Origin of the sequence: Streptomyces sp. NPDC005435, from assembly GCF_040703155.1 — a bacterium.
GTDB lineage: Bacteria > Actinomycetota > Actinomycetes > Streptomycetales > Streptomycetaceae > Streptomyces.
Genome location: NZ_JBEXEQ010000020.1, coordinates 1 through 111,617 on the forward strand (window position 1 = coordinate 1; position 111,617 = coordinate 111,617).

Consider the following 111,617-nt stretch of genomic DNA (forward strand, 5'->3'; position numbering starts at 1 on the left):
ATCAACTCCTTACCCCCCCCCCCCCCTCTCCCTCTCGGGGCGGTTGGGCGGCGCTGTGTGGCTGTCGGGGTTCTGGCCGGGGGGCCCCCCCCCGGCGGGGCCCCCCCCCACTGTCGTGTCAGATGCCGTGCCGGGTCAGAGCGCGACGCCGAGCAGCGCGTCGACCGTACGGCTGACCAGGCCGGGGGCGCCGATGTCGGTGCCGCCCTCGGCCTCCTGACGGGCCGCCCAGCGGTCCACGGCCTCCAGGGCGGCGGGCGCGTCGAGGTCGTTCGCCAGGGCCGCGCGGACCTCGTCCACCAGCGCGTCGGCGGAGGGGCCGTCGGGCCGGGAGACGGCGGCGCGCCAGCGGCCGAGCCGGTCCACCGCGTCCTGGAGCACCTGGTCGGTCCACTCCCAGTCGGAACGGTAATGGTGGGAGTGCAGGGCGAGCCGGATCGCGGCCGGGTCCACGCCGTCGCGGCGCAGCTGGGAGACGAAGACGAGATTGCCCTTCGACTTCGACATCTTCTCGCCGTCCAGGCCGACCATTCCCGCGTGGACGTACGCCTTGGCCATGGGGAACTCGCCGGTGAGCACCTGGGCGTGCGAGGCGCCCATCTCGTGGTGCGGGAAGGCGAGGTCGGAGCCGCCGCCCTGGACGTCGAAGCCCATGCCGAGGTGGTCGAGCGCGATGGCGACGCACTCGATGTGCCAGCCGGGGCGGCCCCGGCCGAGCGAGCCGCCGTCCCAGCTGGGCTCGCCCTCACGGGCGGCCATCCACAGCATCGGGTCGAGCGGGTTCTTCTTGCCCTGCCGGTCGGGGTCGCCGCCGCGCTCGGCGGACAGCAGCCGCATGGCGGCCGCGTCGAGGTGGGAGACACCGCCGAAGTGCGGGTCGGACTCGACGGAGAAGTAGATGTCGCCGTCCAGCTCGTAGGCGGCGCCGAGGTCACGCAGGCGCTCCACGAGGGGGACGATGCCGGGTATGGCCTCGACGGCGCCTATGTAGTGCTGCGGGGGCAGCATCCTGAGGGCGGTCATGTCCTCGCGGAAGAGGGCGGTCTCCTTCTCGGCGAGGGCGACCCAGTCGACGCCGTCCCGGTCGGCCCGCTCAAGCAGCGGGTCGTCGACGTCGGTGACGTTCTGGACGTAGTGGACCTGCCGCTTGGTGTCGAGCCACACGCGCTGGACGAGGTCGAACGCGTTGTAGGTCGCCGCGTGACCCATGTGGGTCGCGTCGTACGGCGTGATGCCGCAGACGTAGATCCGGGCGACAGGACCGGGGTCCAGGGTGACCGGACCGCCGGTCGCGGTGTCGTGAATCCTCAGGTCGCGGCCCTGACCGGGCAGGGCGGGGACCTCGGAAGCGGGCCAGGCATGCATGTACATGAGACTAACCGCCCACGAGCGGCGCATACGAACCGGATCGGGCCGGATGGCCTGACAGGCGCTCTTGCGCGGGGGCGGATTCCGTGCAGGGAGGCCCTGTTCGTCAGACCGGGGGCCAGGGGATCGCGGGCCAGTCGCCCGCCGGTTCGGGGTGGCGGCCCGAGGCGCGCAGGGCGGCGACGCGGGCGCGGGTGGCCTCGATCTCGGCGGGGGTGAGCAGGGGCGCGAGGCGGGCGGCCAGGGCCGCGCCCTCGGCCAGCTCCGCCTGGAGCCGGTCGAGGACGGTGACGGCCTCCTCGGCCAGCGGCTCGCCCGCCCAGCCCCACAGCAAGGTGCGCAGCTTGTTCTCGGTGTTGAAGGTGACGCCGTGATCGATGCCGTAGAGCGCGCCGGACGCGGTGGGCAGCAGGTGGCCGCCCTTGCGGTCGGCGTTGTTGATCACGGCGTCCAGGACGGCGAGGCGGCGCAGCCGTACGTCGTCGGCGTGCACGAGCAGCGCGGTGCGGCCCTCGCCGACCTCGGCGAAGCCGACCGCCTTCCAGCCGGGGCCCGGCTCGTCGCCGTCGACCAGGGCGAGGAGTTCGGCCTCGGAGCCGACGTCGATCCACAGCTGGCACATGCCCTCGCCGTAGGGGCCCTCGCGCAGCACGGTCGGCGGGACGAGACCCCAGCCGGTGGCCTCGGAGACCTCGTAGGCGGCGACCTCGCGGCCCGCCAGGGTGCCGTCGGGGAAGTCCCACAGCGGGCGCTCCCCGGCGACGGGCTTGTACACGCAGGACGCTTCGCGGCCGTCCAGGGCGACCGTGCAGAACAGGGCCGCGTTGGAGGCGTCGCGAATGCGGCCGCGTACGCTCAGCTCGCCCCGCGCGATCAGTTCCGCGAGGTCCGCGTCGGTGGCGGTCACGCTCCCCGGCGGTATCCGTTCTGGCGCGGACATACGTGTCCTTCCGGGTCGAGCGGGAGGCTGCACAGCGGGCACGGCGGCCGCCCGGCGTTGACGACGTCGAGGGCGCGCTTGGCGAAGGCCCTGGCCTGCGCGCCGGTGAGCCGGACCCGCAGCATCGGGGGCCCGTTCTCCTCGTCCTGGAGGAGGCGTTCCTCGGCCTGGGCGAGGTCCTCCTCGGTCTCGGCGTCCAGTTCGACGAGGGCCTGCGCCTCGACGATCATGCGCTGTTCCTCGCCGTCCCAGGCGAGCGCCATGGTGCCGACGCGGAACTCCTCCTCGATGGGGGTGTCCAGCGGGCCGGTGTCGGCGATCTCGGTGGGGGCGACGGCGGGCACGGCCGCGTTGCCGCCACTGCGCCGCACGACCTCGTCGAGCAGTTCGTCCATCCGTTCGGCCAGGGCGGCGACCTGCGTCTTCTCCAGGGCGACGCTGGTCACCCGGGGGCCCGCGATGGCCTGGAGGAAGAACGTACGGCGTCCGGGCAGTCCGACCGTGCCGGCCACGAAGCGGTCCGGCGGGTCGTAGAGGAACACCTGACGGGACACGTCCTGTCTCCATGGGATCGAGTGGGTTCGGGTGGCCTCACCCTACTGCGGGCGGCGATCACGGTGCGCCCGCACCGCCCCCGACCGGTGCGTCGCCCTCCGGGGGTGTTTCGCGCGGGGCCAGCGACGAAAGGTCGCCGGTGTCGCCGAGGCGCACCAGGTAGGGCCGCAGGCGGGTGTAGCGGATCGCGGTGACGGAGCAGGGTTCGACGGCGACCCGCTGGAACAGGTCGAGGTGGAGGCCGAGCGCGTCGGCCACCAAGGCCTTGATGATGTCGCCGTGGGAGCACATGAGGTAGACGGCGTCGGCGCCGTGCTCGCGCTCCACGCGCGCGTTCCAGTCGCGTACGGCCTCGGCGGCGCGGTGCTGCATGGCCCGCATGGACTCGCCGCCCGGGAAGGCGGCGGCGGAGGGGTGGGCCTGGACGACCTCCATGAGGGGTTCGTCCTTCAGCTCGGCGAGTTTGCGCCCAGACCAGTCGCCGTAGTGGCACTCGCCGATCCGCTCGTCGGTGTGGACGGGCAGGTCCGGGCGGGCGTCCAGGAGCGGCCGCATGGTCTCCTGGCAGCGCTGGAGCGGGCTGACGACCACCTCGCTCAGGGGCAGCGCGGCGAGCCGTGCGGGCAGGGCCGCGGCCTGCTCGGTGCCGCGCTCGTCGAGGGCGACGCCGGGGGTCCAGCCGGCGAGCAGTCCCGCGGTGTTGGCCGTGGAGCGTCCGTGCCGGACGAGGATCAGGGTCGGCATGGGCCCCAGCGTAGACCGGCGTGCGCGCGGGGCGGCCGGGGAGGCCGATTCGGCCGCCCCGCGTGCGTAAGCCGCCCGCGGGCGGGAAAATGCTCCCCGTGATCTTCGACTGTGCCATCTACCGCGACGGACGCCGCGCCAAGACGTTCAAGGACCCGGCCGAAGCGCTGAAGGAGGCGCGGGCGCAGGACGACGCGTTCGTCTGGATCGCGCTGCACGACTCCACGGCGGAGGAGTTCGACCTCGTCCGCAAGGTGTTCGGGCTGCATCCGCTGGCGGTGGAGGACGCCCTGAAGGCCCACCAGCGGCCCAAGATGGAGGTCTACGACGACTCGCTGTTCCTCGTGATCAAGCCGGTGTTCTACGAGCCGCAGCGCGACACGGTCACCACCGGCGAGGTCATGGTGTTCATCGGCGACTCGTTCGTGGTGACGGTGCGGCACGGCAAGGCGGCGCCGCTGGAGGAGGTGCGGCGCCGGGTGGAGTCGGACCCGGCGAAGCTGCGGCACGGCCCGACCGGGGTGCTCTACGCGATCGCGGACGCGACGGTGGACGCCTATCTGGAGGTCGCGACCGAGCTGGGCACGGACCTGGACGAGCTGGAGGCGGAGGTCTTCTCGCCCTCGGACGCGGGGTCGCGGAACACCGCGTCGCGGATCTACATGTTCAAGCGGCAGGTCCTGGAGTTCCGGCGGGCGACGGTGCCGCTGGCGGTGCCGCTCACCCGGCTCTCCGGCACGGGGACGACCAGTGCGCCGGTGCCGTTCGTGGACGAGGGGGCGCGGCCGTTCTTCCGGGACGTCAACGACCATCTGACCCGGGTGAACGAGTCCGTGGAGGGCCTGGACCGGCTGGTCTCCGACATCCTCTCGGCGCATCTGGCGCAGATGAGCGTGCGGCAGAACGACGACATGCGGAAGATCTCGTCCTGGGCGGCGATGGCGGCGGTGCCGACGCTGATCGCGGGCATCTACGGCATGAACTTCGAGAACATGCCGGAGCTGCACTGGATGTGGGGCTATCCGGCGGTGGTGGCCGTGATGGTGGTGCTGGAGGTCCTGCTGTACCGCACCTTCCGGCGGCGGGGCTGGCTGTAGGGCCCGGGGATGCTCAGGCGAACTCGGCGGCCTTCGGGGCGGGGCCGCCGAGCGCGTCGCGCCGCTCCGGCATCTCCAGGGTGACCATCCGGCGCCAGCCGAGGGCCCGCTCCCAGGCGTAGAGGGCGTGGATGCCGGCGGCGAGCAGCGCGTTCCTGATCGGGGACCAGCGCAGGACGCGGCCCATGTGGGCCATGACGGCGAGGCTGACGTCCCGGTAGATCCGGATCTCGGCGAGCGCGCACTCGCGCAGGACGCGCTGGATGGCGCGGCCGTGTCCGGCGTAGGCCAGGCGCAGCAGTTCCTCGTGGCAGTAGGCGAGGTGGTTGTCCTCGTCGTGGGAGATCATGCGGACGGCGCGGCCGATGTCCGGGTGGTCGCCGAAGAGTCCGAGCAGCAGCCGCATCTGTTCGGAGGCCCGCTGTTCGGTGACGCGGCTGTGGGCGAGGTAGGTGACGATGTCGTCCACGGTGAGCGGGCGGTCGGCCCTGAGCTTGTCGTGGGCGAGGCCGATGCCGTGCCGTTCCAGGAGCATCGTGTAGTCGGTGTCGGGCGGGACCGGCACGGGTTCGAGGCCGCGTTTGCGCAGCAGGGCGTGGAAGATCCGCCCGTGTTTGTCCTCGTCGGCGCCATGGCGGGCGATCTTGGGGGCGAGGGCGCGTTCGCCCTGCGGTACGAGGGCGGCGATGCGGCCGTTCTCCCAGCCGCCCTGGGCCTCCCCGCTTGCGGCGATGGAGCAGAAGAGCCGGAAGGACGCGTCGTTGTCGAGGATCTCCTGGAACAGGCTCTTGGCCGAAAGCATCGTGGGCACCTCTCTGCAGGTCTCCGCAGTGAAAAAGTCAAATGCGGATAAAGAGGACCCGCAACCGCGGTGTGTGCGCGCTGGGCCGAAAGAGGGAGTGCCGGGAGCCGTAACCGGGCCGGGGACCGGCGCGTTGTTCCCGGTGCCGGCCGTGGCGGGGAAGACCCCCGAGCCCCCACCACGGCCGCGAAAACTTCTCGTCGTGCCGTGTTACGCGAGTCCGGCGCGCTCCAGGGCCTCGGCGCCGCCGCGCAGGGAGGCGATCCGCTCCTCCAGGGTGAAGCCGGCCGGGGCGAGGGTCAGGGTGGTGACCCCGGCGGCCGCGTAGGCCTTCATCCGGTCGGCGATCCGGTCGACCGAGCCGAGCAGGGTGGTCTTGTCGATGAGGTCGTGCGGGATGGCGGCCGCGGCGCCCTGCTTGTCGCCGGAGAGGTACTTGTCCTGGATCTCGGCGGCCTCCTTCTCGTACCCCATGCGCTGGGCGAGCCGGTTGTAGAAGTTCTGCTGTCGGCTGCCCATGCCGCCCACGTAGAGCGCGGTGTAGGGGCGGAAGGTGTCCGCGAGGCGGGTCACGTCCACGTCGGCGCCGACCGCGACGGGCACGGTCGGACAGACGTCGAAGCCCTCCATGGTCTTGCCCGCCTTCTCGCGGCCCGCGCGCAGCGAGGAGATGGCGGTCTCCTCCAGGTGCTCGGCGGCCGGGAAGATCAGCAGGGCGCCGTCGGCGATCTCGCCCGTCTGCTCCAGGTTCTTCGGGCCGATCGCGGCGATGTAGAGCGGGATGTGCTCGCGCTCGGGGTGCACGGTCAGCTTCAGCGGCTTGCCGGGGCCGCCGGGCAGCGGCAGCGTCCAGTGCTCGCCCTCGTACGACAGGCGGTCGCGGGTCATCGCCTTGCGGACGATCTCGACGTACTCGCGGGTGCGGGCGAGCGGCTTGTCGAACTTGACGCCGTACCAGCCCTCGGAGACCTGCGGTCCGGAGACGCCGAGGCCGAGGCGGAAACGGCCGCCGGAGAGGGAGTCCAGCGTCGCCGCGGTCATCGCGGTCATCGCAGGCTGGCGGGCCGGAATCTGGAAGATCGCCGAGCCCACGTCGATCCGCTCCGTCTGGGCGGCGACCCAGCTGAGCACCGTGGCGGCGTCGGAGCCGTACGCCTCGGCGGCCCAGCAGACGCTGTAGCCGAGCCGGTCGGCCTCCTGCGCCACGGCGAGGTTGTCCCCGTCCATCCCGGCGCCCCAGTAGCCGAGGTTGATCCCGAGCTGCATGACCGATCCCCTTACTCGCAAGTAACGTATCTGCGGCCGACCTTAGCGACCCTTTCCCGCGCGGCCCACCCCGCCTCGGGTGTTCCGGCGGGGGCGCGGCCGGATCGCGTTGTCCACAGGCGGCCGGATCGCGTTGTCCACAGGCAACCCACGGCACCACCTCTGGCCAGTAATCTCGCGCACATGGAGCAGAGGCATCTCGGCCGTACCGGCCTGCGCGTGTCCCGGATCGGACTCGGCACCCTGACCTGGGGCCGGGACACCGAGGAGCACGACGCCGCGGACATGCTGAAGACGTTCTGGGAAGCGGGCGGCACCCTGGTCGACACGGCGGACGTGTACGGCGACGGCGCCGCCGAGTATCTGCTCGGCCGGCTCACCGACGGTCTCGTGCCCCGCGAGGACCTGGTGATCTCCACCAAGGCCGGCAGTGTGCCGGACCCCGACCGCCGGGTGGACGGCTCGCGCGGCCATCTGCTCGCCGCCCTGGACGCCTCCCTGACCCGCCTGGGCACCGAGTACGTCGACCTGTGGCACATCCACTCCTACGACCCCGACACCCCGCTGGAGGAGACGCTCCAGGCGCTGGACCTGGCCGTGAGCAGCGGCCGCGCGCGGTACGCGGGCGTGTCCAACTTCTGCGGCTGGCAGCTCGCCAAGGCCGCCACCTGGCAGCTCGCGGCCCCGGGCACGCGCACCCGGCTCGCCGGTACGCAGCTGGAGTACTCGCTGCTCCAGCGCGGTGTCGAGCGCGAGGTGCTGCCCGCCGCGCTGGATCTCGGGATCGGTCTGCTGCCCTCCTCGCCGCTCGGCCGGGGTGTGCTGACGGGCAAGTACCGGGGCGGCACTCCCCCGGACTCGCGCGGCGCCTCCGACCACATGGCGCCGTTCGTGGAGCCGTATCTGGACGACACCGCGAGCCGCATCGTGGACGCGGTGACGACGGCCGCCGACGGGCTCGCGGTCACCCCGCTCCAGGTCGCCCTGGCCTGGGTCCGGGACCGGCCCGGTGTGGCCGCCCCGGTCGTCGGCGCGCGCACCGCGCGGCAGCTCGCGGCGGCGTTGTCAGTGGAGGCGCTTAATCTTCCTGACGAGATCTGCCGGGCTCTCGACGACGTGTCGGCGCCCGTGCACCGCTATCCCGATCACGACTGGAGCACGCTGTGAGCACGGAGCCGGAGACCACGGAGGAGACCGGGGTGGAGGGCGTCCCGGAGAGTCCGTCCGTCCCGGAGGCGGACGGGGGTGCCGGTTCCGGTGCCGTACCTGCCGAGGCCGAAGCCACTCCCGCGGGTGACGACGTCGCCTCCGACGACAGCGGAACCACCCCTGAGGGTGACGACGCGCCCAAGCTGTCCGAGGCCGAGGCCGAGCTGGCCGCGCAGCGGCTGGAGCGGGAGCGGATCGAGCGGCGCAAGGCCGAGAAGCAGGGGCCCGTCGCGAGCGGCGCCAAGCTGAGCGGGACCGCTGCCGACCTGCTCGCGGCGGTCCGCGCGGTGGAGAGCGGCGAGAAGCCGGTGCGCCCCGCGTTCACCGAGCCCGCCCCGGCCCCGCGCCGCCCCGCCCCCGAGCCGGTGGCCCCACCCCGGCCCGCCCCCGTACCCACCGCGCCCGTCGCGCCGCCCGCCGAGGCGGTGGACGCCGTGCGCCGCGTCCTCACCGAGGGCGGCGCCCCGCCGGCCCTGGCCGCCCAGGCGACCTCGGTGCTCGGCGAGGGCGCCGAAGCCGCGCTCCGCGAGGACCCCTGGCAGCTGCTGCGGATCACCGGCGTACGCCCCGAGCAGGCCGACGGCTTCGCGCGCGCCCTTCTCGGCGCCGAGTGCGGTCCCGACGACGAGCGGCGCGGCCGCGCGCTCACCGTGTGGCTGCTTGAGCAGGCCGCGCTCGCCGGGCACACCGCCCTGGAACTCCCGGCGCTCACGGCGGCGCTGGCCCAGCGCGGTGTCCCGGACGCGGAGGCGGCGGTGCAGGCCGCGCTCGCGGAGGGCGACGCGCTGGCCTTCCAGGACGCCCTGGAGGAGCCCGGCACCCCGGCCCGCCCGGCCGCCCCGGCGGAGGGCGAGGAGTCCGAGGAGGAGGAGCGGCCGGTCCGTGTGCTGGCGGGCCTGGAGCGGTACGCGCTCGCGGAGGAGAGCCTGGCCGACGCGCTGGGCCGGCTGATCAACGCCCCCTCGGAGGAGACCTCGGCGGACTGGGAGAAGGCGGTGGCCTCCGGCGCGTCCGAGCTGGTCCGCGCGGTCGCCGGACACGGTCTCGTCCTGCACACCGGCGGCGAGGCGGCCCGCGCCGAACCGGCCGCGCTGCTGGACGCCGCCCGCGCGGCGGGGCTGCGCGCCTTCGCCGTCTGCCACACGCCCGACGGCGCCCGGCGCTTCGCCGCGCTGCTGTCCGACGACGCCTCGTGCGTCGGCACGGTCGCCGGTGTCCTCTCCGGCACCGAGGGCCCCGGCCGCGACCAGGAGGGCGCCCTCGACCTCGATCTGCTGATCGTGCTGGACGCGCCCCAGCTCGACGTGGAGAGCGCCGCGATGCTCGCCGAGTCGCTGCCCGACGGCGCGCGGCTGTTGCTGAGCGGTGACCCGGCGCTGCTGTGGTCGGCCGGGCCCGGCCGGGTCTTCGCCGACCTCCTCGCCGCCCGCGCCTGCCCGCAGCTCGCCTCCCGCGTCCCCGACCCGGGCCCGCTCGGCGAGCTGGTGTCCGGGATCGGCGTGGGTGAACTGGGCCAGGTGGAGGCGCCGGGCAAGGAGATCGTCATCGTCCCGGTGCGGGACGCGGGCGAGGCCGTGCACCGCACCGTGCAGCTGGTCGCGGACTCGGTCCCCCGGGCGTTCGGCGTGCGCCCCGAGCAGACGGTGGTGATCACCCCGGGCCACGGCGGCGCGGCCGGTACGCGCGCGCTGAACGCCGCGCTCAAGGAACGGCTGAACCCCGGCCCCGGCCGCTTCGGCGGCTTCGACCCCGGCGACGTGGTCGTCCACTCCCCCGCCCCGGGCCGTACGGTGCCGGGCCGGGTCGTCCGGGCCGACGCCGAGGGGCTGCACCTGGAGTGCGCGGGCGGAGCGGTGGTCGTGGCGAAGGAGCTGGTGGAGAGCCGGGTGCGGCACGGCTGGGCGGTGACCGCGCACCAGGCGGTGGGCGCCCGCTGGCCCGCCGCCGTGGTGGTGCTGCCGGGCGATGCCGCGCAGGCGCTCAGCCGGCCGTGGGTGTACACGGCGTTCGGGCGCGCCGAGCGTCATCTGTCCGTGGTGCACGGGGTGGAGCAGGCGCTGCCCCGGGCGGTGGCGGAGGTCCCGGCGAAGCCGCGTACGACGCGGCTGCGGACACTGCTCAGCGCGCAGGTGCCGGTGGCGGGCTGAGCGGGCCGCCGACGGGCGGTACGGACCTGGTCCGCTGGTTCCCGTACCGCCCCTCGGGGCTCAGCGCTCGGCGTCCAGCGGCTCCAGGTCGTCGTCGCCGTCGAGTTCGACGATGTCGTCGTCCTCCTCGTCGTCGGACTCGGTGTCCTCGTCCTGGTCGAAGACCGCGCTCACGTCGAAACGGCAGACCACGTGCTGCGGGTCGAGCTGCTCGAAGGGTGCCTCCAGCCATTCGCCCGGCTCGGGGGCCTCCTCCGCCGCGGTCACCCAGAGTGTGGAGTCGCCCTCCGTCAGCCCGAACTCCTTGTGCCGGGTGGCGATCTCGTCGGGCTCGAACTCCCCGAACAGGATGGTCAGCGCGCCGGGCACCGTGGCCGCCGCCTCGTCGTCCAGTCCGGCGCTCTCGTACTCCGCCGCCTCCACGCGCTCGGCCTGCGCCAGGAGCCGCTGGGGCTCGGACACCGCGTAGTCACGGCGGATCAGCACGCTGATCGCGTGGGGTTCCTCGGGGCCCGCGTACGGCGGCAGGGAGTCGTCCCCGCCGGGGATCTCGAAGGGGGTGACCTCGTCGTAGCGGTCGTAGAGCAGTTCGTCGTACGCCTCGGCGGCCGCTGCCAGCTGGTTGAACGCCTCGTAGACGGCCGGGTCGTCCTCACCCGACCGGCGTTCGACAGCCGCCAGGTGGCGGTCGAGCGCGGTCTTGACGGCCTCGGCGGCGGCGCGTACCTCGGCAGCGGTGGGCTGCGCAGCATCAGACATAGTGCAGACGCTATCCGTACCGGGCGCGTGCCCGCACAATAGATGCGATGCCGGAATACGAATTTGTCGACGTGTACGTACCGCGCGGGGTCACCCGCAAGGAGGCGACGCGTCTGCTGACAGACCATGCCGAGTACGGACACTGGGAACTGGACCGACTGAGCCTGCTGCGTGACGGCAGCCGCAGGGTGCGGTTGCGCCGGCGGATCATCCGCCAGGTGCGGGCCACGTGGTGAAGCAGGACGACTGAACGGAGCGGGCCCCTCTGCGGAGGGGCCCGCTCCGTTTTTCCGGTCTGGCCGTGGTGGGGTTCGCTGCGCGGCGCGGCGGGCCTTGCGGGTTCGCTGCGCGGCTTCCACGCGGCTTTCGGCTGCGCTACGCGGCGCGGCGGGCCTTGCGGTACAGCACCGCTCCCGCGAGCAGGGCGACCGCTCCCGAGGGGAGGGCGAGGCCCAGCGGCATGTCGGCGCCGGTGTGGGCGAGCTGTTCGCCGCCTGCCGGGGACTGCACGGCACCGCCGCCGGTGCTCACCTGGGAGGAGCCGTGGTGGCTCGGGGTGGTGGGCTTGGCCGGGGTGGTGGGGGTGCTCGGCGTTCCGGGGGTGGTGGGGGTGCCGGGGTTGCCGGGCGTACCGGGGTTGCCGGGCGTGCCCGGGGTTCCAGGGGTGCCGGGGTTGCCCGGGTTACCGGGGTGACCCGGGTTCCCGGGGTGGCCGGGGTGACCCGGATGGCCAGGGTGACCGGGAGTCCCGGGGTTGCCCGGGTGGCCGGGGTGACCCGGGTGTCCAGGGTGCCCGGGGTGGTGGTGTCCCGGAGGGCACGGCTCGTCCGGGTTTCCGGGGTGGCCCGGGTGTCCCGGCGTACCAGGGTTCCCCGGGTGACCGGGAGTACCGGGGTTGCCCGGATGGCCCGGATGGCCGGGGTTCCCCGGATGCCCGGGGTGGCCCGGATGTCCGGGCGGGTTTTCCTGGCCGCCCCCCGGCGGGTTCTGGTGGCCGCCCCCGCCGTTGCCGCAGTCGTTGCCGACCGCGCCGTTGCCGAGGCCGATGACGTTGACGCTGTTGCCGCACAGGTTGACCGGGACGTCGACCGGTACCTGCACGGTGTTGCCCGAGCCCACGCCGGGCGAGTTGCTGGTGTGCGCGCCGGCGTGCGCGCCCCCGGCGCTGCCGTGGCCACCGGAGTTGCCGCAGGCGTTGCCCGCGGCCGGGTTGAGCAGTCCGACCACGTTCACGGTGTTGCCGCAGGCGTTCACCGGGATGTGCACCGGGACCTGAACGCTGTTGCCGGACAGTACGCCGGGTGATCCGGCGGCGGAGCCGGCCGCGCCCGCGTCGGCGTGCGCGTAGCCGCTCGCGGCGGCGATCACACCGGTGGCGGCGGCCATGGTGAGCAGTCCTTTACGGGTGCCCTGTCGCATCATGGTGTTCCCCCCTGAAATTCCCTGCCCTCGACTACGGAAAAGGCCGGTCGGCCCCGTAGCGCATGGCGCGCACCACGGGGCCGACGGCTCGTAAAAGACGCCCCTCGGGGAGCCCGCGTCAGGCGTTGACGCAGGTGTTGCCGAAGGCGGGGTTCAGGAGCCCGATCACGTTGACCGTGTTGCCGCAGAGGTTCACGGGAACGTGCACCGGCACCTGGATGACATTGCCGGACAGCACGCCCGGCGAACCCACGGCGGCACCCTGGGCACCCGAGTCGGCGGCGGCGATACCCGCGCCGGCGAGCACCAGACCACCGGTGGCAGCCGCGGCAGCGACGACCTTCTTGATCATCATTCCTCCTAGTTGGCACTGCGGCTCCAAGGTGCGGAGTCGCATCACGTGTAACGAGGAGGGAGTAATGGAGCTACGAGCTTATGGTCGCATTCACCCTTCTCAGGAGATCTCGTACGCCTGCCTGATTAACGGGCCTCACAAGGGTCACGAGGCGTCGATGAACCGGTCGAGCACGCGCACGCCGAACTGCAGACCGTCCACCGGGACCCGCTCGTCCACGCCGTGGAACATGCCCGCGAAGTCCAGCTCCGGGGGGAGCTTGAGCGGCGCGAAGCCGAAGCCGCGGATGCCGAGGTCGTCGAAGGACTTGGCGTCGGTGCCGCCGGAGAGCATGTACGGGATCGCCTTGGCGGCGGGGTCCTCGGCGAGCAGCGCGGACTGCATGGCCTCGACGAGGGCGCCGTCGAAGGTGGTCTCGACCGCCTTGTCGGCGTGCACGTCGGTCCGGCGGACGTTCGGGCCGAGCAGCCGGTCGAGGTCGGAGAGGAACTCCTCCTCGTGGCCGGGCAGGAAGCGGCCGTCGATGTGGGCGGTGGCCTCGCCGGGGATGACGTTGACCTTGTAGCCGGCGTTCAGCTGGGTGGGGTTGGCGGTGTTGCTGAGGGTGGCGCCGATGAGCTTGGCGATGCCGCCGAGCTTGGCGAGGGTGGACTCCATGTCCTCGGGGTCCAGTTCGGTGCCGAGCGCGTCGCCGAGTTCGTCCAGGAAGGCGCGGGTGGTCTTGGTGACCCGTACCGGGAACTTGTGGCGGCCGACGCGGGCGACGGCCTCGGACAGCTCGGTGATGGCGTTGTCCCGGTGGATCATCGAGCCGTGCCCGGCGGTGCCGGCCACGGTGAGCTTCATCCAGTGCATGCCCTTCTCGGCGGTCTGGATGAGGTAGAGCCGCCGCTGCTCGCTCACGGTGAAGGAGAAGCCGCCGACCTCGCTGATGGCCTCGGTGACGCCCTCGAACAGTCCGGGGTGGTTGTCGACCAGGTAGCGGGCGCCGTACGTGCCGCCCGCCTCCTCGTCGGCCAGGAAGGCGACGACGATGTCGCGCGGGGGCCGCCGCCCGCTGCGCAGCCGGTCGCGCACGACGGCGAGCGTCATGGCGTCCATGTCCTTCATGTCGACGGCCCCGCGCCCCCACACGCACCCGTCGGCGACCTCGCCGGAGAAGGGGTCGTGGGTCCAGTCGGCGGCGTTGGCCGGTACGACGTCCAGGTGGCCGTGGATCAGCAGCGCGGGCCGGGACGGGTCCTCGCCCGCGATCCGGGCGACGGTGGAGGCGCGCCCCGGGTGCGACTCGAAGATCTCCGGTTCGAGGCCGACCTCCGCGAGCTTCTCCGCGACGTACTCGGCGGCGGCGCGTTCGCCGGGGCCCGAGTGGTCGCCGTAGTTGCTGGTGTCGAACCGGATCAGCTCGCGGCAGAGGTCCACGACCTCGTCCTCACCGGTGACGCCCCTGCCCGTGTCCGTCTCGCTCACGCTGCTTCCTCCCGCTGTCACTGCTGGTGGATGTGCTGGTGGGGTTCCGCCGAGGTGTCCGCCGGCTCCCCCTTCATCCTCTCCCCGCCCCCCGCCCGCCTCCAAGACCGGGCCCCCTCGGCAACACGGCGTTCACGGGAACGGCCCCGGCGGCCGGGGTGGCCGGGGGGTGATCGGACACCCCCGAAAGCCTGGTAATGTTTCCTCTGTCGCCGCGAGGGAAACCCCGCACGACAGACACCTTGTCCGGGTGGCGGAATGGCAGACGCGCTAGCTTGAGGTGCTAGTGCCCTTTATCGGGCGTGGGGGTTCAAGTCCCCCCTCGGACACCAGCGAGAGACCCCGCTTCGTGCGGGGTCTTCTGCTTTTCCGCTCCGCTGACTCGGCAGGCGGGGCTGGACCGATCCGTGGGGGACCGATGTCCGCTGAACAGGCCCTCGGCTTCGAGGCCGCGTGGTGCGCCACCGATCTGGGCGACTACCGCCCCTGCGAGTACACGTACGAGGACTACCCGTACGACAGCCTGCCCCCGCTCGACTCCAGCCGGTTCACGGGGGCCTTCGAGTGGCTCGGTGGCACCACCGCAGCCGCCCCCGAACGGGCCGCGATGCTCGACCGCCTGGCAGCGGACCTCGCGGCCAGGGGTTTGACGCTCCCCCAGGACTTCGCCACCTTCCACACGGACGCGGCCCTCCATCGCTCCCTGGACGAAGTCTCGGTCACCGGCTGTTGGACCCATCTCTCGGGCCCCCTTCCCAGCCCTGTCGAGTCCGGCGCGTTCCTCGTCCGCTTTCTGCGGGACCAACAGGACTGCGTCATCTGGTACCTCTACCTCCGCCCCTCGGGCGAGGCGTTCGTGGTCCACTCCTCTCTCGACCTGGACGAACCGGAGGCGCTGGACGACCAACAGCCCGCCCTCCTCTGGTGCGCCCCCTCCTTCGAGGAGTTCGCCTACCGCTTCTGGGTCGAGAACCGGCTGTGGGAGCCGGTCAACGACGGCGAACCAGGTTCGGTCGAGCCGGAGTTGCGTGACTACTTGAGCCACTACGCGCCACCCGACGGCGTTTCATCGCTTGACCCGGTTCGTACCGTGTTCCCGTGGAGCACAGGCTGATCAACGAACTCCGGACCGCGTACGACGCCCAGCTCCGCGGCGTCACACCGCCCGGCGGCAACGCCCGCGTCGAGAACGACGGTCCCCTGACCCGTGTCGTCGGCCGGCACCGGGGATTCGTCACGGGTCCGCGCGATCTCGGGGTCTACGGGGCGGAACTCGACGCACTCATCGCGCGACAGCGGGACTTCTACGCCGCGCGTGGTGAGGCGGTGGAGTGGAAGACGCGCGGCCATGATCTCCCCGCCGACCTCACCGAGCGGCTCGCGGCGGCCGGGTTCGTCGCCGAGGACAGTGAGACCGTGCTCGTCGGGCGGTCCGCGGACCTCGCCGCCGATCCCGTCCTGCCCGACGGCGTGACCCTCCGCCGGGTCACCGCCCGATCCGACCTCCAGCGCATCGCCGCCATGGAGAGCGCCGTCTGGGGCGAGGACTGGAGCTGGCTGGCCGACGACCTGGCCGCCCGGATCGAGACCGCCCCGGAGAACACCGTCGTCCTCGTCGCCGAGGCGGGCACCGAAGTCGTCTGCGCCGCCTGGCTGGTGTTCAAGGACGGCATCGACTTCGCCGGCCTCTGGGGCGGCTCGACTCTCAAGGAGTGGCGCGGGCAGGGCATCTACCGCGCCATGGTCGCCCACCGAGCCCAACTGGCCGCCGCCCGCGACGTCCCCTACCTCTACGTCGACGCCTCGTCCGACAGCGCCCCGATCCTCAGGCGCCTCGGGCTGCACGCGGTCACGACTACGACGCCGTATGTCTGGTCGCCCTGAGCCCGGCCGGCCTTCGCGGGCTGCTCGGCACGCGGCTCGACCCGGCAGAACCGCCCCTCGACGAACGGCCTCCGCCCGTGACCAACCTCCACAGCCGCCGATGACGCGCTCGGTGAGATGACCCACCAGAACACCATCTACGAAGCCGCCCCCGCACCGCCCGACCCTCGTGAGACTGCTCGACTGGCGCGGGGGACCTCGACGCGGAACGCGAACGTCGTGGCCGACCGCGCCTCCTGGGCAGGTGGCTGGGCCGATGAGCCGCCGTTCCGACCCGGGCCCCGGGGAGCGGTCCGGCACAATGGCCCCATGTCCCGTCGCACCTCCCGCCCCACCCCCGTCACCCCCACCACCCCGTGCCCCTGCGGGCTCCCGAAGAGTTACGGGGACTGCTGCGGGAGGTTTCACGCCGGTACGGCTGCCGCGCCGACCGCCGAGACGCTCATGCGGTCGCGGTACTCCGCGTTCGTCGTGGGAGATGTCGCGTACCTGCTCAAGACCTGGCACCCCCGCACCCGTCCCGCCCGGCTCGACCTCGATCCCGGCATGCGGTGGACCGGGCTGGAGATCCTCGACCGTGTCGACGGGTCGGCGTTCCACGACCGGGGGACCGTGACGTTCCGGGCGTCCTATCGGGGCGGGGAACTGTGCGAGCGGAGCGGGTTCGAGCGGGTCGGCGGGGAATGGGTGTACGTGGACGGGGAGTTCCTCGACTGACGGGGCGTCACAAAAAGAGCACCCGCTCAACTCCCTTACGGCACCAGGATGTCCAGCTCCTGAAGCGCCCCCACCGTGATCTCCCGCGTGAGTTCCTCCGCGCGGACGCTGTCGCGGGCGCGTACCGCCTCGGCGACGCGGACGTGGAGGGTGACGGCGGCCGGGTCGGGGTCTTCGAACATGACCTCGTGGTGGGTGCGGCCCGCCAGGACCTCGGCGACGACGTCGCCGAGGCGGGCGAACATCTCGTTGCCGGAGGCCGTGAGGATGATGCGGTGGAAGGCGATGTCGTGGATCAGGTACCGGTCCAGCCGGTGGCCGCGTGAGTTGGAGACCATGCCGAGCGCGCACTCGGTGAGTTCGGCGCACTGTTCGGCGGTGGCGAGGCGGGCGGTGAGGCCCGCGGCGACGGGTTCGATCGCGGAGCGCAGCACGGTGAGCGAGCGCAGCTGGTGCGGGCGGTCGGCGCCGGCCAGGCGCCAGCGGATGACCTGCGGGTCGTAGACGTTCCACTCGGCCTTCGGGCGCACCGTCACGCCCACCCGGCGGCGGGACTCGACGAGGTGCATGGACTCCAGGACGCGTACCGCCTCGCGCATCACGGAGCGGGAGACCTCGAAGTGCTGGGCCAGCTCGTCCGTGCGCAGCACGCTGCCCGGCGGATACTCGCCCGCGGTGATCGCGGGGCCGAGGGTGTCCAGTACGCGGCCGTGCAGCCCCCGGCCCGGTGTGCTCATGCACTCAGCGTACGGCCTGGATCACAGAGACAAAAAGTCAGACTTATATGTCACAGACTCTTGAATTTGTCGTACCTAATAGGTTTCAGTGTGGCGACGCCGGAGTTCGGCGTCGGATGTCGAAGAAGACAGCGAGGCAGTCATGCGCACCCCCCAGGTCGTCGTCGTGATGGGCGTCGCCGGGACGGGCAAGACCACGATCGGTCCGTTGCTCGCCGCCCGGCTGGGCGTCCCGTACGCCGAAGGCGACGACTTCCACCCGCAGGCCAACATCGACAAGATGTCGGCCGGGATTCCGCTCGAGGACGCCGACCGGTGGCCGTGGCTCGACGCCATCGGCACCTGGGCGCACGGCCGGGCGGGACTCGGCGGGGTGGTGAGCAGCTCGGCGCTGAAGCGGTCGTACCGCGACCGGCTCCGTGCCGAGGCCCCCGGGATCGTCTTCGTCCACCTCACCGGCAGCCGCGAGCTGATCGAGGGCCGGATGTCGCAGCGGCAGGGGCACTTCATGCCGACCGCGCTGCTGGACTCCCAGTTCGCCACGCTCCAGCCCCTTGAGGCGGACGAGGCCGGAGTCGCCGTGGATGTCGGCGGCGGCCCCGAAGAGATCACCGAGCGTGCCGTCCAGGCACTGGAAGCGCGTTCCGTCGCATCCCAGTAGGGCCCACCCGTGCCCTCGTAGCACCCCGTAGCACCTTCACCCACGTCCCCCGTATCTGCAAGGGAACCCCGTGACCAGACTCAGCGTCGAGATGCTGGCAGCGGACGGCGTCCAGCCGATCACCACGGCCGGCCACGCCCAGCTGGGCATAGCCGTCCTGGCGGGCATCGCCGTCATCGTTTTTCTCATCACCAAGTTCAAGCTCCACGCCTTCCTGGCGCTGACCATCGGTTCGCTGGTGCTCGGCGCGGTGGCCGGTGCGCCGCTCGACAAGGCGATCGTGAGCTTCACGACCGGCCTGGGCGGCACGGTCGCCGGTGTCGGCGTGCTGATCGCGCTGGGCGCGATCCTCGGCAAGCTGCTCGCCGACTCCGGCGGCGCCGACCAGATCGTCGACACGATCCTCGCCAAGGCGGGCGGCCGTGCGATGCCGTGGGCCATGGTGCTCATCGCGTCCGTGATCGGTCTGCCGCTCTTCTTCGAGGTCGGCATCGTCCTGCTGATCCCCGTCGTGCTCATGGTCGCCAAGCGCGGCAACTACTCCCTGATGCGCATCGGCATCCCGGCGCTGGCCGGTCTGTCCGTGATGCACGGTCTGATCCCGCCGCACCCCGGCCCGCTGGTCGCGATCGACGCGGTGAAGGCCAACCTGGGTGTCACGCTGGCGCTCGGCCTCGTCGTCGCCATCCCGTCGGTGATCATCGCCGGTCCGCTGTTCTCGAAGGTCGCCGCCCGCTGGGTGGACGTCCAGGCGCCCGAGCGGATGATCCCGGAGCGCGCCTCCGAGAGCCTCGAGAAGCGTCCGGGCTTCGGCGCGACCCTCGTCACGATGCTGCTGCCGGTCGTGCTGATGCTGGCCAAGGCGCTGGTGGACATCGTCATCGACGACCCGGCGAACATGACCCAGCGCGTCTTCGACGTCGTCGGCTCCCCGCTGGTCGCGCTGCTCGCCGCGGTGATCGTCGGCTTCTTCACGCTCGGCCGGGCCGCGGGCTTCACCAAGGGCCGGATGCAGGAGACCGTCGAGAAGGGCCTGATGCCGATCGCCGGCATCCTGCTGATCGTCGGCGCGGGCGGTGGCTTCAAGCAGACGCTGATCGACTGCGGTGTGGGCCAGATGATCCTGGACATCTCCAAGGACTGGTCGATCCCGGCGCTGCTGCTCGCCTGGCTGATCGCGGTGGCGATCCGTCTCGCGACCGGCTCCGCCACGGTGGCCACGGTCTCGGCGGCCGGCCTGGTCGCGCCGCTCGCGGCCGACATGTCCACCACGCACACCGCCCTGCTGGTCCTGGCCATCGGCGCCGGTTCGCTCTTCTTCAGCCATGTCAACGACGCCGGTTTCTGGCTGGTGAAGGAGTACTTCGGCCTGAGCGTCGGCCAGACGGTCAAGACCTGGTCGGTGATGGAGACGATCATCTCGGTGGTCGCGGGCGCCCTGGTGCTGCTCCTCTCCTTGGTGATCTAGGGACGGTACGACGATGACGGCTCACCCTCTCTTCGACATCGGCGGCCGTACGGCACTGGTCACCGGGTCCAGCCGGGGCATCGGCCTCGCGCTGGCCCGGGGGCTGGCGGAGGCCGGCTGCACCGTGGTCCTCAACGGCCGCGACGCGGACCGCCTCGCGCGGGCGGCCTCGGAACTGCCCGGCGACCGCGTGCACACGGCGGTGTTCGACGTGACCGACGGCCCCTCCGTGGCCGCGGGCATCGCCGACGTCGAGGAGCGGGTGGGCCCGCTCGACATCGTGGTCAACAACGCGGGTGTCCAACTGCGCGCGCCGCTCACGGAGTTCACCGACTCCGACTGGCGGCACGTGCTGGACACCAACCTCACGAGCGCCTTCCTGGTAGGCCGCGAGGCCGCCCGCCGCATGACCGAACGCGGTCACGGCAAGATCGTCAACATCTGCTCGCTCCAGAGCGAGGTCGTCCGCCCGGGCATCGCGCCGTACGCGGCCGCCAAGGGCGCCCTGAAGATGCTCACCAAGGGCATGTGCGCCGACTGGGCCCCGTACGGCATCCAGGTCAACGGCCTCGGCCCCGGCTACATCGAGACCGACCTGACCCGGCCGCTGGTCGAGGACCCCGACTTCAGCGCGTGGGTCCGCGGGCGGACTCCGGCGGGGCGGTGGGGTCGTACGGAGGACCTGGTGGGCGGGCTGCTGTTCCTGGCTTCGCCTGCGGCGGACTTCGTGAACGGGCAGATTCTGTATGTGGACGGCGGGATGACGAGCGTGTTGTGAGCAGGGGCCGCTATGGGCGCCACAGCGGGTGTTCCCGTTCTGCCCAGGTGCGGCTCACCGTGCCGGTGCGCAGGCCTTGGCGGGCTTCCGGGTCTGCCAGGGCCATTCCTATGTGGCCGGCCAGGACGATGCCGATCGTCAGGGCGAGCCAGTCGTGGACGAAGGTCGCCGAGGTGCGCCACATCAGGGGGGTGAGGTGGGTGAACCACATCATCAGGCCGGTGCCGAGCATGACGAGGGTGGCGCCGGCGATCCAGGCGGAGTAGAGCTTCTGGCCGGCGTTGAACTTGGCGGCGGGGCGGTGGGGGGTACGGCGCAGTACGGCTTGGAGCCAGGCTCGGTCGTGGGGGCCGAAGCGGTTCAGGCGGCCGAGGTCCGCGCGCAGCGCGCGGGACGCCAGGCCGAGGAGGACGGGGACCGGCAGGGCCAGGCCCGCGCATTCGTGGATGCGGACGATCAGGTCGCGGCGGCCGACCAGGACGGCCAGTTGCGGGATGTAGAGGCAGGCGGCGGTCGCGACGCAGACGCCCATCAGCAGGGCCGTCATGCGGTGGGTCCAGCGTTCGGCGGGGGTGAAGCGGGGGACGCGGGCGGCGCGTGTTCCGGGCGGGGCCGCGGTGTCAGTTGGTGGGGTCATCGGTCCGTCCGTTCGAGCGGCCGACCCAGGCGTCGACGTCGTAGCCGCGGTTCTCCCAGTAGCCGGGGCGGACGCGGTCGGTGACCGTGATGCCGGAGAGCCACTTGGCGGACTTGTAGAAGTACATCGGGGCGACGTAGAGGCGGACGGGGCCGCCGTGGTCGTGGCCGATGTCCTTGTCCTGCATCCGCAGGGCCACCAGGACGTCGGCGCGGCGGGCCTGGGCCAGGGTGAGGCTCTCGGTGTAGGCGCCGTCGAAGCAGGTGAAGCGGATGGCCCGCGCGGAGGACTGGACGCCCGCCGCGTCCAGCAGGTCCGCCAGGCGTACGCCCTGGAACGGGGTGCCCGGGACCCGCCAGCCGGTGACGCACTGGACGTCCTTCACCAGCCGGGTCTGCGGCAGGGCGCGCAGGTCGTCCAGGGTGTACGTGTGCGGGCGGTCGACCAGGCCGCCGACGGTGAGCCGGTAGTCGGCGGGGCCCTTGCGGGGGACGGACGCGGTGACGGAGTAGTAGCGGAAGCCGCCGCCGTTGGGCAGCAGGCCGCTCAGTCCGGTGGGGTCCTGGCCGGAGAGCGCCTCGAAGCCCCGCTGGAGCGCGGGGGCGGCGGCCACACCGAGCGCGCCGAGGGCGACGGTGCCGAGGAAGACGCGGCGGCCGATCGGTTTGCCGCGGGGTTCGGCGGCGGAAGCGGCAACCGCTTCCGCGGCGGAAGCGGCATCGGCTGCGGCGGAGGAAGCGGCGTCGGCACCGGCATCCCCTTCAGCTGCGGAAGCGGCATCGGCTGCGGCACCGGCATCCGCTTCGGCGGAGGAAGCGGCGTCGGATTCGGCACCGCCACCGGCTACGGCTGCGGAGCCGGCGCCGGCTTCGGATTCGGGGAGGTCCGCGCGGTCCTCCGGAGGTTCTTCGGGCTTCACGCCGTCATTCGAACACCGTCGGGGCGGGTGGGGCCAGTGGATCCGGGCGGATGTCAGAGTTCGGTAATCCGAGCGCCCGCGCGCGGGCCCGGCGGAAGGCCGTACGGGGGTCGCCGCCCAGGTGGCACCAGGGTTCGCGGGTGGCGTGCGGGCCGATGCGGTGGAAGAGGGCGGCGGCCTCGGCCGGGCGTCCTGCGGCGGACATGGCGAACGCCAGGTGGTTGAGGTCGAGGTGGCGGCGGGGGTGGTCGTCGTGTTCCCACTCCAGCCACCAGTCGAAGGCGGCGCGCAGGGCGCGGCGGGCCCGGCGCCCGTCCCAGTGGCCCGCGGCGGCCGGGTCGGCGGGGGCGAGTCCGGCGGCGGCGAGATGGCGGTGGCGCTCGGTGTGGGCGACGACCGGCAGGACGGCGAGCGGGGAGTCGGCCGGAGCCTGGGCGGCGGCGCGTTCGGCGAGGTCGTACGCCTCGTGGGACTCGGGGCGCGCGGCGGGCCGTTCGGCCAGGGCGGCGACGATCAGATGGTGGCCGTGGTGGTGCTCGGGGTGGCGGCGGCGCAGTTCCGCGAAGGCGCGCCACAGCTCGGTCTCGGGACCCAGCGCGCGGGCGAGCAGGAGCAGGCCGAGCCAGGGGGTGGGGTCGGCGGGGGCGAGCGTGGCGGCCGCCTGGCAGGCGGCGCGGGCGCGGTCGGGTTCCTCGCGGCCGGTGAGGGCGCGGTGGACCTGGGTGAGGGCGAGCAGGGCGGTGGCGTCGGCGGAGCCGGGTTCGGCGAGGAGCCACTCGCGGGCGCGGGCCTCGGTGCACGGCTCCTGGGCGAGCACGGTGATGCGGTGGCCCCGGCGGTCCCAGTCGTCGCCGGTGTGGGCCAGCAGGGCGCGGACGGGCTGCCAGCGGCCGCCGGCCAGGGCGGCGCGGGCGGCGAGCAGTTCCGCGTCGCCGAGGGCGGCGTCGAAACCGCGGGGGTCGTCACCGCGGGGGTCGTCGGAGCCGCGGGGGTCGTCGGGAGCGGTGTCGCCGGACGGTTGAGCGGGGGCCCGGCATGTGCCGAGCAGGGACGGGAGTGGGGGCACCGCTGGACTTCCTGTTTCTCGGGCTGCCATCGGCCGATCACGCACAGCAAACTCCCCGCCAGGGATTGCGTCAAGCGGAATCCGAGTGTTACTGGGTTCAACGAGCTTTTCTCCAGGGGCACTTGGGGCTCACGGTGCCTGGTGACGGGCCCGGCGCGGGGGTTCGGGGGCCCGATTGTGGCGTACGCCATGGCGCCCGGGGGCGGGGCGGCGGAACATGAGCCGACGGTTCCGCTCGCCGCTGCCCGGACCGGCCCCGCGACCCCTGGTCCGATGCCCCGCCCGGCCGTACGGCGGGACCGTGCCAACCCGCCCCCATCCGGCGCTCTCCGCGGCGGCGCCGTCCGGGGGCGCTACAGTCGGCCACACGCAATCGTGGCCCGGCCGATGATCGAGGTACGCAGCGTGTCCCTTCTGGTTGTCCTTCTCGCCATGGGCGCCGCCTGCTGTGTGGGGTTCGGATTCGTGCTCCAGCAGAACGTGGCGCAACGGGCCCCGCTCAGCGACTTCCTGTCCTTCCGGCTGCTGCTCGACCTGATGCGGGTGCCGCGCTGGCTGGGCGGTACGGCGCTGATGGTGGCCGGGATGGCGCTCGGCGCGGTCGCGCTCGGGCAGGGTGAGATCTCCGAGGTGGAGCCGCTGCTCGCCACCAATCTGCTGTTCGCGCTCGCGCTGTCCCGCCGTCAGACCGGGCAGCCGCTGGGCCGTCAGGGCTGGACCGGGCTCGTGCTGCTGGCGGGCGGGGTGAGCGCGTTCATCCTGGCGGGCCGGCCGCACGCGGGCACCGCCGTCACCGATCCGCTGCGGCACTGGCTGATCATGGGCGCGATGCTGGGCGTCGCCCTCGGGCTCGCCGCGTACGCCAAGCGGTCGCGGACCGGCTGGGGCGCGGTGCTGCTGGCCGCGGCGGCGGGGCTGCTGTACGGCGTGCAGGACGCGCTGACCCGGGTGAGCGCGACCCGGTGGGCCGAGGGCGGTCCTGCGGAGCTGTTCACCGGCTGGCAGCCGTACGGTGTGCTGGTGCTCGGGGTGACCGGGCTGATGCTGGTGCAGAGCGCGTTCGAGACGGCGCCGCTGCGGATGTCGCTGCCGGCGCTGACGGCGGCGCAGCCGCTCGCGGGCATCCTGTGCGGGGTGGGCTTCCTGGGCGACCGGCTGCGTACCGACACCGGGGCGCTGGCCTGGGAGGCGGCCGGGCTCGCGGCGATCGTGGCGGGGATCGTGCTGCTCGGGCTGCATCCGGCGATGCCGTGCGGGACGGCTCAGGAGCGGCGGGTGCGGGACCTCCAGCGCAACTGAGCCCCTCCGTCCGGGCGGTGGGCTGCTTGGATGGCCGTATGAATCCTGCCGACGAGATCCTCGACATCGTGGACGAGCGGGACCGGGTCGTCGACCAGGTCCCGCGCGGTGAGGCGTACGCCCGGGGCCTGCGTCACCGCTGTGTCTTCGTCCAGGCCCGGGACGCGGCCGGGCGGCTCTTCGTCCACCGCCGCACCGCGAGCAAGCTGGTCTTCCCCGCGCTGTACGACATGTTCGTCGGCGGGGTGGTGGGCGCGGGCGAGTCCTACGACGAGGCGGCGCTGCGGGAGGCCGAGGAGGAGCTCGGGGTGTCGGGCCTCGACCGGCCGGAGTTCCTGTTCAAGTTCCTCTACGACGACGGGTCCGGCAAGAGCTGGTGGTCGGCGGTGTACGAGGTGCGCTGCGACTTGCCGGTGGAGCCGCAGGTGGAGGAGGTGCAGTGGCACGACTTCCTGCCCGAGGACGAGGTGGAGCGGCGGCTCGGCGACTGGGAGTGGGTGCCGGACGGGCTCGCGGCGTACGAGCGGCTGAGGGCGTTCCGGGCGGCCCGGTGACGCGCCGGTAGGGTCCCTGGCGTGATCGAATTCGCGCGGAACGTCCGCCTCTGGTTCGCCCCCGAGCGGGTACGGGACGAGGGCAGCACCCCCGACTACCGGTTCTCGCTCGCCAACGAGCGCACGTTCCTCGCCTGGCTGCGGACCGCGCTCGCGCTGATCGGCGGCGGCTTCGCGGTGGACCAGTTCCTGCCGCACCTGCGCTGGGCGTGGCGGGCGGGACTCGCGCTCGCCCTGCTCGCGGCGGGGGTGCTGTGCGCGCTGCGCGCGGTGAACCACTGGGTGCGCTGCGAGCGGGCGATGCGGCGCGGGGAGGATCTGCCGGTCTCGCGCTTCCCGGTGGTGCTGAGCCTGGTGGTCGCGGTGGTGGCCCTCGCGATGGTCGTGGTGGTGCTGGTGGGGTGGGCGGGGTGAGTGCCGGCCAGGGTTCGGGGGGCGGCGCGGCGTCCGGGCGGGACCGGGGACTTCAGCCGCAGCGGACCCGGCTGGCCTGGCGGCGTACGACGCTGGCGTGCACGGTGGTGGCGGTGCTCGCGGTACGGGCGGCGCTGCGCGCGGGCGGCCCGGTGGCCGCCGCCCTGCTGTGCGCGGTGAGCTGCGGGCTGTGGCTCGGGTTCCTGCGGATCGCCCACCACCGCATCGGCGCACTGGCGAAGGGCGACCATCCCGCCGCGCTGACCCCACGTCACGCGACGGCGGCTGCGGTGTGCGCGGCGGCGCTGGCGGTGTGTGCGGCGGCGCTGCTGGTGTGAGGCGGTGCTTTTGGGCTACTCCCCCGACACCCTCACCACGATCTTGCCCCGCGCATGGTGTCCCGCGCTGAGCTTCTGGGCCTCGGCCGTCTCCTCCAGGGGGAACACCTTCTCCACGTGGACGGAGACCACCCCCTGGTCGGCCAGCTGGGAGAGCTTGGTGAGGTCCTCGGCGTCGGGGCGGACGAACCAGTAGCGGCCGCCGTACTCGACCACCTCGGGGTCGGCGATGGAGACGAGGCGGCCGCCGGGGGCGAGGAGGTTGGCGGAGATCTTGAGGGTGTCGCCGCCGATGGTGTCGAAGACCGCGTCGACGCCCTCGGGGGCGATGCCCCGGACACGTTCGGCCAGGCCCTCGCCGTAGGAGACGGGTTCGCCGCCGAGGGAGCGTACGTAGGCGTGGTTGTGCTCGCTCGCGGTGCCGATGACGCGGGCGCCGAGGTGGACGCCGAGCTGGACGGCCAGCGAGCCGACCCCGCCGGCGGCGGCGTGCACGAGGAGGGTCTCACCGCGCTTGACGCCGAGGACGGTGACCACGCACTGATAGGCGGTCAGCCCGGCCAGCGGCAGCCCCGCGGCCTCCTCGAAGGACAGGGCGCCGGGCTTGGGGGCCAGGGTGCGCACCGGTGCGGCGACGTACTCGGCGAAGGTGCCGAGGGAGAGGAAGTCCTCGCGGACGTAGCCGATCACCTCGTCGCCCTCCGCGTACTCCGGGGCGGAGGCGCCGGGCCGGACCACGACCCCGCTCATGTCCCAGCCGGTGATCACCGGGAACACGGTCTCCAGGATCGGGTCGAGGTAGCCCTCCCGGCACTTCCAGTCCACCGGGTTGACGGCCGCCGCGCGCACGCGGACCAGTACCTGGTCGGGGCCGAGCTTGGGCTCGGGCCGGTCGCCGTACTCCAGCACCTCGGGTCCGCCGTAGCGGCGGTAGCTGATCGCCTTCATGTCCTAGACCTTCCTGGGTACCCGGACGCCACGCAACCCATATGCCGGGATACGCACCTTTCGCGCGTAGCCTGTCGGTCGTCATCCCCCGGAATCCCCGGGAATCCCCCGGTTTCCCTCGGAATCCCTCGGAATCTTCCGGCTTCCCCCGATCCCGCCTCCCCAAGGTGAGCCCCATGACCGACCTTCACCAGGAACACTCCGAGCACGGCGCGCACAGCCACGGACCGGGCTGCGGGCACTCCGCCGTACCGCACGGCGACCACGTCGACTACGCGCACGACGGCCATCTGCACCGCGCCCACAGCGACCACTGGGACGAGTGCGAGCCCGCCGGGCACATCGCGCACCCCGGTCACGACCATGTGCACCACGAGGAGTGCGGGCACGCGCGCGTGGCGCACGACGACCATGTGGACTATCTGCACGACGGGCACCGGCACGCCGAGCACGGGGACCACTACGACGACCACTGAGCCCGCCCGGCCCCCATGGCCCCTCCGGCGCCGCGCCGGAGGGGCCGTCGCGCGTCGCTGTGGTCCCGGTCACTGATCGGACCGGTTCCGGTGAACACACTGGACGACATACCGACCGGTCGGCATCATGAGACGGGTTCCTCTTCGCCCGTTCCTGTTCGCCCGTTCGTAGGAGTGAAGTATGAGCGCCGACCACCCGCCCGGACTCGATCCCGACCGGCTGCGCGCGCTGCTCGACCGTGAGCGGCCCGGCCTGGTGAACGGCCCCCTGACCGGCCGGCTGATCGAGGGCGGACGGTCGAACCTCACCTACGCGGTGTCCGACGGCACCTCGAAGTGGGTCGTCCGCCGTCCGCCGCTGGGCCATGTGCTCGCCACCGCGCACGACATGCGGCGCGAGCACCGGGTGATCAGCGCCCTGCACCCGACCGAGGTCCCGGTCCCCCGTCCGGTGCTGCTGTGCGAGGACGAGGAGGTGCTCGGGGCTCCGTTCTACGTCATGGAGTACGTCGAGGGCACCCCCTACCGCACGGCGGACCAGCTCGCCCCGCTCGGCCCGGAGCGCACCCGGGACGCGGTGCTGTCGCTGGTGGACACCCTCGTCGAGCTGCACGCGGTGGACCCCGGCGAGGTGGGCCTCGCGGACTTCGGCCGCCCCGAGGGCTTCCTGGACCGCCAACTGCGGCGCTGGGGCAAGCAGTTGGACGCCTCCCGCAACCGCGAGCTGGCGGGTATCGACGAGTTGCACGCGGCGCTCGGCCGCTCGCTGCCCGACTCCCCGGCTCCTGCGGTCGTGCACGGCGACTACCGCCTGGACAACGTGCTCATCGGCACCGACGACCGTATCGAGGCCATCCTCGACTGGGAGATGTCCACGCTCGGCGACCCGCTGACCGACCTGGGCCTGCTGGTGATGTACAGCCGGCCGCTCGGCATGGCCCACTCCCCCGTCTCCACCACCGCCGAGGCACCGGGCCACCCGGCCCCGCGTGAGCTGATCGAGCGGTACGCGGCGCGCTCCGGGCGGGATGTCTCGGACGTCAACTGGTACACGGCGTTCGCCTGGTTCAAGCTCGCCGTGATCCTGGAGGGCATCCACTACCGGTACACCCTCGGCCAGACGGTCGGGCGCGGCTTCGACCGCATCGGGGACCTCGTCCCCGTCTTCATCGACCACGGCTTGACGACTCTCCAGGAAGGCTGACCGCACATGGACTTCGCGTTCGACGCGCGCACCGAGGAACTGCGGGAAAAGCTCCTCGCCTTCATGGACGAGTACGTGTACCCGGCCGAGCCGGTCGCCGAGGAGCAGCGGGCGCGGCTGGCCTCACCATGGGACACCCCGGCCGTGGTCGAGGAGTTGAAGGCCGAGGCGCGCAGGCAGGGGCTGTGGAACCTGTTCCTGCCCGACGACGAGTACGGCGCGGGGCTCACCAACCTCCAGTACGCGCCCCTCGCCGAAATCACCGGCCGTTCCCCGCACTTGGCGCCGCCCGCGACCAACTGCGCGGCCCCGGACACCGGGAACATGGAGGTGCTGGCGCAGTTCGGCACCGAGGCGCAGAAGAAGCAGTGGCTGGAGCCGCTGCTCGCCGGGGAGATCCGCTCGGCGTTCGCGATGACCGAGCCGGAGGTGGCCTCCTCGGACGCCACCAACATCACCACGCTGATCGAGCGGGACGGCGACGAGTACGTCATCACCGGCCGCAAGTGGTACATCTCCGGGGCGATGAACCCGGACTGCCAGATCTTCATCGTGATGGGCAAGACCGACCCGGACGGCGCCGACCCCCGCCGTCAGCAGTCCATGGTGCTGGTCCCCCGCGACACGCCCGGTCTCACGGTGAAGCGGGCCATGCAGGTCTTCGGCTACGAGGACCACTCGCACGGCGGCCACGCCGAGGTCGTCTTCGACCGGGTGCGCGTGCCGGTGTCGAACCTGGTCGGCGAGGAGGGCGGCGGCTTCGCCATCGCGCAGGCGCGGCTCGGTCCGGGGCGCATCCACCACTGCATGCGGCTGATCGGCATGGCCGAGCGGGCGATCGAGCTGATGTGCCGCCGGGCGGTGTCCCGTACGGCCTTCGGCAAGGCGCTGGCCCAGCAGGGTGTGGTGCAGAACTGGATCGCGGACGCCCGGGTGACGGTCGAGCAGCTGCGGCTTCTGGTGCTGAAGACGGCCTGGCTGATGGACACGGTCGGCAACAAGGGCGCCCACACCGAGATCCAGGCCATCAAGATCGCCACGCCCCGTGCGGTGGTGGAGATCCTGGACCGCGCGATCCAGCTGCACGGCGCGGGCGGGGTGAGCCAGGACTTCCCGCTGGCGGAGCTGTACGCGAGCGCGCGCACGCTGATGCTGGCGGACGGTCCCGACGAGGTGCACCAGCGGTCGCTGGCGCGGCGGGAGCTGAAGAAGTACCTGTAGCAGGGGCGTGAGGTAAGGGGCGTTCGCCATGGCGGGCGCCCCTTACGCATGGTTCTACGGCCGCAGCGCGCGCAGCAACAGGTCCGCCAGGTGGTCGGCGACCTGCTGCGGGGTCAGCGGGCCCTCCGGGCGGTACCAGGTCGACAGATGGTGGACCGAGCCGAAGTGGTAGTCCACGACCAGGTCGGCGGGGGTGGCGGTGGAGAAGACGCCCTCGCGCTGGCCCTCTTCGATGAGCGCGCGGAAGCGTTCGTGGTAGCGGCGGCGCTCGGCGCGGACCTGCTTGTTCTTCTCCGGGCTCAGATGGTGCATGGAGCGGAAGAAGATCGCGGCGTCGTCCAGGTTGTCGATGGTGGTGACCACGACGTCGGCGGCGGCGGCGCGCAGCCGCTTCTCGACCGGCTCGTCCGCGTCCGCGAAGGTGTCCAGGCGGTCCTGCTGGAGGCGCAGCACGCGCGCGTACACCTCGTGCAGGAGGTCGTCCTTGGAGCCGAAGTAGTGGTAGAGCGCGCCCTTGGTGACGCCGGCCGCCTCCACGATCTCCTGGACCGAGGTGCGGTCGTAGCCCTGTTCGGCGAAGAGGCGGGTGGCGGCGTCCAGCAGCCGCCGGGGTACGGGCGTCCCGTCCCCGTCCGTGGTCCTGGGCACTTCCGCCACCTGCCTTTCCGTCGTCCTACGCCGACTGCTCTCGTCCTGGTCGCACGCGTGCGACGCGTGTCCCGCCGGAGGATCTTCCCATTACCGGCCTGGGGTGGATGCGCCGGACCGTCAACCGTTGCGGACGCCGGGGGCACGGGAGCCGGTTCCGCGAGCCCGGTGGCCGCCCTGCGGCGTCCTTCCGCCGGCCGTCAGCGGTCCCCCTCCCAGGTCCGCTGGACGCGGTTCATGCCGGCCAGCCAGCGGTCGGGGGCGGCGGCGCGCGCCTGGTAGTAGTCGGCGACCTCGGGGTGCGGGAGGATCAGGAAGCGGTCCTCGGCGATGCCCTTGAGGAGCGCGTCCGCGACCGCCTCCGGTTCGATGGCGGTGGGCTGGAGCACGAGGTCGCCGGCGCTGCCGGTGGCGGCGAGCATGTCGGTGTGCACGCCCTGCGGGCAGATGGCGTGGACCTTGAGGCCCCGGTGCCGGTAGGTGAGCGACAGCCACTCGGCGAAGGCGAGCGCGCCGTGCTTGGTGACGCTGTAGGAGGGGGCGCCGATCATGGTGAGCAGTCCGGCGGCGGAGACGGTGGAGACGAACCGGCCGCCGCCCCGCTCCAGCCACTCGGGCAGCAGGGCGTGGGCGGCGCGGACGTGGGCCATGACGTTGACGTCCCAGGAGGTCTGCCAGGAGCGCTCGTCGAGCGGCCCGTCGGGCAGGGAGTCCTCGAAGGCGACGCCCGCGTTGGCGCAGTAGACGTCGATGGTGCCACCGAGGGCCTCGCGGGCCTCCTCGACGATCGCGGAGGCGTCGCCGGGCACGGCGACGGCGCCGATCTCCTCGGCCACCGCCTTGGCCTTGCCGGCGTCCAGGTCGTTGACGGCCACCCGGGCGCCCTCGGCGGCGAACCGGCGGGCCAGCGCGGCCCCGATTCCCCCGCCCGCCCCGGTGACGACGACTGCGGCATCCCGCACAGCTTCCACCCTCGGTCTCCCTCGACACGCGACACGGCTCGGTACGGCCCGGCGTGGCGCGTTTCCGGCGCCACTCGCGCCAGACTAACCAGTCGGTATGCCCGGCGGAAGGGAAAACACGGACGGCCGCGGTCCGGCTCGTTCCCTGGCGGCCGGTCCCGCGCTAGCGTCCCCGGGGCCACGCCCGCCGCACACCGCCCGTACGTCACCCGACCGGCCCCCACCTCACCCACACGCCACGCGCACGTCCCGTACATCCCGTACATCTCGCACGTCCCGTACGTCACCGCTCGTCCGCCGCGATCACGGAGGTAACCCGCATGACGCTGTCCAGACGGAGCCTGCTCACCACCACCGCCACGGCCACGGTCGCCGGGGCGATGCCCGTCCCGGCGTCGACCGCCGGGGACGCGGGCGGGCTGCGCACGGGGTTCGAGCGGCTGGTCGCCGAGGGGTACGCGCCGCTGGCGGGCCGCAAGGTCGGGATCGTCACCAACCCGACCGGGATCACCCGCGACGTCCGGCACATCGTGGACGTGATGCACGCCGACCCGCGCGTGCGCCTCACCGCCGTGTTCGGGCCCGAGCACGGCTTCCGGGGCACCGCGCAGGCGGGCGGTTCCGAGGGCCGCTACGACGACCCGGCGACCGAACTGCCGGTCTACGACACGTACTTGAAGAGCGGCGCCGCTCTGGCCGAGGTGTTCACCGCGTCCGGTGTGGACACGGTGGTCTTCGACATCCAGGACGTGGGCGCCCGCTTCTACACCTACATCTGGACGCTGTACGACTGCATGGAGGCGGCCGCGCTCGCGGGGAAGCGGTTCATGGTCCTGGACCGCCCCAACCCGGTGACCGGAAGGTCCGCCCAAGGTCCGGTGCTGCACCAGGAGTTCGCGAGTTTCGTCGGACGGCGCCCGATCGCCCAGGCGCACGGGATGACGGCGGCCGAGCTGGCGCTGCTGTTCAACGGGGAGTTCCTGGAGAAGCCGGTACCGCTGGAGACGGTGCGGATGACGGGGTGGCGGCGGACGATGTGGTACGACGCGTGCGGGCTGCCCTGGGTGCCGCCGAGCCCCAACATGCCCACTCCCGATACCGCGTTGGTGTACTCGGGGACCTGTCTGTTCGAGGGCACGAACCTGTCCGAGGGGCGCGGCACCACCCGCCCCTTCGAACTCCTCGGCGCTGAGGGCGTCGACGGCCGCTGGGCCGAGGCGGCGAACCGACTCCGGCTGCCCGGCGTGCGGTTCAGGGAGGCGTACTTCGCGCCCACCTTCTCCAAGTTCCAGGGAAAGACGGTGGGCGGGGTGCAGCTCCACGTGCACGACCGGTCGGCCTACGACCCGGTGCGCACCGGGATCGGGCTGCTGGTGACGGCGAAGCGGGTGTGGAAGGACTTCGCCTGGCGCACGGACGACTGGATCGACAAGCTCACCGGTTCGGACCGGGTGCGCACGATGATCGACGCGGGCGCCGGCACCGACGAGGTGACCGCCGCCTGGAAGCCGGAGCTGACGGCGTTCCGGCGGACGCGCGGGAAGTATCTGCTCTACCGCTGAGCGACGGCCGCCAAGTCACCCAAGGAATAGGTGACTTGGCGGCCGCACGCGTCACCGGTGCGAGGTGTACTCCACGACCTGCTGGAAGGTCGGCCGGTTCTGCCAGCTGATCTTTCCGTGCTTGATGCCGCCGAGGGTGCGCTGGGCGATCGAGTCGGCGCACCACTGGTCGCCGGCCGAGCACTGGTCGTCGCCCGGGTAGACCTGGGCCGCGGTGCGCCCGGCCGCCTGCTTGAGGGTGCTGATCAGCGCGTCCCGGCAGGCGGTGAGGCTGCCGTCGCCGCAGTACTTGCGGGCGAGCGGCCCCTGCACGGGCTCACCTAGGACGGCCCGGATGTCCTTGTCGACATAGCTCCACCAGCCGTACTGGAAGGAGCTTCCGGCGTGCGAGCCGGTCGGGCCGTGCCCGGCCGAAGGCGCCTCGTCCACGGGCAGGTTGGCCGTGAACGCGGTGAACAGGCCGGTGCCGAGGCCGGGTTCGAACTCGGCCTTCACCAGCAGCGGCCACCAGGCGTCCAGGATGCGGATCGCGTCGGCGTCGGCGTACTTCTTCGAACCCGCCGACGTCTCCTTGCGCTGGGCGCCCGCGGTCACCCACGCCTGGAGCTTGGCGACCGCCGAGGCGGCCGTACCGTCCGTCACCGGCGAGGAGTTGACCACTTTCAGCAGCTTGGGCAGCACGTCCTCGGCGCGCAGGTCGGCGAGGGCGGCCCCGGCCATCGCCTGGACCAGCTTGGTGCGGGTCACCCCGCCGGCGGCGGCGAGCTTGCTCACCCGGTCCTCCAGCAGGTCGCCCCGGTGTACCGAGCCCTCGCCCCAGGGGGCGGCTGCGTAGTCCTTGGCCTGCTTGTTGTTCCAGGAGATGTAGTAGTCCTGGTCGACGGACTGCGGATGGGCGGAGGGCGGGGTGTAGTCGGCGGTGTTGCCGGCCGGGTTCCAGCCGCGCCACTCGTAGTCGGGGCGGCCCCAGGCCGGGAACTCGCTGTCGACGCCGTCGGCGCGGACCGGGTTGTCGCCGCTGTTGTAGTAGGCGGTGTGCCGGGAGTCGGCGTAGAACCAGTTGAACGTGTAGTTGATGTGCTGGGCCGCCTTCTGGAAGTCCTCGGGGCCCTTGACGTAGTCGGGGTCGTTCAGCATCTGGAAGCCGATGATCGAGTCGGCCTCGTGGAAGTAGGAGGAGCGCAGGGTGGTGTAGGCGACCTTCTTGCCGCCGACGGTCGCCCGGTACTGCACGGGACCGTACTTGGTGCGCCAGACGCGCAGGGTGTACGAACCGGCGGCGGTGCCGTCGGCCACGGTCGGCTTCCAGGCGTTCTTCTGTTCGAGCTGCTCCATGGCGGTGCAGGTGCCGTGGTACAGGTAGTGATAGTCGTCCTGGCACAGCTCGACCGCGTAGCTGTCGATGATGTCCTGGCCGGAGGTGGTCGCGCTCCAGGAGTAGTCCTGGCCCCGGCCGAGTTCGACGTACATGCTCAGGCCCGCGAAGGAGGCGCCGCGTGCGCTGATGCCGGGGCCCTGGATCTCCTGGAGCATCAGCAGCTGCGGGGCGAAGTAGCCGGTCTGTGGGCCGAAGACGGCGACGGGATGCCCGCTCGCGGTGTGCGCGCCGCTGACGACGAGCGCGTTGGACATGCCGCGTTTCGCCGAGCCGAGGGTGGTCCTCGCGGCCGTCTTCGAGGCGGACTCGGCGCTCGCCGCGCCCGCGCTGCCGGTGCGGTCGTAGACCAGGGGTTCCTGGGTCACCGAGCCGGCGTCGGGCAGGGCCTCGCCCCTGGCGTCGGCGGGCCGGGTGCCGTAGGGGAAGCTCTGGCCGTCGTGGACGGTGAGGACGGCCTCGGGGTCGTCGCGCTCGCGGAAGGACTCCCAGACCTTGGTGCCCTCCTCGACGCCGTACTTGGACTGCGCGGCGAGCAGCGAGACGGCGTTGTCGACCTCGCCGCCGCCACCGGAGCCGAACAGGGCGCCGACGACCGAGGCGAGCGCCACCAGGTCGGTGATCTTGAAGTGGTCGATGGTGCCCGCGTTGGTGATGGAGTCCTTGTGGCCGGTGAGGACGTACTCGCCGGGGAAGTAGCGGCCGCTGTCGGAGGCGTCGATGTAGGAGTTGATGCCGTCGAGGTAGGCGCCCGCGTCGGTGAGGGCCTGGCGGCCTCGGTCGCCGCCGCGGGCCACGGCGCTGTCGATCTGGGCCTGGAGGTCGGCCTCGGTGTAGGGGGCGCTGCGGTAGAACTGCTGTTCAAGACCCTGGTTGGCGAGGGCGCCGCCGGCGAACGTGGTCAACTGGCCGCGTCCCACGTGCCGGAACAGGTCCATGAGCCAGAGCCGGTCCTCGGCGGCCGCGTACCCGGCGCCGAACTCGGTGCCGTAGCGGCTGGTGCCGGTGATGTGCGGCACGCCGGTCTTCTTGTCGCGCACGATCGTGACGTCGGCGCGCCCGGCGGGCTTCTCGGTGGAGGCGACCTGGTCGGCGGGGACGCCGAACGAGGAGTCGTTGAAGAAGGTGTTGATCTTCGCGTCGGTCAGACCGGAGTAACCGGTGGCCAGGTTGGCGTAGGGGCCGAGCTGGTCCTCGGCGTGGTCGGGCTGGGTGCCGAACACCTGGTTGAGCAGGATCTGGGCGAGGGTGGCGTTGCCGTTCTCGCCGGGCGGCAGGATGTCGGAACACTGGCCGCCGCAGTAGTCGTTGGGGGCCGCGGCGGGGGTTCCGGCTGCCGCCGCCTGGGTGAGGGGTGAGAGAAGACCGGCGATCAGGACGCATATGGACGCCGTCTTCAGGAACCCGGAAAGAGTGCGGGGAGTTCTCGCTCTGTCGGACAACGCGTTACGTGGGGTGCGCCGTGCCATGGCAGCTCCTGCCGACTGGGGGTGGGCCGGACGTTACCGGCGGTATCCCCGCGATGGAAGGTGAACATGCGTCAACTTCGGTGCTCTGCCAGGGAGATGGCCCGGACGGGGGCCGGGGCGGTCAACCCGGGCCGCCTTATGGGAGGGCATCGGAAATCGGATGGAGCCGGATGGACCGGCGGTACGTCTATTCGGCAACGTCGCACGCGAACGCTGTACGGCGACGCCGAGGTGACCGACGTGCGACACAGAGGTGACGGAGGTGCAGGGCGATGGCCGGATTCCGAAGTCTGGCGAGACAGGTGCGCGATCCGCGGTGCGATCTGGCGCTGAGGCGCTACTCGCTGCGCAAGTGCCTGGAGCGGTTCGCTCCGTACGGGCACCGGGCGACCTGGGACCATCTGTGCTCCCGGGCCGGTTTCGGCCCCGAGGACCGCTCCCCGGACCCGGCGCGGCTCGTGGCCGCACTGGAGGAGCTGGAGGAGGCGCGTGCGGTGTGGCTGGCCTACGAGACCGAGTTCGCCGAGCGGCGCAGGAAGGAGAAGCACGACGGGCTGCGCAGGCCCGGCAGTGTGGACGACTGGCACCGGATGACCTGGGGCGGCTTCGGGGTCGCCTGGTGCGACGACCCGCGGCTTCATCCCCGTGAGCCGCTGGCCGAGGTACTGCGCCGGCTGATCACCGCGCTCGAACGGGAGCCGGGTTCGGTCTGCCCGGTCTGCGCCGGCGAACGCCTCCTCTGGCGCTACGGCCTCGCCCACGCCCCGTCCTCGGGCCCGGTCTGCGCGGACTGCGGCATCCTGGTCCCCCGCCCGGTCCTGACACCGAGGGCGCTGGCGACGGCACGGCGGGAGCGGCTGCTGATGTCGGCGTGACGGCTCCGCCGGTTCGGGGGCGAGCCGCCTGGGCCGGTGGTGCGGATACCTTGGGGGCGCGGGGTGGGGGCACGCGCCCCGCGTACGGGATTCCCTACGCCCCCTGCGTTCCGCCGGATCCGGGTACGCCCACTCGGGCGCCCGAGCGGGAGGGGGTGAAGGCCGGCCGCCCGGGGAGCGGTCGGGGGCGCGGACACGTCCCGCGTGCGAGGCGCGGCAGGGACATCGCCGGACGCGCCGGGGCGTGCGCGGGGGCACGTCGACAGGCCGTACCCCCTGGCTCCTCGGCCGGAGCTCACGGCTCGGGCCGGTGCGCGGGCACCCCGTTCGCGTGGGGCGCCCCCGCCGCCGGGATCATCCGCGTCGGCGCACCGTGAATCCGGCGTTGACCGGCTGCAGGGCCAGCGCGGGCCGTGGACGCACGGCCGCGGGGCCGGCCAGGGACAGGCTGAAGCGCCGCCATATGTCCGCGACGATGTGAACGGTCTCGATCGTCGCGACGGAGGCGCCGATGCAGGCCCGGGGGCCCAGGCCGAACGGGAAGTAGGACCCTCTGGGGACGGTGGACGGCCCGCCGTCCAGCCAGCGCTCCGGGAGGAACGTCTCGGCCCGGTCCCAGAAGCGGGGGTCGCGGTGGTTCACCCACTGGCTCACCGTCACGGTCGTCCCGCTGGGAACGACGTGGTCCCCGAACGTGAGGTCCTCGGCCGCGTCACGGCTCGTGATCCACACGGGCGAGTAGAGCCGGAGCGCCTCCCTGACCACCGCGTCGGTGTACCGGAGGGCCGCCGTTCTCGGCGGTCCCGGATCCACGGTGCCGAAGGCGGCCCGCGCCTCCTCGTGGACGCGTTCGGCGGCTTCCGGATGCTGGGCGAGCAGGACACAGGCCCAGACGACGGCGTCGTTCGTGGTCTCGTATCCCGCCATCACCATGGTGGCGAGTTCGTCGTGGATCTCGGCGGCCGACGGCGGCGGGCTTCCGCCGATCAGCGCGTGCAGGAGGGGTGCGCGCTCGGGGGTGCGGGTCCTGACGGCGGCGGCCACGTGCGCCAGGGCCCGGTCGACCTTGGTCAGCGAGCGGCGGACACGTACATGGGTCGGGGTGGGAATCCACGAGGGAAGGATGACGGGGTTCGTGGACAGATCCATGATGGCGCCGACCAGACGGGCGACGTCCTCGGCTTCGCCGTCCGTGAACTCCTCCCCGAACAGCAGGGAGGTGACCAGCCGCAGGGTCACCAGCGACACGTCGGCCTGCAGATCGCGGGTGTCGCCGTCCTTCCACGCCGTCAGCATGCGGTCGCTCTGGGCGTCCACGGTCTCGGCCGCGGCCTGCGTGAGCTTCCTGCCGAACGCGGGCTGAACGCGGTGCCTTCGGACCCGCCACTCGTCACCCTCGCTGTTCATGGTGGAGAGGGGGAGGCCCTGCCTCCGGGAATCCCGCTGGGTCTCCGGTCCCCGCTTCACGAACGACGACGCCCGGTCGACCAGCACCCGCTCGACGTAGGAGGGGTGGGTGAGCAGTACGTTCTGCTCCCCGATGCGCACCACGTCTCCGTAGGTTCGCGCGCACCGGGTCAGGAAGGCGAGGGGGTCCGTGGCGAAGGACTGCAGGTTGCCCAGCAGCCGGTCGCCCGCGGGCCCGGGTATCTCGGTGGCACCGACGTCCGTTGCCGCCATGGCTCCTCCAACACGCTCCGGACCCGGCGGCCGGGCCCCGGCGCACTCGCGCGGGAGCCCGGCCGCCACGGTCACCGGTCAGTAGTGGGTGACGGTCACCGGTCAGTAGTAGAGGTACGGCAGAGTCAGGCGGTCCTTGCGGGTCAGGCGTGCGAACAGGGCACCGGTCAGAACCATCTTGCGCATCTTGAAACACCTCCGCTGCGGTCAGCGCTCACACCGGTTGGTGGTGAGCGGAGACAGTATTGACGCAGAAAGGTTTCTCTTGGGAGGGGTTCGAAGACACCTCAAAGTCTTGACCGATTACGCCCTCTTGCGTCGAACACAATCGGCCAAAGCGTCCGGCCCTTCGCATACGCACGACGCCGCGAGGGTAGACCCAGCGCCCTCACTCGACGGTCAGCGCTTCTCCCGCATCAGGCGTGAGCCCGCCTGCTGTTCGCCGTGTATGTCGTCCGGGTTGGACAGGACGCAGCTCTTGAGGGAGAGGCAGCCGCAGCCGATGCAGTCGGTGAGGTGGTCGCGGAGGCGGTTGAGCTGGGCGATGCGGTCGTCCAGCTCGGTGCGCCAGGCCTCGGAGAGGCGGGCCCAGTCCTCGCGGGTCGGGGTGCGTTCCTCGGGGAGTTCGGCGAGGGCCTCGCGGATCGTGGCGAGCGGGATGCCGACGCGCTGGGCGGCGCGGATGAAGGCGACGCGGCGCAGGGTGTCCCGGCCGTAGCGCCGCTGGTTGCCGGAGGTGCGCCGGCTGTGGATCAGCCCCTTGGCCTCGTAGAAGTGCAGCGCGGAGACGGCGGCGCCGCTGCGCGCGGACAGCTGGCCGACGGTCAGCTCGTGGACCTTCTCGGGAATGCGGGACACTCCTCAGAGCCTACCGACCCGCCGCGCGGAGTCCGTTGACAGGTGCCCCGGCGCCGACCATGCTAAGCAGTTGCTTAGAGACGCGAGAGTGACGCGAGCGAGAGGCCGGGAACATGGCAGAACCGAGGACCTTCACCTCCCCCGACGAGCTGAAGGCGGCCGTGGGCGAGCAGCTGGGCCACACCGACTGGCTGGAGGTCGACCAGAAGCGGATCGACCTGTTCGCCGAGGCCACCGGGGACCACCAGTGGATCCACGTCGACCCGGAGAAGGCCGCGGCGGGCCCGTTCGGCACGACCATCGCGCACGGCTATCTCACCCTCTCGCTGCTCCCCCTGTTCGGGCCGCGGCTCATCGCGGTCGAGGGCGTGAAGATGGGCGTCAACTACGGCACGAACAAGGTCCGCTTCCCCGCCCCGGTGCCGGTCGGCTCCCGGCTGCGCGCCACCGCGACGATCACGAACGTGGAGGACGTGCCCGGCGGGGTCCAGGTGTCGGTCGCCTTCACCGTGGAGCGCGAGGGCGGCGAGAAGCCGGTGTGCGTGGCGGAGTCGGTGTCCCGGTACTACTTCTGACCGGTACGGCGTCGTACGGACCCCTGACGGGCGGCGCGGGGCGCGCGGACGGCGCGGGGCGCGCTCATCGCGCCCCCACCATCCGCAGCACCAGGTCGGCGTAGAGCGCGCCGACCTGCTCCGGGGTGCGCGGTCCGTCCACGTTGAACCAGCGGGCCACGTCGATGCAGAGCGAGAGCACCGCGAGGGTGGTGCCCTGGACGTCGGGCACGTCGAACTCGCCCGCGGCCACGCCGTCCTCGATGATCCCGCGCACCTCGGCGTCCACCTGGCGGCGCAGCGCGAGGATCTCGGCGCGCGCGTCGGGCGAGAGCGCGTCCAGTTCGTACTGCACGACCCGCGCGGTGGTGCGCCGTCCGGCGTGCCAGCGTACGAAGGAGCCGACCGCGTCGGCGAGCCGCTCGGTGGCGCTGCCCTCCCGCCCGGCGGCCGTGCGCATGATGTCCAGCGCCTTGTCGTGGCCGATCCGGCTGATGCGGTGGAGCAGCTCTTCCTTGGTCTTGTAGTGGATGTAGAGCGCGGCCGGGCTCATGCCCGCGCGGCCCGCGATGTCGCGGGTCGTCGTCGCGTGGTAGCCGCGCTCGGCGAAGGCCTCCACGGCGGCGACGAGCAGGCGCCGGGCCGCGTCAGGGGTGACCTCGGCCCACGGCTCCATCTCGGCGCCGGCCGTCTCCTCCGCCGTACTCATCGCTCACTGGCCCCTCTCGCTGACAGGAGCACCACCATACCGCCGAAGGTGAGCGACCGCTTAGCGTAGGCGCCCGCACAGCGGCCTGGGGCTCACAGCTTCTCGAACGGGTCGTGCGCCGCGAGCAGCTTCTCCACCCGCGCCTGGTCGACCCGGCTGACGATCTGCCCCAGCTCCTGCCGGTCCCGGATCACCTTGGCGAGGGTGAACGCGGAGGTCACGAGGTACAGGACGGCGATGGCGAGGAAACTCCGCACCCAGGCGTCGGCGTCCAGCCGCACGATACCGATGGCGGTGGCCGTCATGGCGACGGCGAAGGAGGCGACGGCCTGCCCGTAGAAGGCCGCCGTGCTCTGCTGCTTGACCGGTGATTCGTTCATGGCACGAGTGTCGGCGGACGCGGCCCGTGGCACATCCGCCCGCGTACTCAGTACGGATACTCAGAAAAGGGCTGCCCTCGGTCCGCTCAGAACGCCGAAACACCGGTCAGCGCACGCCCGATGAGCAGCTTCTGGATCTGGCTGGTGCCCTCGTAGAGGGTCATCACGCGGGCGTCGCGCAGCAGCTTGCCCGCCGGGTACTCGTCGATGTAGCCGTAACCCCCGTAGACCTGAAGGGCGTTGGAGGCGGCGCGCACGGCGGCCTCGGAGGCGAACAGCTTGGCCTTGGAGGACTCGGTGGCGAACGGCTGCCCCCGGTCGATCAGGTCCGCGACCCGCCAGGTGAGCAGCCGGGCCGCGTCCACGTCCACGGCGATGTCGCTGATCAGCTCCTGCACGAGCTGGTGGTGGGCGATGGATTTGCCGAACTGCTCGCGCTCCCCCGCGTACGCCACGGCCGCGTCCAGGGCGCTCTGGGCTATGCCGACACAGCCCGCCGCGACCGACATCCGCCCCTTGGCGAGCGCGGACATGGCGACGGAGAAGCCCTTGCCCTCCGGTCCGACCATCGCGGAGGCGGGCACCCGCACGTCCTCGAAGACCAGCTCGGCGGTGGCCTGGCCGCGCAGCCCGAGCTTGCCGTGGAGGGCGCGGCGGGTGAGGCCGGGGGTGTCGGCGGGGACCAGGAAGGCGGAGACGCCCCGGTGGCCGGGGGCGCCGGTGGAGCGGGCGAAGAGCAGGACGACGTCGGCCCAGGTGCCGTTGGTGATGAACGTCTTGGCGCCGTTGATCACATAGTCGCCGCCGTCGCGTACGGCCCGGGTGGTGAGGTTGCCCGCGTCGGAGCCGGTGCCGGGCTCGGTCAGGCCGAAGCAGCCGACGTACGCGCCGGAGGTGAGCCCGGGCAGCCAGCGCCGCTTCTGCTCCTCGTCGCCCCAGGCGGCGATCGACTTGGCGACCAGTCCGAGGGAGACGGAGACGATCCCGCGCACCGAGGAGTCGCCGCGCCCCAGTTCCTCGGTGACCAGGCAGTACGCGAGATGGTCGCCGCCCGAGCCGCCGTACTCCTCCGGGACGGTCAGCCCGAGGAAGCCGACCTCGCCGAGCTTCTTGACGATGCCCCGGTCGACCTCCTCGGCGCGGTCCCACGCGGCCGCGTACGGCGTGATCTCGCGCGCGACGAAGTCCCGGGCCAGGCCGCGCACGGCGGCCTGCTCCTCGCTCAGCTCCAGGTTCACCATGCGATCACCTCACACCGGGCCGCGCCGGACCCGCGTTAAATTAGCACTGCTAGTTTCTCGTGGCAGCCCTACTATGTGCGCCATGGCCCGACCGCGCAAGCCCCTCCTCAGCACCGACCGGATCGTCACGGCGGCGCGGGAACTCGTGGACACCGAAGGGCTCGCCGCTGTCTCCACCCGGCGGCTCGCCGCCGAGCTCGGCGTGAGCGGGCCCTCGCTCTACAACCACTTCCGCACCAAGGACGAGATCCTGGAGGCGGTCGCGGACTCGGTGAGCGCGCAGGTGGACCTGTCGATGTTCGAGGACGGGCGCCCCTGGCGGACCGCGCTGCGCGACTGGGCCGTCTCCTACCGCTCCGCCCTGCGCGAGCACCCCAACATCGTCCCGGTCCTCGCGCGCGGCCCCGGCCGCCGCCCGGCCGCGCTGCGGCTGGCCGACGCGGTCTACGGCGCGATGGTGGCGGCCGGCTGGCCCCCGGCGCAGGCCACCTCCATCGGCGCGCTGATGCGGTACTTCATCATGGGCTCCGCGCTGGGCTCCTTCGCCGGGGGGTTCGTGGACGACGAGAGCGCGTACGACCCCGCCGACTATCCGCATCTCGGGCAGGCGCATCTCCTCGCCGACCGGCAGGAGAAGATCGACGAGCGGGCCTTCGAGACGGGGCTCGCGGCGCTGCTCGACGGGCTGGAGGGGCAGTTCGCGGGGGTGGGGCGGGCGGTCTGATCCGGGGGCGGTCTTTCCGTCTCGGGTTCCGTCTCGGGTTCCGTCTCGGCGCGCGTTCCTTCGGTGGGCGCCGAAGTGTCCGTCCCCCATGCTGGAACGCATGACCGCCAAGGCCCCCCGGGCACCCGGACTCGCCGCCCTCGCCGCGCTGATCGCGGACGAGACGCGGGCCGCGTGTCTGCTCGCCCTCCTGGACGGGCGGGCGTGGACCGCCGGTGAGCTGGCCCGGCACGCGGGTGTGGCCGCGTCCACGCTCAGCGAGCATCTGGGCAAGCTGGTCGCGGGCGGTCTGCTGGCCGAGGAACGCCAGGGCCGACACCGCTACGTCCGGCTCGCCGGGCCCGAGGTGGCCCAGCTGATCGAGGACCTGACCGCGCGGCTCCCGGCGGACGCGGTGGGCCAACGGCCGCGCACACTGCGGGAGTCGAGCGCCGGGGCCGCGATGGCGCGGGGCCGCACCTGCTACGACCATCTCGCCGGGCACCTCGGCATCACGCTCACGGACGGCCTCACCACGCGGGGGCTGCTGCGCCAGGACACCGGGTTCGCGCTGACGGAGGCGGGACTTGAGTGGTTCGGCGCGGCCGGCATCGAGCTGGACCGCTCCGGGCGGCGGCCACTGGCCCGTTCCTGCCTCGACTGGACCGAGCGGCGGCCGCATCTCGCCGGGGCGGCGGGGGCGGCGCTGTGCCGGCACGCGCTGGAGTCGGGGTGGTGCGAGCGGATCGGGTCGGGGCGCGCGGTGCGGGCCACTGCGACGGGGGCGCGGAAGTTTTCCGAGTTGCTCGGGGTTTCGGTGGGATGACGTGCGGGTGCGGGTGCCGTCAGCCGTGAAGTTCCCTTCTTTCCAAGGAGTTTGATGAACGTGTCCTCGTCCCGGTCCGTGCTGCCCACCGCGGCCGCCGTTGTCACCGTCGTGCTGTGGGCCTCCGCCTTCGTGGCGATCCGGGCGGCGGGGGACGCCTATTCGCCGGGGGCGCTGGCGCTCGGGCGGCTGCTCGCGGGGAGTGTCGCGCTGGGCGCGCTGTGTCTTCTGCGGCGCGAGGGATGGCCACCACGTGCCGCCTGGCGGGGCATCCTGATCTCCGGGGTGCTGTGGTTCGGGTTCTACATGGTGGTCCTCAACTGGGGCGAACGGCAGGTGGACGCCGGTACGGCCGCGCTCGTGGTGAACGTGGGCCCGCTGCTGATCGCCCTGCTCGGCACCCGGCTGCTCGGTGAGCCGATACCGCCCCGGCTGCTCGCGGGCATGGCGGTGTCGTTCGCGGGCGCGGTGGTCGTGGGGCTGTCGATGTCGTCCGGGGGCGGCGGTTCCTCGGTGTTCGGCGTGGTGCTGTGCCTGCTCGCGGCGGTCGCCTACGCGGGCGGTGTGGTCTCGCAGAAGCCCGCGCTCGGCTCGGCCAGCGCCTTGCAGGTGACGACGTTCGGCTGCCTGGTCGGAGCGGTGTGCTGCCTGCCGTTCGCGGGTCAGCTGGTGACGGAGGCGTCCCGGGCGCCGCTCACGGCCACCCTCGACATGGTGTACCTCGGCGTCTTCCCGACCGCCCTGGCCTTCACCACCTGGGCGTACGCGCTGGCCCGTACGACCGCCTCGCGGATGGGCGCGACGACGTACGCCGTCCCCGCGCTGGTCGTGCTGCTGTCCTGGCTGGTGCTGGACGAGGTGCCGGGGCCGTTCACGCTGGTGGGCGGGGTGCTGTGCCTGGCGGGCGTGGCGGTGTCGCGGTCCGGGGCGCGGGCGCGGCTGGTGCGGGTCGGGGGCGCCGCCGGGCCGGAGGGGGAGCCGGTGGTGGAGCCGGCGGCCGGTCCCGTGGCCGGGCGGCGGCCCGAGGAGGCCTGATCCGCTGGGGTCAGGGAGTCTGATCCGCGCGAGTCAGCCGGCGTCCTCGAAGAGCACCAGGGAGCGGCCGCCCTTGCCCGCGAGCATGTTCTCGAAGGCGGCGGGGATGCCGTCCAGGGTGATCCGTTCCGTCACCAGCGCCTTGAGATCCAGCCGGCCTTCGCGGACGTGTTCGGCGAGGACCGGGAGGTCGCGGGCCGGGTCCGAGTCGCCGTAGACGCAGCCGGACAACGTCCGTCCCCAGTGGAAGAGTTCGAGGGCGTTGAAGGTGACCTGCTGGTCCTTGCCGCCGATGCCGACGACCGTGGTGCGGCCGCCGCGCCGGGTGGATTCCCAGGCGGCGCGGATGGCGGTGGCCACGCCCGCGCACTCCACGGCCACGTCCGTGCCCTCCCCGCCGGTGAGGGCACGGATCTCGCGGGGCGTCTGCGGGGAGGCGAGGAGGAAGTCGGTGGCGCCCGCGCCACGCGCCAACTCCTCCTTGTCGGCGGAGACATCGACGGCGACGATCCGTGCCGCGCCCGCGATGCGCGCGGCCTGGAGTGCGGCGAGTCCGACGCCGCCGACCCCGAACACCGCGACGGTTTCCCCGGGTTGGACGCGGGCGGAGTGGTGGACCGCGCCGTAGCCGGTGAGGACGGCGCAGCCGAGGAGGGCCGCGTCGGTGAGCGGGATGCCGTCGGGCAGGGGCAGCGCGCAGGAGGCGGGGACGACCGTCTCCTCGGCGAACGCGCCCACGTTCAGTCCGGGATGGAGTGCGGTGCCGTCGGCGGTGTGGGCGTGGACGGCGGCGGCGCCGTTGAGCGCGTTGCCGCACAGCCAGACCTCGCCGCGCGCACAGGCGGGGCAATCTCCGCAGGCGGGCGCCCAGTTGAGCACCACGGGCGCCCCGGGTGCCAGATGGGTCACCCCCTCCCCCACGGCCACGACGGTCCCGGCGCCCTCGTGGCCGAGGACGGCGGGGACGGGGACGCGCAGGGTGCCGTTGGCCAGGGAGAGGTCGGAGTGGCAGACCCCGGCGGCGGCGAGGCGGACGCGGACCTGGCCGGGGCCGGGTGCGGGCAGCTCGATGCCGGTGATCTCCAGGGGTTCGCCGACGGCGGGCAGGACGGCGGCTCGTACGGTCATGGTCACCGACTTCCTCAGAACTGGAGGGACTTGGTCTGGAGGTACTCGGCCAGTCCGTACGCGCCGAGTTCCCTGCCGACTCCGGACTGCTTGTAACCGCCGAAGGGGGCGAGGGGGTTGAAGCGGGCGCCGTTGATGTCGACCTGGCCGGTGCGCATCCGGCGGGCGAAGGCGGCGGCCTCCTCCTCGTCACCGGCCCAGACGGCGCCGGCGAGGCCGTAGACGGTGCCGTCCGCGATACGCAGGGCGTCGTCCTCGTCGTCGTAGGGCAGGACGACGAGGACCGGGCCGAAGATCTCCTCCTGGGCGACGGTCATGTCCGGGGTGACGTCCGCGAACACGGTCGGGCTGACGAACCACCCCTGTTCGCGCGGGGATTCGGGGCCGCCCGCGACCAGCCGGGCCCCCTCGGCGACGCCCTTCTCGATGTAGCCCCGCACCCGGTCGCGCTGGCGTTCGCTGACGACCGGGCCGATGCGGTCGCCGTACTTGGCGGCGAACCCGGCGGCGAGCGTGACGGCTTTCTCGTACTGGTCGCGGTGGACCAGCATCCGGGTCCACGCGCTGCACGTCTGGCCGGAGTTGGCCATCACGTTGGCGACGCCGACCTTGACCGCCTTGGCGAGGTCGGCGCTCGGCAGGATGACATTGGCCGATTTGCCGCCGAGTTCCAGCGCGACGCGCTTGACGCCCGCTCCGGCCGCCGCGCCGATCCGGCGGCCGACCGCCGTGGAGCCGGTGAAGGACACGAGGTCGACGCCCGGGTGTTCGGCGAGGGCCTGTCCGGCGACCGGGCCGAGGCCGGTGACGAGGTTGAACACCCCGGCGGGTACGCCCGCTTCGTGCACGGCCTCCGCGAAGAGCTGGGCGGTCAGCGGGGTGTTCTCGGCGGGCTTGAGGACGACCGCGCAGCCGGCGGCGAGCGCGGGGGCGACCTTGGCGACGATCTGGTGCAGGGGGTAGTTCCAGGGGGTGATCGCGGCGACCACGCCCACGGGCTCGTGCAGGACGGTGGAGTTGCCGACCTTCTCCTCGAAGGGGTGGGTGGCGGCCAGTTCGGCGTAGGACCCGGCGACCGCGACGGGCAGCCCGGCCTGCACGGTCCGCGCGAAGTCCGGCGGGGCGCCCAGTTCGGCGGCGATCGTCTCGGTGAACTCGTCCGCGCGGGCGGCCAGTGCGTCGCGCAGGGCGGCGAGCCGGGCCGCGCGCTCGGCCGGCGGCGTGGCCGCCCAGTCGGGGAGCGCGGCGCGGGCGGCGCGTACGGCGGCGTCCACGTCCTGGGCGTCCCCGGCCGGGACGCGGCCGATGACCTGCTCGTCGACCGGGTTGACCACCTCGATGACGTCCCGGCCCGCTGCGGGGCGCCAGGCGCCGTCGATGTAGAGACCGTCGTGTGCCTTCATGGTGTTCCTCCCGGCGGGTCCGGCGTGCGGCGTGTGCTCCAGCGTGGTGCGGGGCGGCCCGGGAAACAAACTAGCGGCGTTAGTTTTCGGCCGCCAGGGGTTCCGGGGCGGTCACCGGGGTCCGGGGACGGCCGCGCGGGCCAGCTCGACGGGTATGCCGTTGAGAACGGCGTTGCCGGAGAGCGGGTCGAGCAGGGTGCCGTCGAGCAACTGGTTGACGTTGACGCCGGGTTGGGCGGCGGCGTGACCCTGGCGGGTGCCGGGGCGGTCGTGGCCCCAGCCGTGCGGGAGGCTCACCACGCCGGGCCGGATGCCGTCGGTGATCTCGGCGGGCGCCGTCACCTCTCCCCCGGCGCCTTTCACCCGTACGGGTTCCCCGTCGCGCACGCCGAGCCGGGCCGCGTCCTCGGGGTGGAGGTGGAGGGTGCAGCGGTTGGTGCCGCCGGTGAGGGCGGGGAGGTTGTGCAGCCAGCTGTTGTTGGAACGCAGATGGCGGCGGCCGACGAGGACCGGTCCGGCGGGCCGCTCGCGCAGGGCCTGGCGGAGCCGGGGCAGGTCGGCGGCGATGGGGGCGGGCAGCAGCTCGACCTTGCCGCTGACCGTCTTGAGCGGCTGGGGCAGACGGGAGCGCAGCGGGCCGAGGTCGATGCCGTGCGGGTGGGCGAGGAGCCGGGCGAGGGTGAGGCCGTCCGGGTCGGCGCCGAAGCCGTCGCCGTAGGGGCCGAGGCGCAGCATCAGGTCCAGGCGCCGCTCGGGGCCGTCGTCGCCGGTGAGGCGGGCGGCGAGTGCGTGCGGGTCCTGGCCGTGGACCGGGGAGTGGGGCTCCTTCACCGCCTTGGCGAGGGTCTGCTCGACGACCATGGCGTCCACCGCGCCGGGGTCGGCCTCGGGCATTCCCATGGCGGCCAGGACGAGGCGGGCGTGGATCTCGGTCTCGGCCATGCGGCCGGGCTCCAGCGGGACGGCGGGGCGGCTGTAGCGGACCTGGTTGCGGACGGCGAGGGTGTTGAAGGCGAAGTCGTGGTGGGGGCTCTGCGCGGGCGGGGGCGGGGGCAGGACGACGTCGGCGTGGCGGGAGGTCTCGTTGAGGTACGGGTCGACGGCGACCATGAAGTCCAGTGATTCCAGGGCCTTGTCGAGCCGGTCGCCGTCGGGGGCGGACAGCACCGGGTTGGCCGCGATCACGACGAGGGCGCGCAGCGGTTCGCCCTGCACGGTCGCGGTGTCGATCTCCTCGGCGAGCGCGGACAGCGGCAACTCACCCTTGGCCTCGGGCAGTTCCCGTACGCGGGAGTGCCAGCGGCCGAGCGTGAAGCCGCGCCCGGGGCCGGCGGGGCGGGGCGTGCGGTCGGTGGCGGCCTGCGGGAAGAGGGCTCCGCCGGGGCGGTCGAGGTTGCCGGTGAGGGTGTTGAGCACGTCCACGAGCCAGCTGGCCAGGGTGCCGTGCGGGACGGTGCAGCTGCCGATGCGGGCGTAGACGGCGGCGGTCGGGGCGGCGGCGAGTTCGCGCGCGAGTTCACGGATGAGGCCGGCGTCGACGTCGCAGGCGCCGGAGACCGCCTCGGGGGTGAAGTCGCCGAGCGCTTCGCGGAGTTCGGGAAGTCCTTCGACGTGTGCGGCGAGGTCGCCGAGGTCGGTCAGCTTCTCCTCGAACAGGGTGGTGGCCAGCGCGGCGAGCAGCAGGGCGTCGGTGCCGGGGCGCACGGCGATGTGGCGGTCGGCGAGGCGGGCGGTGCGGGTGCGGCGCGGGTCGATCACGGTGAGGTGTCCGCCGCGGGCGCGAAGTGCCTTGAGTTTTCCGGGGAAGTCGGGGGCGGTGCACAGACTCCCGTTGGATTCCAGGGGGTTGGCGCCGATGAGCAGCAGATGGTCGGTGTGGTCGAGGTCGGGTACCGGGATGGCGTTCGGGTCGCCGAAGAGGAGGCCGCTGGAGACGTGCTTGGGCATCTGGTCGACCGTGGAGGCGGTGAACACGGAGCGGGTGCGCAGCGCGCCGATCAGCACGGACGGGTAGAGGCCGCCCGCCACGGTGTGCACGTTGGGGTTGCCGAGGACCACGCCGACCGCGTCGCGCCCGTACCGCTCCGCGACCGGGCGCAGTCCGGCGGCGACCGCCTCGAAGGCTTCCTCCCAAGTGGCCTCGCGCAGCTCGCCGTTGACCCGGACGAGCGGGGTGCGCAGCCGGTCGGGGTCGGCGTCCAGGGCGCCGAAGGCGGCGCCCTTGGGGCAGATGAACCCCTTGCTGAAGACGTCCTCCCGGTCTCCCCGGGCGCCGATGACGCGGGCGCCCTCGATGGTGAGGGTCAGTCCGCACGTGGCCTCGCACAGAGGGCAGATGCGCAGGGCGGTGCGGGACACGGGTCCTCCCGGAGGGGTCGGCGGCGCTGCCTCCCGGAGCCTGGACGCGGACCTGAACGCTGGACCTGGACCTGGCCGACGGGCTGGGGGCGAGCATACCGACCGGTTGGCATGGTGGGGAGACCCGTGCGCGAGACCGGCCGGTTCAGTCCAGTACGCGGCTCAGATAGGCCCGCAGCAGCTCCCGCGTCTCGGCGATGATCGCGGCGTCCCCGCGCGGGTCCATCCGGAACGCGAGCTGGACGAGGGTGTCGGCGCTCTCCACGGCCACCAGGAAGACCCGGCGCAGCTCGTCGTCCGGGGTGCGGCCCAGATGGCCGGAGAGCAGGTCGGTGAACCGGTCCGCGACCCGGGTGTTGGGCGCCGACTGGCGGGTGCCGACCGGTATCTGGTTGCCGAAGTCGACGAGGCCGAAGCCGGGCGCGGTGCGCTTCATGCTCAGGTACTCGTCCAGGACCACGTCCATCGCCGCCCGCCAGTCGCCCTTGCGGGTCTGCTCCAGCCGCCCGGTGACGCGCTCGGTGTAGCGGTTGAGGTTGCGCAGGGCGAGGGCGCCGGCCATCTGGCGCTTGTTGCCGAAGAAGCGGTAGACGGAGCCGATGGGGACTCCGGCGCGTTCGGCCACGGCGCGGGTGCTCAGCGCGTCGTAGCCGACCTCGTCGAGGAGTGCGGCGCAGGCGTCGAGGATTCGGGTCAGCCGTTCGGCGCTGCGCCGCTGGACGGGCGCGCGGCGGAGCGATGTCGCATGGGGCACGGCCACATGATGCCTCGCCACGGGGTTCTGGTGAAGCGCGCCCCCTTGCGCCGGGGCGCGCTCATTCCTACGGTGATGCAGAGGAATGGGGCGGCCGACGGAGCGCGTCCCGGGCGCGAGGGAGCGATCATGGGCGCGGACGCGCGGAAGACCGCCGAGGCACTGTCGTATCTCACCGGGTTCGGCAACGAACACGCCTCGGAGGCGGTGCCGGGCGCGCTGCCCGAGGGTCGCAACTCCCCGCAGCGCGCGCCGCTCGGGCTGTACGCGGAGCAGCTGAGCGGTACGGCGTTCACCGAGCCCCGCGCGCACAACCGCCGCTCCTGGCTGTATCGCATCCGCCCCTCCGCCGCGCACCCGGAGTTCACCCGCACCGGCAACGGCGCGCTCCGTACGGCGCCCTTCACCGAGACCGTGCCGGACCCGAACCGGCTGCGCTGGAACCCGCTGCCCGAGCCGCCCGCCGGGACCGACTTCCTCGCCGGCCTGTGGACGCTCGGCGGCAACGGCGACGCGACCCAGCGCACCGGCATGGCCGTGCACCTCTACCACGCCGACTCCTCCATGGAGCGCGTCTTCTCGGACGCGGACGGCGAGCTGCTGATCGTGCCGGAGCGGGGCGGGCTGCTGCTCCACACCGAGTTCGGGCGGCTCCATGTGGAGCCCGGACATGTGGCGCTCATCCCGCGTGGGGTGCGCTTCCGTGTGGAGCTGCTGGACACCGAGTCCGACGGCGGGGGGCGCCAGGCCGCCCGGGGATATGTGTGCGAGAACTATGGTGCGCCGTTCCGCCTCCCGGACCTCGGCCCCATCGGCGCCAACGGTCTCGCCAACCCGCGCGACTTCCGGGCGCCCGTCGCGGCGTACGAGGACGAGACGGGTCCGGTGGAGGTGGTGAACAAGTTCTGCGGCAACCTCTGGACGGCCACGTACGACCACTCCCCGCTCGACGTGGTCGCCTGGCACGGCAACTATGTGCCGTACACCTATGACCTGCGCCGGTTCAATGTGATCGGCACCATCTCCTACGACCACCCGGACCCGTCGATCTTCACGGTGCTGACCTCGCCGTCGGACACCCCGGGGCTGGCCGGCGTGGACTTCGTGGTGTTCGCGCCGCGCTGGCTGGTGGGCGAGGACACCTTCCGGCCGCCGTACTTCCACCGGAACGTGATGAGCGAGTACATGGGCCTGGTCGAGGGCGCCTACGACGCGAAGGCGGAGGGCTTCGTGCCGGGCGGCGGCTCGCTGCACAACATGATGTCGGCGCACGGCCCGGACCGGGAGACCTTCGAGAAGGCGAGCGCGGCGGAGCTGCGGCCGCAGCGGATCGACGACGGTCTGGCCTTCATGTTCGAGACGCGCTGGCCGGTCACGCTCACCCCGCACGCGGCCGGAGCGGACCATCTCCAGCGGCGCTACGACGATGTGTGGCAGGGGCTGGAGCGGCACTTCAGGGCGCCCTGACCTCGCCCTGACCCGTCCTGGCCACTCCATTGCGCTGATCCTCTCCGACAGGTACGGATAGCCGCGTGACCTCTTTCGCTCCGGATTCGATCGTCCTGAACCGCAAGCTGCCGCTCTGGTATCAGGTGTCGCAGTCGCTGCGCGCCTCCATCCTCGGCCGCTCGCCCCAGGACCCGCTGCGCCTGCCCACCGAGGAGGACCTCGCGCGGCACTACGGAGTGAGCGTGCTGACCATGCGGCAGGCCCTCAAGGAGCTGGAGGACGAGGGCCTGATCAGCCGCCACCGCCGCCGCGGCACCTTCATCGAACCCGACGCCCGGCGCGGGACCCCGGTCCGGCTGCTGGGCTCGGTCGACGCGATCGTGGCCCAGCAGTCCGGCATGACCACCGAACTCCTCGACCACCGCCGTGTCCCCGTGCCGACGGCCCTCACGGAGTACTTCCCCAGCCTCACCGAGGTCGCCGTCTACCACCGCCTGCGCGGCGACGAGACCACCGGCGAGCCCACCAACCACGCCGTCAACCACGTCCGCCCCGAACTGGCCGCCCGCATCGACCCCGCCGACCTCGCCCGCCACCCGATGACGAAGGTGCTGCGCGACGTCGCGGGGGCCGAGATCAGCCGCATCACGGACACGGTGGAGGCCCGCCTCGCCGACCCGGAGACGGCCCGGCTGCTCCAAGTCCCGCTCCTGAGCCCGATCCTGCACTACACGGGCATCACGTACGACGCGCGGGGACGGGTGCTGGACGTGGCGGTCATCCACTATCGGGGGGACCGGTTCTCGTTCACGGTGACGCTGGACGCGACGTGAGGGCGGGGGCGGGGGCGGGCCCGGCGTGAGCGGGTGTGGCTGGTCCCCGGGTACGGGGGACGGACAGGTCGTACGATGCCGGGCGTGACGTACGACGACGACGCTCCGCCGCTGGCGGACCTCATGCCGTGGTCCGTCGCACCGCTGCGGCCGGGCCGGGGGTGGCCGACGGCGCCCGACGCGGGCTCGCTGAGGGCGCGCTGGGTGGAGCTGCTGGCGGCCGAAGGGGCGGAGCGCGAGGGGCTGTTCGAGGTGACGCGGGCGCGGTCACCGAGGTCGGCGGTGTCGCAGTTGCCGGGGCATCCGGCCGGTACCGAGCGGCTGGCGCGTGCCTCGGGGCCGTGTGCGGAGCCGGTACGGGTGCTGGCGGCGCCGTTCGACGAGCGGTGGCTGATCCCGGACCACCGGCTGCTCGACGCGGCGCGTCCGGAGCTGTGGCGGGTGGCGGACGCGCACCAGGTGTTCGTGGTGGAGACGGCCGGCGACGCCCTTCTGGCGACGTCGCTGCCGCCCACGCTGCCGGGCGGGCGCATCCGCCCGCTGTACCGGCGCCCCGGCGGCTCCGAACCCAACCTGGCGCCGGGCCTGTTGGACCAGCTGGCGCGGGTGCTGGGCGTCCGGCCCGCGCCGGAGGACGTCGTGGCGTGGACGCTGGCCGCGATCCGGCCCGACCGTACCGTCCCGCTCACCGGGGACGCGGAAGTCTGGTCACACGGGGTGGAGTTGGGCCGCCGGATGCTCTGGCTGATGCGCCGCGACGGTGACCGTCCCAAGCTGCCCGGCGGCCGACGCCCTTACGTCCGCGCACCGTTGCCCGCCCAGCCGACTTCCTTGAGCTACGACGCCGACACCGAGACCCTGTGCCTGGACGAGGGGCGCGTCTCCCCCGTGCCGCTCTCGGCCTGGGAGCACGAGGTCTCCGAAGTCCGCACCCTGGAGGCCTGGTTCGCGGCCCGCACGGCCCCGGGGGTGCCGGGCACCCTCTCGGCGATCCGGCCCGTGTCCTGGCAGCAGCCCTGGACCTCGGAGCTGCTGGAGCTGATCACCGTGCTGGCGCTGCTGTCGGAAATCGCCCCGGCGCGAGCGGAGTTGAAGGTGACGTCACCGCTCACGGCGACGGAACTGCACCGGGTGGGGGTGCTTCCACCTCCGTCCTCCGTGCGCCGGCCCGCTTCGGTCCTGGATCACCAGGAAGAGGGTCCCGAGGGACAGTTCGCGCTGCTCTGACAGCGGCTTCCCCGCGCTCGCGGGACACGTACCCGCAGGACACGTACCCGCGGGACACGCGCCCGCGCCGGACATGGAAACGCCCAGGCCCGCACGCCGGTTCGCCGCGCAGCGCGCCGTGGGAATGACGGACGGCGGAGCGCGGCGTGATGCCGGGACGGCGTGACGGCCTGAGCGTGGGACGACAGGGACGCGGGCCGGAACCGGACGCGCGGGGCGGGCTCGAAGAGAGCCCCGGTGCGGTCCGGTGTCCGGTCAGTGGCTGCCGAAGAGGGAGCGCCGCAGGCGGCGCAGGGGGGCGAAGAGAGAGACGCGGCGGACGCGCGCACCCCGGTCGCTGCGACGGTGCACCGTGTCGCGTGCGGTCAGCTCGCGCATCAGCGAGGTCGCTTCGGCCGTCTTCTGCTGCGGGATGGCGGGGCCCGCCAGCACCGAGAGATGACGGTCGAGGCGCGAACTGCTCGCGCTGCTGCCGCAGGTGATCGCAGGAACCCTGGCCCTGCTGCGCATCGTTATCTGTTCCATGTCACTCCCCACCCGTACGAATCCACCCGGCCCGGGCAGGGTAACCCTATCGTCCCGGTTGGGCCCACGTGTATCTCGGCCACGGGATTCACCTTCCCCACAAGGTGGTTGATCATCCCGCTTTGACTACTCTCCGAATCCGACCGATTTCAGGGTGAGTTGGACAATGGGCTGGCCAGTGGGGCGCGCCGAGCCGCCGTCCGGCTCGACCGTCACCGCCAGTGACGCCGAGGACTTGTCGAGTCCCTTGGCGACCAAGGGCGTGTCGCCCGCGAGGAGGCCGAGGGAGCGCGGTTGTGCGTGGGGGCGCACGAGCCACAGCTGATGCACGCGGCCCCCGGACGGGGTGCCGTAACCGCTCAGCGTGACGACGGCCCGCCCCTCCGAGGCGGAGGCGATCACGGCCATGCCGCGCCCGCGCGCGTTCTTGCCGCCGGCCGCGCGGGCGTCGGGCGCGGCCAGGACGTGGGCGATCTCACGCGACCGCGCCTGCTCGGCGGCGAGCCGGTCCTCGGCGCGGTTCGCCTGGACCGCGAAGAGGGAGGCCACGACGAGTGCGGCCGCGGCGGTCACCGTGGCGAACGGCACCAGCAGCGGGCGCGTGCGGCGGGCCGGGGGCGGCTGTGCTCCCCACACATGTGGCGGCAGCTGGGCGACCCGCTTGCGGACATGTGGGGCGGAAACGTGTTCCTGCGGGGTGACGCGGACGGCGGCGAACACCCGCTCGCGCAGGGCGTCGGGCGGCGGGACGGCGGCGGTGGACCAGGCGAGCCGCACCACGTCGTCGGCGAGGGCGCGGGTCTCGGTGGCGCACCGGTCGCAGGAGGCGAGGTGCCGCTCGAAGCGGCGCCGTTCGCCGGGTTCGAGGGCGTCGAGCGCGTAGGGCGCGGCGAGGGAGTGCGGGTCGTCGCGGCGCAGCAGCCGGCCGAGGAGGCTCACGCGGCACCTCCCAGGCACTGGCGCAGCCGGATGAGGCCGTCGCGCATCCGGGTCTTGACGGTGCCGAGGGGCAGCGAGAGGCGTTCGGCGACCTCGCGGTAGGTGTAGCCGTCGTAGTAGGCGAGGGTGACGGACTGGCGCTGGAGCGTGGTGAGCCGGTCCAGGCAGCGGCGTACCGACTCGCGTTCCAGTGCGGCCTCGACCTCCTCGGAGACGTGGTCGAAGGCGGGTTCCCCGGCGCGCAGGGCCTCGCGCTGCTCACGTTCCCCGGCCGCGCGGGCGCTGCGCACCCGGTCGACGGCGCGGCGGTGGGCGAGGGTGAGGATCCAGGAGAGCGCGTTGCCCCGGGCGGGATCGAACCGCGTTGCGGAGCGCCACAGTTCCAGCAGCACGTCCTGCACGACCTCCTCGGACTGCGCGGGATCGCGCACGACACGCCGGACCAGTCCGAACACCGGCCCGGACACCAGCGCGTACAGCTCTTCGAAGGCCTGCTGGTCACCGCCGGCCACGCGCACCAGAAGCCGGTCCGCCTCCATCCGGGCCCCCCTCACCTGGCGCCCCCGGCCGCAGCCGGAGCCGCCCGTGACCCCACGCATCCGCACGAGCGCACACCTCCGGCGGATGATACGGATCCGCGGCCCGAAAACGCGGGTCGAGAAGAAGGAAAAGAAAATTCGCCGGCGGCCAATCCGAAAGCCCGCTCCGCTCCGTATACCCGTCCGTCAAGGCAAGTTGGCACTGAGGACGGATGGCATGACACCTCTCTTCTCCAGGAGCGGCACAAGGCGCACGGGCCTGATACCGCTCATCTGCGGCGCGCTGGCCGCCGGCGGGCTCGCGGCCGCCGGTACCGCCGCACTGGCACCCGGGGCGGCCTCCGCCTCCTCGCACCGCGAGGCCCCGCTGATCTCGGGCACCCCGCAGTACGACAACACCGACCTGTACGCGTTCGTCAGCCCGGACAAGCCGGACACGACGACGATCGTGGCGAACTGGATCCCGTTCGAGGACCCCGCGGGCGGCCCGAACTTCTACACGTTCGCGGACGACGCGCAGTACGACATCCACATCGACAGCAACGGTGACGCGCAGGACGACCTGACGTTCCGGTACACGTTCAAGACGCACACGAAGAACGGGAACACGTTCCTCTACAACACCGGTCCGGTCACCAGCCTGGACGATCCCGACCTGAACGTGACACAGACGTACGACATCGAAGTGATCCGGTCGAAGAACCATCACGTCGTGTCGAAGTCGAAGATGGTCCGCAACGCTCCGGTGGCGCCGTCGAACGTGGGCAAGGCGTCCATGCCCGAGTACGCGAAGCTGCGTGAGCAGGCGATCCAGAAGTCCGCGTCCGGGGCGGCGACGTTCGCGGGCCAGGCCGACGACCCGTTCTTCCTGGACCTGCGCGTCTTCGACCTGCTCTACGGCGGCAACCTCACCGAGGTCGGGCGGGACACCCTCAAGGGCTACAACGTCAACACGATCGCCCTCCAGGTGCCCAACAGCCTGATCCGCCAGTCCGCCGACCAGCCGGTCGTCGGCATCTGGTCCACCACCCAACGGCGCAACGCCCAGGGCTACTTCACGCAGGTCTCGCGCCTCGGCAACCCGCTCGTCAACGAGGTCGTCAACCCGCAGAAGGACAAGGACCGCTTCAACGCGTCCCAGCCCGCCTACGACGCGCAGTTCCTGAAGAACGTCACCAACCCCGAGCTGCCCAAGCTGATCGAGGGCATCTACAAGATCAAGGCGCCGGCCGAGCCGCGCAACGACCTGGTCGACGTGTTCCTCAAGGGCGTCAAGGGGCTCAACCAGCCGCCGAACGTGACGCCTTCGGAGCAGCTGCGGCTGAACACCTCCATCAAGCCGGCCATGCACCCCAAGCGGCTCGGCGTGCTCGACGGGGACAACGCGGGCTTCCCGAACGGCCGCCGGCTCACCGACGACGTCGTGGACGAGGCGCTTCAGGTCGTCGAGGGCGAACTGGTCGGTTCCAAGAACGACTTGGGTGACGCGGTCGACAAGAACGACAAGAAGTTCGAGAAGTACTTCCCGTACGTCGCCGAGCCCACGGCCGGTTCGCGCGGCAAGCTCGCCAAGGGCACGACCGCCGGCGCCGACGTCCGCAGCGCCCTCGGTGACGCGCTCCAGCCCGCCTCCTCCTCCGGCGGCTCGAACAACACGGTCCTGATCGCCGGTTCGGCGGCCGCGGGTGCGGCCGGAGTCCTGCTGATCGGCACCGCGTTCGGCTGGTGGCGCCGCCGTATGCAGCGCCCGTACTAAATCCCGACCGGGCGCGGTCCGCACACTCCCCCACGGCGGACCGCGCCCACCTCTTTCGACCCCGTCCGGCGACCTTGGAGAGGGCATGACCCCGCGCACGAACGAAACGACCTCCGACGAAGCGGCCTCCGACGAAGCGACCGAGGAAACGACCCCGGTTGAAGGGGAGTTGACGACCGAGGAGGAGACCGTGAGTGGCGGGGGGCCGCGGGTGACCGAGGGGGCCGGGGCAACTGCCGTACCTCAGACGGCCGCTGGGTACGAACCCGAGGGCGCGCTGCCGCCGGACGAGGGCGCCGCTCACCCCGCCGCCACCCGCCCCGTCGGCACCGACCCCGTCGCCGCGCCCCGCAGCGGCCGGCGGGTCGCACAGCGCGCCGGGATCGCCGCGCTGCTCGCCGTCGCGCTCACCGGGGGCGCCATCGCGGTCGGCGCCGTGCGGGACAAGGCGCCGGTGGCCGCCATGTCCGTGTCGGCGGCCGTCGATCCGGGGGCGCTGGCGAGCGGCGACCCGGACGCGGCGATCGCCGCCCTGCAGGCTCATCTCAAGGCGCAGCCAAGGGATTCCGACGGCTGGGCCACTCTGGGGCTCGCCTATGTGGAACAGGCGCGGACCAAGGGCGACCCGGCCCGGTACCCGCAGGCGCAGGCCGCGCTGAAGCGTTCCCTGTCGCTGTCCCCGCACAGTGACCAGGCGCTGGCCGGACAGGCGGCCCTCGCCGCCGCACGGCACGACTTCAAGGGCGCGCTCACGAACGCCGACCGGGCGCTCGCCGAAAACCCGTACAGCGAACGCGCGTTGTCCTCCCGTATCGACGCGCTGGTGGAACTCGGCCGGTACGGCGAGGCGTCCCGCGCCGCCGACACCGCCGACACCCGCAAGCCGGGCGTACCGGTGTTCACGCGGTTCGCCTACGTCCGCGAGCTGCGCGGCGAGGTACCGGCGGCCCGGCGCGTGCTGGAGCAGGCGCTCGGCGCGGCCACCTCGAAGGGCGACATCGCCTACGTGGCCGCCCAGCTCGGCCAACTCGCCTGGAACCAGGGCGACTACAAGTCCGCCCTCACCTACTACGCCCGCGCGCTCGCCGCCGACGAGAACTACCTCCCCGCGCTGGAGGGCCGCGCCCGCGCCCAGGCGGCGAGCGGGGACCGGGCCGAGGCGATCAAGGGCATGGAACTCGTGGTCTCGCGCTACCCGCTGCCCGGCCCGCTGGTCGAGCTCGGCGAGCTGTACGAGGCGCGCGGCGCGGCCGGCGACCGTGAACGCGCCCACGAGCAGTACGCGTTGGTCGAGGCGTGGATCAGGATCGCCCGCGCCAACGGCGTGGACGCCGACCTCGACACCGCGCTGGCGGCCGCCGACCACGGCGACAAGAAGGCCGCCCTGCGCGCGGCCCGCGCCGAGTGGGCTCGCCGCCACACCGTGCACACGGCGGACGCGCTGGCCTGGGCGCTGCACGTCAACGGCCACGACCGCGAGGCCCTGCCGTACGCCCGCCGCGCCACGGCGACCGGCTACCACAACGCCCTCTTCCGCTACCACCGCGGCATGATCGAGCTGGCCACGGGCCACAAGAGCGACGGCCGCGCCTCGCTGAAGTCCGCGCTCAAGCTCAACCCCGGCTTCTCCCCGCTCGGCGCCGCCACGGCCCGCAAGGCACTGGAGGCCACCAAGTGATCTCGTTCCGCCGCCCGTTGACCCTCGCCGCCGCCGTCCTCACCGGCGCCTGCGCCCTCGCGCTCGGCCCGGCGACGGCCGCGAGCGCGCACCCGCTCGGCAACTTCACCGTCAACCACTACGACGGTCTCGTGGCTGCCCCCGGCGAGCTGCGCGTCACGCACGTGGAGGACCTGGCGGAGATCCCGGCGACGCAGGCCAAGCCCGACCTCGAACGGCTCGGCACGGCGAAGTGGGCCCGGCAGCGGTGCGCGCAAGCGGCGCGGGGCAGCGAACTCACCGTCGGCGGGCGGCCCGTCGCGCTCACCGTCACCTCGGCCACGGCGCGGCTGCGGCCCGGGCAGGCGGGGCTCGACACCCTGCGCGTGGAGTGCGCGGAGCGGGCCCCGCTGCCCAAGGGCGCGACGCTGACCGTCGGCTTCCACAGCGCGGGGGTGTCCTCGGGGCCCGGCTGGCGGGAGATCACCGCACGGGGCGACCGTATGACGCTGACCGGCTCCGACGTGCCGGAGAAGTCGGTCTCCCATGAACTCACCCGGTATCCGGCCCAGTTGCTCTCCTCGCCCGCCGACACCTCCACCGCCCGGCTGACGGTACGGCCCGGCGGCGCGGCCCTGTCGGCGGAGCGGGACGCGCCCGCCGCCTCGGTGCTGCCACGCGGCGCGGACCGCTGGACCCAGGCCCTGAACAACCTCGTCGCCCGCCACCACCTCACGGCCGGCTTCGCCGCGCTGGCCCTGCTCATCGCGGTCGTGCTCGGCGCGATGCACGCGCTCGCCCCGGGACACGGCAAGACCATGATGGCCGCGGCCGCCGCCGCGCGGGGCGGCCGGGCCCGGATGCGGGACGTACTCCCCCTCGCCGCCTCGGTGACCGTCACCCACACCCTCGGCGTGGTCGCCCTCGGCGTCCTGGTCACGGCGGGCTCCGCCGCCGCCCCTTCGGTGATCGCCTGGCTGGGTGTGGCGAGCGGCGCGCTCGTGCTGGTGGCGGGGGCGACGCTGGTACGGCGGGCGTGGCGGGTGCGACGACTCGCGGCACACGGGCATGAGCACAGCCATGGGCACGGACACGAGCACGAGCACGGCCATGAGCACGGACACGCACACGCGCACGGGCATGACCATGGGCACGAGCACGGTCACGAACACCCGCACCCGCACACCCGTCAGCACGTGGAGTCCCGGCCGTTGGCCCTGGTGGGCGCGGGGCACGAACACACTCGGGCCGAGCACCATGTGCATGAGCCCCATGTGCATGAACGCCATGTGCACGAACACCATGTGCAGGAGCACCACGTGAACGGAACACACGTGGGCGGAACACATGTGGCCGGAACACATGTGGCCGGCGCCCATGTACACGACCACCACCCCCACTCCCTCGTCCACACCCACAACGGCCACACCCACTCCCACCCCACCGCCCCCACCCTCCGCGGCACGATCCTGCTCGGCTTCGCCGGTGGCCTCGTCCCCAGCCCCTCCGCGGTCGTCGTGCTGGTCGGCGCGGCAGCGCTGGGCCACGCCTGGTTCGGCCTGCTGCTGGTGGTCGCCTACGGCGCCGGCCTCGCGCTGACGCTGACGGCGGCGGGTTTCGCGGTCGTCCGGCTGGGCTCACGGGTGAACCGGGTCCTCGACCGTCACCCGCGCCGCACCGCGCACCCCCTGACGGGGCTGGTCCGCCGCTCCCTTCCGCTCGCCTCCGCCCTCACCGTCGTCGCTCTCGGCGCCGGATTGATGCTCAAGGGGGTCGCAACAGCCCTGGGCTGAGCTACTTTTGGGGAGGAATCGCGCGAGATGCCGTGGGGGGCGCCCGTGTCAGAGGAACCGGGACGCGACCGCTTGATCGCGGGCCGCTACCGTCTGCTGTCCCCGCTGGGCCAGGGCGGGATGGGCACGGTGTGGCGCGCCCGTGACGAGGTGCTGCACCGTGACGTGGCCGTCAAGGAGGTGCGGGCCCCGGCGGGGCTGCCCGCCTCCGACGTGGAGCGGATGTACGCCAGGCTGGAGCGCGAGGCGTGGGCGGCGGCCCGTATCTCGCACCGCAACGTGGTCACGGTGTACGACGTGGCGATGGAGGGCGGCCGCCCCTGGATCGTGATGGAGCTGGTGCGCGGCCGCTCGCTCGCGGACGCGCTGGAGGCAGACGGCCCGCTGCCCCCGGACCGCGCGGCACGGATCGGCGCCGAGGTGCTGGCCGCGCTGCGCGCCGCGCACATCGCCGGGGTGCTGCACCGGGACGTGAAGCCGGCGAACGTACTGCTCGCCGACGACGGCCGGGTCGTGCTGACCGACTTCGGCATCGCCACGGTGGAGGGCAGCTCCGCCATCACCATGACGGGCGAGGTCATCGGCTCGCCCGAATTCCTGCCCCCGGAGCGGGCGTTGGGCCGTACGCCGGGCCCGGAGTCGGACCTGTGGTCGCTGGGCGTGCTGCTGTACGCGGCCGTCGAGGGCGGCTCGCCGTTCCGCCGGGACACTCCGCTGAACACGCTGCGCTCGGTGGTGGAGGACGAGCTGCCGGAGCCCCGCCGGGCCGGCCCGCTCGCGCCGGTCATCGAGGGGCTGCTGCGCAAGGACCCGGCCGACCGCATCTCCGCCGGCCGCGCCGAGCAGGACCTGCGCCTCGTAGCCGCAGGGGGCACGCCTCGTACCGACACGCCGCCCACCGTCCCGTACTCCCCCACCGCCTGGACCCCGCAGCCGCCCACACCCACACCGCCCCTGCCCGCGACCCCGCACACGGGAGCGGACACCCGGCCCCAGCAGGCCGCCGCGCCGGCCACCACCCGAGGCGCGCGGGTCGCCCTGATCGCAGGCGTCCTCGCCCTCGTCCTCGCGATGACCGGCCTGACGTACGCCCTCCTGAACAGCGGAAACGGGAAAAAGGGCGACGAGGGCAAGTCCAGCGCGAGCCCCACCAGCAGCACCACGACCCGTTCCCCCACCCGGCACACGAAGACCGCCGCACCACCTCCCGCCCGCACCAGCAGTGCGGCGAGCACACCCGCGCAGTCCGTGCACGTCACGGTGGCGGGGGAACACACGGAGTACGACGACACCTGTCCGCCGCCGGAGGCCGACGCGCCCACGTTCACGGCGACGTTCACGGTGGGGCGGGTGCCCGCCCAGGTGGAGTACCGCTGGCGGCTCGGTCACGGCTCGCTGCCGGACGACGGCTGGCGGACGCTGTCGTTCGCGGAGGGCGGGGAGCGGACCAAGCGGGTGCGGGTGACCGTGACGACCTGGTCGGACAGCGGGACGATCGAGAACACGATCGGCGTGGAGGTGCGCTCGCCGGTGAAGGCCGGATCGAATCAGGTGCCGTTCTCGGTGACGTGCCGGAAGACGACGACGGAGACCCCGTCGGACGGGGCCTCCGCTTCGGCTTCGTACTCACCCTGACGATGCGTAACTCACCCTGACGAGGGGCCGGTGTCAGGGCCGGATTCACCCGTGGGTGTCAGGCCGCGCTGTTCAGGACGGGGAGGTAGCCGCCGGACTGCCCGGCGGCGGTGGGGTGGTAGGACTCGCCGATGTCGAGCCAGTCGACGCTGTGCAGCCAGGAGTCGCCGGAGCAGATCTCGTGGCCGGAGAACGTGTTGCGGACGTCGCCGAAGACGAACCCGTGGGCCTGGGCGCGCTTCTGGATGGCGCTGTCGATGTAGTCGGAGGCGGCGTTGATGGCGGTCCGCTTGGTCTCGGAGAGGCCGAGGCAGCTCTGCCCGAGGAGGTAGAAGCGGGGGTAGCCGATGACGACGACCCGGGCGGACGGGGCGCGGGCGCTGATCTGGTTGTAGACGGCGTCGAGCTTGCCGGGGAGCGTGGAGTCGATGTACGCCCGCGCGGTGTTGATGCGGGACAGGCAGGTGCTGTCGGACTGGATGACGCAGGTGGTCATGACGTCGGCGAAGCCGGCGTCGTTGCCGCCGATGGTGATGGACACCAGTGCGGTCGACGAGTTGAGCGAGCCGAGCTGACCTGCGAGCACGTCGTCGGTGCGCGCGCCGGAGCAGGCGTTGAAGGCGAACGAGGACGGGCTGTGCGCGGCGTTCCAGAGGTAGGGGTACGCCTTGGTGCTGCGGTCGCAGTCACCGCTGGAGCTGATGTAGCTGCCCGAGCCGACTCCGGAGGAGTAGGAGTCGCCGAGAGCCACGTAGCCGCCACCGGCGGCCTGGGCCTGTCCGGCTCCGGCCATCCCGAGGCCGGTGGCGAGGAGGAGTGAAGTCACGTATGCCGCAAGTCGGGTACGTCTCATGGAACCTCCCTTTAGCAGGATCTCTGCCGCAACTGTGGTACCGGCTACGCGCGTTGATCGGAAGTGTTCATGCCAAAACTATTTGGCTCTCAACTATCTCTCGACAGAACCGGCCCAGGAACTTCACGGCCCCACATATTGCGCAGGCTTTACAGGTGTGTTGACGGAACATCACATGAGCGGTTCCGGCGCGGAGTTCACACCCGTCACGGGAACGCGCATACGAAACTGGGCCGTCTTGACGGCCCGCACACGGCTGGGACACATTGAAGCCCGGCATCCGGCGCGTCGGGGGGCAAGTCGGCCCATGCGGTCAATTTCTGTCAAGTCATCATCGGGAAACGTGAGTTCACTGCTCGCGGGCGCCACCACGGCCGTCGCCGTGTGCGGCGCGCTGCTGGCGCTCACCGACGCGGACGCGCCGTTGCGCGGTCCGACGACCCTGTTCTTCCTGCTGGCCGCGCCCGCCGGGGCGGTCTGGCTCGCCCTGCGCGGGCTCGACACCTACGGCCGGCTCGTCGCCGCACTCGCGGGGGCGGTCGTCCTCGACATGCTCGTGGCGCAGGCCATGCTCGCCCTGCACCGCTGGTCGGTGCGGGGCGGGATCGTAGCCGTGACCGGTCTGAGTCTGCTGCTCTTTCTGGTCATCTTCCGTCGTATGAAGGCGAGTTCGGCGAAACGGCTGCCGGAATGAGGAACGTGGGCCAAAGTTGTGTAACGGACAGACCAACAAAAACGTGAGGCCAAGTCCAGGCCTTGCCATTCAGGTTCAATCGTCAATACCGTCGTACATCTCACCCGCATCGGCCCGTCGCACACGGTTCAGGGGAGGGCTCAGGACCGCGACGTTCCGGAGCGGGGCGCGGTAGGGGGGTGCCGTGTCCGGTGGCCGATTCAGGTGACCGGGCCGGGCCGCGCGACCGGCTGCCCGCACGTCGGCAGACCGGCAGCTTTGCCAGCTCGTCCTCGTACACGGACAGGACCACTTCGCCGTGCCGGGGATGAGGACCCCCCTTTCGAACCGGACACAGAGCCGGGCCGCCCAGGGGCGGGCGGTCCACCGGACGAGAGGGATCACACCGTCATGAGTTCCGTTCTGCCCATGTCCAGTCCGGGCCCCGAGCCCGTGGTCGCGGGCTCCTATCGGCCCATCTCCTCGCATCTGGCGATCACTCCGCCGGTCAGCGTGGTGATTCCCGCCATGAACGAGGCGGAAAACCTGCCGTACGTCTTCAAGACCCTTCCGGACTGGATCCATGAAGTGGTCCTGGTCGACGGCAACTCCACCGACGACACCGTGGAGGTGGCGCGTTCGCTGTGGCCCGGCGTCAAGGTCGTCGGGCAGCGCGGCAAGGGCAAGGGGGATGCCCTGATCAGCGGCTTCGAGGCCTGCTCCGGCGACATCATCGTGATGGTCGACGCGGACGGCTCGGCCGACGGCAACGAGATCGTGTCGTACGTCTCCGCGCTGGTCTCCGGCGCGGACTTCGCCAAGGGCTCGCGCTTCGCCAACGGCGGCGGCACCGATGACATGACCCTGATCCGCCGGCTGGGCAACTGGGCGCTGTGCACGGTCGTCAACCGCAAGTTCGGCGCCCGCTACACCGACCTGTGCTACGGCTACAACGCCTTCTGGCGGCACTGCCTGGACAAGATCGACCTCGACTGCACCGGCTTCGAGGTCGAGACCCTGATGAACATCAGAGTGGTCAAGGCGGGCCTCAGGGTGCAGGAGATCCCGAGCCACGAGTATCTGCGCATCCACGGCGCCAGCAATCTGCGGGCCGTGCGCGACGGGCTGCGGGTGCTCCGCGTCATCCTCCAGGAGCGGTCCAACCGCCGTGCCCTGCGCCGCGAGCGCCGGGCCGCCGCGCTCGCGAACGCCGTCCGGGGAGAGGTGTCTTGAGAGATCCCGGCATCTCCGTCGTGATCTGCGCGTACACCGAGGACCGCTGGGAGGACATCCTCGCGGCGGTCTCCTCGGTACGGGCGCAGTCGTACCCGGCGCTGGAGACGCTCCTCGTCGTGGACCACAATCCGGCGCTACTGGAGCGGCTGGCAAGGGAGTTCAAGGACGAGGACGCCGGTCCGGCGGACGCCTCCGGCCTCGGTCCCGTGCGCGTGCTCGCCAACGCCGGTCCGCGCGGCCTCTCGTCGGGCCGCAACACCGGCATCGCCGCCTCGCACGGTGAGGTCGTCGCCTTCCTGGACGACGACGCCGTGGCCGAACGGCACTGGCTGCGCCACTTCGCCGAGGGGTACGCCGACCCGCGCGTCCTGGCGGTCGGCGGCCGTACGGTCCCGGTGTGGGCGTCGGGCCGGCGCCCCGCCTGGTTCCCGAAGGAGTTCGACTGGGTCGTCGGCTGCAGTTACCGGGGCCTGGCGCCCGGCCGGGTCCGGGTGCGCAACGTCCTCGGCGGCAACGCCTCCTTCCGGCGCACGGCGTTCGAGGCGGCGGGCGGCTTCGCCACCGGCATCGGCCGCGACGGCGACCGCCGCCCGCTGGGCTGCGAGGAGACGGAGCTGTGCATCCGGCTCAGCCGGGCCCGCCCGGACGCCGTGCTGCTCGTCGACGACCGCGCGGTGATCCACCACCGGGTGCCGAAGGCCCGCGAGCGCTTCGCCTACTTCCGCACCCGCACCTACGCGGAGGGCCTGTCGAAGGCACTGGTGGCCCGCAGCGTCGGCGCCGGCAAGGGCCTGGAGTCCGAACGCCGGTATACGACACGGGTGTTGCCCGTCGGGGTGGTGCGCGGACTGCGGGACGCGCTGCTCGGCAGGTCGGGCGGCGCGGGCCGCGCGGGCGCGATCGTCGCGGGCGTGCTCACGGCCGCCGGCGGCTACGCGATCGGCAGCGTACGGGCCCGCAGAGGTGCCCCGGCGTTCTCCGTGGCCCCGATCGGGGCAGAGATCACGGCGGCGCCGGGGGCGAAGGAGGCGGGGGAATGAGCGAGGCGGCCGTACCGGTTCTCATGTACCACGCGGTCGCCGCCGCGCCGAACGCGGCCACCCGGATGCTGTCGGTCGCACCCGAGGCGTTCGCCGAACAGATGGCGCTCATCGGTGACTTGGGGCTGACCCCGCTCACCACGGCCGCGCTCGCGGAACACTGGCGCCTGCGCCGCCCGCTCCCCCGCCGCCCGGTGCTGATCACCTTCGACGACGGCTACGAGGGCGTGCACCGGCACGCCCTGCCCGTCCTCGCCCAACACGGCTTCCCGGCCACGGTGTTCGTCTCCACCGGCTGGGTCAGGGGGCGGTACGACACCGGGGGTTCCCTGGACACCATGCTCGACTGGGACCAGGTGCGGGCGCTGGCGGACGCCGGGGTCGAGATCGGAGGCCACAGCCACAGCCATCCGCAGCTCGACCAGCTCGACGACACCGCGCTGGAATGGGAGCTGGCCCGCAGCACCGACATCGTCACCGGCGAACTGGGCGTGCGGCCACGGTCGTTCGCCTATCCGTACGGCTACTCCGACCGCCGGGTGCGCCGTGCCGTGCGGGCGGCCGGGTACGCCCAGGCACTCGCCGTCGGCAACACGCTCGCCCGGCGCGCCCAGGGCCCCTATGCCCTGCGGCGCGTCACCGTGCGCCGCACCACCGGCGTCGAGGAGTTCGAGCAGCTGGTCCAAGGGCGGTCGATCGCCCGGCACTTCGCCAAGGACCGGGCGCTCACCAAGGGTTACGCACTCGTCCGAAGAGCACGCCAGGTCCGCCGGAAGGCCATCAGCTCCCGTGTCTGACACGACGACCACCACGACCGAGCCCGCCGCGCCCGACGCCGGGCCGCCCGAGCGGCCGGGCAGACGGCTGCGTCTGCCGGGCATGCGAGGCGGGGGCGGCGGCAGTCCGCTGTTCCGCAACGCCTACGCGCTGATGCTCAACACCGGCATCTCCGCCGTCCTGGGGCTCGGCTTCTGGCTGGCCGCGGCGCGCTACTACTCCGAGTCGGCCGTCGGGCAGGGCTCGGCCGCGATCGCCGCGATGAAACTGCTCGCCGGGCTCACGGCGGTGACGCTCACGGGCGCGCTCGCCCGCTTCATCCCGGTCGCGGGACGGCACACCGGGCGCCTCATCCTCCGTACATACGCGGGCAGTTCACTCATCGTGTCGCTCGCGGCGGTCGTGTTCCTGCTGACGCTGAACGAGTGGGGGCCCTCCTACCGGTTCCTGCACGGCACGGTGAACGGGCTCGGCTTCATCGCGGCCGTCGTCGCCTGGAACCTGCTCACGCTCCAGGACGGGGTGCTGACCGGGCTGCGCAGCGCGCCGTGGGTGCCGGTGGGCAACACGGTCTTCTCGGCGGTGAAGCTGGGGCTGCTGGTGGCGTTCGCGGTGGCGATCCCGGCCGCCGGTGTCTTCGTGTCCTGGGTCGCGGCCATCGCCACCTCGGTGGTGCCGCTGGGCTGGCTGGTGTTCCGGCGCCTGGTGCCCCGGCACGTCGAGGCGACGAAGGGGCACGCCAGTCCCCCGTCGCTGCGGGAGATCGGCCGGTTCCTGGCCGGCGACTACACCGGCTCGCTGTTCTCCCTCGCGGTGGTCTACCTGGTCCCGGTGATCATCGCCTCGCAGGTCAGCAGCGAGGACAACGCGTACTTCTACATCACGACCACCATCGGCGGCACGACCAATCTGCTCGCCATCAACATGGGCGCCTCGCTGACCGTGGAGGGCTCGCACGACCCGGCCCGGCTCGCGGCCAACACCCGCGCGGCGCTCAAGCGGATGGCGCGGATCATGCTGCCGATCGCGACGGTGCTGTTCGTCGGCGCCCCCTGGATCCTGGGCGTCTTCGGCCCGGGCTACGCGGACGCGGCGACCCCGCTGCTGCGCTGGTTCGCGGTCGGCGCGGTGCTGCGGGTCGTCATGGAGACGTACTTCGCGGTGCTGCGCGCGCAGAGCCGTACCGCCGGACTCGCCTGGCTCCAGGGGCTGTTGTGCGCCCTGGTGCTGGGGCTCACGCTGGTGCTCCTGCCCCGGATGGGGCTGACCGGCGCGGGTGTCGCGGAGATCTCCAGCCTCGCGGTGATCGTGGCCATCGCGGCGCCGAAGCTGTGGCGGACGATCCGCTCCGGACCGCGGGACGCTCCCCCCGCGACCGGCCCCGACGGCGACCTCGCCGACCTGGGCACCCGCGAGGCCAGGACCGTGGGCACGGCACGCCGCCGGAGTCCGAGCTGGGCGCGGGACCAGGACACGGTCGCCCTCGGGGTGCGGGTGGACTTCGACCACGTGGAGCGACGGCCGGACGTACGGCCGGGGCCGGGGACACCGCCGGGGGGTACGCCGGTGCCGCCGGAACGGCACGCGGAGCTGGACGCGCCGTTCGGGGCGGCACTGCCGGACGGCGGGCCCGGACCGAATCGGCCGGACGGCGGGCCCGGACCGAGCCGGCCGGAGACCACCACCCCCGATCCGACCACCCCCGAGCACACCCCCGCCGACCAGGCGGAACGAGCGCCCAGGACGCCCGGCACGGCGGACGGCGACCCCGGCCTCGAACCCGGCCCCCGCCCCCGCCGCACCCCCACCCGCTCCGGCCTCCTCCTCGGCTGCCTCCTCGTCGCCGCGCTGCTCCTCTACTGGGTGCCCGCGCTCCGCCTGGACGACGCCGACCTGGACGCGATGGGCGGGCTCGGGCTCGTCTCCGTGCTGCCGCTGCCGACGCTGGCCGGGGCCGCGCTGCTGGTGACGGTGTTCGCCGCGCTGCTCTGGCTGCGCCGGGAACACCGGGCGCTGCTGCTGATCACCCTGCTCGCGACGGTGATCAGCCTGCACGCGCTGCCCGCGGTGATCGAGAGCGAGCCGCGCTTCCCCACGGCGTGGCAGCATCTGGGCTTCCTCGACTACATCGACCGCACCGGTTCCGCCGTGCCCGACCTGGACGCCCGCTGGAGCTGGCCGGGCTTCTTCGCGGTGACGGCGTTCGCGGCGCGGGCGTGCGGGGTGAGCGATCTGACGGAGGTCATCCGTTGGTGGCCGACCGCCATCCAACTCGCCTATCTGGCGCCGATGTTCCTGCTGACCCGGTCGCTGCGGGCGAGCTGGCGGGCCAAGTGGACCGGAGTGTGGATCTTCGTCCTGGCCGGCTGGGTGGGTCAGGACTACTTCTCCCCGCAGGGCTTCACCTATCTGCTGTATCTGGCGTTCGCGGCGATCCTGCTGGTGTGGTTCCGCCCTCCGCATGTGATCTGGACGCGGCTGCGCCCCGGCGAGGCCGAGGTGGAGCCCACCGACCGCCGTCAACGTGCCGTGCTGCTGCTGGTGTTGACCGGTCTGTTCGCGGCGAGCGTCCCGGCCCACCAGCTGACCCCGTTCGTGATGCTCGGCGTGGTCGCCGTCCTCGTCGTCCTGGGCCGGTGTGAACTGCGCGGTCTGCCGCTGCTGTTCGGCGTGGTCGTCGTGGCGTGGCTCGGTTTCATGGCGGAGCCGTACTGGTCCGGGCACTTCGACGACCTCTTCGGCGGTCTCGGCGGGGTCGGCGGCAATGTCTCCAGCTCGGTCTCCGGCCGTATCCAGGGCGGGAGTTCGACGCACAAGCTGGTCCTCTACACCCGCGTGCTGCTGGCCGGCTCGGTGCTGGCCCTTGCCTGCTGGGGCTGGTGGCGCAGACGTGAACACCGGTACCGCGAGCGCTCGTTGCTGGTGCTGGCCTTCGTGCCGTTCCTCGGCTTCGGAATGCAGTCGTACGGCGGCGAGATGGCGCTGCGCGTCTTCATGTTCGCGCTGCCGGGTGCGGCCCTGCTCGGTGCGCTCGCCCTCTTCCCGCGCACCGGTGCCACCGCCGAGGAGCGGGAGAAGGACCGGGCGAGCCTCGCGCCGCTTGCCGCGCTGCTCGCCGGTCTGCTGCTGATCGGCGGCTTCCTGGTGGCCCGTTGGGGCAACGAGACCTTCGAGCGGACCCGGCCGGGCGAGGTCGCGGCGATGAACTGGGTGTACGCCCACGACGAGCCGACCGTACGGCTGCTGTGGCTGAGCAACGACCCGGTGAACGACGTGACTCCGGCGCTGCCGTGGGGTGCGCGGGACATGGAGCGGGTGAACTATCTGCCGACCCTGGCGCCGCCCGACCCGGTGCTGGTGTCCGGTCTGGTGACGGCGCTCAAGGACGCGGGCCCGAACTCGTATCTGATGGTCAACGAGAGCCAGACCCGCTATCTGGAGCTGGACTCGGGCTACTCGGCGAGCTGGGAGCCCCGGCTGCTGGCCAACCTGGACGCGCGGCGGGAGCTGCGGCGGGTCCTGGTCAACGACGACGTGACGGTGTACGCGCTGCGCGAGCGGCCCGCGGGCGCGGTGCCGGAGCCGGACCCCGGGCCGATCGGGCCGCAGGTCACCTGGACGCCGTGGTCGGTGGTGGGCGCCCTCGCGGCCGTGCTGCTGATCCTGCTGCTGACCGCGCGGGAGGCCGTACGGGTCGCGATGCGGCCGAGCGTGCGCCAACTGCGGTTGCTGCAGACGGGGTTCTGGTTCTCGCTGCCGCTGCTCGCGGTGTTCCTGGCGGCGCTGGTGCAGCGGTTCGTGACGATGAGCTGAGCGATGCGTTGAGGGGTCCTGCGACGTGAAGTGGCTCAGCGCTTCAGCCACTTCACCTCGTAGGCGCCCATCGCGAACCGCCGGCCGTCCACTTCGGCGCTGATCGGCCGGCTCAGGGTGTTGACGACCAGGAGCGTCCGGTCGCTGGCGAGGACCCGTACGTTGGGCCGGTCGTCGCGGGCGACGGAGACCGTCTCGTACCGGGTGCCGGGCGGGAAGGCCGTGTGGAAGCGGGACAGCAGGCCGTACATGGGCAGGGCGCGGCCGCCGTCCGCCTCGCTGGTCGGGGTCCACAGGCAGCCCGCGCAGTCGGTGCCGCTCTTCTTCTCGGGGTTCCAGTAGAAGGCGGATTCGGCGCCGCCCTCGGCCATGCCGATCAGGGCGGTGGCGTGGACGGCGAGCCGGTGGTCCTCGGACCAGCCCTCGCGCCGGTCGTCGGCGTCGGCGGGCTCGACGTAGTACTCGGCCCACCACAGCGGCAGGCCGTGGGTCTGGCCGCGCAGCCATGCGCCGACGGCGGTGAACTTGGCGGTGGCGGCGAACTCGTCGGGGAGGAACTTCTCGTCGTTGGTGTAGCTGGAGCCGTCCACGACCACGAAGTCGGCGCCCGCCTTGTGGCCGTTCCAGTAGGCGAAGGCGTCCAGGACCCGCTGGTCCATGGCGCCCCAGGGGCCGCGCAGGGTGTCGGAGGCGTGCTGCTGTCCGGTGCCGACGCTGTCCATCACCAGGTAGGGGCCGCCGACCATGATGTCGGGGTTCACCTTCTTCAGGGCCCGGTAGACGAGGTTGTACATCTTGGTGTAGCCCTCGTAGTCCCAGCGGCCCTCGGAGTCGTTCCAGAAGCCCTTGAACTCGTTCCACACGACGAAGTGGCGTACGTCGGGGTAGCGGCGGGCGACGGTGGCGGCGAGGCGGGCGAAGTCCTCGTAGTGGTCCGGGGTGGGCGCGGTCTCCAGGGCGGACTGGCTCCAGTCGGTGCGGCCCGCGCCGGCGTCGCCGCCCTTCATCCAGTCCGGCGAGCAGCACAGCGTGATCACGGGCGTGCCGTGGGAGGCGCGGACGAAGTCGATGCGGCGGTCGAGCGCGCCGAAGTCGTAACGCCCCTTCACCGGCTCGGGGTTGTCGGCACCCCAGCCCATGATGGCCTGGTCCTGGGGCAGGCCCCCGTCGTCCGCGAGCAGCTTCTCGACGCGCCGGGTGGCCGCGCCGCCCCGGTCGGCGCTGTACTGGGTGTGGGTGAAGCCCCAGCCCACGGACGGCCGGGGACGTCCGGCCGGGGTGGCGGGCGTGCCGTGCACGCGGTCGCCGTCGCGCGAGGTGCCGGAGGTGTCCGCGCCACGCCCGGGGAGCGTGTTCAGCAGGGTCACCACCAGGGCGAGGGCGAGCACGCCCGCGCCGAGCAGCGCGGTGAGCCGCCACCGCCGATCCCCCGTGTACCACCCATGACGTGCCATCAGAACCACAGTAACGGCGGAATCGGGGCGTCGGGCAGGTCTTGGGAACACCCTCCGGGAAGGGGCGGAAATGACGTGCGCGGAGGGCATCCGTGACAGATCATGGCGGCATGTCCGCCAACCCACACGACGCCCTGCCGATCCGGCTCAATGTCGACGACTCCGACTCGCCCTCCGACGTCGTCGACGCGCTGTTCCTCGGCCGTTTCGCGACGGGCGAGCAGCCGTACTCCCACGCGGCCAACATCGAGCGGGTGCGCTCCGGCGCGACCCTGCTGCCCGAGGGCGCCCGCGTGCTGCGGGTCGCCCGTGACGAGGACCGCAGCGCGACCCTCGCGGAGGGCGACGGCTGGACCCTGCTGGTGTCGCGCTGGAACCGGGGCGCGGACGTGACCGTGACCGCGACCACCGCCGACCTGGCGAAACAGATCCTCGGCCAGGCCACCGACGGCGCGGCCGACGAGCCCGAGCCGCAGCCCGAGAACGTCACCATGGGTTTCTGGTACGTCTCCCCGAGGCGCGGCCCGCACCGCACCACCCGCCAGATCTCGGCGGGCACCTGGGAGGAGGTGCGGCCCAACTACACCGCTCCGGTCGCGTCCGCGATGGACCGTCTGATGAAGACGACTCCGGAGGACATCGCGGGCCGGCTGCTCCTGCTGCACGGTCCGCCGGGCACCGGCAAGACCTCGGCGCTGCGTACCCTGGCCCGCTCGTGGCGGGACTGGTGTCAGGTGGACTGCGTGCTGGACCCGGAGCGGCTCTTCTCCGACGTGGGCTATCTGATGGACATCGCGATCGGCGAGGAGGACGGCCCGGGCAAGGGCCGCTGGCGGCTGCTCCTCCTTGAGGACTGCGACGAGCTGATCCGGGGCGAGGCCCGGCACACGGCGGGCCAGGCGCTGTCCCGGCTGCTGAACCTGACCGACGGCCTGCTCGGCCAGGGGCGCAATGTGCTGGTGGGGGTCACCACCAACGAGGACCTGGAGCGGCTGCACCCCGCCGTGGTGCGGCCCGGCCGCTGTCTGGCGCGTATCGAGGTGGGCCCGCTGACGCGCCCGGAGGCGCTGGACTGGCTCGGCGCCGAGGGCCGCGAGCACGAGAGCGAGGTCGGCCGGGAGGGCGCGACCCTGGCCGAGCTGTACGCGCTGCGCCGGGGCACGGGGCCGACGTCGGTGCCGGGGGCGCGGGAGGGGGCGGACGCGGGGCTGTATCTGTAACGGCACCCGGTCCGTGTCCGTGGCGGCGCCCGGTCCGCACCGGTACGACTCCCGCTTCGGTGCTTTCATGGACGTATGACCCTGTTCGTCGGCACGTCGGGGTGGCAGTACAAGAGCTGGCGGGGCGTGGTGTACCCGACGGGCTGCCCGGCGCGGCTGTGGCTGGAGGAGTACACCAAGCTGTTCGCGACGGTGGAGCTGAACAACGCCTTCTACCGGCTGCCCTCCCGCGAGAACTTCGCGTCCTGGCGGGAGCGGGTGCCGGCGGACTTCGTGGTGGCGGTCAAGGCGAGCCGCTATCTGACCCACATCAAGCGGCTGCGCGATCCCGAGGAGCCGGTCCACCGGCTGATGAGCCACGCCGAGGGCCTGGGCGACCGGCTGGGCCCGATCCTGCTCCAGCTCCCGCCGACCCTGCGCGCGGACCCGCCGCTGCTGGACGCGTGCCTGGCCTGCTTCCCCGAGGGCACCCGGGTCGCGGTCGAGCCGCGCCACGAGTCCTGGTGGACGCCCGAGACGAAGGGCGTCCTTGAGGCCCGGGGCGCGGCGCTGTGCTGGGCGGACGTGCTGTCCCGCCCGGTCACCCCGCTGTGGCGCACCGCCGACTGGGGGTACGTCCGCTTCCACCGGGGCCGCGCCCGCCCCTGGCCGCGCTACGGGCACACCGCGCTGGAGAGCTGGGTGGAGCGCATCGCCTCGACCTGGGACGGCGCGGACGACGTGTACGCGTACTTCAACAACGACCCGAGAGGCGCGGCGGTGAAGGACGCGGCGGAGTTCGGCGCGCTGGCCCGCGAGGCGGGCCTGCCGGTGACCCGGACGCCGGAGCCGACGGCGCGCCGCTAGCCCTGCTCCCCGTAGGCAGCGCGCAGGGCGTCCCGTACGGCGGCCAGCGCCTCGTCCTCCGGGAGGCCGAGCCGGCGGGCGCGTTCCGCGTACGCCTGGGCGGCCGACGCGGCCTCCTTGCTCGCGGCCGGACCCGCGGCGGCGACGTACGTGCCGTTGCGCCCTCGGGTCTCGATCACCCCGTCCGCCTCCAGTGCGCGGTAGGCCTTGGCGACGGTGTTCACCGCGAGCCCCAGGGACTCGGCCAGGCCCCGCACGGTCGGCAGCCGGTAGCCCACCGGGAGCACACCCGCCCGTGCCTGCTCGGAAATCTGCGCGCGCACCTGCTCGTAGGGCGGGGCGCCGTCATCAACGTGGATCTTCAGGCTCACCCCCCGATTGTCGCGCACGCGCCGCGCCCCGCCGCGCCCACCGGACGCGCTTCTCCGCGCGCGGAAAATGGGAGGCGCCGTCGCCCCGCGTGCTCGTAGCGTGCCTGCCCATGACCGTCCTCGTGCGTGACCTGCGTCCCGATGTCCCGGCCGACCCGGAGGGCTTCGTCCGCGTACGGCGGCTCGCCCTGCCGTACGTCCTGTTCACCCCCGAATCCGTCCGCCATGTCCTCGCCCGCATCCACCCGGACGCCCACTACCGCGCGCTCGTCGCCGAGGAGGACGGCGAGGTGATCGGCACGGCCCAGGTGAGCGTCGCGCACGAGAGCACCGAGCCGGGCCAGGGGTATGTGAACGTGTACGTACGCCCCGACCGGACCGGGCGCGGCGCGGGCCGGCTGCTCCTGGAGACCGGGGAGGCGCATCTCGCGTCCGTCGGCGCGACCAGGTCCTACTCCTGGATCCTCGACGCCCCCGGCAACCGCGCCTTCGCCGAGCGGCGCGGCTACACCGAGGGCCGCACCGCCCACTTCCTGAGCCGCGACCTGACCGCCGGCGGCCTCCCCGCGCTGCCCGCGACCCCGCCCGGCGTGGAGCTGCGCACGGCAGCCGACTTCGCGGACGATCCCCGGCCGGTGTTCGAACTGGACGCGGAGACGTCGTCGGACGAGCCGAGCGCGGTGCAGCTGTCCCTCTCGGACTACGAGGCGTGGCTCGACGAGACGTGGGAGCACCCGCTGCTGGACCGCGAGCTGACCATGGTCTGCGTGGCCGACGGGCGCCCGGTCGCGTTCACCGCCGCCCGCACCGACGGCGCGGGCCGCTATTTCACCGCCATGACCGGCACCGCCCGCTCCCACCGGGGCCGCGGGCTCGCCAAGCTGGCCAAGGCGCACTCCCTGCACCGCGCCCGCAATGCCGGTGTCACCGAGGCGTTCACCGGCAACGACGCGACCAACGGACCGATGCTCGCCGTCAACAAGTGGCTCGGCTACGAGACGTGCGCGACGGAGGTGCAGTATGTCCGCGAACTCGGCTGACGGTGCGGGCGTGTTGGAGGTCGTCCTGACCAAGGCGGGCCGTACGAAGATCCGTTACCCGGCTGTTCTCCTCTCCGACGACGGCATCCGGCTGGCCGTCCGCGCCCCCTGGGCGGGCGAGGGCGTCCGGGACTTCGGCTTCGTGCGCTTCGAGCCGGGGGACGTGTTCACCGAGTACTACTGGCGCGACCGGTGGTACGCGGTGAAGGAGGTCCGCGCCGGGGACGGCACGCTGAAGGGCTGGTACTGCGACATCACCCGCCCGGCCGTCCGCTCCGGTGCCGGACTGTCCGTCGAGGACCTGGACCTGGACCTCTGGCTGCCGGCCGACGGCGCGGACGTACTGCGGCTGGACGAGGACGAGTTCGCCGCGAGCGGCCTCGCGGAGTCGGACCCTCAGGCGGCGAGGGCTGCCGTGTCCGCCCTGGACGCGCTGGAGACGCTGGCCCGGACGGACGGCTTCACCACGCTCCTCGCCTGAGCCGCAGCCGGAGCCAGAGCCACAGCCGGAACCAGAGCCGCATCCGCGCGCCTGAACCGGGGCAGGCGCGGAGCAGGACCAGGGGCAAGGGCACGACAGGGCGGCCCCGGGGCGGGGCGGCGGCTCACACCGTGGCCACCACCGCGTACCGCTCGTCGTCCACGGCCTTCCCCCACAGCAGCGGATCCCCGGAGAGCGGCTCCACCCGTATGTCCCGGGCGACCGGCTCCAGCAACGCGGCGAGCCGGTCCGCCGGTATCCCGACCGGGGCGACCGTCCCCCACACTCCCTCGACCAGTACGAACCGCCCGCCGGGCCGCAGCAGTTCACGCCATCGGCGCACCACCTTCTCCGGCTCGGGCAGCGTCCACACCACATGCCGGGCGAGCACCACGTCCGCGCTCCCCTCCCCCACCGGCGGCTCGGCCGCGTCCCCCCGCAGCACGACCGCGTCCCGCCCGGCGAGCTTGGCCCGGGCCAGCTCGACCATGGCGGGAGACGAGTCGACCGCCGTCACCCGGTGTCCCTGCCCGGCCGCGAGCAGCGCGAGACTCCCGGTGCCGCAGCCGAGATCGAGCACATCGGCGGCCCGCCCGGGCAGCCATCCCCGCAACCGCGCGTCCCAGGCGCCCCGCACCTCGGGCGCGCGCAGGCCGTGATCGGGCTCCTCGTCGAAGGAGGCCGCCATCCCGTCCCAGTCCACCGTCCCGCCCACATCACTCATGCCCGAAGCATGGCACCCCCCACTGACAACGGGCCTCGCGCCGCCCTGGGCCGTAGCTACCTGAGCCCAGCCTGAGCACGTCCTTAAGGGCACCATAAAGATCGGCCCCGACCGCCCGGACGGGCCCAACTCGCCTGTGCACGCGCTAGTTTCAGATCACATCCCCCCACGGAAGCCGGGCCGTCCGGCAGCCGGACGACGCGATGCCGCGAGGAGTCCCGATGCCCTTCCCCACGCTCTCGGTTCACCCCGGGCAGGGGATGCGCCGGCTGCGCGCGGCCGCGGCCCTGGCCGTGCTCGGGTTCGCCCCGCTCGCCCTGGCCGCCGGTCCCGCGTCGGCGCACGGCCCGGAACACGACTCGGGGCACGGCTCGGGGTACGGCTCGACTCCCGACTCGGCTCACGGCGCGCGGGACGGCGGCCTGTGCGGCGCGCGGAACGGGGAGTTCGGAGGGCTCGACCTGGTCGGCACCGACTGGTCCACGCCCCAAGTGCACAGCGGCCCGCACACGTTCACGTACCGGGTGACCACGCGCCACCAGGGCCGCTTCACGGCGTACGTGACGAAGTCCGGCTACGACCCGGCGCGGCCCCTGACCTGGTCCGCGCTGGACGTGGCGCATCCGGTGGCGTGGGTGGCGGACGCGATGCCGTCGGGCGGCGTCTACACGTTCACGGGCACGCTCCCCGAGCGCACCGGCAGACAGGTGCTGTACGCGGCGTGGCACCGCCCGGACGGCCAGGGGCCGCTCCGCTCCTGCGAGGACGTGGACTTCGGCGGTACGACTCCCTCGCCGGACCCGACGCCGACGACCCACCGGGCGGCCCCGGTTCCCACTCCTGCGGCGTCAACTCCCGTCGCCCCGGCGGACGTACGGATCGCGGAGGCGGCGGCCACACCGACGGCCGAACGGCACGAGCGGAAGGCCCAGCGCCCGGCCACCCCGCCTCCGGCCACTCCCCCTCCAAGTACCGACTCCCCTGTCACCGAGGTGACATCACTCCACCTCGCCGACACGGGCGCCGCCCCGCACACCTCGTACGGGGCGGTCGTCGGGGCCGGGGTGCTGGCCCTCGGTTCGGCGGCGCTGTTCCTCTCGGTGCGGCAGCGCTCCACGGACCGGGGCCGGGGCGGGCGCTGAGCGGCGCGCGCGGTACGTGCCGGGTCCTGTCCGGCGGCTCAGGCCGGACAGGACCCGGCGGCGGTCAGCTGAAGACCGACGCGCAGGTGGTGGTGCTCGCGTGCGAGGGGTCGAGGGCGTTGGCGACCTCGTGGAAGGCGATGCGGTCGATGAGGCCGATCGCGACGTGTTCGGACAGGTCGAGCGGGCAGAGGTCCTGGAGCAGGACGTTGCGGACGTCGGAGCCGGTCAGGTACTGGCTGCGCCAGGGCGTGACGACCTCGTCGTACTGGGTGGCGATGACCGTGTAGTGCACTCCGGGGACGGTGTCGCCGCCCGCGTTGAGCTTGGTCAGGAAGGCGGAGCCGGCGATCTGGTCGGCGAGGCCGGGGGTGGTGGCCTTGATCAGGTTCTCGGCGCCGGGGAAGTACGGCAGCAGGTTGGTCAGACCGCTGAGGTTGGTCCCGTGGTTGCTGGGGGCGATGCCGACGAGGGCGTTCACCTTGGGGGCTCCGCCGAGGAACTTCAGGTAGTAGCGCGGCATCATGCCGCCCTGGGAGTGCCCGACGAGGTCGGCCTTGGCGGCGCCGGTCGAGGCGAGCACCTTGTCGACGAAGGCGGACAGCTGCTCGGCGGACTTGTCGATGGGGCCGAGGCCGTAGAAGAGGGGGACACCGGGGAGCTTGCCGTAGTCGAGGGAGTAGACGCAGTAGCCGCGGTTCTCCAGGTACGGCGCGAGGCCGAGCCAGTTGTCGACGGAGTTGCCGAGGGTGCCGTGGACGAGGACGACGGGGCGGGGGTGGGCGGCGGAGGGCTTGCAGGAGTAGTCGTTCCAGCCGGAGCTGGGGGCGGTCGCGGCGTGGGCGGTGGCGGTGGGGACGGCGGCGAGTGCGGCGGCCAGGAGCAGCGCGGCGAGCGGTCTGAACGCTCGCTTCCAGGGCAGCATCGTGTGATCTCCTTGCGGCTCAAGGGGGGAGCACGGACTGACCCTGTGATCCGGATCACGGGATGCTGGTTCACTCGTCAAGTTACGGACGAGTAGTGCAACTGTGAAGTTACGCGTCGGTAAAAAGTTCCATCACGCATCAGACACCCACGCACACTGAGGAACCGTCACCAGACCGGCTGGACCCGACCATAGAACTCCAGCCACTCCCAAATCACCCACAACACGCGTAACTCGCCGCACTCAGGCCGCAAGCGTCCCCGGAATCACCGCGCGGGGCCCGAACTTGGCCCGCACCCGGTCGGCGACCTCCTCGATGCGGCGGACCTTCTCGTCCACGGGGTCGAAGGTGAGCTGACGGGAGGCGTGCTCGGCGGGGGCCAGCCCCTCGGCGCGCAGTACGACGGCACGCACGCGGGCCCGCTGGAGGCCGAGCGTCTCGTACATGCCGTAGGCGGCCCGGGTGAGGGCGGCCGAGTGCGCGGTCGGCTCGGCGAGGGTGCGGCAACGCGTCGTGGTGGAGCGGTCGGCGTAGCGCACGGTGAGGGTCAGCGTCCGGCAGACCTGTCCCTCCCCGCGCAGCCGGAACCCCAGCTCACCGGCCGCGCCCAGCAGGGCCCCGCGATGCCGGGCGGAGTCCAACTCGTCGGTGCTGAAAGAGCGTTCCGCCGCGACGGACCGGGCCACCGCGTTCGGTACGACCCGCCCCCGGTCGATTCCCCGTGCCCCGTCCCGCAGTTCACGGGCGGCGCGGGCACCGACCAGCCGCTGCAGGGTGGATGACGGCGCGGCGGCGACCCGGCCCAGGGTGTCGAGGCCGTACTCGCACAGGGTGCGGGCGGTCGCGGTGCCGACGCCGGGCAGCGCGTTCACCGGAAGGCCGGCGAGGAACTCCGCCCGGGCGCCCGGCTCTTCGGGTACGACCCGGACGACTCCGGGCCGGGCGGCACGCAACGCGAGCCGGGCGAGCATCGGTCCGGGACCGGCGCCTACGGCACAGTCGACGCCGTACCGCGCCAGCGCCCGGACCCGGACGACGGGGGCGATCTCCAGCGCGTCCCGCCCGAAGTACCGTTCGGCGCCGCCGAGATCGGCCAGCACCCGGTCCGGCACCAGCGCCTCCACCACCGGCGTGAACTCCTCGACCAGCCCGATGAGCGCGGGCAGCAGCCCCTCCCGCTCGGGCGCGAGCCGGAAGCGCACACAGAGAACGGTCATCCCGCGCTCCCCGGACTCTGATGCCACAACTTCCGTGCGGTGGCGGGCCCTTGGGCGACGCCTTCCCCGGCAGGGCGCAGATCGGCCCAGGGGTGCATGCCGTACCCGGTGGCCATCCGGATACGACGCCCGCCGGCCCGGTCCTCGCCCGCCGGCTCCACCGACTCCGCGAGCCGGGCGGCCACTTGGCCGAGCCCGCCCTCCGCGCGCAGTTCGACGAGTTCGGCGAGGTTCCAGGCGGCGGAGCCGACGACGCTCAGGCTGCGCGGTCCGCGCCGCTGCACCACGCCGCGCACCAGCAGCAGCCAGGAGTGGAAGACGGTGTGGGCGCAGGCGTCGTGGGAGTCGTCGAAGAAGGCGAGGTCGACCAGGCCGGTGCCGTCGTCCAGGGTGCTGAAGATGACCCGCTTGCCGGACCGGATCGGCGGAGTCTGGGTGGCCGCCTTGGCCCCCGCGACGAGCACCGTCTCCCCGTGCCGCGCCTCACGCAGCCGCCGCGCGGAGACGACGCCCAGCTCGGACAGGAACTCCCGGTGGTCGTCCATCAGATGGCGGGAGACGTCCATGGACAGCACGCCCAGCTCGGCGCTGAGCCGCTCCGCCGGGGAGAGATCGGGCAGCCCGGCCGAAGCGGTCCGCCTGCCCCCGCCCAACGGCAGCTGATCCCCGTGGCCGCCCCGGGTCCCCCGGTGCAACTCGGCCAGATGCAGCTGGAGATCACGCCGGTTGCCCCCGAAGGCGTCCAACGCGCCGACCTGGGCGAGGCGTTGGGCGAGCGGCCGCCCGGGGCGCCCCCGCTCCCAGAAGTCCCGCAAGGAGGTGTACGGCTGCCCGGCCACGATCCGCTCCCCTTCGGCGTCGCTGATCCCGTGCACATCGGAGAGCCCGAGCCGCACACCCCATTTACCGGACACCAGTTTGATTCGATGGGCGACGGCGGACACGTTCACATCCAAGGGCAGCACCGGAACACCCCGCCGCCGCGCGTCGGCCAGCAGCAGCCGCTTCGGATACATCCCGGGGTCATGGGTGAGCAACCCGGCGTAGAAGGCGGCCGGATGGTGCGCCTTGAGCCACGCCGACTGATAGGTGGGCACGGCGAAGGCGACGGCGTGCGCCTTGCAGAACCCGTAGGACCCGAAGGCCTGGACGATCTCCCAAGTCCGCCGCACGGTCTCGGCGTCGTACCCCTTCTCCTCGGCCCGCTGCCCGAACCACTCCCGGATACGCGGCTGTTGCTCCGCGTCGGACAGCAGCCGCCGCACCGCGTCGGCCTCCCCGCGCCCGCACCCGGTCATGATCGAGACGATGTCGATGATCTGCTCGTGGAAGACGACGACGCCGTACGTCCCCTTCAGCGGCGGCTCCAGATCCCGGTGCGGAAACCGCACCGGCGCCCGCCCGTGCCGTGCCTCGATGAACGGCCGCACCATGTCGGCGGCGACGGGCCCGGGCCGGAAGAGCGAGATGTCGACCACCAGGTCCTCGAAACAATCAGGCTGAAGCCGCCCCACGAGATCCCGCTGCCCGGGCGACTCGATCTGGAAGCACCCGAGCGTCTCGGTGGACCGGATGAGCCGGTACGTCTCTTCGTCCCCCTCCGGCAGAGCCTCCAGATCAACACGCTCCCCGCCGGCCCGCTCCACCTCGGCGACGGCGTGCGCCATGGCCGACTGCATCCGCACGCCGAGAACGTCCAGCTTGAGCAGCCCCAGGTCCTCCACGTCGTCCTTGTCGAACTGGGACATGGGCAGCCCCTCACCACTGGTGGGCACCACCGGCGTACGGGCGAGCAGCGAGGCGTCCGAGAGCAGCACCCCGCACGGATGCATGGCGACGCCCCGCGGCAGCGCGTCCAGCGCCTCGACCAGCTCCCACAGCCGGCCGTACCGCTCCTTCTCGGCCGCCAGCCCCCTCAGCTCAGGCAACTCCTCCAGCGCGGCACGCGCGTCACGCGCCCGGATGTGCGGAAAGGACTTGGCCACACGGTCGATCTCGGCGGGGTCCATGGACAGAGCGGCCCCCACGTCCCGCACGGCATGCCGTACCCGATACGTCTCGGGCATCGCCACCGTGGCGACCCGCTCGGTACCGAACCGTCCGATGATCGCCCGGTAGACCTCGAGCCGCCGAGCGGACTCCACATCGATGTCGATATCGGGCAGCACCACACGCTCCCTGGACAGGAAGCGCTCCATCAACAGCCCGTGTTCCACCGGGTCGGCATGCGCGATGCCCAGCAGATGATTGACGAGCGACCCGGCCCCCGACCCCCGAGCGGCAACCCGAATCCCCAAGCCCCGTACGTCATCGACAACTTGAGCGACCGTCAAAAAATAAGAAGCGAACCCGTGATGCCCGATGACCTCCAACTCCTCGTGCATCCGCTCCCAGTACGACCGCCGCCCGCCATACCCCAGCCGCACCATCCCCGCCACGGCCCGCGAGGCGAGCGCCCGCTGAGCGGTCCGCCGCCCGGCCCCCACAAGCCGGGCCTCGGGAAACCGGACGCTCCCGATCCCGAGATCCGTCTCAGGATCAACCACGCACTCCTCAGCAGTGGCCAGCGTCTGCTCGACGAGCCGCCACCCGGCCTCCCGCCGATACCCGGCGGCCTCCACCACCCGCTCGGCCACCCGAAGCATGTCGGAAGCCCCCTTGAGCCAGGCCTCCCCGGAGTCCAGCTCCTTCCGGAAATCGATGGGCACAAGCCGCCGCGAGGCATCAAGCACATCAGCCACAGGCCCCTGCCCCGGATCGGCATACCGGACGGCGTTACTGAGCACCGGCCGCACCCCCTGCTCAACGGCGAACCCGAGCATCCGAGCAGCCAGCCGCAAGGACCCGGCCCCCACCCCGCTCCGCCCATGCCAGACGACCTCCATCCGCAGGGCGTCCCCGTACACCTCACGCCAGCCGGCAAGCAGCCGAGCGGCCTGATCGAACCGCCCACCCCCAAGAGCCCGCCCCACATCGGAACCGGGCCCGAGCAGCACGATGAGCCCGTCCCCCCGATTGCTCTCCCAGGAAAGCCGGGGCGACCCGGAACCCCCGGCATGAGCAGCGGTGACCACCCGGCACAAATCGGCCCATCCCCGAGCCCCGTCCCGCGCCAGAAAGGTCACCCGAGGCGCCAACTCGTCCACAAAGGCCCCACCCCGGACAGGCCGCCGCCGAGCACCCCCGCTCCCCTCCCCCTCCACAGCGAGATCAACCCCGAAGAGCGGCCGCACCCCACTCCCCACACAAGCCTTGGCAAACCGCACAGCCCCGGCCAGCGTGTCCCGATCGGTCAGCGCGAGAGCCCCCATCCCCCTCTCCCGGGCCCGCTCCACAAGCCCCTCCGGATGCGAGGCCCCGTACCGCAAGGAAAACCCAGAAACAACACGCACATGCACAAACCCCGCCACGAGCACCTCCCACCTCAATCGAACACTCGTTCCCCTCCACCATACCCTCACCCCCGAACACCTGTGCGATACCATCCACCCCCACGCTGACCTGCACAAACACAACCCCAACGCCCCCAGAACACACGGAGGCCCTCCCCGCCAACCACGCGGAAAGGGCCTCGCGCACCTCAGCTCACAGACCCCGATCCCGGTTCCAGCGGCTGATGTGCATCGCATACACGACATTCCCGAGCCCAGCGGTGAACAAGAGCAGCCAGAAATGCACCCAGAACGACTGCCGTCGCCGACGCACCCCACCGCCAAAGGCTCCCGCCGAGGCGAACGACGAGACGTTGTTGTTGATGATGATCGGCGGCAGTTGCCCGTACGGCTGAGCAGGCTGCTGGTCAGGCATGGTCACGACGATGGTCCCCCTGGACGTAGACGCGTAAGACAAGGCCCGCACGGTACGACCACAGGCCCACCCGCCGGGACAAAACAACCAGCCATCACCCGGTCGGGGGACACGACGCAGCCGGCCGCACCGGAAGGCCGAACCCGCGCACGAAACAAAGGGGACGCCGAAAGGTCCGGACCACCCGCACCCCCACACGGCGCAGAGGGCACACCGGAAGAACCGGCCACGGCGCCCCCGCACCCCCGTACGGCGAGAAGGGGCCGTGCCGGGGGGTGTCCGCCCGCAGCGGCCGGCGAAAACTCCCCCCGCTTCTCGGCTGACAGTCCGCCGGACCGAGGACGGACACCCCCCGGCGCGGCCCCGGCCCACGGACGGCGGAGCGGCGAGACGGCAGGCGACGACAGGACCGTGAACACGAAACGGGCCCCGCTCCCACAAAGGGGAACGGGACCCGCACCAGGGACCGAAGCTCAGCCGATCTGCGCCCCCGTAGCGGCCAGCACCTCACTCACCGGCTGGAAGAACGTCTCCCCGCCGGAGGTGCAGTCACCACTGCCACCCGAGGTCAGCCCCACCGCACTGCTCCCGGAGAACAACGACCCCCCACTGTCCCCAGGCTCCGCACACACATCGGTCTGGATGAGCCCGCTGACAGTCCCCTCGGAGTAGTTGACGGTGGCGTTGAGCCCGGTCACCGTCCCGCCGTGGACCTGCGTGGTGGACCCACTACGGGTGACCTTCATCCCGACGGTGGCCTCGGCCACCCCGGTGATCGCCTGCGAGGACCCGTTGTACAGATCGACCTCGCTCGGATGGGCGACGGACCCGGTGTACTTCACCAGCCCATAGTCGTTGCCGGGGAAACTCGACGTCTCGTTCTCCCCGATCACGTTCCCGGACGAGTCCGACCAGCTGGAGATCGCCTCGGTGCAGTGCCCGGCGGTGAGGAAGTACGCCGCCCCGCCCTTGACCACGTTGAAGCCGAGCGAGCACCGCCCCCCGGACCCGGTGATGGCATCGCCCCCGGCGATGAAGGGCTTGAACTCCCCCTTGGACCGCTTGAGCTGAGCGGTGTCACCCAGCCCGTCGACGACCCGCCCCAGCTTGCCCCAGGCGGCAGCGTCAACGGTGCGGTCGGCGGTGACGACGACCTTGTTGCTGACGGGGTCGACGGCCCAGGAGGTCCCGGGAATGCCGGCCTTCTCCTTCAGCGTGGAACGCGCCCCGTCGAGCTGGGCGAGCGAGTGGCGAACGATTCTGGCCTTGGCCCCGGCCGCCTCGACGGTACGGGCGGCGGAGCCGTCGAGCACGTTGACGACCAGGCTCTTGCCCTGAGCGTCGTAGTAGCTGCCGGCGGCGGAGGACCCGAGGTCACCCAGGAGGGAGGACCCGAGCCTGCCGGCCGCCGGAGCGGAGAGGACCTTCAACTGCTGTACGGAGCCGCCCTGCTGACCGGCGGAACCGGCCTCACTGGCGTGGGCGGTCTGGAAGGTGACACCCGCCGCGACGAGCGCGACAGCGGCACCGCCCGCGAGGGCGGCCTTCCGCCCGGGTATGTGTCGGTGCTTCAACTCACGTCCTCCTGTGGGGGATTCGGCCCGACAGACGTGGGGATCCGCCGGACCGGAAGGCTGGTTGACGGTCGCTCACTCTTCCGAACCCCACAGCCGCCCCACAAGACCGGCGCCGGACCGCCCCCGAACCCCACCCCTCTCCCCACACCGCACTCCCAAAAGCCCCACAAACCCCACGCGCACGCCGCCCCGAACCCGAAACGCACCCCGCCCCACCCCGAACCCGAACCCGAACGGCCCCAAAACAAAACGGGCCCCCACGCGCGACACACACGCATGGGGGCCCGCCGAACCGCCCCGTCAGGGAAGAACGGCCCGCCAAGGACCCATCAGGGGAGGGTCACCCCGTAGTAGCTCAACGCCTCGGTGACCGGCTGGAAGAACGTCGTACCGCCGGAGCTGCAGTTCCCGCTGCCACCGGAGGTGAGCCCGTACGCGACGCTGCCCGCGTACAGCGGACCACCGCTGTCGCCGCCCTCCGCGCACACCGTGGTCTGGATGAGCCCGGAGACCACGTCACCGCCGCCGTAGTTGACGGTGGCGTTGAGCGCGGTGACGCGCCCGCTGTGCGTACCGGTGGTGGACCCGCGCCGGTAGACGGTCGTGCCCACGGAGGGCGTCGCCGCGCTGGAGATGGTCTGGCTGCCCACCGCACTCGGGTGCGAGACCGAGGAGTTGGTGTAGCGCACCAGCGCGAAGTCGTTGCCGGGGAAGCTGTACCCGACGTTGGTGCCGAGCACCGTGCTGTGCCCGGAGTCGCTGTACCAGGTGGAGGCGACCTCACCGCAGTGCCCGGCGGTCAGGAAGTAGTACGTGCTGCCGCTGCGCACGTTGAAGCCGAGCGAGCAGCGGTACTGGCCGCCGTAGATGGCGTCGCCGCCGCTGATCAGCTTGTTGAACTTGCCGGGGGTGCGCTTGATGGTGAGCGCGTCCGCCTGCGATCCGGCCTGTTCCTTGATTGTGGCGATCTCGGCCGCGCTGACCGTGCTGTCGACGGTCACGACGACCTGGTGGTTCTTGCTGTCGACGGCCCAGGCGGTGCCCGGGATGTCGGACTGGCGGACGGAGTCGCTCGCCTGGGTGAGCTGGCCTGCGCTGAACGTGTGGATTTCACCGGCGTTCGCGGTGGGGGCGGCGAACGCGGCAGCGGCCAGGAAGCCGGTGGCCACGGCTACCAGCCGGGTCCGTCTGGTCACGCCGCCGCGGGGAGTTGTGCGCTTGATCCTCACTTTTCGTTCCCTCCCAGGGGAAGTCGGGGGCCCGCGTGGGGTCGGGGCCCGTGAGGCGCAGCCAGGGAGAAGTACCGTTCCGGCACTCATGACCCTGACAAGCGCTGAGGGGGAGTATTCGGCCGAACGGCCGGTCGGCACAAGAGGGCGTTTCGGCCTCGGCGGGCCGCCGCCCAGCTCAACCGCCTTGAATTCGCGGCGAATTCATCACCCGAGCCCCCGCAAGCCCCATCCGCAACGCGGCCACGCTCAGCCGTCCCCCAGTTCCCGCAACACCACCCGCGCCACCGCGTCGTTCTGCCGGAACGCCGCCCCGCCCGTACGCGGCCGGGTGAACGCGCCCGGGGTGCGCGCGTCGGTGTACGGGCCGAGCGCGAACCGCCGGGGATGCGGCCGGCCGTCCCGCCCGAGGACGCGCCCGTCGACGGGATCGACCCGCAGCAGCCCGTCGGCCGTCTCCAGCGCCTCGGCGTGCAGCTCCCGCAGCAGCGTGTCCCGGGCCCGCCCGACGGACGGATCGGGCAGCCGCGCCTCCACCAGGGCCCGGGCGGTCACGGAGAACCCCGGCACCGTCTCGGAGGACGCCCGGAACACCCCGTCCTCGGCGGCGACTTCCATCTCCGCCCCCACGAACCGCAGCAGCCCCGCGCGGGACAGCGCGAGCATCTGCCGCAGCCGGGGCCCGGGCGGCCCGGAGGCCAGATAGCTGAAGAACCCGTGCCACCAGGACCCGAGATTCCCGAGCCGCACCAACTGCCCGTAGACGGACAGCAGTCCGAGGAAGACACCCAGGTCAGCGCTGAACGAAGGATCGTGACGCCGCGTCAAGTCGTCGGATATGTACGCCCGCAGCCCTTCCTGGAACTCCGCGTGCGATGCGAACCGCACCCCCTCCAGCGGCCGGTCGAGGGCGGCGAGGTCGAGCCGGTCCCGGGCATCCGGCACCGCCGCCGCGACCAGCGCCCGCACCTCCTCCGCCCCGCCCGCCAGCGCGTACTTCTCCTCGAAGTCGGCCCACTCCATGGCAGTTCGCTCCGGGTGGGCCGTGAACAGCCGGTGATAGTGGGCGAATCCGAGCTCCTTCTCCACCAACGGCCATATGTCCCGCCGGAATTCGTACCCCTCGGGCCGTTCGAGCAGCGACCGCACCTCCTCCGGCCCGAAGAAGCGGGGCAGCGGCGGCCGGGGTCCGGTCCAGTCGTAGCCGATCTTCGAGTGGTACGGCACACCGCGCCGCGAACCGACGTACAGCACCGGCTCGCGTCCCGAGGGCACGTACGCGTAACCGCCCGCGCCGTCCTCCTCGTACCGCCCGCCCCGCCCCTCGGTGAGCAGCACCATCAGGTCGACGAAGGCGAGCCCGAAGCCGCGTACGAGGACGGGCTCGCCGGGGGTGAGCGCGGACAGATCGCTGTCGGCGGTGAAGTCGGGCGGCAGCTGGACGAGTCCGTGCGCGCGGGCGTAGGCGCTCAACCGCTCCTGCTCCGGGTCGAGTTCGGAGTCGAGGTGACCGAGGGCGAGGACGACCAGGTCGGCGACGAGCGGTTCGGCGCGGCCCTCCAGCCAGACCCGCTGGCGGCCGTCCGCCGGTCCGGTGACGCGCAGGGCGCGGGTGGGGTGGTGGTGGACGGTGATGCCGGGCGGCAGGCCGGCCACCGCCTGTTCGTAGACCCAGTGCAGATATCGGCCCTGTATGCGCCGGTCGGCGAAGGTGCGGCCGTCGAGGCGGGCCCATTCGTGCAGGGTGGGCCCCTCGCGGACGGGTCCTTCCATCGGCACGGTCTCGTCGGTGAACATGGTGATGTCGGCGGCGTGCGAGTTCATCCACAGCAGGTCGGACTGCGCCTCGCGCCAGATGCGGCCGCCGCCCGGCGGATGGGGATCGACGAGGTGGATGTCGAGGCCCTGACCGCCGTACAGCTCGGGCGAGTTGGCGGCGATGCGCTCCAGGAGTCCGGTCGCTCTGGGCCCGGCCCCCACCACGACCAGCCGGCGCCTCATCGGGCGGTCTCCGTGCCGCGGGCGTAGTGCTTCTCGACGTAGTACTGGCCGATGCCGAGCACCGAGGTGACGACGGTGTACCAGAGGGTGGCGACCATCAGCAGCGGGATCACCTGGTAGGTGCGGTGGTAGATCAACTGGGCGGAGAAGAGCAGGTCGTTGACGGCGATGACGCTGACGATCGAGGTGCCCTTGAGGGTGCCGATGAGCATGTTCCCGGCGGCGGGGACGATGGCGCGCATGGCCTGCGGCAGCACGATGCGCCGCCAGCGCTGCCAGGGGGTCATGCCGAGCGCCTGGGCGGCCTCGGTCTGGCCGTGGTCGACGGAGAGGATGCCGCCGCGCACGACCTCGGCGGCGTAGGCGGCCTCGTGCAGGGTGAGTCCGATGACGGCGACGGCCACCGGTCCGAGCAGGTTGACGGTCCTGATCCCGAACACCTGCGGGTACAGCGCCCCGATGTTGAACCACAGCAGCAGCTGCACCAGGATCGGGATCGAGCGGAACAGCCAGACGTATCCCCAGCTGACCGACCTCAGAACGGTGTTGGCGGACAGCCGGAGGACGGCGAGCAGGGTACCCAGGGCGAAGCCGAGGACCATCACCACGGCGGTGAGCCACAGGGTGAGCCAGAGTCCGCGCAGCACGGAGACCGAGGTGAAGTAGTCGGCCACCACGTCCCATTGGAACGCCCGGTTGCGCAGGACCGAGTTGACGACGAGCCCGAGCAGCACCAGGACGGCGACGGCGGCGACCCGCTGGCCGTGCCGGCGGCGGGGGACGATCGTGGGGCCGTCCGGGCGCGAGGGCGCCGGGGACGGGGCGGCGGGTTTGGCGAGGGTGTCGGATGACATGCGGGACTCCGTGACACGTCGGACCCGACGCGCCATGCCCGCACTCCGCCGCGCCAAAAGGCGCGGTCACGGCCGAGCCCCTCAGCAGGGCCGTCCCACGAGAGTACGTCGCCGTTTCCCTGCGTTGTCAAGGGTGTCCGTACTGTGAGCGGCCCGTCTCAACTCGGTTGACGGGTGAACCGGATGCCTGTTCCACTTGGCCCATGCGCCCACAGCAGTGGCTGGTCACCCGCTCCCACATCGACTTCGGTCGCGTGTGGTCCGCGTCCTGTTGAGCTGACCCCCTGCGCGCCCGCGCTCGTCCGGGCGCCTTCGCGTTCTCCACTTCCCATTCCGGCCTTCACGCGCGCGCCCTGTCTCCGCACCCTCCCCTCCCCTCGCGTCCCCTCGCGCCCTGCCGTCGCACCGCCTCCTCCCCTCGCGTCCGGCTCGTTCCCGCCTTCCTCCAGGAGACCGCTTCCCGATGCCCGCGCCCACGCGTCAACTCTCCGTGCCCACGCGTCACCCCTCCGCACTCACGCGCCGTCTCCCCCTGCCCCCGCGCCGTCTCCCCCTGCCCGCGCGCCGCCCGTCCGCCTCCGCCCGGACCCGCCGTCTCCTCGCGCCCTTCGCCGCCCTCGCCTCCGCCGCGCTGCTGCTGACCGCCTGCGGCTCGGGTGCCTCCGGCCCCGCCGGCACCCGTGTCGCGACCGGGACGGACGCGATCCCCACCACCGACGTGGTCTCCCGCATCGCGAAGGACCCGGCGGCCGCGAAGCTGCTGCCGCCGGGCACCACCGGGCTGACCGTCGCCGTCGCCGTGAGCGGCAACCCGCCGGGCACCACCTACCTCGCCGACGGCACGACCCTGACCGGCCAGGACGTCGACTTCACCAAGGCGGCCGCCAAGGTGCTCGGCATCAAGCTCAAGATCGAGCAGGCGAGCTTCGAGGCGATCCTCCCGGCGCTGGAGAGCGGCAAGTACGACTTCGGCGCGAGCAACTTCGGTGTCACGGACGAGCGCCGCCGGACGATCGACTTCGTCACCTACGTCAACGACGGGCAGGGCTTCGCCACCCGTAAGGGCAGCAAGCTCGCCAAGATCACCGATCTGAAGCAGCTGTGCGGCCTGAACATCGCGACCGGCGCCGGCACCACCTTCGAAGCCACCCTGGAGCAGAACGAGCACGTGTGCGCGGCCGCGGGCAAGAAGCCGTACCACGTGCAGACGTACGCCGAGCAGAGCGCGATGTGGTCCTCTCTCCAGCAGGGCCGCAGCGATGTCGTGATGTCCACGATCAACGGGCTGCGCTACGCCGTCGCGCACCAGCAGGGCCTGAGGTTCCTCAACGAGTACCACCGGCTCGACGTCGGCTTCGCCTTCAAGAAGGGCACCCCGCTGGCGCCCGCCTTCCGCGCGGCGGTGAACCGGCTGATCGCCGACGGGGTGTACGCCCGCATCCTGAAGAAGTGGGGGACGACGGGTTCCGCGGTCAGCACGTCCCGGATCTCGCCACCCGAGCTGAAGAACTGATCCTCTCCTGACGGCTCGTCACCGTCCGTCCCAGATCCTCACATCAGCGGACAATCAGGGCGCACAGGGCAGTTCGTTCACCCTGACACACCACACATCACCCATCCGCCGCGAACAATCATATTTCACTCTCAGTCAGCAGCCGTACGTGACAGAGCCCTTGTGACACAAGGGCTCTCGACGTATGGACCGCGCACCAGTACCGTCACAAACCCCCCGCGCGCCGTCTGTCCACTTGGCGCGCTGTCAGCATCATGGATGACCATAGGGATGGGAAGAGCAAAAGAAACCGCTGAGAGAGGAGGCGTCCATGGGATCGGTACGCAAGGCGAGCGCGTGGCTCGGCCTGGTCGACGACAACGATGACGAGCGTTACTACGACGACGACTACTCCGAGGGCGCTCAGTCCGCGGACGCCTGGGTCACGGACCCGCGCGTCAAGGTCGCCACGGACACGGCCGAGGACAAGGGCCGCCGCATCGGCACGGTCACCCCGGACAGCTTCCGGGACGCCCGCGCCATCGGCGAGATGTTCCGGGACGGCGTCCCGGTCATCATGAACCTCACGGCGATGGAGGCCACCGACGCCAAGCGCGTTGTGGACTTCGCCGCCGGACTGACCTTCGGCCTGCGCGGCACGATCGAACGAGTCGCCACGCGGGTCTTCCTGCTCACGCCCGCCCACACCGAGGTCGTCAGCGGCGAGCCCGCGCGCCGCCGTGAGGACGGCTTCTTCAACCAGAGCTGAGGCGGGGCCGTTCATCGCGGCCCCGCCCCCTCGGGGGCTCACCGGAAGGCGTCGAGGCCGGTGAGCGCCTTGCCCAGCACCAGCTGGTGCATTTCGACGGTGCCCTCGTAGGTGAGCACGGATTCCAGATTGGTCGCGTGCCGCATCACGGGATATTCGAGGGAGATCCCGTTGGCACCGAGAATCGTCCGCGCCGTACGGCAGATCTCGATGGCCTCGCGGACGTTGTTGAGCTTGCCGAAGCTGACCTGCTCGGGACGCAGGCGGCCGGCGTCCATGCGCCGCCCCAGATGATGGGCGAGCAGCATTCCCTTGTGCAGTTCCACCGCCATGTCGGCGAGCTTGGCCTGGGTGAGCTGGAAGCCGCCGATGGGCCGCCCGAACTGCTCCCGCGTCCGCGCGTAGTCGAGCGCCGCCTCGAAGCTGCTGCGCGCGGCGCCCATCGCGCCCCAGACGATGCCGTACCGGGCGTGCGAGAGGCAGCCGAGCGGCCCGCGCAGCCCGGTGACCTCCGGCAGCACCGCATCCGCGGGCAGCCGTACGTCGTCGAGGACGAGTTCGCTGGTCACCGAGGCGCGCAGGGACCACTTGTGCTTGATCTCGGGGGCCGAGAAACCGGGGCTGTCGGTGGGGACGACGAAGCCCCGGATGCCGTCCTCGGTACGCGCCCAGACGACGGCTACCCCGGCGACCGAGCCGTTGGTGATCCACATCTTGCGCCCGCTGAGCACCCAGTCGTCGCCATCACGCTTCGCGAACGTACGCATCCCGGCGGGGTCGGAGCCGTGGTCCGGCTCGGTCAGCCCGAAGCAGCCGATCACCTCGCCGGAGGCCATGCGGGGCAGCCACTCGGTCTTCTGTTCCTCGCTGCCGTAGCGGTGGATCGCGTACATGGCGAGCGAGCCCTGCACCGAGACCAGTGAGCGGATGCCCGAGTCGGCGGCCTCCAGCTCCAGACAAGCCAGGCCGTACTGCACGGCCGAGGCGCCCGCGCAGCCGTACCCGGTGAGCGACATGCCGAGCGCGCCGATCGAGCCGAGCTCGCGGGCCAGCTCGCGGATGCCGGGCAGCTCGCCCTTCTCGTACCACTCGGCGACGTACGGCAGCACCCGGTCCGCCGCCCAGCCGCGCACGGTGTCCCGGACGGCCAGGTCCTCCGGTTCGAGGAGGTCGTCGATGCCGAGCGGGTCGGCGGGATCGAACGGGGGCAGCTTCGCGGACGCGGACATGGAACACCCTCCGGCACAGTGGGCACACGGAAAACTAGCGGCGCTAGTCGGAATGCTCCGGCCGACGTTACGACGCGGGCCGCCCGGCGTCCAGGGCGGCCCGCGCGGGTCAGGCGATCGCCCTCGGCTTGCCCGGCTCGCGGGGCGGGGGCAGCTCGGTCACGGAGGTCACGGAGGTCGCTGCGGGCTCGGCCGCGCCGGAGATCCGGGGCTCGGACAGGGCGGACGCGACGGACTCCGGCAGCTCCGTCACACCGGCGACCCGGTCCACGGCCGTACCCGTGCGGACACCGGGCGTCTCGTCCGCAGCGTCCACCGCACCGCTCTCCGGCGCGCAGTTCATCGTCCGGGGCAGCCGCAGCGCCATCACCGCGCCGAGCAGCAGCAGACCCGCGCTGACCAGCAGCGTCACATGGAGGCCGTGCACGAAGGAGTTACGGGCGGCCTGGCGCAGCGCCTCCCCGGCGGAACCGCCGAGCCGTCCGGCGATCTCGTACGCCTCGCCCAGCGAGTGTCCGGCCGCCGCCCGGTCGGCGGCGGGGACGCCGGGCACCGAGGTGAGGGCGGGGGCGTAGGCGCGGTTCATGACGCTGCCGAGCAGGGCGATGCCGATGCCGGCGCCGAGCTGGTAGGAGGTCTCGCCGATCGCGGCGGCACCGCCCGCGCGGTCGGCGGGGGCCTCGCTGAGCATCGACTCGTACGCCCCGAAGAGCGTCGTCTCCAGGCCGAAGCCGAGCAGCACGAAGCCGGAGAGCAGCAGCGGGGTGTTGTCCTGGCCGCCCATCGCCGTCAGCAGGACGACGGCGGCCGCGGTGAGACAGAAACCGGAGACGACCATCCGGCGCGGGCCGAGCCCGCGCAGCATCCGGGCCCCGGCGAGGCCCGCCGCCATCGCGGCCGCGGTCAGGGGCAGCAGCCGCAGGCCGGTGGCCAGCGGGGACAGGCCGAGGACCAGCTGCAGATACTGCGCGGCGATCAGCTCCAGGCCGACGAGCGCGAGCATCGCCAGGACGATGCAGCCCACGGAGGTGCTGAACGCCGGACGCCGGAACATCCGCAGGTCGACCAGGGGGTGGGTGCGGCGGCTCTGGCGCCGGACGAAGAGGTACAGCAGCGCCGCGCCGACGAGCAGCGGCATCAGGGTGAGGACGCTCAGGGGCGGCTCGCCGCCGCCGAGCCGCTTCACGCCGAGGACGACGCCGAAGAGTCCGGCCGCCGCCATCAGGGCGCCGAGCACGTCCCAGGGGCCGTCGCGCTCGCCGCGCGACTCGGGCAGCAGCATCCGGCCGATGGGCAGGCTCACCAGCATCAGCGGGATGTTGACCAGGAAGACCGAGCCCCACCAGAAGTGTTCGAGCAGGAACCCGCCGAGCAGCGGTCCGACGGCCGCGCCGACGGCGGCGACCGCGCTCCAGATGCCGATGGCGAGCGCGCGCTCGCGCCGGTCGGGGAAGACCTGGCGCAGGATCGAGAGCGTGGCGGGCATGATCATGGCCCCGCCGACGCCGAGCAGCGCGCGGGCGAAGATCAGGGTGTCGGCGCTGTGGGACAGCGCGGCGACGGCCGAGGCGACGCCGAAGAGGGCGTAGCCGAGCAGCAGGACGCGTCTGCGTCCGACGCGGTCGCCCAGCGTGCCGAAGAGGATCAGCAGCGAGGCGCAGACCAGCGGATAGACGTCGACGATCCAGAGCAGTTGTTCGGCACCGGGCCGAAGGTCCTCGGTGACGGCGGGTACCGCCACGTGCAGCACGGTGGCGTCGAGAGCGACGAGCAGCAGGCTGACACAGAGGACGACGAGGACGACCCAGCGGTTGGCACCGGTCCCGGTCGCCCGACGGCACGGCCCGATTTCGGCCGTGGTCGTCCCGGACATGTACTACCTCCCAGATGATCCCTCGTGCGCGGCGGACCGACGGGTCGGGGATTCCCCGTCGTACGGCCGGAGAAGAGCGGTTCGCTCCGGCCCGCGCCTTTCCCACGCGGGTGGCTCGTCAGCGTACGCGAGTTCGGCCGGGGGTCACGTGGTGGACCTCTCACCTCCTCGGGCGAACCCGTGTGGTGTACGCCACTCGCCTTTTCGCGCGCGCGTAGGTGTACGAGGAGGTCAGCGCGGGCACGGCGCGGGCCCACCGGAAGGCCGGCCGCCGGGGGCGGTGCGCGGGCCGGTCGATAATCGAGCCCGTGACCGAACTCGTGACGCGCCCGGCCCCGCCGCGCGCCCCGCTCCTCCGCCGGGCGGCTCCGGCCCTGCTCGGCTACGCGGCGGTCCGCGTGCTGGGCGTGGCCGTGCTGGCCGGCTGGAGCGCGGCGCGCGGCAAGAGCGCGTACACGCTGCTGACCGCGCGCTGGGACTCCCTCTGGTACGCGCGGGTCGCCTCCTCGGGCTACGGCTACGAGGTCCGGCTGCCGAACGGCGACGTCCACTCCGACCTGGCGTTCTTCCCGCTGCTGCCCTGGCTGGAGCGGCTCGGGCACGCGGTGGCGCCGCTGTCGTACGCGGACGCCGGTTTCGTGGTCGCGCTGCTCGCCTCGCTCGCGGCCGCGGCCGGGATCTTCGCGGTGGCCGAGTGGCTGTACGGCGCCCGGGCGGGGGTCTGCGCGGTGCTGCTGTGGGCGGTGCTGCCGGTGGGGATCGTGCAGTCGATGGCGTACAGCGAGTCGCTGTTCACGGCGCTGGCCGCGTGGTCGCTGTACGCGGTGCTGACCGGGCGCTGGGTGACGGCGGGCCTGTTCGCGGCGCTCGCGGGGCTGACCCGGCCGGTGGGCATGGCGGTGGTCGCGGCGGTGTGGGTGGCGGGGCTGGCTCCTTATATGACCGGCCGATATATGACCGGTCGATTCGCTGCGGGCGTCACCTCACGGGTGACCCCGTTCGAGGGAACCCGGAGCGCGGAGGGAGTGTGGGGCGCGCGTGAGGACGTACGCGCCCCCGGCCTCTCCCCCGCGCCGCGTACGGACGCCCCCGCGCGCCGCCTCCTCGGCATGGCACTCGCCCCGCTCGGCGCCGCCGGGTACGTCCTCTGGGTCGGTCTGCGCACCGGGGACGGGCCGCTCGGCTATCTCCGCGTCCAGGCGGGCTGGCGCAACGGCTTCGACGGGGGCTACGCCTTCGCCCGCTTCGTGGCGGGCATGTTCACGTCGTTCCCGTCGGCCCTCGCGGGCGTGGCCGTCGCCGCCGGCGTCGTCCTGCTGATCCGGCTGTACCTGACCGGTGTGCGCCAACGGCAGCCGCTGCCCGTGCTGGTCTACACGGGCGTGGTGCTGGCGCTCGCCCTGTGCGCGTCGAGCTACTTCGGCTCCAAGCCCCGGCTGCTGATGCCCGCCTTCCCGGTGCTCTTCCCCCTGGCCCGGGCCCTGGCGGCGGCGCGTCCGGGCCGCGCGGCCGCGGTCGTGGCGGTGGCCGCGACGGCCGCCGCGGTCTACGGCGCCTTCTGGCTGAACGGCTCCGGGCCCCCGTGACCGGCCCCGCCGCCGACCATGATCAACACCTCTGGGCCCGGTGAGCGGCTCCTGAATTCACCGCGATGCCCGGGTTAACGAATTCATAAGCGACCAAAAACCGCCCTGTTCGGCATGCCCAAAACAATTCCGGGAACCTCGCGGGCTCCATTGCCGAATCGCGGTAATCGGGAATCCCTCCTGAGAGGTTTCCCACATCACATCGTCATCACAAAGCCTCAGTACCGACCGGGAACACCGCTCACTCGCTGTAATGTCGATTGGGTGCGTACCGAACGAAACCTCACCCGGCGTCTGGACCGGGTGTTCGCCAGGCTGGACCGTGAGCCGGAACGGCCGGCCCACATCGACATGCCCAGGATGAGCCGGCACCGGGTCGTACTGTTCTCCTCGACCCTGGCCTTCTACCTGGCGATCGTGTGGGCCGTGATCACCACGTCCTGGCTGGTACGGCTGGACTGGCGGGTCATGTTCTTCCGCCCGTACCAGCAGTGGCCGGAGATCCACGCGTTCCTCGACTACTACGTGGTCCTGGGCCAGCGCGGCCCGACCGCCGTCATGGTCACGGCGTGGCTCGGCTGGCGCTCCTGGCGGCAGCACACGCTGCGGCCGCTGCTGACGCTGGCGGCCTCGCTGCTGCTGCTGAACATCACGGTGGGCGCCGCCAAGCTCGGCATGGGCCGGCTCGGCCCGCACTACGCCACCGTGATCGGCTCGAACGAGATGGGTCTGGGCGGAGACATATTTCCCTCGGGTCACACCGCCAACGCGGTCGTGACCTGGGGCATCCTCGCCTATCTCGCCTCCACGCCGCGGGCGCGCCGCTGGCTGTCCGCGATCTCGGCCGTCACCTCGCTCGGCGTCGGCCTCACCACCGTCTACCTCGGTACGCACTGGCTGAGCGACGTCCTTCTCGGCTGGGCCGCCGGTCTGCTGATCCTGCTCGCGCTGCCCTGGTTCGAGCCGCTGATCTCCCGGACCGAGGCCGCCGTGTTCGCCCTGCGGGACCGGCTGCGGGCCCGTCGCGGCCGTACGGCGGCCGCTCCGGCGACTCCGCTCACCCCGGTCGGAGCGGGGCAGCTGCGGCCGCAGGCCGCCCAGTCCGAGGCGCACCCGGCCGCCTTCGAGCCGGTGGCCTCCGCGCGCGGCGGACGCACCCCGATCCATCTGGCCCCCGGTCCGCACACGGCCCGCTCGGAGCGCACCCCGGTCACCCCGGCCGGCAGCCGTCGTCCGGCGCACGCCGACCGGCTGCCGCGCGGCGCCTCCCAGCCGGCCCGCCCCTGACGGCGGGGCGGCCGGCGGCGGGCCGGACACGCACACGAGCCCGCCGCCGAGCCGCCCGGTCCCGGGTCCGGTCAGCCCTTCCAGGCCCGCCGGACCCGGCCGTCCTCCACCTCGAAGTTGATCCTCCCCACGCGGTACTCCATGGTGACGACCGTGCCCGGCGGCAGCGCCCGTACGGTGCTCCAGCCCCGGTCCCGGGCCAGGCGCTCGGCGCCGGCGGCGTCGAGGCCGACGTAGGTGTCCGGACTGTCCTTCGGCTCCGGCGGCGGAGCGGGAATCTGTGCCATGCGGCCACGCTAGGCGGCTGCGGGCGGTGACGGAACCCCGGCCCCGCGGCGGTCATGCGCTGTGCACGGTCACACTTCTGTCACAGCTTCCCGGCACCCGTTACCGCCGAACTCCGTCACACGTATGGGGGTTACCGTTCACCTCGTCGGGGCAATCGAACAGAATTTCCTTGTGCCGGGATCCTGTCGTCTCTTTTCTTCTGCCGAACGTTTCCGGCCGAATTCCGTCGCCCAGGTTCGAAAGTTGTTTTGACGGGGAATCCGGTGGCTCCACGAGGGACCTGACGGCTCATAGGAAATTCACGGATTCACCACACCGCCGCCGCACCCCGCGAGAGGCGCGCGCCCCGGGGCGGGGACGCGGACAGCCGCCGCCCCTCGGGGGGACGGCGGCTGTCGCTGCCGGGCCGTGTGCGCCCGGCCGCGCTCAGAGCGCCAGGCGCTGGCCGGGCACGATCAGGTCGGGGTCGGAGCCGATGACCTTCCGGTTGTCGGCGAAGACCTGTCGCCAGGTGGTGCCGTGCCGGGCGGCGATGGTGCTCAGCGTGTCGCCCGCTCGGACGGTGTAGGCACCGCGGGTGGCGCTGCGGCCGGTGTGCTCCACCGGGCGCTCGGGCGCCTTCGCGGGCTTCTGCGGCTGGGCGGGGGTCCGCTTCGCCGTCGCGCCGCTCTTCGTGGCCGCGCCCCGGGACGCGGCGGCCGGTGCTCCTCCGGAGGCGCCGGCGCGGGCCGAACACACGGGCCAGGCTCCCCAGCCCTGGGCGCCCTGCACCTTGGTGGCGACGGCGATCTGCGCGCTCCTGGAGGCCTGGTCGGCCGTCGGCGCGTAGGCGGCGCCGCCGTAGGCCCGCCAGGTGCTCGCCGAGAACTGGAGCCCGCCGTAGTAGCCGTTGCCGGTGTTGATGTGCCAGTTGCCGCCGCTCTCGCACTGGGCGATGCGGTCCCACACCCCGTTGTCCGCCGCGTCCGCGCTTCCCGTCGCGGTCAGCAGGCCCAGCGGGGCCAGGAGCGCCGCTCCGGCGAGGACGGCCGTCGTACGGCCCTTGCGGGCGCCCTCACGACGGGCGGCGGGACGGTTGGTATCGGCACACTCGGTCATGCATTTCCCTCTCCACGTACCCGGGCTCCCCCAGGGCGGGACGCGCCTTGCCGCACAGGACCGCGGCTCCTCGCGCCCGGCCCCGTCCGCCACGACCGATGCGGTGATCGTGTCCGACCACAGGCGGCCGGCGGACTTGCCCGAGCGGTGCTCGTTGCACACGGCGGAGGAATCTAGGGAGGACAGCTCTCGGATTTCAACCAACACCCCTTCTTTCCAGGCCAGTTGGCTGTTACCGCGAGTATCGGCGATTTCCGGCCACCCACTACATGCCGCTATGTGCCGACATAACGGATGGTCACCTTCTGCGGGTGTGACCCAGTTCACCCCATCAAGTCCCTTGACTGTGCGCGAAATTGACGCTGAGTGGCCGATTCCGCACCAAACGTGACGGCCTCGGCGGGATGGTTCGATTCCGTTCGCCTGAAGGCGTGACTCCCACCACAGGACGCCCGTTGTCTTCTTCATGAGCCCGCAACGCCGGGGCTCAGCGACCGGGAGCCCCCGGCCGGCCCCAGCACCGCATCCCGAGGGAGTCACCGTGCCGCCCATGCTCGACGTCAGTGACGCCGTACGTGCCGAGATCGGCGACGAAGAAGCCGACCGGCTGCTCGCCGGAGAGAACGCCCCGGGCAGTTACGACTGCACCTCCTGCCGCACGCCCGGCAATTCGGAGCTGGAGCGCACCAGCACCGTGCTGTTCGTCGGCGAGGAGACCGCCGTCCTGGCCTTCGCCCACGCGGGCTGCCTGCCCTCGCAGGTCGTGCAGGTCACCGAGGAGCAACTGCAGGGCGCCGTCCGCTCGATCGGCGACGGCCTGGCCCCCGGCGCCGAGGAGCCCCAGGCCGCCGCCCCGGCCGCGCCGGAGCCCGCCGTGCTCGGGGTGACCAGCGGACTCGTCCTGATCGAGGGCGAGTTGCACCCCGCGCTCGTGGTCGAGCCGACGGCACCGATCGTGCGCCCGGGCAGCACCGGACCCGGCGACGACTTCCTGCCGCTGCTCATCGAACAGGGGTTCATGCCGGTGACCGAGCTGACGTCCGTGCCGCCGGTGCTGCACGGCTGGTCGGTGCTGCTCGCCGTGGGCCAGCTGCACGCGGTGCTCCAGCCGGGGCCCAACGGGGGCCAGCAGGTGGCCTGGTGGCAGGCGCACCAGCCGCTGCAGGTGACCGACAGCTGGCGTGCGGCCGCCAACAAGCACCAGCAGGTGCTGATGTTCGCGGCCCCGGTCGGCTCCATCGGCCGCCAGCCCCGCGAGGACCTGCTGCGCGACGCCCTGGACAGGTCGGCGGCGACGGGCAAACTGGTCGCCGCCGCGCTGCCCCTCGCGGGGACCTGACGGGGCGCGAGGGGCCGGTTCGGGCGGGGTACGGGCTCGGGTGGGCCCGTACAACACCCGGCCCGACCCCTCGCCCCCACGCCCACCCCCACACGCTCCCGCCGGGACCGGCGCCTGACACCAGCGCGCGAGCCCATACGCCCGCCCGAGCCGACGCCTGGCGTCCGCGCCCACACCCGGACGGCCCCGCCCAGACCGACGCCTCACATCCGTGCCACCCCCGCACGGGCCCGCCCACCCCCGCCCGAAGCGACGCCTGGCGTCCGCGCCGGTGCCCGCCAACTCCCGTACGCCCGCGCGCGGAAGCGGAACGGCTCCCGCCACGGTCACCCCGTCAACCCGCCCCCGTACGCCCGCGCCCGGCAGCCGTGCGCCCGCGCAGCCCCCGTATCCGCCCGCGCGACGCGACCCCGCGCCCGCCCGCGCACCGCGACTCCGCGCCCGCGCGCGGGACCCGCACGACCGAGCCCCCGTCCAAGCGCCGCAGGCCCCCGCATCCCTTTGCACCCGGCGTCGTTTGGACATACGTGCACCCATACGACACCCCGGCCCGCCGGCCGACCGCCCTCACCCCCGTACCGATCGCCCGGCCAGGGCAGGACGGCACCGGCGGGTCCTCGGCCACGCCGATCTACGACACGCTCTACGCGGAGTGGGTCAAGACCTTCCGCACGCTGCCCGGCGACCGCAGCGGCGAGGAGGACCTGGAGTTCACGGCCTTCGGCAGCCTCCCGCAGAGCACCGGTGCGTACGGCGGGCACCGGCCGGGTTCGTTCAGCAGCTCCTACAGCGCCTACAGCGCGGGGGCGTACAGCGCGCGGCAGCAGTCGCAGTCCCAGTGGCAGCGGGTCGGCACGATCGGGCGGCCGCAGGAGCCCGAGGGCCCGCGACCGGACCGGGCGGCACTGCCCCCGGCACCACGCCAGGGCAGCTGAAGAGACGCCGAAGGGCGGCCTCCGGTCCGAACAGAACCGGGAGCCGCCCTTCCGTCGTACCCGTTACTTCTTCTTCGCGCCGCGCTTCTCGCGCACCCGCACCGAGATGTGGATCGGGGTGCCCTCGAAGCCGAACTCCTCGCGCAGCCGGCGCTCGATGAAGCGCCGGTAGCCCGCCTCGATGAAGCCGGAGGCGAAGAGGACGAAGCGCGGGGGCTTGGTGCCCGCCTGGGTGCCGAACAGGATGCGCGGCTGCTTGCCGCCCCGGACCGGGTGCGGGTGGGCGGCGGCCAGCTCACCGAGGAACGCGTTCAGCCGGCCGGTGGGGACGCGGGTCTCCCAGCCCTCCAGCGCGGTCTCGATCGCCGGGACCAGCTTCTCCATGTGGCGGCCGGTACGGGCGGAGACGTTGACGCGCGGGGCCCAGGCGATCTGGCCCAGCTCGGTCTCGATCTCGCGCTCCAGGTAGTAGCGGCGCTCCTCGTCGAGGGTGTCCCACTTGTTGAAGGCGACGACGACCGCGCGGCCGGACTCGACGGCCATGGTGATGATGCGCTGGTCCTGCACCGAGATGTTCTCGGAGGCGTCGATCAGGATGACCGCGACCTCCGCCTTCTCCACGGCGGCGGCCGTGCGCAGGGAGGCGTAGTAGTCGGCGCCCTGCTGGAGGTGGACGCGCTTGCGGATGCCCGCGGTGTCCACGAACTTCCAGGTCTTGCCGCCCAGCTCGATCATCTCGTCGACCGGGTCGCGGGTGGTGCCCGCCAGCTCGTTGACGACGACGCGCTCCTCGCCCGCGACCTTGTTGAGCAGGGAGGACTTGCCGACGTTCGGGCGGCCGATCAGGGCGATGCGGCGGGGGCCGCCGACACCGGCGCCGCCGAAGGTCTGCGCGGGCGCCTCGGGCAGCGCCTCCAGGACGGCGTCCAGCATGTCGCCGGTGCCGCGGCCGTGCAGCGCGGAGACCGGGTGCGGCTCACCGAGGCCGAGCGACCACAGGTAGGCGGCGTCGGACTCGCCGGAGAGGCCGTCCACCTTGTTGGCGGCCAGCACGACCGGCTTGCCGGCCTTGCGCAGCAGCCGGACGACCGCCTCGTCGGTGTCGGTGGCGCCGACCTTCGCGTCCACCACGAAGACGACCGCGTCGGCCGCCTCGATGGCGTACTCCGCCTGGGCGGCCACGGAGGCGTCGATACCGAGGACGTCCTGCTCCCAGCCGCCGGTGTCGACGACCTTGAAACGGCGGCCGGCCCATTCGGCCTCGTAGGTGACGCGGTCGCGGGTGACGCCCGGCTTGTCCTCCACGACGGCCTCGCGGCGGCCGATGATCCGGTTCACCAGGGTCGACTTGCCGACGTTCGGGCGGCCGACGACGGCGAGCACGGGGAGCGGGCCGTGGCCCGCCTCCTCGATGGCGCCCTCGACGTCCTCGATGTCGAAGCCCTCGTCCGCGGCGAGCTGCATGAACTCCGCGTACTCGGCGTCGCCGAGAGCCCCGTGCTCGTACTCGTGCGCGGCCGAGCCGTCGGGCTGGTTCTGGTCGTTCATGAAGTCCGTACCTCGTCGTCGTTCGTGGTGATCGGTGGAAGTGGCCCGAATCGGGCCGTTCCACTACTCAAGTGTCGCCCAGCGCCCGGTCAGGCGCCTGGCGTTTTCCAGGTGTGCGGTGAGCCGCTTCTGGATGCGCTCGGTCGCCTCGTCCAGCGCCTTGCGCGTACGCCGCCCGGTTCCGTCGCCCGCTTCGAACGGATCTCCGAAGACCACGTCCACGCGCGAGCGCAGCGGCGGCAGGGCCTTGATCAGGCGGCCGGGCTTCTCGGCGCTGCCGAGTACGGCCACGGGCACGATCGGCGCCCCGCTGCGGACCGCGAAGTAGGCGAGCCCCGCGCGCAGCGAGGCGAAGTCGCCCTCGCCCCGGGTGCCCTCCGGGAAGATGCCCAGCACACCGCCTGCGTCCAGGACGCCGAGCGCCCGGGCGATGGCGGTGCGGTCGGCGCTGGTGCGGTCCACCTTCAGCTGGCCGATGCCGGTCAGGAAGGGGTCGAGCGGGCCGGTGAACGCCTCCTGCTTGATCAGGAAGTGCGTCGGCCGGGGCGCGACGCCCATGACCATGGGGCCGTCGATGTTGTGCGAGTGGTTGACGGCGAGGATCGCCGGACCGCTCGCGGGCACCCTCCAGGCGCCCAGGACGCGCGGCCGCCACAGGCCGTACATGAGGCCGACGCCGATGCGCCGGCCGATCTCGGCGCCCCGCTCCGAGGGCAGAGCCGGGGCGCTCACTTCCCGGCCCGCTTCTCCTCGACCAGCGTGACGACGCACTCGATGACCTGGGCGAGGGTCAGCTCGGTGGTGTCCACCTCGACCGCGTCGTCCGCCTTGGCGAGCGGGGAGGTCTTGCGGCTGGAGTCGGCCGCGTCCCGCTTGATCAGGGCCTCGCGGGTGGCGTTGACGTCGGCGCCCTTCAGCTCGCCGCTGCGGCGGGCCGCGCGGGCCTCCGGGGAGGCGGTGAGGAAGATCTTGAGGTCGGCGTCGGGCAGCACGGTGGTGCCGATGTCCCGGCCCTCGACGACGATGCCCAGCTCGGCGGCCGCGGCGATCGAGCGCTGCAGCTCGGTGATCCGGGTGCGCACCTCGGGCACCGCGCTGACCGCGCTGACCTGGGAGGTGACCTCCTGGGTGCGGATCGGGGCGGCCACGTCGCAGCCGTCCACCGTGATGGTGGGGGCGGACGGGTCGGTGCCGGAGACGATCTCGGGCTTCCCGGCGACGGCGGCGATCGCGGTGGGGTCCTCCAGGTCGATGCCGTTGGTCACCATCCACCAGGTGATGGCCCGGTACTGGGCGCCGGTGTCCAGGTAGCTGAGGCCGAGCTGCGCGGCGACGGCCTTCGACGTGCTCGACTTGCCCGTGCCGGAGGGGCCGTCAATCGCGACGATCACGGGCTTGGTCGGGGCGGCGCCGTTTTCCACGGGAGGGCACCTTCCTGGTGAAGGGTGGTCGGTGGGGTGCGGGACGCGAGGGCGCCCCGCACAAGGTTACTGGGTGTGGGTCACTCGTACGGACGTACGTCCGCCCCGCGACCGGCGGCGACCCACGCCGTGGGACCTGCCGGGTGCCCCGCGCTACTGCCGCAGCGCCCAGCCGCGCTCGCGCAGCGCCTCGGTCAGCACGGGCACCGCCTTGGGCTCGACCATGAGCTGGACCAGACCCGCCTGCTGCCCGGTGGCGTGCTCGATGCGCACGTCCTCGACGTTGACCCCGGCGCGGCCCGCGTCCGCGAAGATGCGGGCGAGCTGTCCGGGCTGGTCGTCGATGAGGACGGCGACGGTCTCGTAGGCGCGCGGGGCGGAGCCGTGCTTGCCGGGGACCCGTACCTGTCCGGCGTTGCCGCGCCGCAGCACGTCCTCGATGCCCGCGCCGCCCGCGCGCCGCTTGTCCTCGTCGGAGGACTGAAGCGCCCGCAGCGCGCGCACGGTCTCGTCCAGGTCGGCGGAGACGTCCGCGAGGAGGTCGGCGACGGGTCCGGGGTTGGCGGAGAGGATGTCGATCCACATCCGGGGGTCGGAGGCGGCGATCCGGGTGACGTCGCGGATGCCCTGCCCGCACAGCCGTACGGCGGCCTCCTCGGCGTTCTCCAGCCGGGCCGCGACCATGCTGGAGACCAGGTGCGGCATGTGGGAGACGAGGGCGACGGCGCGGTCGTGGGCGTCGGCGTCCATGACGACCGGGACGGCGCGGCAGTGCGAGACCAGTTCCAGGGCGAGGTTCAGCACCTCGGTGTCGGTGTCGCGGGTGGGGGTGAGGACCCAGGGGCGGCCCTCGAAGAGGTCGGCGGTGGCGGCCAGCGGGCCGGACTTCTCGCGCCCGGACATGGGGTGGGTGCCGATGTACGCCGAGAGGTCGAGGCCGAGCGCCTCCAGCTCGCGGCGGGGGCCGCCCTTGACGCTGGCCACGTCGATGTAGCCGCGGGCCAGGCCCCGGTTCATGGCGTCGGCGAGGACGGTGGCGACGTGCGCGGGCGGGGCGGCGACGATCGCGAGGTCCACGGGGCCCTGGGGCGGCGCGTCGGTGCCGGCGCCAAGCGCGGCGGCGGTGCGGGCCTGCTCGGGGTCGTGGTCGGCGAGGTGGACGGTGACGCCCCGCTGGGCGAGGGCGAGCGCGGCGGAGGTGCCGATGAGGCCGGTGCCGATGACGAGTGCGGTCCTCACCGGGCGCCGCCCTGGTGCCGGACGGTGCTCATGTGGCGGAGGCCGCCAGGACGCCGTGGATGACCGGCCTCGTCCCACCGCCGCGGGACCGCCCCCCGGACCGCTCGTACCGCCACTGCCTGCTCCTCACTGGCCCGCGCGCCGACCGGTCCCGGCGCTGCGTAGGCGTCCAGCCTAGTCAGCCCGGACGGCCGGAACGGACAGCAGGAGGGGCCGACCCGGTGACGGGAGGCTCCCGCTTCCTTCGTCGCGGGTCCCATCGGTGCCAAGATGCCCGGACATACGGCTTTCCTCACCTTTCGCAGGCCGTCTGCCGACGGCGTCCCGTACGTTCGGAGTGACGACATGACCCAGCCCGCGACACGGCGCACGCTTCTCGCGACGGGAGCCGCCACGCTCGCCGTCTGCTGTGTGGGATGCGGTGGCGACGACTCGGCGGGCTCCACCGCCGAGGCGACCCCCGGGAGCACGGGCGGCGAGAACGGCTCCGCCCCGGCCGCGCAGGCGCTGGCGCGGACCGCCGACATCCCGGAGGGCGGCGGCAAGATCTTCGCGGACCAGAAGATCGTGGTGACGCAGCCGGTCAAGGGCGAGTACAAGGCGTTCTCGGCCGTCTGCACCCATCAGGGCTGCGCGCTGAACCAGGTCGTGGACGGCATGATGGACTGCCCGTGCCACGGCTCCAAGTTCCGCATCACCGACGGCTCGGTGGCGCAGGGTCCGGCCACCCAGCCGCTGGCCGCCCGGCCGATCCAGGTGCGGGGAAACTCGATCACGCTGGGGTGATCGCACCGCGTACGCTCCGGCCATGCACCCCGCCGACCTGGTCCGCGACCACACCGTCTACGCCTGTGTCATGGGCTCGCGGGCCTTCGGCCTGGCCACCGACGCGAGCGACACCGACCGGCGGGGCGTCTATCTGGCCCCCACTCCCCTGTTCTGGCGCTTCGAGAAGCCGCCGGCCCATGTCGAGGGCCCCGGCGAGGAGCAGTTCTCCTGGGAGCTGGAGCGCTTCTGCGAACTCGCCCTGCGCGGCAACCCCAACATCCTGGAGTGCCTGCACTCGCCCCTGGTGGAGCGACTGACCGACACGGGCCGCGAGTTGCTCTCCCTGCGGGACGCCTTCCTCTCCCGCCGGGTCCACGCCACCTTCACCGGGTACGCCCTCGGCCAGCGCCGGAAACTGGACGCCGACATCCGCACCACCGGCGCCCCGCGCTGGAAACACGCGATGCACCTCCTGCGCCTCCTGACCAGCGCCCGCGACCTCCTGCGCACCGGCGAACTCCACCTGGACGTCGGCACCGAACGCGAACCCCTCCTCGCGGTGAAGCGCGGCGAGATCCCCTGGCCGAAGATCGAGTCCCGCATGACCCGCCTGGCGGAGGAGACCGACGAGGCCCTGCTCCGCACCCCGCTCCCGGAGGACCCGGACCACGCCCGCGTGGCCGACTTCCTCTACCGCGTCCGCCGGGACTCAGCCCAGTCGCAGGCGCACCACGAACGCGTGGAGGGCGTCCTGCGCGGTGACGGCGTCCGGCAGGACTGAGGCGGCCTGGGCCTCGTCGAGCCGGACGTGCAGCCGCTCGACGTCGGCCCGTACGCGCTCCCGGTCGACACCGGCGTCCCCGTGCTCCCGCTCGGCCTTGGCCGCGATCAGCTCGGGCAGATAGCCGGGGGCCTCCAACTCGCCGAGCAGCGTGGGCAGATGGGCCTCGACCTCGCCGCTGCCCATCAGATGGATGCCGGTGAGCAGCACGCGGAACGTGTAGAGCAGGGGCTTGAGTTCGCCGGTCTTCTCGAACAGCCGCCACTGGGTGCCCGCGAACCCCCGGTAGTGGTGGGCGTGGTGGCTGGTGAGGACGCCCGGCGCGAGCGCGGCCAGTTCCCTGTGGGCGTCGGTGGTGTGGACGACCAGGGGCGAGAGGAGCTGCTCCAGCACATAGCCGTTGCGCCGGAGCATCAGCCGGACGAACTTGCGCAGGTCGTGGGTGACGAGGTCCATCTCGACGCCGTCCCGGACCCAGTCCCGCGAGCGGGTCTCCTCCGGCTCGCGCAGTCCGACCAGGTCGGCTGCGGGCAGCAAGTGTACGCCGCGCAGGTCCACGTCGGAGTCCCGGGACGGGAAGCCGTAGAGGTGGGCCCCGGAGACGGTCGCGAACAGCAGGGGGTGGGGCTGTTCCGCGATCACGGGCGTCAGGTCCATGCCGAGAGCGTCGATCATGGGCCTAAGCATCCCAGAGCGTGCCCAATTCCAGCAGATCGTCCCGGTACTCGATGCGCTCCGTCCAGGCCGCCGGCCAGGCGTCCGCGCCGAGCCAGGCACCCGCGAAGGCACCCGCCAGACAGGCGATGGAGTCCGAGTCGCCGGCGGTGCAGGCGGCGCGGCGGAGGGCGAGGACGGGGTCGGTGGGGAACCAGAGGAAGCAGAGGAGGGCGGTGGCCAGGGCTTCCTCGGCGATCCAGCCCTCTCCGGTGGCGAGGCAGGGGTCGGTTTCCGGGGAGACCGTGCGGACCGCGTCCTGGAGGCGGTCGAGGATCGCCAGGCACTCGTCCCAGCCGCGCGCGATGAAGTGCTCGGGGCTGGGGTCCTGGGAGCGGGTCCACAGGTCGCCGAGCCAGGTCCGGTCGTAGTGGGTGCGGTGGTCGAGGGCGTACGAGCGCAGACGGCCGACCAGTCCGGCGGGGTCGGTGCCCTGGGCGAGGAGCCACACGGCGTGCGCGGTGAGGTCGGAGGCAGCGAGCGCGGTGGGGTGGCCGTGGGTGAGGGCGGACTGCAACTGGGCGGCACCGGACCGCTGTTCGGGGCTCAGGCCGGGTGCCAGGCCGATCGGCGCGACCCGCATGTTGGCGCCACACCCCTTGGAGCCGACCTGGCTGGCGTCCTGCCAGAGCCGCCCCTCCTCCTTGAGCAGCTCGCACGCCGTCAGACAGGTCCGGCCGGGCGCGCGGTTGTTCTCCGGCGACTGGTACCAGTCCACGAACTCCTCGCGCAGCGGCCGCTCCAGCCGCTTCGGCGCGAGATACCCCCGCCCCATGGCTGTCCGCAGGCCGCAGCCCAGCGCGAGGGTCATCTGCGTGTCGTCGGAGACGAAGGCGCAGCCCGGCAGCTCCATCTCCCGCCAGGGGCCGCACTTGGCGAGGATCGACGGCACATCGTTGAACTCGGTCGGAAATCCCAGGGCGTCGCCGAGGGCGAGGCCGAGCAGGGAACCGGTGGCGGCGCGCTTTCCCGCGGGTGTGGTGGTCATGGATACGCCCTTCCGGGCGCACTCCGCCCCGGCCCCCGTTGGTCCGGCCGCATGGCCACCCGACTAATCGTCAGGTTGACCATAAAGCCGGACCGGGGCGGGCGGCAAGGGCGCCCGCCCCGGGGTCGGTCCAGAGGCCGGCCTAGAGGTCGACTTCCTTCATCAGCATGCCGACCTCGGTGTTGGACAGCCGGCGCAGCCAGCCCGACTTCTGGTCGCCGAGGGTGATCGGGCCGAAGGAGACGCGGACCAGCTTGTCGACGGGGAAGCCCGCCTCCGCCAGCATCCGGCGCACGATGTGCTTGCGGCCCTCGTGCAGGGTCACCTCGACCAGGTAGTTCTTGCCGGTCTGCTCGACCACGCGGAAGTGGTCCGCGCGCGCGTACCCGTCCTCCAGCTGGATGCCGTCCTTCAGCCGCTTGCCGAGGTCGCGCGGGATCGGGCCGACGATGTGCGCGAGGTAGGTCTTCTTCACGCCGTACTTCGGGTGGGTGAGGCGGTGCGCCAGCTCGCCGTGGTTGGTGAGCAGGATGACGCCCTCGGTCTCCGTGTCGAGCCGGCCCACGTGGAACAGCCGGGTCTCACGGTTGGTGACGTAGTCCCCGAGGCACTGGCGTCCGTCCGGGTCCTCCATGGTGGAGACGACACCGGCGGGCTTGTTCAGCGAGAAGAACTGGTACGACTGCGTGGCGACGGTCAGACCGTCGACCTTGACCTCGTCCTTCTCCGGGTCCACGCGGCGACCCTGCTCAAGCACGATCTCGCCGTTGATCTCGACGCGGGCCTGCTCGATCAGCTCCTCGCAGGCACGCCGGGAGCCGTAGCCCGCGCGCGCGAGCACCTTCTGCAGGCGCTCGCCCTCCTGCTCGGCGCCGGGGAACGTCTTGGGCAGCTTGACGTCCTTCTTGCCCGCGTACCGCTCCCGGTTGCGCTCCTCGGTCCGGGTCTCGTACTCCCGCGAGCGCGCGGGGGCCGTACGGCCGCGCCCGGCGCCCTGGGCCTGCTTGGGGCCGCCCTTGGCGCCGCCGCGCGCCGCACCGCCCCGGCCCGACTTGGGGCCGTCCTGCGTGGCGCCCGGGCCGACGTCGTAGCGGCGCTCCTCCGGGCGGGGCTTGCGGGGGCGGCCGCCCTGCCCCTGGCGCTCGTCCCGCTTGTCGCCGGCGCCGCGATGGTTCCCGCGTCCGCTGTTCCTGTCGCTGCCGCTGCTTCGCATCAAGGTTTCCGTCTTAGTCGTCTGCGTACTGACCGCCGGGCGCGTCGGGCGCGTCCGGGTCGAACGACGGGACACCCTCCTGGCTCTCGGCCTCGATCGCCGCCGCTTCCGGGAGGAAGGGGGCGAGTTCCGGAAGCTCGTCCAGGCCGCGCAGGCCCAACCGCTCCAGGAAATACTCCGTCGTCACGTACAGGATCGCACCTGTTTCGGGTTCCGCGCCCGCCTCGCGGACCAGACCGCGCTGGAGCAGGGTCCGCATCACGCCGTCGCAGTTGACCCCGCGCACCGCGGAGACCCTGCTGCGGCTGACCGGCTGGCGGTACGCGACGACCGCGAGAGTCTCCAGGGCCGCCTGGGTGAGGCGCGCGGTCTGGCCCTCCAGGGCGAGGCGTTCGACGGCGGGGGCGTACGCCGGGCGGCTGTAGAAGCGCCAGCCGCCCGCGACGTGGCGCAGCTCGAAACCGCGGCCCTGGGCGGTGTAGTCGTCGGCGAGTTCCCTGAGGGCGTCGGCGACGGCGCGTCTGGGGCGCTCCAGGAGGCGGGCGAGGCGGTCCTCGGAGGCGGGCTCGTCCACGACCATGAGGACGGCCTCCAGGGCGGGCTTGAGGCCGAGCTCGGCTACGGCGGTCTCGTGGTTCACGGCTTCGGCTCCTCGGCCTTCTCGTCCCGGGCCTTCTCGGGGGGCCGGTCGAACTCGTCGGTGACGGTGGGGAGGGTCTGCCCGTCTCCGCCGGTCCAGCGGACCAGCAGGGTGCCGAGGGCGGCCTCCTGCTCCAGCGCTACGGCCTTCTCGCGGTAGAGCTCCAGCAGGGCGAGGAAGCGGGCCACGACCGTGAGGGTGTCGTCGGTGTCGGCCACCAGCGCGCGGAAGTCGCTCTCGCCGAGTTCGCGCAGCCGGGCGACGACGATCCCGGCCTGCTCCTGGACGCTGACCAGCGGCGCGTGGATGTGGTCGACGTACACCTGCGGCTCGGCCTTCGGCTGCATCGCCTTCACCGCGAGCCGGGCGAACCCCTCGGGCCCGATGCTGATGACGACCTCGGGCAGCAGCTCGGCGTGGTGCGGTTCGAGTCCGACGGTACGGGGGTGCCTGCGGCCCTCGTCCTCCAGCCGCTCGTTGAAGATGTCCGCGATCCGTTTGTACGCCCGGTACTGCAGCAACCGCGCGAACAGCAGATCCCGGGCCTCCAGCAACGCGAGATCCGCCTCGTCCTCCACCTCGGCGGCGGGCAGCAGCCGGGCCGCCTTCAGATCGAGCAGCGTGGCGGCGACCACCAGGAACTCGGTGGTCCGATCCAGATCCCAGTCCGCCCCCATGGCCCGGATATGCGCCATGAACTCATCGGTCACCCTCGACAGCGCCACCTCGGTGACATCCAGCTTGTGCCGCGAGATGAGCTGCAACAACAGATCGAACGGCCCCTCGAAGTTGTCGAGCCG

104 protein-coding genes and 1 tRNA gene (1 of these 105 running past the window's edge) are annotated in these 111,617 nt (G+C 72.4%); 49 read left to right on the plus strand and 56 right to left on the minus strand.

The window, feature by feature from the left end; all coding sequences use genetic code 11:
• Positions 1–135: 135 nt before the first annotated feature.
• The 4 genes from mshC to AB0898_RS24170 form a co-directional block, all read right to left on the minus strand.
• Positions 136–1,365, minus strand: coding sequence for a cysteine--1-D-myo-inosityl 2-amino-2-deoxy-alpha-D-glucopyranoside ligase (mshC, locus tag AB0898_RS24155; RefSeq protein ID WP_366805036.1), 1,230 nt, complete (start codon positions 1,363–1,365; stop codon positions 136–138).
• Positions 1,366–1,474: 109 nt separating this feature from the next.
• Positions 1,475–2,308, minus strand: coding sequence for an SCO1664 family protein (locus AB0898_RS24160; protein WP_366805037.1), 834 nt, complete (start codon positions 2,306–2,308; stop codon positions 1,475–1,477).
• Positions 2,272–2,862 carry a DUF3090 domain-containing protein gene (locus tag AB0898_RS24165; protein ID WP_199585940.1) on the minus strand — a complete coding sequence of 197 codons (591 nt, stop codon included), beginning with the start codon at positions 2,860–2,862 and terminating at the stop codon, positions 2,272–2,274. The genes AB0898_RS24160 and AB0898_RS24165 overlap by 37 nt, the downstream gene beginning before the upstream one ends.
• A 58-nt stretch (positions 2,863–2,920) precedes the next feature.
• Complete coding sequence (locus AB0898_RS24170) at positions 2,921–3,607, minus strand: histidine phosphatase family protein (protein ID WP_366805038.1); 687 nt, start codon at positions 3,605–3,607, stop codon at positions 2,921–2,923.
• A gap of 98 nt (positions 3,608–3,705) precedes the next feature.
• Here AB0898_RS24170 and corA point away from each other — a divergent pair, with 98 nt between their 5' ends.
• The gene (corA, locus tag AB0898_RS24175) at positions 3,706–4,704 is read left to right on the plus strand and encodes a magnesium/cobalt transporter CorA (protein WP_366805039.1); all 999 of its coding nucleotides are present in this window, start codon (positions 3,706–3,708) and stop codon (positions 4,702–4,704) included.
• A gap of 13 nt (positions 4,705–4,717) precedes the next feature.
• Here corA and AB0898_RS24180 read toward each other — a convergent pair whose 3' ends face one another.
• Positions 4,718–5,506, minus strand: a complete 789-nt coding sequence (locus tag AB0898_RS24180; protein ID WP_366805040.1) for a ferritin-like domain-containing protein — start codon at positions 5,504–5,506, stop codon at positions 4,718–4,720.
• A 210-nt stretch (positions 5,507–5,716) separates the two neighbouring features.
• The gene (locus tag AB0898_RS24185) at positions 5,717–6,772 is read right to left on the minus strand and encodes an LLM class F420-dependent oxidoreductase (RefSeq protein WP_366805041.1); all 1,056 of its coding nucleotides are present in this window, start codon (positions 6,770–6,772) and stop codon (positions 5,717–5,719) included.
• 183 nt (positions 6,773–6,955) lie between these two features.
• Here AB0898_RS24185 and AB0898_RS24190 point away from each other — a divergent pair, with 183 nt between their 5' ends.
• Positions 6,956–7,939 (plus strand): aldo/keto reductase, encoded by a 984-nt coding sequence (locus AB0898_RS24190; protein ID WP_366805042.1) that lies wholly within the window; start codon positions 6,956–6,958, stop codon positions 7,937–7,939.
• The gene (locus tag AB0898_RS24195; protein WP_366805043.1) at positions 7,936–10,128 is read left to right on the plus strand and encodes a helix-hairpin-helix domain-containing protein; all 2,193 of its coding nucleotides are present in this window, start codon (positions 7,936–7,938) and stop codon (positions 10,126–10,128) included. Before AB0898_RS24190 ends, AB0898_RS24195 begins: the two co-directional genes overlap by 4 nt.
• A 60-nt stretch (positions 10,129–10,188) precedes the next feature.
• On the opposite strand, the gene AB0898_RS24200 is transcribed toward AB0898_RS24195, so the two are convergent.
• On the minus strand, positions 10,189–10,887 hold the full coding sequence (locus tag AB0898_RS24200) for a hypothetical protein (RefSeq protein WP_366805044.1): 699 nt from the start codon (positions 10,885–10,887) through the stop codon (positions 10,189–10,191).
• Positions 10,888–10,934: 47 nt separating this feature from the next.
• On the opposite strand from AB0898_RS24200, the gene AB0898_RS24205 reads away from it, so the two are divergent.
• Positions 10,935–11,123, plus strand: coding sequence for a DUF5703 family protein (locus tag AB0898_RS24205; RefSeq protein WP_018549191.1), 189 nt, complete (start codon positions 10,935–10,937; stop codon positions 11,121–11,123).
• A 139-nt stretch (positions 11,124–11,262) separates the two neighbouring features.
• Here the strand turns inward: AB0898_RS24205 and AB0898_RS24210 are convergent, their stop codons facing one another.
• The 3 genes from AB0898_RS24210 to AB0898_RS24220 form a co-directional block, all read right to left on the minus strand.
• Positions 11,263–12,306 carry a chaplin gene (locus tag AB0898_RS24210; RefSeq protein ID WP_366805157.1) on the minus strand — a complete coding sequence of 348 codons (1,044 nt, stop codon included), beginning with the start codon at positions 12,304–12,306 and terminating at the stop codon, positions 11,263–11,265.
• Positions 12,307–12,427: 121 nt separating this feature from the next.
• Positions 12,428–12,661: a chaplin ChpH gene (chpH, locus tag AB0898_RS24215; RefSeq protein WP_366805045.1), complete on the minus strand. Its 234-nt coding sequence runs from the start codon at positions 12,659–12,661 to the stop codon at positions 12,428–12,430.
• A 147-nt stretch (positions 12,662–12,808) separates the two neighbouring features.
• The gene (locus AB0898_RS24220) at positions 12,809–14,134 is read right to left on the minus strand and encodes a M20/M25/M40 family metallo-hydrolase (protein ID WP_366805046.1); all 1,326 of its coding nucleotides are present in this window, start codon (positions 14,132–14,134) and stop codon (positions 12,809–12,811) included.
• 244 nt (positions 14,135–14,378) lie between these two features.
• On the opposite strand from AB0898_RS24220, the gene AB0898_RS24225 reads away from it, so the two are divergent.
• The 4 genes from AB0898_RS24225 to AB0898_RS24240 all read left to right on the plus strand — a co-directional run bounded on the left by AB0898_RS24225 (position 14,379) and on the right by AB0898_RS24240 (position 16,735).
• Positions 14,379–14,466, plus strand: a tRNA-Leu gene (locus tag AB0898_RS24225).
• Positions 14,467–14,552: 86 nt separating this feature from the next.
• Positions 14,553–15,248: a hypothetical protein gene (locus AB0898_RS24230; RefSeq protein ID WP_366805047.1), complete on the plus strand. Its 696-nt coding sequence runs from the start codon at positions 14,553–14,555 to the stop codon at positions 15,246–15,248.
• A complete protein-coding gene (locus AB0898_RS24235; RefSeq protein WP_366805048.1) occupies positions 15,233–16,018 on the plus strand; it encodes a GNAT family N-acetyltransferase in 786 nt (261 codons plus the stop codon). Before AB0898_RS24230 ends, AB0898_RS24235 begins: the two co-directional genes overlap by 16 nt.
• A 309-nt stretch (positions 16,019–16,327) precedes the next feature.
• Entirely contained in the window at positions 16,328–16,735 is a 408-nt protein-coding gene (locus AB0898_RS24240) for a YchJ family metal-binding protein (protein ID WP_366805049.1), read from the plus strand.
• Between the two features lie 35 nt (positions 16,736–16,770).
• Here the strand turns inward: AB0898_RS24240 and AB0898_RS24245 are convergent, their stop codons facing one another.
• Positions 16,771–17,472, minus strand: a complete 702-nt coding sequence (locus AB0898_RS24245) for a FadR/GntR family transcriptional regulator (RefSeq protein ID WP_366805050.1) — start codon at positions 17,470–17,472, stop codon at positions 16,771–16,773.
• A 142-nt stretch (positions 17,473–17,614) separates the two neighbouring features.
• Here AB0898_RS24245 and AB0898_RS24250 point away from each other — a divergent pair, with 142 nt between their 5' ends.
• The 3 genes from AB0898_RS24250 (at position 17,615) to AB0898_RS24260 (ending at position 20,379) form a co-directional block, all read left to right on the plus strand.
• Positions 17,615–18,133, plus strand: coding sequence for a gluconokinase (locus AB0898_RS24250; protein ID WP_366805051.1), 519 nt, complete (start codon positions 17,615–17,617; stop codon positions 18,131–18,133).
• Positions 18,134–18,203: 70 nt separating this feature from the next.
• Positions 18,204–19,601 (plus strand): gluconate:H+ symporter, encoded by a 1,398-nt coding sequence (locus AB0898_RS24255; protein WP_366805052.1) that lies wholly within the window; start codon positions 18,204–18,206, stop codon positions 19,599–19,601.
• 13 nt (positions 19,602–19,614) lie between these two features.
• A complete protein-coding gene (locus AB0898_RS24260; protein WP_366805053.1) occupies positions 19,615–20,379 on the plus strand; it encodes an SDR family oxidoreductase in 765 nt (254 codons plus the stop codon).
• Between the two features lie 10 nt (positions 20,380–20,389).
• Here the strand turns inward: AB0898_RS24260 and AB0898_RS24265 are convergent, their stop codons facing one another.
• The 3 genes from AB0898_RS24265 to AB0898_RS24275 all read right to left on the minus strand — a co-directional run bounded on the left by AB0898_RS24265 (position 20,390) and on the right by AB0898_RS24275 (position 23,001).
• Entirely contained in the window at positions 20,390–21,016 is a 627-nt protein-coding gene (locus AB0898_RS24265) for a cytochrome b/b6 domain-containing protein (protein ID WP_366805054.1), read from the minus strand.
• Entirely contained in the window at positions 21,000–21,677 is a 678-nt protein-coding gene (locus tag AB0898_RS24270; RefSeq protein WP_366805158.1) for a molybdopterin-dependent oxidoreductase, read from the minus strand. Before AB0898_RS24270 ends, AB0898_RS24265 begins: the two co-directional genes overlap by 17 nt.
• Positions 21,678–21,939: 262 nt before the next feature.
• Positions 21,940–23,001: a hypothetical protein gene (locus AB0898_RS24275; protein ID WP_366805055.1), complete on the minus strand. Its 1,062-nt coding sequence runs from the start codon at positions 22,999–23,001 to the stop codon at positions 21,940–21,942.
• A gap of 387 nt (positions 23,002–23,388) precedes the next feature.
• On the opposite strand from AB0898_RS24275, the gene AB0898_RS24280 reads away from it, so the two are divergent.
• Genes AB0898_RS24280 through AB0898_RS24295 form a run of 4 tightly spaced genes read left to right on the plus strand, consistent with a single transcriptional unit; the run spans position 23,389 to position 25,606 of the window.
• Positions 23,389–24,300 carry a DMT family transporter gene (locus AB0898_RS24280; protein ID WP_366805056.1) on the plus strand — a complete coding sequence of 304 codons (912 nt, stop codon included), beginning with the start codon at positions 23,389–23,391 and terminating at the stop codon, positions 24,298–24,300.
• A gap of 38 nt (positions 24,301–24,338) precedes the next feature.
• Positions 24,339–24,854: an NUDIX domain-containing protein gene (locus AB0898_RS24285; protein ID WP_366805057.1), complete on the plus strand. Its 516-nt coding sequence runs from the start codon at positions 24,339–24,341 to the stop codon at positions 24,852–24,854.
• Between the two features lie 21 nt (positions 24,855–24,875).
• Positions 24,876–25,268, plus strand: coding sequence for a DUF202 domain-containing protein (locus tag AB0898_RS24290; protein WP_366805058.1), 393 nt, complete (start codon positions 24,876–24,878; stop codon positions 25,266–25,268).
• Positions 25,256–25,606 (plus strand): DUF202 domain-containing protein, encoded by a 351-nt coding sequence (locus AB0898_RS24295; RefSeq protein ID WP_407078395.1) that lies wholly within the window; start codon positions 25,256–25,258, stop codon positions 25,604–25,606. The genes AB0898_RS24290 and AB0898_RS24295 overlap by 13 nt, the downstream gene beginning before the upstream one ends.
• Positions 25,607–25,621: 15 nt before the next feature.
• Here the strand turns inward: AB0898_RS24295 and AB0898_RS24300 are convergent, their stop codons facing one another.
• A complete protein-coding gene (locus AB0898_RS24300; RefSeq protein WP_366805060.1) occupies positions 25,622–26,554 on the minus strand; it encodes an NADP-dependent oxidoreductase in 933 nt (310 codons plus the stop codon).
• 176 nt (positions 26,555–26,730) lie between these two features.
• On the opposite strand from AB0898_RS24300, the gene AB0898_RS24305 reads away from it, so the two are divergent.
• From AB0898_RS24305 to AB0898_RS24315, 3 genes are all read left to right on the plus strand, one after another.
• Positions 26,731–27,030, plus strand: a complete 300-nt coding sequence (locus tag AB0898_RS24305; protein ID WP_366805061.1) for a hypothetical protein — start codon at positions 26,731–26,733, stop codon at positions 27,028–27,030.
• A 181-nt stretch (positions 27,031–27,211) separates the two neighbouring features.
• Positions 27,212–28,234, plus strand: coding sequence for a phosphotransferase family protein (locus AB0898_RS24310; RefSeq protein WP_366805062.1), 1,023 nt, complete (start codon positions 27,212–27,214; stop codon positions 28,232–28,234).
• A 6-nt stretch (positions 28,235–28,240) separates the two neighbouring features.
• Positions 28,241–29,455 (plus strand): acyl-CoA dehydrogenase family protein, encoded by a 1,215-nt coding sequence (locus AB0898_RS24315; RefSeq protein WP_366805063.1) that lies wholly within the window; start codon positions 28,241–28,243, stop codon positions 29,453–29,455.
• Between the two features lie 54 nt (positions 29,456–29,509).
• Here AB0898_RS24315 and AB0898_RS24320 read toward each other — a convergent pair whose 3' ends face one another.
• Entirely contained in the window at positions 29,510–30,103 is a 594-nt protein-coding gene (locus AB0898_RS24320; RefSeq protein ID WP_366805064.1) for a TetR/AcrR family transcriptional regulator, read from the minus strand.
• A gap of 200 nt (positions 30,104–30,303) precedes the next feature.
• Positions 30,304–31,074, minus strand: a complete 771-nt coding sequence (locus tag AB0898_RS24325; protein WP_366805065.1) for an SDR family oxidoreductase — start codon at positions 31,072–31,074, stop codon at positions 30,304–30,306.
• A 311-nt stretch (positions 31,075–31,385) separates the two neighbouring features.
• Here AB0898_RS24325 and AB0898_RS24330 point away from each other — a divergent pair, with 311 nt between their 5' ends.
• Positions 31,386–32,627 (plus strand): DUF1343 domain-containing protein, encoded by a 1,242-nt coding sequence (locus AB0898_RS24330; protein WP_366805066.1) that lies wholly within the window; start codon positions 31,386–31,388, stop codon positions 32,625–32,627.
• A 51-nt stretch (positions 32,628–32,678) separates the two neighbouring features.
• Here AB0898_RS24330 and AB0898_RS24335 read toward each other — a convergent pair whose 3' ends face one another.
• On the minus strand, positions 32,679–35,471 hold the full coding sequence (locus AB0898_RS24335; RefSeq protein WP_366805067.1) for a penicillin acylase family protein: 2,793 nt from the start codon (positions 35,469–35,471) through the stop codon (positions 32,679–32,681).
• 272 nt (positions 35,472–35,743) lie between these two features.
• Between AB0898_RS24335 and AB0898_RS24340 the strand changes: the two genes are divergently transcribed.
• Positions 35,744–36,346, plus strand: a complete 603-nt coding sequence (locus AB0898_RS24340; RefSeq protein WP_366805068.1) for a hypothetical protein — start codon at positions 35,744–35,746, stop codon at positions 36,344–36,346.
• A 354-nt stretch (positions 36,347–36,700) separates the two neighbouring features.
• Here AB0898_RS24340 and AB0898_RS24345 read toward each other — a convergent pair whose 3' ends face one another.
• The 3 genes from AB0898_RS24345 to soxR all read right to left on the minus strand — a co-directional run bounded on the left by AB0898_RS24345 (position 36,701) and on the right by soxR (position 38,884).
• The gene (locus AB0898_RS24345; RefSeq protein ID WP_366805069.1) at positions 36,701–38,026 is read right to left on the minus strand and encodes a cytochrome P450; all 1,326 of its coding nucleotides are present in this window, start codon (positions 38,024–38,026) and stop codon (positions 36,701–36,703) included.
• Positions 38,027–38,128: 102 nt separating this feature from the next.
• Positions 38,129–38,212: a cittilin family RiPP precursor gene (locus tag AB0898_RS24350; RefSeq protein WP_366805159.1), complete on the minus strand. Its 84-nt coding sequence runs from the start codon at positions 38,210–38,212 to the stop codon at positions 38,129–38,131.
• A gap of 213 nt (positions 38,213–38,425) precedes the next feature.
• The gene (gene soxR, locus AB0898_RS24355) at positions 38,426–38,884 is read right to left on the minus strand and encodes a redox-sensitive transcriptional activator SoxR (protein ID WP_366805070.1); all 459 of its coding nucleotides are present in this window, start codon (positions 38,882–38,884) and stop codon (positions 38,426–38,428) included.
• Positions 38,885–38,997: 113 nt separating this feature from the next.
• On the opposite strand from soxR, the gene AB0898_RS24360 reads away from it, so the two are divergent.
• Complete coding sequence (locus AB0898_RS24360; RefSeq protein WP_366805071.1) at positions 38,998–39,459, plus strand: MaoC family dehydratase; 462 nt, start codon at positions 38,998–39,000, stop codon at positions 39,457–39,459.
• Between the two features lie 64 nt (positions 39,460–39,523).
• Here AB0898_RS24360 and AB0898_RS24365 read toward each other — a convergent pair whose 3' ends face one another.
• The 3 genes from AB0898_RS24365 to AB0898_RS24375 all read right to left on the minus strand — a co-directional run bounded on the left by AB0898_RS24365 (position 39,524) and on the right by AB0898_RS24375 (position 41,765).
• A complete protein-coding gene (locus AB0898_RS24365) occupies positions 39,524–40,147 on the minus strand; it encodes a TetR/AcrR family transcriptional regulator (protein ID WP_366805072.1) in 624 nt (207 codons plus the stop codon).
• A gap of 92 nt (positions 40,148–40,239) precedes the next feature.
• Positions 40,240–40,527 carry a YiaA/YiaB family inner membrane protein gene (locus tag AB0898_RS24370; RefSeq protein WP_366805073.1) on the minus strand — a complete coding sequence of 96 codons (288 nt, stop codon included), beginning with the start codon at positions 40,525–40,527 and terminating at the stop codon, positions 40,240–40,242.
• Between the two features lie 86 nt (positions 40,528–40,613).
• Positions 40,614–41,765, minus strand: coding sequence for an acyl-CoA dehydrogenase family protein (locus AB0898_RS24375; protein ID WP_366805160.1), 1,152 nt, complete (start codon positions 41,763–41,765; stop codon positions 40,614–40,616).
• Positions 41,766–41,850: 85 nt separating this feature from the next.
• Here AB0898_RS24375 and AB0898_RS24380 point away from each other — a divergent pair, with 85 nt between their 5' ends.
• The 3 genes from AB0898_RS24380 (at position 41,851) to AB0898_RS24390 (ending at position 44,332) form a co-directional block, all read left to right on the plus strand.
• Positions 41,851–42,492 carry a TetR/AcrR family transcriptional regulator gene (locus AB0898_RS24380; RefSeq protein ID WP_366805074.1) on the plus strand — a complete coding sequence of 214 codons (642 nt, stop codon included), beginning with the start codon at positions 41,851–41,853 and terminating at the stop codon, positions 42,490–42,492.
• Positions 42,493–42,592: 100 nt separating this feature from the next.
• Positions 42,593–43,297 carry a winged helix-turn-helix domain-containing protein gene (locus AB0898_RS24385; protein WP_366805075.1) on the plus strand — a complete coding sequence of 235 codons (705 nt, stop codon included), beginning with the start codon at positions 42,593–42,595 and terminating at the stop codon, positions 43,295–43,297.
• A 54-nt stretch (positions 43,298–43,351) separates the two neighbouring features.
• Positions 43,352–44,332: a DMT family transporter gene (locus tag AB0898_RS24390; RefSeq protein ID WP_366805076.1), complete on the plus strand. Its 981-nt coding sequence runs from the start codon at positions 43,352–43,354 to the stop codon at positions 44,330–44,332.
• 33 nt (positions 44,333–44,365) lie between these two features.
• Here the strand turns inward: AB0898_RS24390 and AB0898_RS24395 are convergent, their stop codons facing one another.
• The 4 genes from AB0898_RS24395 to AB0898_RS24410 all read right to left on the minus strand — a co-directional run bounded on the left by AB0898_RS24395 (position 44,366) and on the right by AB0898_RS24410 (position 49,981).
• Complete coding sequence (locus tag AB0898_RS24395) at positions 44,366–45,460, minus strand: zinc-binding dehydrogenase (RefSeq protein WP_366805077.1); 1,095 nt, start codon at positions 45,458–45,460, stop codon at positions 44,366–44,368.
• A gap of 14 nt (positions 45,461–45,474) precedes the next feature.
• The gene (locus AB0898_RS24400) at positions 45,475–46,863 is read right to left on the minus strand and encodes an aldehyde dehydrogenase family protein (protein ID WP_366805078.1); all 1,389 of its coding nucleotides are present in this window, start codon (positions 46,861–46,863) and stop codon (positions 45,475–45,477) included.
• A 111-nt stretch (positions 46,864–46,974) separates the two neighbouring features.
• Positions 46,975–49,221, minus strand: coding sequence for a molybdopterin oxidoreductase family protein (locus AB0898_RS24405; protein WP_366805079.1), 2,247 nt, complete (start codon positions 49,219–49,221; stop codon positions 46,975–46,977).
• Between the two features lie 145 nt (positions 49,222–49,366).
• Positions 49,367–49,981 carry a TetR/AcrR family transcriptional regulator gene (locus AB0898_RS24410; RefSeq protein ID WP_366805161.1) on the minus strand — a complete coding sequence of 205 codons (615 nt, stop codon included), beginning with the start codon at positions 49,979–49,981 and terminating at the stop codon, positions 49,367–49,369.
• A gap of 123 nt (positions 49,982–50,104) precedes the next feature.
• Between AB0898_RS24410 and hmgA the strand changes: the two genes are divergently transcribed.
• The 3 genes from hmgA (at position 50,105) to AB0898_RS24425 (ending at position 53,484) form a co-directional block, all read left to right on the plus strand.
• Positions 50,105–51,442 carry a homogentisate 1,2-dioxygenase gene (hmgA, locus tag AB0898_RS24415; protein ID WP_366805080.1) on the plus strand — a complete coding sequence of 446 codons (1,338 nt, stop codon included), beginning with the start codon at positions 50,105–50,107 and terminating at the stop codon, positions 51,440–51,442.
• A 65-nt stretch (positions 51,443–51,507) separates the two neighbouring features.
• The gene (locus AB0898_RS24420) at positions 51,508–52,257 is read left to right on the plus strand and encodes a GntR family transcriptional regulator (protein WP_366805081.1); all 750 of its coding nucleotides are present in this window, start codon (positions 51,508–51,510) and stop codon (positions 52,255–52,257) included.
• Between the two features lie 75 nt (positions 52,258–52,332).
• Positions 52,333–53,484 (plus strand): type ISP restriction/modification enzyme, encoded by a 1,152-nt coding sequence (locus AB0898_RS24425; RefSeq protein ID WP_366805082.1) that lies wholly within the window; start codon positions 52,333–52,335, stop codon positions 53,482–53,484.
• A 255-nt stretch (positions 53,485–53,739) separates the two neighbouring features.
• Here AB0898_RS24425 and AB0898_RS24430 read toward each other — a convergent pair whose 3' ends face one another.
• The 3 genes from AB0898_RS24430 to AB0898_RS24440 form a co-directional block, all read right to left on the minus strand.
• Entirely contained in the window at positions 53,740–54,009 is a 270-nt protein-coding gene (locus tag AB0898_RS24430; protein ID WP_037802194.1) for a hypothetical protein, read from the minus strand.
• 126 nt (positions 54,010–54,135) lie between these two features.
• The gene (locus AB0898_RS24435; RefSeq protein WP_366805083.1) at positions 54,136–54,948 is read right to left on the minus strand and encodes an anti-sigma factor; all 813 of its coding nucleotides are present in this window, start codon (positions 54,946–54,948) and stop codon (positions 54,136–54,138) included.
• A complete protein-coding gene (locus tag AB0898_RS24440; protein ID WP_366805084.1) occupies positions 54,945–55,487 on the minus strand; it encodes a sigma-70 family RNA polymerase sigma factor in 543 nt (180 codons plus the stop codon). The genes AB0898_RS24435 and AB0898_RS24440 overlap by 4 nt, the downstream gene beginning before the upstream one ends.
• Before the next feature lie 217 nt (positions 55,488–55,704).
• On the opposite strand from AB0898_RS24440, the gene AB0898_RS24445 reads away from it, so the two are divergent.
• From AB0898_RS24445 to AB0898_RS24460, 4 genes are all read left to right on the plus strand, one after another.
• Positions 55,705–57,243, plus strand: coding sequence for a DUF4331 domain-containing protein (locus AB0898_RS24445; protein WP_366805086.1), 1,539 nt, complete (start codon positions 55,705–55,707; stop codon positions 57,241–57,243).
• 85 nt (positions 57,244–57,328) lie between these two features.
• Entirely contained in the window at positions 57,329–58,921 is a 1,593-nt protein-coding gene (locus AB0898_RS24450) for a tetratricopeptide repeat protein (protein ID WP_366805087.1), read from the plus strand.
• Complete coding sequence (locus AB0898_RS24455; protein WP_407078397.1) at positions 58,921–60,693, plus strand: sulfite exporter TauE/SafE family protein; 1,773 nt, start codon at positions 58,921–58,923, stop codon at positions 60,691–60,693. Before AB0898_RS24450 ends, AB0898_RS24455 begins: the two co-directional genes overlap by 1 nt.
• 27 nt (positions 60,694–60,720) lie before the next feature.
• On the plus strand, positions 60,721–62,328 hold the full coding sequence (locus AB0898_RS24460; RefSeq protein ID WP_366805089.1) for a serine/threonine-protein kinase: 1,608 nt from the start codon (positions 60,721–60,723) through the stop codon (positions 62,326–62,328).
• Between the two features lie 58 nt (positions 62,329–62,386).
• Here the strand turns inward: AB0898_RS24460 and AB0898_RS24465 are convergent, their stop codons facing one another.
• Entirely contained in the window at positions 62,387–63,181 is a 795-nt protein-coding gene (locus AB0898_RS24465; RefSeq protein WP_366805090.1) for an SGNH/GDSL hydrolase family protein, read from the minus strand.
• 343 nt (positions 63,182–63,524) lie between these two features.
• Between AB0898_RS24465 and AB0898_RS24470 the strand changes: the two genes are divergently transcribed.
• The 5 genes from AB0898_RS24470 to AB0898_RS24490 all read left to right on the plus strand — a co-directional run bounded on the left by AB0898_RS24470 (position 63,525) and on the right by AB0898_RS24490 (position 70,720).
• Positions 63,525–63,875: a hypothetical protein gene (locus tag AB0898_RS24470; protein WP_366805091.1), complete on the plus strand. Its 351-nt coding sequence runs from the start codon at positions 63,525–63,527 to the stop codon at positions 63,873–63,875.
• Positions 63,876–64,265: 390 nt separating this feature from the next.
• Positions 64,266–65,087: a glycosyltransferase family 2 protein gene (locus AB0898_RS24475; protein ID WP_366805092.1), complete on the plus strand. Its 822-nt coding sequence runs from the start codon at positions 64,266–64,268 to the stop codon at positions 65,085–65,087.
• Positions 65,084–66,130, plus strand: coding sequence for a glycosyltransferase family 2 protein (locus AB0898_RS24480; protein WP_366805093.1), 1,047 nt, complete (start codon positions 65,084–65,086; stop codon positions 66,128–66,130). The genes AB0898_RS24475 and AB0898_RS24480 overlap by 4 nt, the downstream gene beginning before the upstream one ends.
• Positions 66,127–66,927: a polysaccharide deacetylase family protein gene (locus AB0898_RS24485; protein ID WP_366805095.1), complete on the plus strand. Its 801-nt coding sequence runs from the start codon at positions 66,127–66,129 to the stop codon at positions 66,925–66,927. Before AB0898_RS24480 ends, AB0898_RS24485 begins: the two co-directional genes overlap by 4 nt.
• Entirely contained in the window at positions 66,920–70,720 is a 3,801-nt protein-coding gene (locus AB0898_RS24490) for a lipopolysaccharide biosynthesis protein (protein ID WP_366805096.1), read from the plus strand. The genes AB0898_RS24485 and AB0898_RS24490 overlap by 8 nt, the downstream gene beginning before the upstream one ends.
• Before the next feature lie 35 nt (positions 70,721–70,755).
• Here the strand turns inward: AB0898_RS24490 and AB0898_RS24495 are convergent, their stop codons facing one another.
• Positions 70,756–72,174, minus strand: a complete 1,419-nt coding sequence (locus tag AB0898_RS24495) for a GH39 family glycosyl hydrolase (protein WP_366805097.1) — start codon at positions 72,172–72,174, stop codon at positions 70,756–70,758.
• 110 nt (positions 72,175–72,284) lie between these two features.
• On the opposite strand from AB0898_RS24495, the gene AB0898_RS24500 reads away from it, so the two are divergent.
• Both AB0898_RS24500 and AB0898_RS24505 read left to right on the plus strand, forming a co-directional pair.
• Positions 72,285–73,394 carry a DUF5925 domain-containing protein gene (locus AB0898_RS24500; RefSeq protein WP_366805098.1) on the plus strand — a complete coding sequence of 370 codons (1,110 nt, stop codon included), beginning with the start codon at positions 72,285–72,287 and terminating at the stop codon, positions 73,392–73,394.
• Between the two features lie 75 nt (positions 73,395–73,469).
• A complete protein-coding gene (locus tag AB0898_RS24505; protein ID WP_366805099.1) occupies positions 73,470–74,240 on the plus strand; it encodes a DUF72 domain-containing protein in 771 nt (256 codons plus the stop codon).
• On the opposite strand, the gene AB0898_RS24510 is transcribed toward AB0898_RS24505, so the two are convergent.
• Positions 74,237–74,611: a GntR family transcriptional regulator gene (locus AB0898_RS24510; protein ID WP_366805100.1), complete on the minus strand. Its 375-nt coding sequence runs from the start codon at positions 74,609–74,611 to the stop codon at positions 74,237–74,239. The two genes, AB0898_RS24505 and AB0898_RS24510, sit on opposite strands and share 4 nt — an antisense overlap.
• 110 nt (positions 74,612–74,721) lie before the next feature.
• Between AB0898_RS24510 and AB0898_RS24515 the strand changes: the two genes are divergently transcribed.
• Both AB0898_RS24515 and AB0898_RS24520 read left to right on the plus strand, forming a co-directional pair.
• Entirely contained in the window at positions 74,722–75,651 is a 930-nt protein-coding gene (locus AB0898_RS24515) for a GNAT family N-acetyltransferase (RefSeq protein WP_366805101.1), read from the plus strand.
• Positions 75,632–76,132, plus strand: coding sequence for a DUF402 domain-containing protein (locus tag AB0898_RS24520; RefSeq protein ID WP_366805102.1), 501 nt, complete (start codon positions 75,632–75,634; stop codon positions 76,130–76,132). Before AB0898_RS24515 ends, AB0898_RS24520 begins: the two co-directional genes overlap by 20 nt.
• Positions 76,133–76,256: 124 nt before the next feature.
• Here AB0898_RS24520 and AB0898_RS24525 read toward each other — a convergent pair whose 3' ends face one another.
• Positions 76,257–76,856 carry a class I SAM-dependent methyltransferase gene (locus AB0898_RS24525; RefSeq protein WP_366805104.1) on the minus strand — a complete coding sequence of 200 codons (600 nt, stop codon included), beginning with the start codon at positions 76,854–76,856 and terminating at the stop codon, positions 76,257–76,259.
• A gap of 221 nt (positions 76,857–77,077) precedes the next feature.
• Between AB0898_RS24525 and AB0898_RS24530 the strand changes: the two genes are divergently transcribed.
• The gene (locus AB0898_RS24530) at positions 77,078–77,998 is read left to right on the plus strand and encodes a lytic polysaccharide monooxygenase (protein WP_366805105.1); all 921 of its coding nucleotides are present in this window, start codon (positions 77,078–77,080) and stop codon (positions 77,996–77,998) included.
• A gap of 64 nt (positions 77,999–78,062) precedes the next feature.
• Here AB0898_RS24530 and AB0898_RS24535 read toward each other — a convergent pair whose 3' ends face one another.
• From AB0898_RS24535 to AB0898_RS24570, 8 genes are all read right to left on the minus strand, one after another.
• Positions 78,063–78,923 carry an alpha/beta fold hydrolase gene (locus AB0898_RS24535; protein ID WP_366805106.1) on the minus strand — a complete coding sequence of 287 codons (861 nt, stop codon included), beginning with the start codon at positions 78,921–78,923 and terminating at the stop codon, positions 78,063–78,065.
• A 243-nt stretch (positions 78,924–79,166) separates the two neighbouring features.
• Complete coding sequence (locus AB0898_RS24540) at positions 79,167–80,141, minus strand: DNA polymerase thumb domain-containing protein (protein ID WP_366805107.1); 975 nt, start codon at positions 80,139–80,141, stop codon at positions 79,167–79,169.
• Complete coding sequence (locus AB0898_RS24545) at positions 80,138–83,551, minus strand: DNA polymerase III subunit alpha (RefSeq protein ID WP_366805162.1); 3,414 nt, start codon at positions 83,549–83,551, stop codon at positions 80,138–80,140. Before AB0898_RS24545 ends, AB0898_RS24540 begins: the two co-directional genes overlap by 4 nt.
• A gap of 175 nt (positions 83,552–83,726) precedes the next feature.
• Positions 83,727–83,948, minus strand: a complete 222-nt coding sequence (locus AB0898_RS24550) for a hypothetical protein (protein WP_366805108.1) — start codon at positions 83,946–83,948, stop codon at positions 83,727–83,729.
• Between the two features lie 473 nt (positions 83,949–84,421).
• The gene (locus tag AB0898_RS24555; protein WP_366805109.1) at positions 84,422–85,522 is read right to left on the minus strand and encodes a S1 family peptidase; all 1,101 of its coding nucleotides are present in this window, start codon (positions 85,520–85,522) and stop codon (positions 84,422–84,424) included.
• 332 nt (positions 85,523–85,854) lie between these two features.
• Positions 85,855–86,754, minus strand: a complete 900-nt coding sequence (locus tag AB0898_RS24560; protein WP_366805110.1) for a S1 family peptidase — start codon at positions 86,752–86,754, stop codon at positions 85,855–85,857.
• 249 nt (positions 86,755–87,003) lie between these two features.
• On the minus strand, positions 87,004–88,755 hold the full coding sequence (locus AB0898_RS24565; RefSeq protein WP_366805111.1) for an FAD/NAD(P)-binding protein: 1,752 nt from the start codon (positions 88,753–88,755) through the stop codon (positions 87,004–87,006).
• A complete protein-coding gene (locus AB0898_RS24570; RefSeq protein WP_366805112.1) occupies positions 88,752–89,609 on the minus strand; it encodes an amino acid ABC transporter permease in 858 nt (285 codons plus the stop codon). The genes AB0898_RS24565 and AB0898_RS24570 overlap by 4 nt, the downstream gene beginning before the upstream one ends.
• A gap of 463 nt (positions 89,610–90,072) precedes the next feature.
• Between AB0898_RS24570 and AB0898_RS24575 the strand changes: the two genes are divergently transcribed.
• Together AB0898_RS24575 and AB0898_RS24580 are read left to right on the plus strand one after the other, a co-directional pair.
• Positions 90,073–91,122, plus strand: a complete 1,050-nt coding sequence (locus AB0898_RS24575) for an ABC transporter substrate-binding protein (RefSeq protein ID WP_366805113.1) — start codon at positions 90,073–90,075, stop codon at positions 91,120–91,122.
• A gap of 310 nt (positions 91,123–91,432) precedes the next feature.
• Positions 91,433–91,870: a cell division protein SepF gene (locus tag AB0898_RS24580; RefSeq protein ID WP_366805115.1), complete on the plus strand. Its 438-nt coding sequence runs from the start codon at positions 91,433–91,435 to the stop codon at positions 91,868–91,870.
• Positions 91,871–91,908: 38 nt separating this feature from the next.
• Here AB0898_RS24580 and AB0898_RS24585 read toward each other — a convergent pair whose 3' ends face one another.
• Together AB0898_RS24585 and AB0898_RS24590 are read right to left on the minus strand one after the other, a co-directional pair.
• Positions 91,909–93,099 (minus strand): acyl-CoA dehydrogenase family protein, encoded by a 1,191-nt coding sequence (locus AB0898_RS24585; protein ID WP_366805116.1) that lies wholly within the window; start codon positions 93,097–93,099, stop codon positions 91,909–91,911.
• Between the two features lie 109 nt (positions 93,100–93,208).
• A complete protein-coding gene (locus tag AB0898_RS24590) occupies positions 93,209–94,972 on the minus strand; it encodes an MFS transporter (protein WP_366805117.1) in 1,764 nt (587 codons plus the stop codon).
• A gap of 308 nt (positions 94,973–95,280) precedes the next feature.
• On the opposite strand from AB0898_RS24590, the gene AB0898_RS24595 reads away from it, so the two are divergent.
• Together AB0898_RS24595 and AB0898_RS24600 are read left to right on the plus strand one after the other, a co-directional pair.
• Complete coding sequence (locus AB0898_RS24595; protein ID WP_366805118.1) at positions 95,281–96,558, plus strand: mannosyltransferase family protein; 1,278 nt, start codon at positions 95,281–95,283, stop codon at positions 96,556–96,558.
• Between the two features lie 264 nt (positions 96,559–96,822).
• Positions 96,823–97,845: a phosphatase PAP2 family protein gene (locus AB0898_RS24600; protein ID WP_366805119.1), complete on the plus strand. Its 1,023-nt coding sequence runs from the start codon at positions 96,823–96,825 to the stop codon at positions 97,843–97,845.
• Between the two features lie 71 nt (positions 97,846–97,916).
• On the opposite strand, the gene AB0898_RS24605 is transcribed toward AB0898_RS24600, so the two are convergent.
• Together AB0898_RS24605 and AB0898_RS24610 are read right to left on the minus strand one after the other, a co-directional pair.
• Positions 97,917–98,132 (minus strand): I78 family peptidase inhibitor, encoded by a 216-nt coding sequence (locus tag AB0898_RS24605; protein WP_366805120.1) that lies wholly within the window; start codon positions 98,130–98,132, stop codon positions 97,917–97,919.
• Positions 98,133–98,559: 427 nt separating this feature from the next.
• Positions 98,560–99,231 carry a transglycosylase family protein gene (locus tag AB0898_RS24610; RefSeq protein WP_366805121.1) on the minus strand — a complete coding sequence of 224 codons (672 nt, stop codon included), beginning with the start codon at positions 99,229–99,231 and terminating at the stop codon, positions 98,560–98,562.
• Positions 99,232–99,772: 541 nt separating this feature from the next.
• Between AB0898_RS24610 and AB0898_RS24615 the strand changes: the two genes are divergently transcribed.
• Together AB0898_RS24615 and AB0898_RS24620 are read left to right on the plus strand one after the other, a co-directional pair.
• A complete protein-coding gene (locus AB0898_RS24615) occupies positions 99,773–100,570 on the plus strand; it encodes a hypothetical protein (protein ID WP_366805122.1) in 798 nt (265 codons plus the stop codon).
• Positions 100,571–101,097: 527 nt separating this feature from the next.
• Positions 101,098–101,505 (plus strand): hypothetical protein, encoded by a 408-nt coding sequence (locus AB0898_RS24620; protein ID WP_366805123.1) that lies wholly within the window; start codon positions 101,098–101,100, stop codon positions 101,503–101,505.
• 63 nt (positions 101,506–101,568) lie between these two features.
• Here AB0898_RS24620 and der read toward each other — a convergent pair whose 3' ends face one another.
• The 4 genes from der to AB0898_RS24640 all read right to left on the minus strand — a co-directional run bounded on the left by der (position 101,569) and on the right by AB0898_RS24640 (position 105,713).
• Positions 101,569–103,053: a ribosome biogenesis GTPase Der gene (gene der, locus AB0898_RS24625; RefSeq protein ID WP_366805124.1), complete on the minus strand. Its 1,485-nt coding sequence runs from the start codon at positions 103,051–103,053 to the stop codon at positions 101,569–101,571.
• Between the two features lie 63 nt (positions 103,054–103,116).
• Complete coding sequence (locus AB0898_RS24630; protein ID WP_366805163.1) at positions 103,117–103,719, minus strand: lysophospholipid acyltransferase family protein; 603 nt, start codon at positions 103,717–103,719, stop codon at positions 103,117–103,119.
• A gap of 62 nt (positions 103,720–103,781) precedes the next feature.
• Positions 103,782–104,474: a (d)CMP kinase gene (cmk, locus tag AB0898_RS24635; protein ID WP_366805125.1), complete on the minus strand. Its 693-nt coding sequence runs from the start codon at positions 104,472–104,474 to the stop codon at positions 103,782–103,784.
• Positions 104,475–104,627: 153 nt separating this feature from the next.
• Positions 104,628–105,713 (minus strand): prephenate dehydrogenase, encoded by a 1,086-nt coding sequence (locus tag AB0898_RS24640; RefSeq protein WP_366805126.1) that lies wholly within the window; start codon positions 105,711–105,713, stop codon positions 104,628–104,630.
• A 345-nt stretch (positions 105,714–106,058) separates the two neighbouring features.
• Between AB0898_RS24640 and AB0898_RS24645 the strand changes: the two genes are divergently transcribed.
• Both AB0898_RS24645 and AB0898_RS24650 read left to right on the plus strand, forming a co-directional pair.
• Positions 106,059–106,499: a Rieske (2Fe-2S) protein gene (locus tag AB0898_RS24645; RefSeq protein ID WP_366805127.1), complete on the plus strand. Its 441-nt coding sequence runs from the start codon at positions 106,059–106,061 to the stop codon at positions 106,497–106,499.
• 22 nt (positions 106,500–106,521) lie between these two features.
• Positions 106,522–107,262, plus strand: a complete 741-nt coding sequence (locus AB0898_RS24650) for a DNA polymerase beta superfamily protein (RefSeq protein ID WP_366805128.1) — start codon at positions 106,522–106,524, stop codon at positions 107,260–107,262.
• Here AB0898_RS24650 and AB0898_RS24655 read toward each other — a convergent pair.
• The 5 genes from AB0898_RS24655 to AB0898_RS24675 form a co-directional block, all read right to left on the minus strand.
• The gene (locus AB0898_RS24655; protein ID WP_366805129.1) at positions 107,191–107,937 is read right to left on the minus strand and encodes a nucleotidyltransferase domain-containing protein; all 747 of its coding nucleotides are present in this window, start codon (positions 107,935–107,937) and stop codon (positions 107,191–107,193) included. The genes AB0898_RS24650 and AB0898_RS24655 overlap by 72 nt on opposite strands.
• A 4-nt stretch (positions 107,938–107,941) precedes the next feature.
• Complete coding sequence (locus AB0898_RS24660) at positions 107,942–108,964, minus strand: ADP-ribosylglycohydrolase family protein (RefSeq protein ID WP_366805130.1); 1,023 nt, start codon at positions 108,962–108,964, stop codon at positions 107,942–107,944.
• Positions 108,965–109,106: 142 nt separating this feature from the next.
• A complete protein-coding gene (locus AB0898_RS24665; RefSeq protein WP_366805131.1) occupies positions 109,107–110,177 on the minus strand; it encodes a pseudouridine synthase in 1,071 nt (356 codons plus the stop codon).
• Between the two features lie 13 nt (positions 110,178–110,190).
• Positions 110,191–110,757, minus strand: coding sequence for an SMC-Scp complex subunit ScpB (scpB, locus tag AB0898_RS24670; protein ID WP_407078398.1), 567 nt, complete (start codon positions 110,755–110,757; stop codon positions 110,191–110,193).
• Between the two features lie 56 nt (positions 110,758–110,813).
• On the minus strand, positions 110,814–111,617 hold the 3' portion of the coding sequence (locus AB0898_RS24675; RefSeq protein WP_407078396.1) for a segregation and condensation protein A. The gene runs 186 nt beyond the window's last position; 804 of the gene's 990 nt are visible here — the last part of the coding sequence; its start codon lies off the right edge, out of view; it ends in the stop codon at positions 110,814–110,816.

Bases quoted from the DNA above. Each gene is read 5' to 3' on its own strand.
- AB0898_RS24385 (WP_366805075.1), top strand. From the start codon at position 42,593: ATGACCGCCAAGGCCCCCCGGGCACCCGGACTCGCCGCCCTCGCCGCG.
- AB0898_RS24380 (WP_366805074.1), top strand. From the start codon at position 41,851: ATGGCCCGACCGCGCAAGCCCCTCCTCAGCACCGACCGGATCGTCACG.
- AB0898_RS24530 (WP_366805105.1), top strand. From the start codon at position 77,078: ATGCCCTTCCCCACGCTCTCGGTTCACCCCGGGCAGGGGATGCGCCGG.
- AB0898_RS24245 (WP_366805050.1), bottom strand. From the start codon at position 17,472: ATGAGCACACCGGGCCGGGGGCTGCACGGCCGCGTACTGGACACCCTC.
- AB0898_RS24390 (WP_366805076.1), top strand. From the start codon at position 43,352: ATGAACGTGTCCTCGTCCCGGTCCGTGCTGCCCACCGCGGCCGCCGTT.
- AB0898_RS24645 (WP_366805127.1), top strand. From the start codon at position 106,059: ATGACCCAGCCCGCGACACGGCGCACGCTTCTCGCGACGGGAGCCGCC.
- chpH (WP_366805045.1), bottom strand. From the start codon at position 12,661: ATGATCAAGAAGGTCGTCGCTGCCGCGGCTGCCACCGGTGGTCTGGTG.
- AB0898_RS24330 (WP_366805066.1), top strand. From the start codon at position 31,386: ATGACGCTGTCCAGACGGAGCCTGCTCACCACCACCGCCACGGCCACG.
- AB0898_RS24395 (WP_366805077.1), bottom strand. From the start codon at position 45,460: ATGACCGTACGAGCCGCCGTCCTGCCCGCCGTCGGCGAACCCCTGGAG.
- AB0898_RS24585 (WP_366805116.1), bottom strand. From the start codon at position 93,099: ATGTCCGCGTCCGCGAAGCTGCCCCCGTTCGATCCCGCCGACCCGCTC.
- AB0898_RS24460 (WP_366805089.1), top strand. From the start codon at position 60,721: ATGCCGTGGGGGGCGCCCGTGTCAGAGGAACCGGGACGCGACCGCTTG.
- AB0898_RS24570 (WP_366805112.1), bottom strand. From the start codon at position 89,609: ATGTCATCCGACACCCTCGCCAAACCCGCCGCCCCGTCCCCGGCGCCC.
- AB0898_RS24655 (WP_366805129.1), bottom strand. From the start codon at position 107,937: ATGATCGACGCTCTCGGCATGGACCTGACGCCCGTGATCGCGGAACAG.
- AB0898_RS24305 (WP_366805061.1), top strand. From the start codon at position 26,731: ATGACCGACCTTCACCAGGAACACTCCGAGCACGGCGCGCACAGCCAC.
- AB0898_RS24365 (WP_366805072.1), bottom strand. From the start codon at position 40,147: ATGAGTACGGCGGAGGAGACGGCCGGCGCCGAGATGGAGCCGTGGGCC.
- AB0898_RS24200 (WP_366805044.1), bottom strand. From the start codon at position 10,887: ATGTCTGATGCTGCGCAGCCCACCGCTGCCGAGGTACGCGCCGCCGCC.
- AB0898_RS24185 (WP_366805041.1), bottom strand. From the start codon at position 6,772: ATGCAGCTCGGGATCAACCTCGGCTACTGGGGCGCCGGGATGGACGGG.
- AB0898_RS24540 (WP_366805107.1), bottom strand. From the start codon at position 80,141: ATGACCGTTCTCTGTGTGCGCTTCCGGCTCGCGCCCGAGCGGGAGGGG.
- scpB (WP_407078398.1), bottom strand. From the start codon at position 110,757: ATGGTCGTGGACGAGCCCGCCTCCGAGGACCGCCTCGCCCGCCTCCTG.
- AB0898_RS24340 (WP_366805068.1), top strand. From the start codon at position 35,744: ATGGCCGGATTCCGAAGTCTGGCGAGACAGGTGCGCGATCCGCGGTGC.
- AB0898_RS24345 (WP_366805069.1), bottom strand. From the start codon at position 38,026: ATGGCGGCAACGGACGTCGGTGCCACCGAGATACCCGGGCCCGCGGGC.
- AB0898_RS24425 (WP_366805082.1), top strand. From the start codon at position 52,333: ATGCCGGGCGTGACGTACGACGACGACGCTCCGCCGCTGGCGGACCTC.
- AB0898_RS24630 (WP_366805163.1), bottom strand. From the start codon at position 103,719: ATGTACGGCCTGTGGCGGCCGCGCGTCCTGGGCGCCTGGAGGGTGCCC.
- AB0898_RS24210 (WP_366805157.1), bottom strand. From the start codon at position 12,306: ATGCGACAGGGCACCCGTAAAGGACTGCTCACCATGGCCGCCGCCACC.
- AB0898_RS24650 (WP_366805128.1), top strand. From the start codon at position 106,522: ATGCACCCCGCCGACCTGGTCCGCGACCACACCGTCTACGCCTGTGTC.
- AB0898_RS24495 (WP_366805097.1), bottom strand. From the start codon at position 72,174: ATGGCACGTCATGGGTGGTACACGGGGGATCGGCGGTGGCGGCTCACC.
- AB0898_RS24280 (WP_366805056.1), top strand. From the start codon at position 23,389: ATGATCGAGGTACGCAGCGTGTCCCTTCTGGTTGTCCTTCTCGCCATG.
- hmgA (WP_366805080.1), top strand. From the start codon at position 50,105: ATGGGCGCGGACGCGCGGAAGACCGCCGAGGCACTGTCGTATCTCACC.
- AB0898_RS24465 (WP_366805090.1), bottom strand. From the start codon at position 63,181: ATGAGACGTACCCGACTTGCGGCATACGTGACTTCACTCCTCCTCGCC.
- AB0898_RS24170 (WP_366805038.1), bottom strand. From the start codon at position 3,607: ATGCCGACCCTGATCCTCGTCCGGCACGGACGCTCCACGGCCAACACC.
- AB0898_RS24310 (WP_366805062.1), top strand. From the start codon at position 27,212: ATGAGCGCCGACCACCCGCCCGGACTCGATCCCGACCGGCTGCGCGCG.
- AB0898_RS24335 (WP_366805067.1), bottom strand. From the start codon at position 35,471: ATGGCACGGCGCACCCCACGTAACGCGTTGTCCGACAGAGCGAGAACT.
- AB0898_RS24440 (WP_366805084.1), bottom strand. From the start codon at position 55,487: ATGGAGGCGGACCGGCTTCTGGTGCGCGTGGCCGGCGGTGACCAGCAG.
- AB0898_RS24590 (WP_366805117.1), bottom strand. From the start codon at position 94,972: ATGTCCGGGACGACCACGGCCGAAATCGGGCCGTGCCGTCGGGCGACC.
- AB0898_RS24605 (WP_366805120.1), bottom strand. From the start codon at position 98,132: ATGGCACAGATTCCCGCTCCGCCGCCGGAGCCGAAGGACAGTCCGGAC.
- AB0898_RS24190 (WP_366805042.1), top strand. From the start codon at position 6,956: ATGGAGCAGAGGCATCTCGGCCGTACCGGCCTGCGCGTGTCCCGGATC.
- AB0898_RS24535 (WP_366805106.1), bottom strand. From the start codon at position 78,923: ATGCTGCCCTGGAAGCGAGCGTTCAGACCGCTCGCCGCGCTGCTCCTG.
- AB0898_RS24285 (WP_366805057.1), top strand. From the start codon at position 24,339: ATGAATCCTGCCGACGAGATCCTCGACATCGTGGACGAGCGGGACCGG.
- AB0898_RS24205 (WP_018549191.1), top strand. From the start codon at position 10,935: ATGCCGGAATACGAATTTGTCGACGTGTACGTACCGCGCGGGGTCACC.
- AB0898_RS24430 (WP_037802194.1), bottom strand. From the start codon at position 54,009: ATGGAACAGATAACGATGCGCAGCAGGGCCAGGGTTCCTGCGATCACC.
- AB0898_RS24665 (WP_366805131.1), bottom strand. From the start codon at position 110,177: ATGCGAAGCAGCGGCAGCGACAGGAACAGCGGACGCGGGAACCATCGC.
- AB0898_RS24230 (WP_366805047.1), top strand. From the start codon at position 14,553: ATGTCCGCTGAACAGGCCCTCGGCTTCGAGGCCGCGTGGTGCGCCACC.
- AB0898_RS24370 (WP_366805073.1), bottom strand. From the start codon at position 40,527: ATGAACGAATCACCGGTCAAGCAGCAGAGCACGGCGGCCTTCTACGGG.
- AB0898_RS24520 (WP_366805102.1), top strand. From the start codon at position 75,632: ATGTCCGCGAACTCGGCTGACGGTGCGGGCGTGTTGGAGGTCGTCCTG.
- AB0898_RS24525 (WP_366805104.1), bottom strand. From the start codon at position 76,856: ATGAGTGATGTGGGCGGGACGGTGGACTGGGACGGGATGGCGGCCTCC.
- AB0898_RS24445 (WP_366805086.1), top strand. From the start codon at position 55,705: ATGACACCTCTCTTCTCCAGGAGCGGCACAAGGCGCACGGGCCTGATA.
- AB0898_RS24260 (WP_366805053.1), top strand. From the start codon at position 19,615: ATGACGGCTCACCCTCTCTTCGACATCGGCGGCCGTACGGCACTGGTC.
- AB0898_RS24575 (WP_366805113.1), top strand. From the start codon at position 90,073: ATGCCCGCGCCCACGCGTCAACTCTCCGTGCCCACGCGTCACCCCTCC.
- AB0898_RS24565 (WP_366805111.1), bottom strand. From the start codon at position 88,755: ATGAGGCGCCGGCTGGTCGTGGTGGGGGCCGGGCCCAGAGCGACCGGA.
- AB0898_RS24580 (WP_366805115.1), top strand. From the start codon at position 91,433: ATGGGATCGGTACGCAAGGCGAGCGCGTGGCTCGGCCTGGTCGACGAC.
- AB0898_RS24160 (WP_366805037.1), bottom strand. From the start codon at position 2,308: ATGTCCGCGCCAGAACGGATACCGCCGGGGAGCGTGACCGCCACCGAC.
- AB0898_RS24485 (WP_366805095.1), top strand. From the start codon at position 66,127: ATGAGCGAGGCGGCCGTACCGGTTCTCATGTACCACGCGGTCGCCGCC.
- der (WP_366805124.1), bottom strand. From the start codon at position 103,053: ATGAACGACCAGAACCAGCCCGACGGCTCGGCCGCGCACGAGTACGAG.
- AB0898_RS24550 (WP_366805108.1), bottom strand. From the start codon at position 83,948: ATGCCTGACCAGCAGCCTGCTCAGCCGTACGGGCAACTGCCGCCGATC.
- AB0898_RS24505 (WP_366805099.1), top strand. From the start codon at position 73,470: ATGACCCTGTTCGTCGGCACGTCGGGGTGGCAGTACAAGAGCTGGCGG.
- AB0898_RS24240 (WP_366805049.1), top strand. From the start codon at position 16,328: ATGTCCCGTCGCACCTCCCGCCCCACCCCCGTCACCCCCACCACCCCG.
- AB0898_RS24475 (WP_366805092.1), top strand. From the start codon at position 64,266: ATGAGTTCCGTTCTGCCCATGTCCAGTCCGGGCCCCGAGCCCGTGGTC.
- AB0898_RS24265 (WP_366805054.1), bottom strand. From the start codon at position 21,016: ATGACCCCACCAACTGACACCGCGGCCCCGCCCGGAACACGCGCCGCC.
- AB0898_RS24500 (WP_366805098.1), top strand. From the start codon at position 72,285: ATGTCCGCCAACCCACACGACGCCCTGCCGATCCGGCTCAATGTCGAC.
- AB0898_RS24610 (WP_366805121.1), bottom strand. From the start codon at position 99,231: ATGACCGAGTGTGCCGATACCAACCGTCCCGCCGCCCGTCGTGAGGGC.
- AB0898_RS24250 (WP_366805051.1), top strand. From the start codon at position 17,615: ATGCGCACCCCCCAGGTCGTCGTCGTGATGGGCGTCGCCGGGACGGGC.
- AB0898_RS24180 (WP_366805040.1), bottom strand. From the start codon at position 5,506: ATGCTTTCGGCCAAGAGCCTGTTCCAGGAGATCCTCGACAACGACGCG.
- AB0898_RS24300 (WP_366805060.1), bottom strand. From the start codon at position 26,554: ATGAAGGCGATCAGCTACCGCCGCTACGGCGGACCCGAGGTGCTGGAG.
- AB0898_RS24360 (WP_366805071.1), top strand. From the start codon at position 38,998: ATGGCAGAACCGAGGACCTTCACCTCCCCCGACGAGCTGAAGGCGGCC.
- AB0898_RS24450 (WP_366805087.1), top strand. From the start codon at position 57,329: ATGACCCCGCGCACGAACGAAACGACCTCCGACGAAGCGGCCTCCGAC.
- mshC (WP_366805036.1), bottom strand. From the start codon at position 1,365: ATGCATGCCTGGCCCGCTTCCGAGGTCCCCGCCCTGCCCGGTCAGGGC.
- AB0898_RS24315 (WP_366805063.1), top strand. From the start codon at position 28,241: ATGGACTTCGCGTTCGACGCGCGCACCGAGGAACTGCGGGAAAAGCTC.
- AB0898_RS24400 (WP_366805078.1), bottom strand. From the start codon at position 46,863: ATGAAGGCACACGACGGTCTCTACATCGACGGCGCCTGGCGCCCCGCA.
- AB0898_RS24350 (WP_366805159.1), bottom strand. From the start codon at position 38,212: ATGCGCAAGATGGTTCTGACCGGTGCCCTGTTCGCACGCCTGACCCGC.
- AB0898_RS24515 (WP_366805101.1), top strand. From the start codon at position 74,722: ATGACCGTCCTCGTGCGTGACCTGCGTCCCGATGTCCCGGCCGACCCG.
- AB0898_RS24660 (WP_366805130.1), bottom strand. From the start codon at position 108,964: ATGACCACCACACCCGCGGGAAAGCGCGCCGCCACCGGTTCCCTGCTC.